Origin of the sequence: Halobacterium sp. KA-4 (genome assembly GCF_021028995.1) — an archaeon.
Classification (GTDB): domain Archaea; phylum Halobacteriota; class Halobacteria; order Halobacteriales; family Halobacteriaceae; genus Halobacterium.
This window is the reverse complement of record NZ_JAJJZG010000011.1, coordinates 1-108,488: the sequence shown is the minus strand read 5'-3', so window position 1 is coordinate 108,488 and position 108,488 is coordinate 1. Positions and strand designations below refer to the sequence as shown.

At 68.0% G+C, this 108,488-nt stretch carries 118 protein-coding genes and 1 tRNA gene (1 of these 119 running past the window's edge); 58 read left to right on the top strand and 61 right to left on the bottom strand.

Annotated elements, in window-relative coordinates; all coding sequences use genetic code 11:
• Positions 1–4, bottom strand: partial view of an RNA-binding domain-containing protein gene (locus tag LPA44_RS11995; RefSeq protein WP_230889819.1) — the start only. It extends 428 nt beyond the left edge of the window; 4 of the gene's 432 nt are visible here — the first part of the coding sequence; the start codon lies at positions 2–4; the stop codon falls past the left edge of the window.
• Positions 1–576 (bottom strand): AAA family ATPase, encoded by a 576-nt coding sequence (locus LPA44_RS11990; RefSeq protein WP_230889818.1) that lies wholly within the window; start codon positions 574–576, stop codon positions 1–3. Before LPA44_RS11990 ends, LPA44_RS11995 begins: the two co-directional genes overlap by 4 nt.
• Before the next feature lie 102 nt (positions 577–678).
• Between LPA44_RS11990 and LPA44_RS11985 the strand changes: the two genes are divergently transcribed.
• Positions 679–753 (top strand) — tRNA-Arg (locus LPA44_RS11985).
• Positions 754–993: 240 nt separating this feature from the next.
• Positions 994–1,488, top strand: a complete 495-nt coding sequence (locus LPA44_RS11980) for a hypothetical protein (protein WP_230889817.1) — start codon at positions 994–996, stop codon at positions 1,486–1,488.
• A 125-nt stretch (positions 1,489–1,613) separates the two neighbouring features.
• Here LPA44_RS11980 and LPA44_RS11975 read toward each other — a convergent pair whose 3' ends face one another.
• Both LPA44_RS11975 and LPA44_RS11970 read right to left on the bottom strand, forming a co-directional pair.
• Positions 1,614–1,763, bottom strand: a complete 150-nt coding sequence (locus tag LPA44_RS11975) for a hypothetical protein (protein ID WP_230889816.1) — start codon at positions 1,761–1,763, stop codon at positions 1,614–1,616.
• A 309-nt stretch (positions 1,764–2,072) separates the two neighbouring features.
• Entirely contained in the window at positions 2,073–3,182 is a 1,110-nt protein-coding gene (locus tag LPA44_RS11970) for an aminopeptidase (RefSeq protein ID WP_230889815.1), read from the bottom strand.
• Positions 3,183–3,287: 105 nt separating this feature from the next.
• Here LPA44_RS11970 and LPA44_RS11965 point away from each other — a divergent pair, with 105 nt between their 5' ends.
• Positions 3,288–4,304: a threonine aldolase family protein gene (locus LPA44_RS11965; RefSeq protein ID WP_230889814.1), complete on the top strand. Its 1,017-nt coding sequence runs from the start codon at positions 3,288–3,290 to the stop codon at positions 4,302–4,304.
• Here the strand turns inward: LPA44_RS11965 and LPA44_RS11960 are convergent.
• Positions 4,301–4,438: a DUF7859 family protein gene (locus LPA44_RS11960; protein WP_230889813.1), complete on the bottom strand. Its 138-nt coding sequence runs from the start codon at positions 4,436–4,438 to the stop codon at positions 4,301–4,303. The two genes, LPA44_RS11965 and LPA44_RS11960, sit on opposite strands and share 4 nt — an antisense overlap.
• A 103-nt stretch (positions 4,439–4,541) precedes the next feature.
• On the opposite strand from LPA44_RS11960, the gene LPA44_RS11955 reads away from it, so the two are divergent.
• The gene (locus LPA44_RS11955; RefSeq protein WP_230889812.1) at positions 4,542–5,171 is read left to right on the top strand and encodes an ArsR/SmtB family transcription factor; all 630 of its coding nucleotides are present in this window, start codon (positions 4,542–4,544) and stop codon (positions 5,169–5,171) included.
• A gap of 95 nt (positions 5,172–5,266) precedes the next feature.
• Here the strand turns inward: LPA44_RS11955 and LPA44_RS11950 are convergent, their stop codons facing one another.
• A complete protein-coding gene (locus tag LPA44_RS11950; protein ID WP_230889811.1) occupies positions 5,267–5,779 on the bottom strand; it encodes a metallophosphoesterase in 513 nt (170 codons plus the stop codon).
• A 37-nt stretch (positions 5,780–5,816) separates the two neighbouring features.
• Positions 5,817–6,203: a hypothetical protein gene (locus LPA44_RS11945; protein WP_230889810.1), complete on the bottom strand. Its 387-nt coding sequence runs from the start codon at positions 6,201–6,203 to the stop codon at positions 5,817–5,819.
• Positions 6,204–6,260: 57 nt separating this feature from the next.
• Between LPA44_RS11945 and LPA44_RS11940 the strand changes: the two genes are divergently transcribed.
• Both LPA44_RS11940 and dpsA read left to right on the top strand, forming a co-directional pair.
• A complete protein-coding gene (locus LPA44_RS11940) occupies positions 6,261–7,208 on the top strand; it encodes a cation diffusion facilitator family transporter (RefSeq protein ID WP_230889809.1) in 948 nt (315 codons plus the stop codon).
• A gap of 96 nt (positions 7,209–7,304) precedes the next feature.
• Positions 7,305–7,844, top strand: a complete 540-nt coding sequence (dpsA, locus tag LPA44_RS11935; protein ID WP_230889808.1) for a DNA starvation/stationary phase protection protein DpsA — start codon at positions 7,305–7,307, stop codon at positions 7,842–7,844.
• Positions 7,845–7,932: 88 nt separating this feature from the next.
• Here dpsA and LPA44_RS11930 read toward each other — a convergent pair whose 3' ends face one another.
• On the bottom strand, positions 7,933–8,085 hold the full coding sequence (locus LPA44_RS11930; RefSeq protein ID WP_230889807.1) for a hypothetical protein: 153 nt from the start codon (positions 8,083–8,085) through the stop codon (positions 7,933–7,935).
• A 173-nt stretch (positions 8,086–8,258) separates the two neighbouring features.
• Here LPA44_RS11930 and LPA44_RS11925 point away from each other — a divergent pair, with 173 nt between their 5' ends.
• The 4 genes from LPA44_RS11925 (at position 8,259) to LPA44_RS11910 (ending at position 14,984) form a co-directional block, all read left to right on the top strand.
• The gene (locus LPA44_RS11925) at positions 8,259–10,442 is read left to right on the top strand and encodes an ATP-dependent DNA helicase (RefSeq protein WP_230889826.1); all 2,184 of its coding nucleotides are present in this window, start codon (positions 8,259–8,261) and stop codon (positions 10,440–10,442) included.
• Between the two features lie 111 nt (positions 10,443–10,553).
• The gene (locus tag LPA44_RS11920; RefSeq protein ID WP_230889806.1) at positions 10,554–11,843 is read left to right on the top strand and encodes an amidohydrolase; all 1,290 of its coding nucleotides are present in this window, start codon (positions 10,554–10,556) and stop codon (positions 11,841–11,843) included.
• 98 nt (positions 11,844–11,941) lie between these two features.
• Positions 11,942–13,396 carry a hypothetical protein gene (locus LPA44_RS11915; protein WP_230889805.1) on the top strand — a complete coding sequence of 485 codons (1,455 nt, stop codon included), beginning with the start codon at positions 11,942–11,944 and terminating at the stop codon, positions 13,394–13,396.
• Between the two features lie 304 nt (positions 13,397–13,700).
• Positions 13,701–14,984, top strand: a complete 1,284-nt coding sequence (locus LPA44_RS11910; RefSeq protein WP_230889804.1) for an adenosylhomocysteinase — start codon at positions 13,701–13,703, stop codon at positions 14,982–14,984.
• A 197-nt stretch (positions 14,985–15,181) separates the two neighbouring features.
• On the opposite strand, the gene LPA44_RS11905 is transcribed toward LPA44_RS11910, so the two are convergent.
• Complete coding sequence (locus LPA44_RS11905; RefSeq protein WP_230889803.1) at positions 15,182–15,604, bottom strand: dCTP deaminase; 423 nt, start codon at positions 15,602–15,604, stop codon at positions 15,182–15,184.
• Positions 15,605–15,715: 111 nt separating this feature from the next.
• On the opposite strand from LPA44_RS11905, the gene hjc reads away from it, so the two are divergent.
• Entirely contained in the window at positions 15,716–16,210 is a 495-nt protein-coding gene (gene hjc, locus LPA44_RS11900; RefSeq protein ID WP_230889802.1) for a Holliday junction resolvase Hjc, read from the top strand.
• Here the strand turns inward: hjc and LPA44_RS11895 are convergent.
• A complete protein-coding gene (locus LPA44_RS11895) occupies positions 16,207–16,809 on the bottom strand; it encodes an SWIM zinc finger family protein (protein WP_230889801.1) in 603 nt (200 codons plus the stop codon). The two genes, hjc and LPA44_RS11895, sit on opposite strands and share 4 nt — an antisense overlap.
• A gap of 177 nt (positions 16,810–16,986) precedes the next feature.
• Between LPA44_RS11895 and LPA44_RS11890 the strand changes: the two genes are divergently transcribed.
• Positions 16,987–17,187 carry a DUF7472 family protein gene (locus LPA44_RS11890; RefSeq protein ID WP_230889800.1) on the top strand — a complete coding sequence of 67 codons (201 nt, stop codon included), beginning with the start codon at positions 16,987–16,989 and terminating at the stop codon, positions 17,185–17,187.
• Here the strand turns inward: LPA44_RS11890 and priL are convergent, their stop codons facing one another.
• The gene (gene priL / locus LPA44_RS11885) at positions 17,188–18,282 is read right to left on the bottom strand and encodes a DNA primase regulatory subunit PriL (protein ID WP_230889799.1); all 1,095 of its coding nucleotides are present in this window, start codon (positions 18,280–18,282) and stop codon (positions 17,188–17,190) included. It abuts the gene before it with no gap.
• Positions 18,283–18,381: 99 nt separating this feature from the next.
• Between priL and LPA44_RS11880 the strand changes: the two genes are divergently transcribed.
• Complete coding sequence (locus tag LPA44_RS11880) at positions 18,382–18,990, top strand: protein sorting system archaetidylserine decarboxylase (protein WP_230889798.1); 609 nt, start codon at positions 18,382–18,384, stop codon at positions 18,988–18,990.
• 51 nt (positions 18,991–19,041) lie between these two features.
• Positions 19,042–19,164 carry a hypothetical protein gene (locus LPA44_RS18100; RefSeq protein WP_269070031.1) on the top strand — a complete coding sequence of 41 codons (123 nt, stop codon included), beginning with the start codon at positions 19,042–19,044 and terminating at the stop codon, positions 19,162–19,164.
• Positions 19,165–19,378: 214 nt separating this feature from the next.
• Here the strand turns inward: LPA44_RS18100 and LPA44_RS11875 are convergent, their stop codons facing one another.
• From LPA44_RS11875 to radA, 3 genes are all read right to left on the bottom strand, one after another.
• Positions 19,379–20,503: an ORC1-type DNA replication protein gene (locus tag LPA44_RS11875; protein WP_230889797.1), complete on the bottom strand. Its 1,125-nt coding sequence runs from the start codon at positions 20,501–20,503 to the stop codon at positions 19,379–19,381.
• 87 nt (positions 20,504–20,590) lie between these two features.
• Positions 20,591–22,591, bottom strand: a complete 2,001-nt coding sequence (locus tag LPA44_RS11870) for an endonuclease MutS2 (RefSeq protein WP_230889796.1) — start codon at positions 22,589–22,591, stop codon at positions 20,591–20,593.
• A 178-nt stretch (positions 22,592–22,769) separates the two neighbouring features.
• Entirely contained in the window at positions 22,770–23,801 is a 1,032-nt protein-coding gene (radA, locus tag LPA44_RS11865) for a DNA repair and recombination protein RadA (protein ID WP_230889795.1), read from the bottom strand.
• A gap of 141 nt (positions 23,802–23,942) precedes the next feature.
• Here radA and LPA44_RS11860 point away from each other — a divergent pair, with 141 nt between their 5' ends.
• Positions 23,943–25,040 carry a 60S ribosomal export protein NMD3 gene (locus LPA44_RS11860; RefSeq protein WP_230889794.1) on the top strand — a complete coding sequence of 366 codons (1,098 nt, stop codon included), beginning with the start codon at positions 23,943–23,945 and terminating at the stop codon, positions 25,038–25,040.
• Complete coding sequence (locus LPA44_RS11855; RefSeq protein ID WP_230889793.1) at positions 25,040–26,080, top strand: class I SAM-dependent methyltransferase; 1,041 nt, start codon at positions 25,040–25,042, stop codon at positions 26,078–26,080. Before LPA44_RS11860 ends, LPA44_RS11855 begins: the two co-directional genes overlap by 1 nt.
• Before the next feature lie 122 nt (positions 26,081–26,202).
• Here the strand turns inward: LPA44_RS11855 and LPA44_RS11850 are convergent, their stop codons facing one another.
• Positions 26,203–28,011 (bottom strand): helicase C-terminal domain-containing protein, encoded by a 1,809-nt coding sequence (locus LPA44_RS11850; protein WP_230889792.1) that lies wholly within the window; start codon positions 28,009–28,011, stop codon positions 26,203–26,205.
• Positions 28,012–28,042: 31 nt separating this feature from the next.
• Positions 28,043–28,246 carry a DUF7561 family protein gene (locus LPA44_RS11845; RefSeq protein ID WP_230889791.1) on the bottom strand — a complete coding sequence of 68 codons (204 nt, stop codon included), beginning with the start codon at positions 28,244–28,246 and terminating at the stop codon, positions 28,043–28,045.
• Positions 28,247–28,328: 82 nt separating this feature from the next.
• On the opposite strand from LPA44_RS11845, the gene LPA44_RS11840 reads away from it, so the two are divergent.
• Both LPA44_RS11840 and LPA44_RS11835 read left to right on the top strand, forming a co-directional pair.
• Positions 28,329–29,231: an NAD(P)H-binding protein gene (locus tag LPA44_RS11840; protein ID WP_230889790.1), complete on the top strand. Its 903-nt coding sequence runs from the start codon at positions 28,329–28,331 to the stop codon at positions 29,229–29,231.
• Entirely contained in the window at positions 29,224–29,940 is a 717-nt protein-coding gene (locus LPA44_RS11835; RefSeq protein ID WP_230889789.1) for a DUF7530 family protein, read from the top strand. The genes LPA44_RS11840 and LPA44_RS11835 overlap by 8 nt, the downstream gene beginning before the upstream one ends.
• On the opposite strand, the gene LPA44_RS11830 is transcribed toward LPA44_RS11835, so the two are convergent.
• Together LPA44_RS11830 and LPA44_RS11825 are read right to left on the bottom strand one after the other, a co-directional pair.
• Positions 29,937–30,110, bottom strand: a complete 174-nt coding sequence (locus LPA44_RS11830) for a DUF5786 family protein (RefSeq protein ID WP_169793419.1) — start codon at positions 30,108–30,110, stop codon at positions 29,937–29,939. The genes LPA44_RS11835 and LPA44_RS11830 overlap by 4 nt on opposite strands.
• A 64-nt stretch (positions 30,111–30,174) precedes the next feature.
• A complete protein-coding gene (locus tag LPA44_RS11825) occupies positions 30,175–30,459 on the bottom strand; it encodes a DUF5789 family protein (protein ID WP_230889788.1) in 285 nt (94 codons plus the stop codon).
• 136 nt (positions 30,460–30,595) lie between these two features.
• Between LPA44_RS11825 and LPA44_RS11820 the strand changes: the two genes are divergently transcribed.
• Both LPA44_RS11820 and LPA44_RS11815 read left to right on the top strand, forming a co-directional pair.
• Positions 30,596–31,396 carry a PHP domain-containing protein gene (locus tag LPA44_RS11820; protein WP_230889787.1) on the top strand — a complete coding sequence of 267 codons (801 nt, stop codon included), beginning with the start codon at positions 30,596–30,598 and terminating at the stop codon, positions 31,394–31,396.
• A gap of 61 nt (positions 31,397–31,457) precedes the next feature.
• Positions 31,458–31,619, top strand: a complete 162-nt coding sequence (locus tag LPA44_RS11815) for a DUF6757 family protein (RefSeq protein ID WP_230889786.1) — start codon at positions 31,458–31,460, stop codon at positions 31,617–31,619.
• A gap of 40 nt (positions 31,620–31,659) precedes the next feature.
• On the opposite strand, the gene LPA44_RS11810 is transcribed toward LPA44_RS11815, so the two are convergent.
• Entirely contained in the window at positions 31,660–31,977 is a 318-nt protein-coding gene (locus LPA44_RS11810) for a 4Fe-4S dicluster domain-containing protein (RefSeq protein ID WP_230889785.1), read from the bottom strand.
• A gap of 96 nt (positions 31,978–32,073) precedes the next feature.
• Between LPA44_RS11810 and LPA44_RS11805 the strand changes: the two genes are divergently transcribed.
• Positions 32,074–32,583 carry a cupin domain-containing protein gene (locus LPA44_RS11805; RefSeq protein ID WP_230889784.1) on the top strand — a complete coding sequence of 170 codons (510 nt, stop codon included), beginning with the start codon at positions 32,074–32,076 and terminating at the stop codon, positions 32,581–32,583.
• A 43-nt stretch (positions 32,584–32,626) separates the two neighbouring features.
• On the top strand, positions 32,627–32,998 hold the full coding sequence (locus LPA44_RS11800) for a thiol-disulfide oxidoreductase DCC family protein (RefSeq protein WP_230889783.1): 372 nt from the start codon (positions 32,627–32,629) through the stop codon (positions 32,996–32,998).
• On the opposite strand, the gene LPA44_RS11795 is transcribed toward LPA44_RS11800, so the two are convergent.
• The 3 genes from LPA44_RS11795 to LPA44_RS11785 form a co-directional block, all read right to left on the bottom strand.
• Positions 32,995–33,687, bottom strand: coding sequence for a phosphotransferase (locus tag LPA44_RS11795; RefSeq protein ID WP_230889782.1), 693 nt, complete (start codon positions 33,685–33,687; stop codon positions 32,995–32,997). The two genes, LPA44_RS11800 and LPA44_RS11795, sit on opposite strands and share 4 nt — an antisense overlap.
• Positions 33,675–33,902, bottom strand: coding sequence for a hypothetical protein (locus tag LPA44_RS11790; protein ID WP_230889781.1), 228 nt, complete (start codon positions 33,900–33,902; stop codon positions 33,675–33,677). The genes LPA44_RS11795 and LPA44_RS11790 overlap by 13 nt, the downstream gene beginning before the upstream one ends.
• A gap of 171 nt (positions 33,903–34,073) precedes the next feature.
• Complete coding sequence (locus LPA44_RS11785; RefSeq protein WP_230889780.1) at positions 34,074–34,763, bottom strand: type 1 glutamine amidotransferase; 690 nt, start codon at positions 34,761–34,763, stop codon at positions 34,074–34,076.
• A 231-nt stretch (positions 34,764–34,994) separates the two neighbouring features.
• Here LPA44_RS11785 and LPA44_RS11780 point away from each other — a divergent pair, with 231 nt between their 5' ends.
• On the top strand, positions 34,995–36,179 hold the full coding sequence (locus LPA44_RS11780) for an HD domain-containing protein (protein WP_230889779.1): 1,185 nt from the start codon (positions 34,995–34,997) through the stop codon (positions 36,177–36,179).
• A gap of 9 nt (positions 36,180–36,188) precedes the next feature.
• On the opposite strand, the gene alaS is transcribed toward LPA44_RS11780, so the two are convergent.
• Positions 36,189–38,972 carry an alanine--tRNA ligase gene (alaS, locus tag LPA44_RS11775; protein WP_230889778.1) on the bottom strand — a complete coding sequence of 928 codons (2,784 nt, stop codon included), beginning with the start codon at positions 38,970–38,972 and terminating at the stop codon, positions 36,189–36,191.
• 277 nt (positions 38,973–39,249) lie between these two features.
• On the opposite strand from alaS, the gene LPA44_RS11770 reads away from it, so the two are divergent.
• Positions 39,250–39,726 carry an outer membrane protein assembly factor BamB family protein gene (locus LPA44_RS11770; RefSeq protein WP_230889777.1) on the top strand — a complete coding sequence of 159 codons (477 nt, stop codon included), beginning with the start codon at positions 39,250–39,252 and terminating at the stop codon, positions 39,724–39,726.
• 25 nt (positions 39,727–39,751) lie between these two features.
• On the top strand, positions 39,752–40,735 hold the full coding sequence (locus LPA44_RS11765) for a glutathione S-transferase family protein (protein ID WP_330166498.1): 984 nt from the start codon (positions 39,752–39,754) through the stop codon (positions 40,733–40,735).
• Positions 40,736–41,127: 392 nt separating this feature from the next.
• Here the strand turns inward: LPA44_RS11765 and LPA44_RS11760 are convergent, their stop codons facing one another.
• Complete coding sequence (locus LPA44_RS11760; RefSeq protein WP_230889776.1) at positions 41,128–42,099, bottom strand: replication factor C small subunit; 972 nt, start codon at positions 42,097–42,099, stop codon at positions 41,128–41,130.
• 157 nt (positions 42,100–42,256) lie between these two features.
• Here LPA44_RS11760 and LPA44_RS11755 point away from each other — a divergent pair, with 157 nt between their 5' ends.
• Genes LPA44_RS11755 through LPA44_RS11745 form a run of 3 tightly spaced genes read left to right on the top strand, consistent with a single transcriptional unit; the run spans position 42,257 to position 43,960 of the window.
• Positions 42,257–43,318: a bactofilin family protein gene (locus LPA44_RS11755; RefSeq protein WP_230889775.1), complete on the top strand. Its 1,062-nt coding sequence runs from the start codon at positions 42,257–42,259 to the stop codon at positions 43,316–43,318.
• Between the two features lie 47 nt (positions 43,319–43,365).
• Entirely contained in the window at positions 43,366–43,563 is a 198-nt protein-coding gene (gene samp2, locus LPA44_RS11750; RefSeq protein WP_230889774.1) for a ubiquitin-like small modifier protein SAMP2, read from the top strand.
• A gap of 1 nt (position 43,564) precedes the next feature.
• On the top strand, positions 43,565–43,960 hold the full coding sequence (locus tag LPA44_RS11745; protein WP_442903381.1) for a GNAT family N-acetyltransferase: 396 nt from the start codon (positions 43,565–43,567) through the stop codon (positions 43,958–43,960).
• Here LPA44_RS11745 and LPA44_RS11740 read toward each other — a convergent pair.
• Entirely contained in the window at positions 43,952–45,322 is a 1,371-nt protein-coding gene (locus LPA44_RS11740) for a phosphoglucomutase/phosphomannomutase family protein (protein ID WP_230889773.1), read from the bottom strand. The genes LPA44_RS11745 and LPA44_RS11740 overlap by 9 nt on opposite strands.
• A 100-nt stretch (positions 45,323–45,422) precedes the next feature.
• Between LPA44_RS11740 and LPA44_RS11735 the strand changes: the two genes are divergently transcribed.
• Entirely contained in the window at positions 45,423–45,977 is a 555-nt protein-coding gene (locus LPA44_RS11735) for an NADPH-dependent FMN reductase (protein WP_442903382.1), read from the top strand.
• Here the strand turns inward: LPA44_RS11735 and LPA44_RS11730 are convergent, their stop codons facing one another.
• Both LPA44_RS11730 and LPA44_RS11725 read right to left on the bottom strand, forming a co-directional pair.
• On the bottom strand, positions 45,978–46,235 hold the full coding sequence (locus LPA44_RS11730) for a GIY-YIG nuclease family protein (protein WP_230889771.1): 258 nt from the start codon (positions 46,233–46,235) through the stop codon (positions 45,978–45,980). It lies immediately after the preceding gene.
• Between the two features lie 38 nt (positions 46,236–46,273).
• Positions 46,274–46,423, bottom strand: a complete 150-nt coding sequence (locus LPA44_RS11725) for a DUF7563 family protein (RefSeq protein WP_169793417.1) — start codon at positions 46,421–46,423, stop codon at positions 46,274–46,276.
• Positions 46,424–46,671: 248 nt separating this feature from the next.
• Here LPA44_RS11725 and LPA44_RS11720 point away from each other — a divergent pair, with 248 nt between their 5' ends.
• On the top strand, positions 46,672–46,839 hold the full coding sequence (locus tag LPA44_RS11720) for a DUF1931 family protein (RefSeq protein WP_058984427.1): 168 nt from the start codon (positions 46,672–46,674) through the stop codon (positions 46,837–46,839).
• A 43-nt stretch (positions 46,840–46,882) separates the two neighbouring features.
• On the opposite strand, the gene rpiA is transcribed toward LPA44_RS11720, so the two are convergent.
• Both rpiA and tatC read right to left on the bottom strand, forming a co-directional pair.
• A complete protein-coding gene (rpiA, locus tag LPA44_RS11715) occupies positions 46,883–47,557 on the bottom strand; it encodes a ribose-5-phosphate isomerase RpiA (protein WP_230889770.1) in 675 nt (224 codons plus the stop codon).
• A gap of 249 nt (positions 47,558–47,806) precedes the next feature.
• Positions 47,807–48,967 (bottom strand): twin-arginine translocase subunit TatC, encoded by a 1,161-nt coding sequence (tatC, locus tag LPA44_RS18270; protein ID WP_330166327.1) that lies wholly within the window; start codon positions 48,965–48,967, stop codon positions 47,807–47,809.
• A gap of 92 nt (positions 48,968–49,059) precedes the next feature.
• Here tatC and LPA44_RS11705 point away from each other — a divergent pair, with 92 nt between their 5' ends.
• The 3 genes from LPA44_RS11705 to LPA44_RS11695 are packed head-to-tail and all read left to right on the top strand — an operon-like array spanning position 49,060 to position 52,130.
• Positions 49,060–51,249, top strand: a complete 2,190-nt coding sequence (locus LPA44_RS11705) for a twin-arginine translocase subunit TatC (RefSeq protein WP_230889769.1) — start codon at positions 49,060–49,062, stop codon at positions 51,247–51,249.
• 25 nt (positions 51,250–51,274) lie between these two features.
• A complete protein-coding gene (locus tag LPA44_RS11700; protein ID WP_230889768.1) occupies positions 51,275–51,454 on the top strand; it encodes a ribbon-helix-helix domain-containing protein in 180 nt (59 codons plus the stop codon).
• Positions 51,444–52,130 (top strand): queuosine precursor transporter, encoded by a 687-nt coding sequence (locus tag LPA44_RS11695; protein WP_230889767.1) that lies wholly within the window; start codon positions 51,444–51,446, stop codon positions 52,128–52,130. Before LPA44_RS11700 ends, LPA44_RS11695 begins: the two co-directional genes overlap by 11 nt.
• Here the strand turns inward: LPA44_RS11695 and LPA44_RS11690 are convergent.
• Positions 52,127–52,903: a 23S rRNA (uridine(2552)-2'-O)-methyltransferase gene (locus LPA44_RS11690; protein ID WP_230889766.1), complete on the bottom strand. Its 777-nt coding sequence runs from the start codon at positions 52,901–52,903 to the stop codon at positions 52,127–52,129. The genes LPA44_RS11695 and LPA44_RS11690 overlap by 4 nt on opposite strands.
• 114 nt (positions 52,904–53,017) lie before the next feature.
• The gene (locus tag LPA44_RS11685; protein WP_230889765.1) at positions 53,018–54,508 is read right to left on the bottom strand and encodes a DUF4382 domain-containing protein; all 1,491 of its coding nucleotides are present in this window, start codon (positions 54,506–54,508) and stop codon (positions 53,018–53,020) included.
• Between the two features lie 260 nt (positions 54,509–54,768).
• On the opposite strand from LPA44_RS11685, the gene LPA44_RS11680 reads away from it, so the two are divergent.
• Together LPA44_RS11680 and LPA44_RS11675 are read left to right on the top strand one after the other, a co-directional pair.
• The gene (locus tag LPA44_RS11680) at positions 54,769–55,512 is read left to right on the top strand and encodes a DNA polymerase sliding clamp (RefSeq protein WP_059057976.1); all 744 of its coding nucleotides are present in this window, start codon (positions 54,769–54,771) and stop codon (positions 55,510–55,512) included.
• Positions 55,513–55,653: 141 nt separating this feature from the next.
• The gene (locus LPA44_RS11675; protein WP_230889764.1) at positions 55,654–55,860 is read left to right on the top strand and encodes a cold-shock protein; all 207 of its coding nucleotides are present in this window, start codon (positions 55,654–55,656) and stop codon (positions 55,858–55,860) included.
• A gap of 119 nt (positions 55,861–55,979) precedes the next feature.
• Here the strand turns inward: LPA44_RS11675 and LPA44_RS11670 are convergent, their stop codons facing one another.
• The 3 genes from LPA44_RS11670 to LPA44_RS11660 are packed head-to-tail and all read right to left on the bottom strand — an operon-like array spanning position 55,980 to position 59,782.
• Positions 55,980–56,393 carry a hypothetical protein gene (locus tag LPA44_RS11670; RefSeq protein WP_230889763.1) on the bottom strand — a complete coding sequence of 138 codons (414 nt, stop codon included), beginning with the start codon at positions 56,391–56,393 and terminating at the stop codon, positions 55,980–55,982.
• Between the two features lie 57 nt (positions 56,394–56,450).
• Positions 56,451–58,586: an NAD-dependent DNA ligase LigA gene (gene ligA / locus LPA44_RS11665; RefSeq protein WP_230889762.1), complete on the bottom strand. Its 2,136-nt coding sequence runs from the start codon at positions 58,584–58,586 to the stop codon at positions 56,451–56,453.
• 41 nt (positions 58,587–58,627) lie between these two features.
• Positions 58,628–59,782, bottom strand: coding sequence for an MFS transporter (locus LPA44_RS11660; protein ID WP_230889761.1), 1,155 nt, complete (start codon positions 59,780–59,782; stop codon positions 58,628–58,630).
• A gap of 156 nt (positions 59,783–59,938) precedes the next feature.
• Between LPA44_RS11660 and LPA44_RS11655 the strand changes: the two genes are divergently transcribed.
• The 3 genes from LPA44_RS11655 to LPA44_RS11645 all read left to right on the top strand — a co-directional run bounded on the left by LPA44_RS11655 (position 59,939) and on the right by LPA44_RS11645 (position 63,803).
• The gene (locus tag LPA44_RS11655; protein ID WP_230889760.1) at positions 59,939–61,222 is read left to right on the top strand and encodes an O-acetylhomoserine aminocarboxypropyltransferase/cysteine synthase family protein; all 1,284 of its coding nucleotides are present in this window, start codon (positions 59,939–59,941) and stop codon (positions 61,220–61,222) included.
• Entirely contained in the window at positions 61,222–62,403 is a 1,182-nt protein-coding gene (gene metX, locus LPA44_RS11650) for a homoserine O-acetyltransferase MetX (RefSeq protein WP_230889759.1), read from the top strand. The genes LPA44_RS11655 and metX overlap by 1 nt, the downstream gene beginning before the upstream one ends.
• A 104-nt stretch (positions 62,404–62,507) precedes the next feature.
• Complete coding sequence (locus LPA44_RS11645; RefSeq protein ID WP_230889758.1) at positions 62,508–63,803, top strand: O-acetylhomoserine aminocarboxypropyltransferase/cysteine synthase family protein; 1,296 nt, start codon at positions 62,508–62,510, stop codon at positions 63,801–63,803.
• Here LPA44_RS11645 and LPA44_RS11640 read toward each other — a convergent pair whose 3' ends face one another.
• The 3 genes from LPA44_RS11640 to LPA44_RS11630 form a co-directional block, all read right to left on the bottom strand.
• The gene (locus LPA44_RS11640) at positions 63,804–64,340 is read right to left on the bottom strand and encodes a DUF7344 domain-containing protein (RefSeq protein WP_230889757.1); all 537 of its coding nucleotides are present in this window, start codon (positions 64,338–64,340) and stop codon (positions 63,804–63,806) included.
• A 262-nt stretch (positions 64,341–64,602) separates the two neighbouring features.
• Positions 64,603–65,238, bottom strand: a complete 636-nt coding sequence (gene serB / locus LPA44_RS11635) for a phosphoserine phosphatase SerB (protein ID WP_230889756.1) — start codon at positions 65,236–65,238, stop codon at positions 64,603–64,605.
• 51 nt (positions 65,239–65,289) lie between these two features.
• Positions 65,290–66,081, bottom strand: coding sequence for an HpcH/HpaI aldolase family protein (locus LPA44_RS11630; RefSeq protein ID WP_230889755.1), 792 nt, complete (start codon positions 66,079–66,081; stop codon positions 65,290–65,292).
• A 218-nt stretch (positions 66,082–66,299) separates the two neighbouring features.
• Between LPA44_RS11630 and serA the strand changes: the two genes are divergently transcribed.
• Both serA and LPA44_RS11620 read left to right on the top strand, forming a co-directional pair.
• Positions 66,300–67,883 carry a phosphoglycerate dehydrogenase gene (gene serA / locus LPA44_RS11625; RefSeq protein ID WP_230889754.1) on the top strand — a complete coding sequence of 528 codons (1,584 nt, stop codon included), beginning with the start codon at positions 66,300–66,302 and terminating at the stop codon, positions 67,881–67,883.
• Positions 67,884–67,915: 32 nt separating this feature from the next.
• On the top strand, positions 67,916–68,359 hold the full coding sequence (locus LPA44_RS11620; RefSeq protein ID WP_230889753.1) for an acyl-CoA thioesterase: 444 nt from the start codon (positions 67,916–67,918) through the stop codon (positions 68,357–68,359).
• Between the two features lie 6 nt (positions 68,360–68,365).
• Here LPA44_RS11620 and thrC read toward each other — a convergent pair whose 3' ends face one another.
• The 11 genes from thrC to LPA44_RS11565 all read right to left on the bottom strand — a co-directional run bounded on the left by thrC (position 68,366) and on the right by LPA44_RS11565 (position 78,748).
• Positions 68,366–69,613, bottom strand: coding sequence for a threonine synthase (gene thrC / locus LPA44_RS11615; RefSeq protein WP_230889752.1), 1,248 nt, complete (start codon positions 69,611–69,613; stop codon positions 68,366–68,368).
• A 60-nt stretch (positions 69,614–69,673) separates the two neighbouring features.
• Positions 69,674–69,838, bottom strand: coding sequence for a hypothetical protein (locus tag LPA44_RS11610; RefSeq protein ID WP_230889751.1), 165 nt, complete (start codon positions 69,836–69,838; stop codon positions 69,674–69,676).
• A 45-nt stretch (positions 69,839–69,883) separates the two neighbouring features.
• Entirely contained in the window at positions 69,884–70,765 is an 882-nt protein-coding gene (gene argF / locus LPA44_RS11605; protein ID WP_230889750.1) for an ornithine carbamoyltransferase, read from the bottom strand.
• Positions 70,753–71,763, bottom strand: a complete 1,011-nt coding sequence (locus tag LPA44_RS11600) for a [LysW]-lysine hydrolase (protein WP_230889749.1) — start codon at positions 71,761–71,763, stop codon at positions 70,753–70,755. Before LPA44_RS11600 ends, argF begins: the two co-directional genes overlap by 13 nt.
• Positions 71,760–72,869 (bottom strand): aspartate aminotransferase family protein, encoded by a 1,110-nt coding sequence (locus tag LPA44_RS11595; RefSeq protein ID WP_230889748.1) that lies wholly within the window; start codon positions 72,867–72,869, stop codon positions 71,760–71,762. Before LPA44_RS11595 ends, LPA44_RS11600 begins: the two co-directional genes overlap by 4 nt.
• On the bottom strand, positions 72,866–73,702 hold the full coding sequence (locus LPA44_RS11590; RefSeq protein WP_230889747.1) for an acetylglutamate/acetylaminoadipate kinase: 837 nt from the start codon (positions 73,700–73,702) through the stop codon (positions 72,866–72,868). The genes LPA44_RS11595 and LPA44_RS11590 overlap by 4 nt, the downstream gene beginning before the upstream one ends.
• Entirely contained in the window at positions 73,699–74,739 is a 1,041-nt protein-coding gene (argC, locus tag LPA44_RS11585) for an N-acetyl-gamma-glutamyl-phosphate reductase (protein WP_230889746.1), read from the bottom strand. The genes LPA44_RS11590 and argC overlap by 4 nt, the downstream gene beginning before the upstream one ends.
• A complete protein-coding gene (gene lysX / locus LPA44_RS11580; RefSeq protein ID WP_230889745.1) occupies positions 74,739–75,605 on the bottom strand; it encodes a lysine biosynthesis protein LysX in 867 nt (288 codons plus the stop codon). The genes argC and lysX overlap by 1 nt, the downstream gene beginning before the upstream one ends.
• A 1-nt stretch (position 75,606) precedes the next feature.
• Positions 75,607–75,771 (bottom strand): lysine biosynthesis protein LysW, encoded by a 165-nt coding sequence (lysW, locus tag LPA44_RS11575; RefSeq protein WP_058984487.1) that lies wholly within the window; start codon positions 75,769–75,771, stop codon positions 75,607–75,609.
• 230 nt (positions 75,772–76,001) lie between these two features.
• A complete protein-coding gene (gene argH / locus LPA44_RS11570) occupies positions 76,002–77,531 on the bottom strand; it encodes an argininosuccinate lyase (protein ID WP_230889744.1) in 1,530 nt (509 codons plus the stop codon).
• Positions 77,528–78,748 (bottom strand): argininosuccinate synthase, encoded by a 1,221-nt coding sequence (locus LPA44_RS11565; protein ID WP_230889743.1) that lies wholly within the window; start codon positions 78,746–78,748, stop codon positions 77,528–77,530. The genes argH and LPA44_RS11565 overlap by 4 nt, the downstream gene beginning before the upstream one ends.
• A gap of 310 nt (positions 78,749–79,058) precedes the next feature.
• Between LPA44_RS11565 and LPA44_RS11560 the strand changes: the two genes are divergently transcribed.
• The 3 genes from LPA44_RS11560 (at position 79,059) to hisG (ending at position 81,068) form a co-directional block, all read left to right on the top strand.
• Positions 79,059–79,253, top strand: coding sequence for a DUF7554 family protein (locus LPA44_RS11560; protein WP_230889742.1), 195 nt, complete (start codon positions 79,059–79,061; stop codon positions 79,251–79,253).
• Positions 79,254–79,290: 37 nt separating this feature from the next.
• Entirely contained in the window at positions 79,291–79,818 is a 528-nt protein-coding gene (locus LPA44_RS11555) for a 2'-5' RNA ligase family protein (protein ID WP_230889741.1), read from the top strand.
• Positions 79,819–80,219: 401 nt separating this feature from the next.
• A complete protein-coding gene (gene hisG / locus LPA44_RS11550; protein ID WP_230889740.1) occupies positions 80,220–81,068 on the top strand; it encodes an ATP phosphoribosyltransferase in 849 nt (282 codons plus the stop codon).
• Here the strand turns inward: hisG and LPA44_RS11545 are convergent, their stop codons facing one another.
• The 3 genes from LPA44_RS11545 to LPA44_RS11535 are packed head-to-tail and all read right to left on the bottom strand — an operon-like array spanning position 81,069 to position 82,413.
• Positions 81,069–81,419: a hypothetical protein gene (locus tag LPA44_RS11545; protein ID WP_230889739.1), complete on the bottom strand. Its 351-nt coding sequence runs from the start codon at positions 81,417–81,419 to the stop codon at positions 81,069–81,071.
• 58 nt (positions 81,420–81,477) lie between these two features.
• The gene (locus LPA44_RS11540; protein WP_230889738.1) at positions 81,478–81,846 is read right to left on the bottom strand and encodes a DUF7473 family protein; all 369 of its coding nucleotides are present in this window, start codon (positions 81,844–81,846) and stop codon (positions 81,478–81,480) included.
• Between the two features lie 6 nt (positions 81,847–81,852).
• Positions 81,853–82,413, bottom strand: coding sequence for a TATA-box-binding protein (locus LPA44_RS11535; protein WP_058984403.1), 561 nt, complete (start codon positions 82,411–82,413; stop codon positions 81,853–81,855).
• A 115-nt stretch (positions 82,414–82,528) separates the two neighbouring features.
• Between LPA44_RS11535 and LPA44_RS11530 the strand changes: the two genes are divergently transcribed.
• Positions 82,529–83,491: a TIGR01177 family methyltransferase gene (locus LPA44_RS11530; RefSeq protein WP_230889737.1), complete on the top strand. Its 963-nt coding sequence runs from the start codon at positions 82,529–82,531 to the stop codon at positions 83,489–83,491.
• A gap of 167 nt (positions 83,492–83,658) precedes the next feature.
• Positions 83,659–83,904: a hypothetical protein gene (locus tag LPA44_RS11525; protein WP_230889736.1), complete on the top strand. Its 246-nt coding sequence runs from the start codon at positions 83,659–83,661 to the stop codon at positions 83,902–83,904.
• Positions 83,905–83,911: 7 nt separating this feature from the next.
• On the opposite strand, the gene LPA44_RS11520 is transcribed toward LPA44_RS11525, so the two are convergent.
• Positions 83,912–84,259 (bottom strand): hypothetical protein, encoded by a 348-nt coding sequence (locus LPA44_RS11520; RefSeq protein ID WP_230889735.1) that lies wholly within the window; start codon positions 84,257–84,259, stop codon positions 83,912–83,914.
• A gap of 119 nt (positions 84,260–84,378) precedes the next feature.
• Between LPA44_RS11520 and LPA44_RS11515 the strand changes: the two genes are divergently transcribed.
• Positions 84,379–84,528 (top strand): hypothetical protein, encoded by a 150-nt coding sequence (locus tag LPA44_RS11515; RefSeq protein WP_230889734.1) that lies wholly within the window; start codon positions 84,379–84,381, stop codon positions 84,526–84,528.
• A 41-nt stretch (positions 84,529–84,569) separates the two neighbouring features.
• Here the strand turns inward: LPA44_RS11515 and LPA44_RS11510 are convergent, their stop codons facing one another.
• Both LPA44_RS11510 and LPA44_RS11505 read right to left on the bottom strand, forming a co-directional pair.
• Complete coding sequence (locus LPA44_RS11510; RefSeq protein WP_230889733.1) at positions 84,570–85,580, bottom strand: AAA family ATPase; 1,011 nt, start codon at positions 85,578–85,580, stop codon at positions 84,570–84,572.
• 48 nt (positions 85,581–85,628) lie between these two features.
• A complete protein-coding gene (locus LPA44_RS11505) occupies positions 85,629–86,276 on the bottom strand; it encodes a DUF4382 domain-containing protein (protein ID WP_230889732.1) in 648 nt (215 codons plus the stop codon).
• A 99-nt stretch (positions 86,277–86,375) separates the two neighbouring features.
• Between LPA44_RS11505 and rnz the strand changes: the two genes are divergently transcribed.
• On the top strand, positions 86,376–87,308 hold the full coding sequence (gene rnz, locus LPA44_RS11500) for a ribonuclease Z (protein WP_230889731.1): 933 nt from the start codon (positions 86,376–86,378) through the stop codon (positions 87,306–87,308).
• 68 nt (positions 87,309–87,376) lie between these two features.
• Positions 87,377–89,344 carry a DUF460 domain-containing protein gene (locus LPA44_RS11495; RefSeq protein ID WP_230889730.1) on the top strand — a complete coding sequence of 656 codons (1,968 nt, stop codon included), beginning with the start codon at positions 87,377–87,379 and terminating at the stop codon, positions 89,342–89,344.
• Positions 89,345–89,371: 27 nt separating this feature from the next.
• On the opposite strand, the gene LPA44_RS11490 is transcribed toward LPA44_RS11495, so the two are convergent.
• Positions 89,372–90,265 (bottom strand): DUF3267 domain-containing protein, encoded by an 894-nt coding sequence (locus LPA44_RS11490; RefSeq protein ID WP_230889729.1) that lies wholly within the window; start codon positions 90,263–90,265, stop codon positions 89,372–89,374.
• A 98-nt stretch (positions 90,266–90,363) separates the two neighbouring features.
• Positions 90,364–92,814: a DEAD/DEAH box helicase gene (locus LPA44_RS11485; RefSeq protein WP_230889728.1), complete on the bottom strand. Its 2,451-nt coding sequence runs from the start codon at positions 92,812–92,814 to the stop codon at positions 90,364–90,366.
• Positions 92,815–93,019: 205 nt separating this feature from the next.
• On the opposite strand from LPA44_RS11485, the gene LPA44_RS11480 reads away from it, so the two are divergent.
• Positions 93,020–93,262 (top strand): ferredoxin, encoded by a 243-nt coding sequence (locus LPA44_RS11480; RefSeq protein ID WP_230889727.1) that lies wholly within the window; start codon positions 93,020–93,022, stop codon positions 93,260–93,262.
• A gap of 207 nt (positions 93,263–93,469) precedes the next feature.
• On the opposite strand, the gene mdh is transcribed toward LPA44_RS11480, so the two are convergent.
• Positions 93,470–94,384 (bottom strand): malate dehydrogenase, encoded by a 915-nt coding sequence (mdh, locus tag LPA44_RS11475; protein WP_230889726.1) that lies wholly within the window; start codon positions 94,382–94,384, stop codon positions 93,470–93,472.
• Between the two features lie 175 nt (positions 94,385–94,559).
• Between mdh and LPA44_RS11470 the strand changes: the two genes are divergently transcribed.
• From LPA44_RS11470 to LPA44_RS11455, 4 genes are all read left to right on the top strand, one after another.
• Entirely contained in the window at positions 94,560–95,219 is a 660-nt protein-coding gene (locus LPA44_RS11470; RefSeq protein ID WP_230889725.1) for an Sjogren's syndrome/scleroderma autoantigen 1 family protein, read from the top strand.
• 24 nt (positions 95,220–95,243) lie between these two features.
• Positions 95,244–95,636, top strand: coding sequence for a universal stress protein (locus LPA44_RS11465; protein WP_230889724.1), 393 nt, complete (start codon positions 95,244–95,246; stop codon positions 95,634–95,636).
• Between the two features lie 65 nt (positions 95,637–95,701).
• Positions 95,702–96,685, top strand: coding sequence for a tyrosine--tRNA ligase (locus LPA44_RS11460; RefSeq protein ID WP_230889723.1), 984 nt, complete (start codon positions 95,702–95,704; stop codon positions 96,683–96,685).
• A 43-nt stretch (positions 96,686–96,728) separates the two neighbouring features.
• On the top strand, positions 96,729–97,232 hold the full coding sequence (locus LPA44_RS11455; RefSeq protein WP_230889722.1) for an NUDIX domain-containing protein: 504 nt from the start codon (positions 96,729–96,731) through the stop codon (positions 97,230–97,232).
• Between the two features lie 159 nt (positions 97,233–97,391).
• Here the strand turns inward: LPA44_RS11455 and LPA44_RS11450 are convergent, their stop codons facing one another.
• Together LPA44_RS11450 and LPA44_RS11445 are read right to left on the bottom strand one after the other, a co-directional pair.
• A complete protein-coding gene (locus LPA44_RS11450) occupies positions 97,392–98,021 on the bottom strand; it encodes a rubrerythrin family protein (RefSeq protein WP_230889721.1) in 630 nt (209 codons plus the stop codon).
• Positions 98,022–98,239: 218 nt separating this feature from the next.
• Positions 98,240–99,094 (bottom strand): sulfurtransferase, encoded by an 855-nt coding sequence (locus LPA44_RS11445; protein ID WP_230889720.1) that lies wholly within the window; start codon positions 99,092–99,094, stop codon positions 98,240–98,242.
• Positions 99,095–99,303: 209 nt separating this feature from the next.
• Between LPA44_RS11445 and LPA44_RS11440 the strand changes: the two genes are divergently transcribed.
• The gene (locus LPA44_RS11440) at positions 99,304–100,074 is read left to right on the top strand and encodes a sulfurtransferase (protein ID WP_230889719.1); all 771 of its coding nucleotides are present in this window, start codon (positions 99,304–99,306) and stop codon (positions 100,072–100,074) included.
• Between the two features lie 39 nt (positions 100,075–100,113).
• On the opposite strand, the gene LPA44_RS11435 is transcribed toward LPA44_RS11440, so the two are convergent.
• Positions 100,114–101,130: an AI-2E family transporter gene (locus LPA44_RS11435; RefSeq protein ID WP_230889718.1), complete on the bottom strand. Its 1,017-nt coding sequence runs from the start codon at positions 101,128–101,130 to the stop codon at positions 100,114–100,116.
• Positions 101,131–101,304: 174 nt separating this feature from the next.
• Here LPA44_RS11435 and LPA44_RS11430 point away from each other — a divergent pair, with 174 nt between their 5' ends.
• Positions 101,305–101,853: a hypothetical protein gene (locus LPA44_RS11430; protein WP_230889717.1), complete on the top strand. Its 549-nt coding sequence runs from the start codon at positions 101,305–101,307 to the stop codon at positions 101,851–101,853.
• On the opposite strand, the gene LPA44_RS11425 is transcribed toward LPA44_RS11430, so the two are convergent.
• A protein-coding gene (locus LPA44_RS11425) for an IS630 family transposase (RefSeq protein ID WP_230889716.1) occupies positions 101,831–102,831 on the bottom strand; the annotation gives its coding sequence in 2 pieces (ribosomal slippage) (positions 101,831–102,339 and positions 102,339–102,831; 1,002 coding nt in all). The two genes, LPA44_RS11430 and LPA44_RS11425, sit on opposite strands and share 23 nt — an antisense overlap.
• Positions 102,832–103,075: 244 nt before the next feature.
• On the opposite strand from LPA44_RS11425, the gene LPA44_RS11420 reads away from it, so the two are divergent.
• The 3 genes from LPA44_RS11420 to LPA44_RS11410 all read left to right on the top strand — a co-directional run.
• The gene (locus tag LPA44_RS11420) at positions 103,076–106,204 is read left to right on the top strand and encodes a PKD domain-containing protein (protein ID WP_230889715.1); all 3,129 of its coding nucleotides are present in this window, start codon (positions 103,076–103,078) and stop codon (positions 106,202–106,204) included.
• Between the two features lie 57 nt (positions 106,205–106,261).
• Positions 106,262–107,383, top strand: a complete 1,122-nt coding sequence (locus LPA44_RS11415; RefSeq protein ID WP_230889714.1) for a thiamine ABC transporter substrate-binding protein — start codon at positions 106,262–106,264, stop codon at positions 107,381–107,383.
• Positions 107,344–108,488: ABC transporter permease (locus LPA44_RS11410; protein WP_230889713.1), on the top strand; the 1,145-nt coding region annotated here is incomplete at its 3' end. The genes LPA44_RS11415 and LPA44_RS11410, both read left to right, overlap by 40 nt.

The following is a 108,488-nucleotide window of genomic DNA, read 5'->3' as shown; positions in this document are numbered from 1 at the left end:
TCACGACTCCTCCACCTCCGCTGCCGGCGGGTCGTCGACCTCCTCCGTGAGGAGTTCGGTGACGCGCTCGTGGAACTCCTCGAGGCTCCCCGTGTTCTCCACACGAACGTCGGCGGCTTCGATGGCTTCGTCCATCCCGAACCCGCGCTCGCGCTCCTCGCGCTCCGCGAGCGTCTCGCCCTCGACGTCACCGGGGCGGCCGCGCCCCTCGATGCGCTCGCGGCGCAGGTCGTAGGGCGCGTACACTTCCACGAGCGTGAACGCGCCGTCGAACGCCTCGCGGAACTGCTCGACCTCCACGCCCGACCGGATGCCGTCCACGAGCACCACGTCGTTGTCCTCGAGGTGGTCGCGGATGATGGGCAGCGAGCGCTCGGCGATAGCGCCCGGACCGCCCTCCTCACGGAGTTTCTGTGCGATGCGTCCGTGGTGTTCCGCCGGGTCGAGGCCGCGGTCCCGGCACTCCTGCCGGATGACGTCGCCCATGATGACGACGGGCACGCCGAGCTCCTCGGCGACGGCAGCGGCCTCGCTCTTGCCGCTGCCCGGCATCCCCACGGTACCGATAACTCTCATTACACCGACGTAGCAGCCGACCGTACCTGTGTGCTTCGACTCGGTACCCGCCGTCGACGCCAACCCGTCGGTTTTTACTCGCGTCGCCTGTACCTCCCGGCAGGGCACGTAGCTCAGTTCGGACAGAGCATTCGGCTTCTAACCGAAATGCCGGGGGTTCGAATCCCTCCGTGCCCGTGTAGTGACCGTCGAGAGCGAACCGGCTTGACGAAATTCGTAACCCTGCGAGACGAACGAAGTGAGTCTCGCATCGGTTCGAATCCCTCCGTGCTCGTCTACCGTTTTCCACTTCGGATGCGCTCTCACGGCTCCCGCTCACCCCGTTCGAGCAGTTCGAGGTTCCCGTCGGCCAGCCTCGTGCTTGCCAGGGCGCTACCGACGACAAGTGTTATTCGCTGCGTACACCTTCGAACGATTATGTATCAGACGTTTCTGAAGCGTGTCCGTCGGCATCCGGTGCTGACGTTCGGAGCTGCGGGTGGCGGATTCGCGCTGCTGTTCGTTCTACTCGAGCCGATTCGGAGCGTGCTTTCCGGACAGGGGCTCCCCTTGCCCTCCGGTTCCTTGTGGCTGCTCGTCGTCGGCGGGTTCCTCGGTGGGTCACTGCTCGCGTGGCTTCTCTGGGAGCGTCTCGGCGGGGAATGGTCGCCGATTCGTGGAACGGCAGTCGGAGCGCTCGTCGGGTTACTCGCGCTTCCAGTCCCGTTCTACGTCCTCGAGATTGCCCTCGTCGTGCTCGGCGAGAACGTGTTCGAACCACTACCGGGGGCATCGCCGGTCGTGCAACTACTGTCTGATTCCCTATTGTTTCTCCTGACGCCACTACTGCTCGGCGCGCTGGGACTAATTCCGACGTACGGCGGAACGGTCGTCGTCGGTGCGCTCGTCGGCTACCTCCTCGCCCACGATTGAGTGACGAGACGGATAGTTGGCGGTCGCTAGCGCGAGAATCGGAGTGGTCGTGCCCGTGGCTCGGCAGCGGCACGCGCGGCAGCCCACCAGCCGGCCACGCGGCTCGCCGAACGCACCGTCGAGGGTTACATCAGCTGCTTGACTTCCTCGAAGTCGGCGCGGCAGAACGGGCAGCGGTAGCTCGTCTCGAATCCCGTGGTCTGGGCGACGGTTCGCGTCTCGAGTTCGTGCATCGCGATGCCGCGACCACAGTCAGGGCAGTCGAGCTTTGGCACGTGACACGCATACACACGCCACTGTCTTAAAACGAGGGTTGATAGATGATAACATACCAGCGCTGGAGACGGCTCCTTCGCGCCGGTAGCGGGCGTTCCGTCGAGCGAGCGGCAACACGAACGTGGCATACGTCTTGTGGCGTACCTTTTGCGCGGTCGCCTCGCGACCGCGCAAAAACCTACACCGGGAGAGCACGCTCTCCCGAGCCCTGCCTCACTGCGTTCGGCAGGACGCTAGAAAGACCGCACCGCTCTGAGGAATTACCAGCTCACTGTTCGTACTGGCCGAAATACGAGGTCGCGCTCTCGCTACCCTTCGAATCCGTCTTCGAATTTGAACGTCCCGTTCCGCTGGACGACTTCGCCGTCGACCTCGATGTACGAGTCCTCGCTCATGTCCACAATCATGTCGACGTGCTTCGCGGAGTCGTTCTGCTCGACGCCCTCGCCGACCGTCGCGGGGTACGCGCGGCCGAGTGCCATGTGGACGGTGTCGCCCATTTTCTCGTCGAAGAGCATGTTGTAGGTGAACCGGTCGATGTCCCGGTTCATCCCGATGCCCAATTCCCCGAGGCGGCGCGCGCCCTCGTCCGTTTCGAGGATGGCCTCCAGGACCTCCTCGTTCTGGGCGGCGCTGTAGTCCACGACCTCGCCGTCCTCGAATTTCAGCCACGCGCCCTGAATTTCGCGGGCCTGGTGGTAGACTGGCTTGTCGAAGAGGACTTCGCCCTCCACGGAGTCGGGGACGGGCGCGGTGAACACCTCGCCCGCCGGAAGGTTGTTCGTCCCGCAGTCGTTGAGCGTCGTCATGTTCGCCACGCTCATCGTGACGTCGGTCGTGTCGCCAGAGACGATGTGGACCTCCTCGGCGGGGTCGAGAATCTCGACCATCTGCTCCTGGTGGGCTTCGACCTCGTCCCAGTCTTTGAGCATCGCGTCGTAGACGAAGTCCTCGTAGGCCTCCGTGGACATCTCCGCGAGCTGGGCGTCCGCGGACGCGGGGTAGTGCGTGAGACACCACTTCGTGTCGAGGCGGGCGTTCAGCACGTCGCGGTAGGCGGCGGCGAACGCGGAGCCGACCTTCGTGCTGACGTCGCTCTGTTCGCTGACGTTCTCGTGGGGGCGGCCGACGACGGCAGCGTCGGCGTGCTCGAACAACTGCAGGAGGTGTTCGGGCTGGGTGAGGTCGTCGGGGTCGACTTCGCGGAGGTACGCGCGGGCGGCGCGGTCCGTGCCGATGCCGCGGTCGCCGCGCGCGAGCATCACGGGATTGGCGCCGACCTTCCCGATTTCCTCGTAGAGGGCGACGGCGAGGTCCTCGGCGACCGGCGGCAGGCTTACCACGACGTTCTCGTCGGGCTGGAGGTCGATGGCGCGGTCGACGATGATTTCGGCGTGCCGGTGGATGCGGTCGTCCATACGGCACGTGTACGCGCGAACGCGCGGAAGGACTTTTCGAATCGAAGCGCACGCCAACGACCCTGGGACGCCTCATTTTTGCCGCTGCGACTCGAATCACCGGGCGTGATAGACCTCCGCAGCGACACCGTCACGACACCGAGCGAGGAGATGCGGGCGGCCGCGGCCGACGCCGAGGTCGGCGACGACGTCTACGGCGAGGACCCGACGGTCAACGAATTGGAGCGCCGCGCGGCCGACGCGGTCGGCAAGGACGCCGCGATGTACGTGCCGACGGGGACGATGGGCAACCAGATTGCCGCGCGCGTCCACACCGACCGCGGGCAGGAGGCCCTCGTCGAGCGCGAGAGTCACGTCTACAAGTACGAACTCGGTGGGTTCGCCCAGCACTCCCAGCTCCAGGTGCGGACGTACGACGGCGGCGCGAACGGCGCGCCGAACCCCGAGCAGGTCCGCGCGGGCTTCGTCGAAGAAGACCTCCACCGCGCGGGCACGGGGCTACTCTGCTTGGAGAACACGCACAACGTGAAGGGCGGCGTCCCGGTGCCCGCCGACGACGTCGCGGCGGCGGCGCGAGCGGCCCACGACCTCGGCGTCCCGGTCCACGTCGACGGCGCGCGCCTGTTCAACGCCGCGACCGCGCTCGACACCGACGCCGCGGACCTGCTAGCGCCCGTGGACTCCGTGATGTTCTGTCTCTCGAAGGGGCTCGGCGCGCCCGTCGGGTCGATGCTCGCGGGGAGCGAAGCATTCGTCGCGGAAGCGCGCCGCGTCCGCAAACTCATGGGCGGCGGGATGCGGCAAGCCGGCATCATCGCCGCGCCCGGGCTGCAAGCGCTGGAGAACCGCGACCGCCTCCACCGCGACCACGAGCGCGCGAAGGAACTCGCCGCCGGCCTCGACGCCCTCGACGGGCTCTCGGTCGCGGAACCCGCGACGAACATCGTGCTCGTGGACACGACAGAATCGGGCCTCATCGCGGCGACGCTGCTGGAGCGCTGCGAGCAGGAGGGCGTGCGCGGGTCCGAATTCGGCGAGTACACGATTCGATTCTGCACGCACCTCGACGTGGACGACGAGGACGTCGAGGCCGCTATCGCTGCGGTCGAACGCGCGCTCTAGCCGTCGCCGCGCTTCCCGCTCTGGAAGCCCTCCTTGAAGCCCGCGAGGGTCCGCCGGAGGAACATGAACAGGAAGAACACGAACAACAGAAACGCGGCAGCGAGGACGTAGAACGCGGTTCCGAGCTCCACCATACCCGGGGCTTCGAGCCGCGGGCATTAGTCGTTTCCCCCGCGTCGACGGGTCGCGGCGGTCGTGTCAGGAAAAACTGATTGCGTTCCAACTCGAAGCGGGGGTATGTCCGGCCTGCTGCCCTCCCGCTCGGAGGCCGACGACCCCGAGGGCGAGCCCCGCGTGGTCGGCGTCGACTCCGACGACGCAGACCGCTTCCTGTCCGCGCTCTCCTCGGGGACCGCCCGGGACCTGTATGGTGCCCTCCACGACACACCGGCGACCCCCTCCGAACTCGCCGAGGAGTGCGAGACGTCCCTCCAGAACGCCCAGTACCACCTCGAGAAGCTTGAGGACGCCGACCTCGTCGAGGAGTGCGACACGCGCTACTCCGCGAAGGGCCGCGAGATGAGCGTCTACGCGCCCGCCGACGCCCCCGTAGTGTTGTTCGCGGGCGACGAGGAGGAGAGCAAGTCCGTGCGCTCGGCGCTCACGAACCTGCTTGGCGCGGTCGGGCTGCTGGGCGTCACAAGCCTGCTCGTCCAGCGGTTCGTCGGCTCGGGGCTGCAGGCCCCGAGAACAGGCGCTGGGAGTGGTGCCGTGGAGACGACCAGCGAGTTCTCGGGGCTCGTCGTGGAGAGCGACCAGCCCGCAGCGGCCGCCGACGCCGCCGCGTCGCTGCCGGCTGGCGCGTTGTTCTTCCTCGGCGGCCTGCTCGTGCTGGCGCTCGTCGGCGTCGCGTGGTACGCGCGATAGCCGGAGGGTAAAATCGCGTTTTGAGTCTGCGTCGGCTATTTGCTACTTCCGGGTGTACGACGTGGTACAGGCTCCCCGGCCTGCCCCCGTTGACGCTACCGGCCCTCCACATGGAACTCCCGGAGGACGTTCCCGCTGCGGTCCCGAATCTCGCCGCGCACGCCCCCGTTCTCGGGGTACAACTCGGCGTGCGCCGCGGGGTTGCCACGCGGGTCGGCGTGACTCCCGGGATTCAACAACGTCACGTCTTCTGTCTCGGTCACCGTCGGCTGGTGGGTGTGTCCCGACACCACGAGGTCCGCGCCGCGCTCGCGCCCGAAGAACGCCAAGCCAGTGGTTCCGCCGCGTTGGCGGTGCGTGACCGCGATGCGGATGCCGCCCGCTTCGAGCGTCCGCGCTCCGGGCAGGCGGTCGCGGACCGCAGGTTCGTCGGCGTTCCCGTGGACTGCGAGCAGCTCGTCGCTGACGTCGTAGAAGGCGTCAAGGGCGGCTTCGGTGGTGAAGTCGCCGGCGTGCACCACGAGGTCCGCCTCTCGAACCGCGTCCAGCGCGCGGTCCTGTAAGTCGTGCCCGTCCGTGCTGTGTGTGTCGGACAGAACAGCTATCATGTCCGGGCGTAGCGGCTGCGCTGCCGTGACTGTTGGGTTACGAGAGGAGGCCGGCGCCGACGTAGAGCGCGAGCGCGCCGACGGTTGCCGCGACGAGCGCCTTCACCGAGAGGACGATAGCGCGCTTGCGGTCGGCGCGCTGGCCGGCCTCCGGCGCCGGCTGGCGGCGCTCGCCAGAGACCGTGACGTCGTAGACGCCCGCCATCGCGTAGCCGACACAAAAATTCGCCCGCGCCTGGAGGACGCCGAGGAAGCCGATGAACAGCGGTGCGACGGCGGCGAGCAGCCACGCGGGGTCGGCGTGGAGCGCCGCGACGGCGACGATGAGCAGCGCCGCGACGGCGAACCCGGCGACGCCGGTGAGGTAGCGTTTGCGTCGCTCCGCGTGGCCGATGTTGCACGCGCCCGGTTGGTACGATGGCACATCCGCGTCTTGGGTCCGGGCCAATACCTATGTGTCGGCGGGCTAAATCACGACGAAATGGCCGGAAGCAAGTCCGTCGTGCTCGCGGCGCTGTTCGCGAACGGCGCGATTGCGGTGCTGAAGTTCCTCGCCTTTCTCGTGACGCAGAGCCCGGCGATGCTCTCGGAGGTGTACCACTCCGTCTCCGACACCGGCAACCAGGTGTTCCTGCTCATCGGGCTACGGTACGGGGAGCGCGAACGCACGCGCTCGCACCCGTTCGGCTACGGGAAGGCGCAGTTCTTCTACTCGTTTCTCGTCAGCGTGATGCTGTTCGGCATCGCGGGCTGGGAGTCCGCGACCCACGGCTACGAAGCGCTGACCGGGCACGGCCGCGTACTCGGCCGGCAGGCGGACCTGTTCGGCTACGAGTTCCCGGGTGTGTGGGCGAGCTACGCGGTGTTGCTCGGCGCTATCGGCTTCGAGACGTACGCGTTCGTGAAGGCCTACCGGGAGATGCAGCGCCAAATCGAGCGCCACGGCTGGAGCGGGTTCCGGGAGGCGTTCCGCCGCACCAGCGACACGACGACGCTGACCGCGCTGACGGAGGACACGGTGGCGCTGCTCGGCCTGGGCCTGGCGCTGGTGGGCATCTTTCTCACCGAGCAGACCGGCAACCACGTCTACGACGCGGCGGCGGCGCTGCTCATCGGGCTGCTGTTGATGGGGTTCGCGGCGGCGCTGGCGTGGGAGAACAAGCGCCTGCTGCTCGGGGAGAGCCTCCCGGCGGCCGACGAGAACGACCTCCGGCGCATCGTCGAGGAGCGCCCCGAGGTCGAGTCCATCGTGGGCTTCCGGACGGTGTACTTCGGCCCGAACGAGGTGCTCGTGACGGCGGACGTGGCGTTCGACCCTGTACTGGACACCGAGGGGATGGATGACGCGATAACGAGCCTCGAAGACGCGCTCCGGGAGGCGAACCCGGCGGTGTCGAAGGTGTACATCGAGCCCGAGACTGAAAGATAGTCGCACGGGATTCGGGAAGTCTGTTTTCGCGTCTGCAAAATATATTTCTCCAGTTGGTAAACCTTTAAGTGAGATGCGGACGAACGTCGGAGTGTAATGAGCACCCAGAAGCACGTGCTGAAGCACGCTGGCGACGTCGAAGGCTCGGAAGGCCTCCGCATCGACGAGGAGAAAGCCGAACAGATAATCGACGCGCTCAACGCCGACCTCGCGGCGACGTACGTCCTCTACCACCAGCTCCGGAAGCACCACTGGAACGTCGAGGGCGCGGAGTTCCGCGATCTCCACCTCTTCCTCGGCGACGCCGCCGCGAACGCCGAAGCGTTCGCGGACGAACTCGCCGAGCGCGTGCAGGCGCTGGGCGGCGTCCCGCACGCCAGCCCCGCGACGCTCCAGGAAGAGTCGCCGGTCGAACCCGAGGACGAGGACGTCTACGACATCCGGACGTCCCTCCAGAACGACCTCGAGATGTACGGCGACATCATCGAGACGCTGCGCGAGCACGTCGACCTCGCGCAGAACCTCGGCGACCACACGAGCGCGGAGATCGTCCGCGAGAACCTCGTGCAGGTCGAAGAGGACGCTCACCACGTCGAGCACTACCTCGAAGGCGACACGCTCGTCGTCAACGAGTAACCTCGCGCGGCCCGAACTCCAGTTTTCTGCGCGCTACCGGTGAATAGTGACGCGTAGGCATCAGTAGGCGGAACGCGGAGGAGAGCGACTACCGTTCGACGGGGATGGTTTCGTCGGTGGAGATCCAGCCGTCGGGGTTGTCCGACTCGGTGAACACCGTCCGGGTGGGCGAGGACTGGAACGCCGCGACGCCCTCGCCGGCGGCCGGCGCGTCGTCCTCGCGGTCCTGCGTGACTGCCATCACTATCCCGTACGGACCCACCCACGAATATACGTTTTGGTGTGCCTAAACCTGTCCGGGGTGGCCGCCACACCGCCGCTACCTCCGCGACCACTTCCGCTGGGAGCCGGACGTTTATACGGCATCGAGCCGAATCAGCCCGTAACGTGGCCGCGAGCAACTCCCCGGACTACATGGAGTTCTTCCCGAAGGCGTCGCCGTACGACAACCAGCGGGAGGCGATGGACGGCATCCGCGACGCCCTCGATAGCGGCCGTGACGTGCTGTTCGAGGGGGCCTGTGGGACTGGGAAGACCCTCGCGGCGCTCGCGCCGGCGCTCTCGCACGCCCGCGAGACGAACAAGACGGTCGTCATCACGACGAACGTCCACCAGCAGATGCGCCAGTTCGTGCGCGAAGCCCGCGAGATTCACGACGCCGCACCGCTGCGCGCGGTCGTGTTCAAGGGGAAGGGGTCGATGTGCCACATCGACGTCGACTACGAGGAGTGCCAGGTGCTCCGCGACAACACCCACGAAGTCGTGGACGCCGAACGCGACAAACAGCAGTTAGAGGAACGCCAACAGGCCCTCCTCGAAGAGAGTCAGGACGGCGACAGCGAGGCCGCGGAGGCCCGCGAAGCGGTGCTGGACGAACTGGAGTCCGTCGAGGACGACCTCGAGGACCTCCGGGGGGGCAACGTCTGCGAGCGCTACTACGACAACCTCGTTGGGGACAACGACGAGTTCTACGACTGGCTCTACGACGGCGTCCGCACCCCGGAGGACATCTACGACTACGCCGACGAACGGGGGCTCTGCGGGTACGAGCTCCTCAAGGACGGCATCGAGGGCGTGGACCTCGCGGTCTGCAACTACCACCACCTGCTGGACCCGGGGATTCGCGCGCAGTTCTTCCGCTGGCTTGGCCGCGACCCCGAAGACGTGGTGGTGGTGTTCGACGAGGCGCACAACGTCGAGGACGCCGCCCGCGACCACGCCACGCGGACGCTCACGGAGAACAGCCTCGACAGCGCGCTCTCCGAGTTGGAGGAGGTAACCAACGACCGAGGGGAAGCCGCGGAGCGAGTTCTGTCGGCGTTCCGCGACGCGCTCGTGGCGACCTACGAGGGCGCGTTCGGTCCCGGCGGCGACGGCCCCGCGCTCGCGCGCTCGGAGGTCGACGGTAACTGGACGGACGTCCCCGTGGCGAACGAGGACAAGCGCGACGACCTCACACTGGAATTCCTCCAGCAGTACACCGGCCCCGGTATCCGAGAAGACGTCGACGACGCGCTCGCGCTCGGCGAGTACCTCGACGAGGAGTACGACGAGGCCTACCGGAACGGCGAGACGACCACGCGCCGGGAGTGTTTCGTGCTCGAGGCCGCGGAGTTCGTGGAGACGTACGTCGAGGACAGCGGCGAACTCGGCCAGTACCCGACCGCGGCGGTGCGCCGCGACGAAGGAACGAACGACGTCTACGGCCGTGCGGAACTGTACACATGCATCCCGCGAGACGTGACGACGGACCTCTTCGACGCCGTCCACGCCAGCGTCCTGATGAGCGCGACGCTGCGCCCGTTCGACGTCACCGCAGACGTGCTCGGGCTCGACGACCCGGAGACGATGGCGTTCGGCCTCCAGTTCCCCGAGGAGCGCCGCCGCACGTTCGCGGTGGACACGGAGCCGCTGTTCTCCTCGAACCGCGACGACCCCGACACCCAAGAGGAAGTTGCGGGCGCGCTCCGGGACGCCGTGAATTTCACGCCGGGGAACTGCCTGTTCTTCTTCCCGAGCTACAGCGAAGCCGAACGCTACCACGACTTACTCGGGGACGTGGACGCCGCGCGCTACCTCGACGAACCCGGCACCAGCGCCGAAGACCTCCGGCAGACGTTCACCGACGACCGCAACGGCGTCCTGTTCACGTCGCTGTGGGGGACGCTCGCGGAGGGCGTGAGTTTCGACGGCGACGACTCCCGCACGGTCGCGGTCGTCGGTGTCCCCTACCCCCACCTCGACGCGCGCGCCGAAGCCGTCCAGGAGGCCTACGGCCGCGTGTTCGGCGACCGCGACGACCGCCATAACGAGGACGCTGGCTGGCGCTACGCCGTTGAGATTCCCACCGTCCGCAAGACGCGGCAGGCGATGGGGCGGGTGATTCGCTCCCCGGACGACTTCGGCGTGCGCATGCTCGTCGACCGCCGCTACACCAAGGAGAGCCGCACCGCGATGCGAAAGTACAGCGTCAACCCGACGTTCCCCGCCGAAGAACGCCGCGAATTGGTCGACATCGACCCCGAGAAGCTCCGCGTGTCCATGCTGAACTTCTACACGGACCTCGACGCCTACGACGGTCAGCCGCCTCACCCCTGAATCGGCAGTGGAGTTCGGAGGCAGAGTAGGCCATCAAAGAGGACATCTCGAAACTGACCCCACGAACGCGAAACCCACAGACACACAAGCCAGTCGGGCGAACCCCAGCGCATGACCACACTGCGAATCGCGGGCGGGCGGGTGCTCCACCCGGACCTGTCCGTGTCGGAGGCGGACGTGCTCGTGGACCAGCACAGCGGCGAGGTTCTGGACGTCGGGGAGACGGAGCCGGGCGACGAGCGGTTGGACGCCGAGGAGAGCCTCGTGATGCCGGGGTTGGTCAACGCGCACTGCCACGCGGCGATGACGCTACTGCGGGGGTACGCCGACGACAAGCCGCTGGACGCGTGGCTACAGGAGGACATCTGGCCGGCCGAGGGCGAACTCACCGAGGGCGACGTGCGTGCAGGCGCGGAGTTGGCGCTCGTGGAGATGATTCGGACGGGGACGACGGCGTTCGCGGACATGTACTTCCACGTCCCCGAAATCGCCGAGGCCGTCGAGGAGGCTGGCGTGCGGGCCCGACTCGGACACGGCGTCGTCACTGTCGGGAAGGACGACGGCGACGCGTACCGGGACAACGACGAGAGCATCGAGGTCGCGCGCGAGTACGACGGCGTCGCCGGCGGGCGCGTGAAGACGGCGTACATGCCCCACAGCCTGACGACCGTCGGCGAGGAGTACCTCCGGGAGTTCGTCGGGAAGGCGCGCGAGTACGACGTGCCCGTGCACTTCCACGCGAACGAGACGCGCGACGAGGTCGACCCAATCGTCGACGAGCGCGGCGAGCGCCCCATCGAGTACGCCGACGACCTCGGGATGGTCACCGACGAGGATTTCCTCGCGCACGGCGTGCACACCGACGAAACCGAGCACGAGCTGCTCGCGGCGCGCGGCGCGAGCGTCGTCCACTGTCCGGCGTCGAACATGAAGCTCGCGTCCGGGATGGCGCCCGTCCAAGCCATGCGCGACGCGGGCGTGAACGTCGCGCTCGGGACGGACGGCGCGGCGTCGAACAACGACCTCGACCTCTTCGACGAGCTCCGGGACGCGGCGATGCTCGGGAAACTCGCGGCCGACGACGCCGCCGCAGTCCCCGCCGAGGCCGCCGTCGAGATGGCGACCGCGGGCGGCGCAGAAGCCCTCGGGTTCGACAGCGGGCGCATCGAGGAAGGCGTGAACGCCGACCTCGCGGTCGTGGACTTCTCCGCGCCCCACCTGACGCCCGTCCACGACTACGTCTCCCACCTCGCGTACGCCGCGACCGGCGGCGACGTGCGGCACACGGTCTGCGACGGCGAGGTGCTGATGCGGGACCGCGAAGTCCAGACGCTCGACGAAGCCGCGATTCGGGAGCACGCCGAGTCGCGGGCGGCCGCCGTCGCCGAACGCGCCGAGTAGCGAACCCGTCGAATCGGGTAGTTGCGGCCCACGAATGTCGTTTCTCGTTGACGTGTGCCACTACGCTTATTCGGCTCGTGGCCGAACGCGGGGAGTGCATGCGGCACCAGAGGCACACACTACTGGTCGCCGCGCTCGTCGTTGCGGTCATCGCTGCGGTTCCGGGTGGAGCGGTGGCTGCCGACGGCTTGAGCGTGAGCGGCGACCAAGCGGAGGATGGCACCGTCACGGTGACGGTCGCCGAGAACAACACCACGGTGGCGAACGCGTCCGTCACCGTCGAAGCACTGAACAACTCCTCGTACGTCGGCGAGGGCAACTACACGACCGACGAGAACGGCACGATAACACTGTCGGCGCCCGACCAGAACGTCTCCGTCTCGGTGACGGCGACAGCCGACAACACCACCGCAGAGACGACGCTGGACCTCGTCGCACCGACCGACGACACCAGCGACATCTCCGTGAACGTCACGCAGGCCGACGACGGTAACGCGACGGTCAGCGTGACGAACGCTAGTGGCGCCGGCGTCGCCAACGCGTCCGTGTCCGTGAGCGAAGCGGGCAACGTGACGTACGCCGGCGCGGACAACTACACGACTGGCGAGAACGGCACCGTCAGTCTGCCCGCGCCCGAACAGAACGTCACCGTCGACGTCGTCGCGGAAGCCGACAACGCCACGGCAGCGACGACGGTCGACCTCGTCGCACCGACTGACGACGCGGCCGAGCTGTCCGTCGGCGTCTCGCAGAGCGAGGACGCCTCAGCGACCGTCTCCGTGACGAACGCCAGCGGCGACGGCGTCGCCAACGCGTCGGTCTCCGTCGACGCGCTGGACAACGTTTCGTACGCTGGCGAAGGCGACTACACGACCGACGAGAGCGGCACCGTCGGCCTGCCGGCGCCCGAGCAGAACGTCACCGTCAGCGTGGTCGCGGAAGCAAACAACGTGACCGCCGAGACGACGGCGACCCTCACCGTGAGCGAGGACGGCAACGCCACGGAGTCGTTCGGCGAGCGCGTCTCCGCGTTCGTCGCAGCCCTCCAGGCCGAGGGCAACATGAGCGGGCAGGCGGTCGCAGCGTTCGTGGTCGACAACAATCCGGGCGCGGACAACCGCCCGGACCACGTCGACCCCGGACCGAAGGAAGACGAGGGCGATGAGTCCGAGGCAGACGAGAGTGATGATTCCGAGGCAGACGAGAGTGATGATTCCGAGGCAGACGAGAGTGATGATTCCGAGGCAGACGAGAGTGATGATTCCGAGGCAGACGAGAGCGATGATTCCGAGGCAGACGAGAGCGATGATTCCGAGGCAGACGAGAGCGACGAGGCCAACGGTAACGGCCACGGCGCCGACGGCAACAACGGCAACGGGAACGGCGCCGGCGCCGCGAACGACGGTAACGGCAACAACGGGAACGGAAATGAAAACGGCCACGGGAACGGCCCGGGGCCGGACGACGATAGCGGCGGTCCCGGGAACGGCAACGCTGGCGGTAACGGGCCGGGCAACGGGAACGGCAACGGCAATCCCGGAAACGGTAACTGAGCGCCGGAACGGCTTCGAATCCGAACAAGTCAATTCCCGGCCAACGAACTTTTTCAGTACCCGTCCGAGGCATCCAACGCAGGCCAGACGGCCTGCGGCACCCACTGTCGACGGCGTCAGCACCCCCTCGCTGGGCGGCCACGGAATGTGAGTCGAGCACGTGGCGTCCCGGCCGCCCACGAGGATTTCCGTTCGGGCGACGGACGGCGGCAACCACCGCCACCATCGGACACGCGCCCGCCGTCCCGCCCGCTTTCTCCGCGGCTTCGGTAGGGTTTTGAATCCACTCTTCGTCCACACCCGTATGACAACTGCGTCGCCGATTAGCGAGCAACTCGACGAGGTCGGGTCCGCTCGCGACGCCGGCCGGAAGAAGATCGACTGGGCGTTCGAACACATGCCGATTCTCTCCTCGCTGCGCGCGGACTTTCAGGAGAACGAGCCGCTCGCGGGCGAGACCGTTGGGATGGCGCTACACGTCGAAGCGAAGACCGCCGCGCTCGTCGAGACGATGGCCGACGCCGGCGCGGAAGTCGAAATCACGGGCTGCAACCCGCTGTCGACCCACGACGACGTCTCCGCGGCGCTCGACGCCCACCCCTCGATTACGAGCTACGCCAAGCACGGCGTCGGCGACACCGAGTACTACGAGGCCATCGACGCCGTCCTCAACCACGAGCCAACCGTCACGGTCGACGACGGCGGCGACCTCGTCTTCCGCGTACACGAGCACCACCCCGAGCTCATCGACACCATCGTCGGCGGCACCGAGGAGACCACGACCGGCGTCCACCGTCTCCGCGCGATGGACGACGACGACGCGCTCGAGTACCCCGTCATCGCCGTCAACGACACACCGATGAAGCGCCTCTTCGACAACGTCCACGGCACCGGCGAGTCCTCGCTGGCCTCGATTGCGATGACCACGAACCTCTCATGGGCGGGCAAGGACGTCGTCGTCGCGGGCTACGGCCAGTGCGGCCGCGGCGTCGCCAAGAAGGCCAGCGGCCAGAACGCGAACGTCATCGTCACCGAAATCGACCCGCGGCGCGCGCTCGAAGCCCACATGGAGGGCTACGACGTCATGTCGATGAGCGAGGCCGCCGAAGTCGGCGACGTCTTCATCACGACCACGGGCAACCGCGACGTCATCGTCGAGGACCACTTCGAGCAGATGCAGGACGGCGTCGTCCTCGCCAACGCCGGCCACTTCGACATCGAAATCGACCTCGAAGCGCTCCGCGAGATGGCCGAGAGCGAACAGGAAGTCCGGGACGGCGTCCGCGAGTACGAACTCCCCTCCGGCAAGCGCATCAACGTGCTCGCCGAAGGCCGCCTCGTCAACCTCGCGACCCCCGTCAGCCTCGGCCACCCGGTCGAAGTCATGGACCAGTCCTTCGGCGTGCAGGCCGTCTCCATCCGCGAACTCGTCGAAAACGCCGACGACTACGACGCCGGCGTCCACGAAGTCCCCGACCACCTCGACCGCAAACTCGCGGAAATCAAACTCAACGCCGAAGGCGTCGAACTCGACACCCTCAGCGAAGAACAGGAGGAGTACATGACCTCCTGGCAGCACGGGACGTAACGCACGCACTTTTTTGCGCTGCGGGGGTGCGCCTCCGGCGTCCTCCCTGGCAAAAATTGCGGAAAAAGCACTCCTCGCTCCAGCGCGCCTTCGGCGCTTAGTCGCTCGTCGGCCTCGCGGCTTCGCCGCGAGTGAACCGCTCGCCTCGGGTCTTTCAGACCACTCGGCTCGCGGATGCTGTCCCGTCGGCTGGTCGGTTATCGATCCATCAGTGTCGAGACGCGCGCGTTCTCCTTGAGTTCGACGCCGCCCTCCGGGACGGTCAGCGGCATCGGACCGAGTTCTGTGGTGACGATAGAGGGGTGGTAGGCACCGTTCTCGCGGAGTTCGCGGCGGGTCTGGACGCGCAGCGGCGCGCCCTCGCGCAGCGACTCGTTGAACTCGACGAGGTACGTGCCAGCTTTCAGCGTCCACCACTCGTACTCGTCGTCAGGGTCACGGAGCGCGGACGCCAGCGGGCGGAAGTCCGCGTCGGCGAACTCGTCGCCGCCGAAGTCGAGGTGGCCGCGCTCGGCGACCTCGTAGACGGCCGCGACGGTCAAGTCGACGCCGTACTCGTGGACCTGGGTCTCCTCGTGGACGATGCCGTCGACGCGGTCGACGATGTATTCACCGGGCATACGAGGGGTGTGAAGCGCAGTCGTGAAACGATTGATGGCAGGCGCGTGGCGCAAGCCTCCTATCCCCCGACTGCGTAGCGGCGGGTATGACAGCGGGCACGGGGTCGGAGTATGTCTAACTCGAACGCGAAGGGGAACAGGCGGGAGCGCGAGCTCGTGAACGCGTTCGACGAGCGCGGGTTCGCCGTGATGCGGGCACCCGCCAGCGGCGCGGCGACGGAGCGCGAACTCCCGGACGTGCTCGCGGGCGACGGCAGCGTCTTCTACGCCGTCGAAGCCAAGTCCAGCGCAGGCGACCCCATCTACCTCACGGGCGAGGAGGTCGAAGCGCTCGTCTACTTCAGTCAGAACTTCGGGGCGAAGCCCAAGATCGGCGTGCGCTTCGACCGCGAGGATTGGTACTTCTTCCACCCCGCGGACGTCTACCAGACCGACGGCGGGAACTACCGCGTGAAGAAGGAGACCGCCATCGAGGACGGCGAGACGTTCGACGACCTCCAGGGGAGCGACGAGGACGACGCCGAGGGCAACGACATCAAGGACGTGCTGCACGCCGTCGAGCAGGGCGTGCTCACGCCCGAGGAAGCGGCGTCGATGCTCGACTAGTCGCGGCGTTCGAGGCGGCCGCGTGGGAACGAGTACCGGCGGAGGTCCTGCGGCGAGATGTCCTCCGGGGAGACGCTGCGTTCCAGCGGGTAGAGCACGTCGACGACGCGGTCGTCGGCGTCGTAGTCGCGGTTCGAGTGGTGGTCGGCGACCGACCAGCCGCACTCCGGGATGCGGACGTCGCTCGCGCGGTCGTCCGTGGATTCGACGACGACTACGAGCTTGTCGGTCTCGCGGTCGACAACGGTCTCACCGGGTTCGAGCGTGCAGTCCTCGCAGTAGACCGGGTCGGCGGCCTCGCGGTCGACGAATAGGTCGTCGCCGCAGGCTGCACACGTCGCGTCGCGCTCGCCGGGCGCGGGAACTTCGCCGAGCGTAATGTCGATGGCGACGCGGCGCAGGTGCTTGCAGCGGACGCCCCGGAACTGGTGATCGGGACACGTGCACTCGCCGGCGTCGAGGTCGGCGTCGTAGACGTTGCCGGACGGAGATTCGACTGCATAGGTACCGTCGCCGAGCGCGGTCACGCGCAGTTCCTCGCGGCGGGCGCGGCGGCTCCGGTCGTTGGGCGGCTGTCGGGACTTCGTGGCGGGAGCCATACCACAGTGTAGGCGCTGGAGACGCCTAAACCCCGCAAAATCGGGGTTGGTATACGACTCCGAGCCCTATTAGTTCGGACGACGAATCACCGGCCGTCGACAGGGCTGTCCGCCACGAGTCGCGGCCGGCGTGACGGCTTCGAAGCGCTTTTGCCCGGGCCGACGAAATCTCGCAGTATGTCTGAAGGGCCCGACGCCCGCCTCGAAGCGGGTATCGCCATCCTGTCTACTCTCGTCTTCATCGCCATCCTCGTGGCCGCCGGCACGATGAGCGAGGGGTTCGGGGAGACGGGCGCCTACGGCGTCGTCACTGCCGTGGTCGTCTTCATTCTCGTGATGGCCGGCGTCGGCTACTGGCTCTCCGGCAAGCAGGAGTAGTCAGGCTTCGGCGTCCGCATCCGCTTCCGCGTCCTCGTTCTCGCGCTCGCGCCAGTCCTCTAGGTCGTCGTCGTCCTCGTCGTCGAGTTTCGCCTCGTAGTACGACAGTGGGTGATTGATGGCGTCACAGAGGTCGTCTGGGTTCGTGCAGTCTCCGTACGCCTTCATCGTCGCGCACGACGGCGCCGTGTACTCGGTGGGGCTGGACTCCCCGCGGATGTGATCGGTCTGATAGCGGGTCATCTCCTCGCCGAACCCCGGGTTCACTTTGTAGATGTCGACGATTTCGTCGGTCGTTAGTCCGATGTTGGCGAGGAACGTGGTGATGGCGAAGCGGCTGTGGTGCGGGAGGTGTTCGCCGCGCTGCACCTGGTCGAGGAGGTGCTGCATGCACGGCGGGAACAGTTCCGGGACGACGGTGTCGATTTCGCGCGTGAGGTCCATCTCCGAGAGCACGTCCCGGACGGCGGCCTCCGGGCCTTCGAGTGCGTCGGCGACCTCGTCAGGGACGTTCAGCGGCAGGCCCTCGGCGACCCGGTCCCGGACGGCTTCGCGGAGGAGTGTGTCCAATTCGGGCTCGCTGACGGGGACGCGGCCGTCGTCGAGCGCGCGGTTGACGAGCCGCCACTTGTCCGGGCGCAGCGACGACGACAGCAGGAGGTACGTCGGCACGTCCACATCGTAGCCGTCCTGCGTGGCGTGGACATGGTTCGTCAGGTCGAACTCCCGGAGGAGGTCCTTCCGGGAGAGACTGGCGTCGTCGCCGACGCTCTTGAATTCGGAGTCGTCGGTCTCGTCAGCGGTAAAGCGCTCGTAGGCGGCGTTGGCTTCGGCGTCAGCGTACTTCCGCACGAGCACGTGTTCGTCCACGACGGAGACGAGCACGCGCGCCACGGGGTAGGAGAGCAGCTCCACGCGGTCCGAGCGCGCGCGCTCGCCGACCTCGCCGTTCGTGAGCGAGCCGACGACGCGTTCGCGGGCGCGCTCGACGACCGCATCGTCCTCGGCGACGACCGCCGCGAGGTCCACCCCGGCCTCCTGGACCGCCTGCCGGGATTCGCCGAGGAACGGGTAGCGAGCGTGGCGCGCGTTCATCGAGTCCTTTCTTGCGAGCGGACGCCGATAAACACCCCGGCTCGGACCTGCCCCAGCAGCGACCGAAGGGCTATCGGTGGCGGACGGCCAAGGACGGGTATGTTCGCGCGTGGCCCGTGGAAGTGGACGTACGCCCTGCCGGCGGCGGCCGTCGGCGCGGCGCTGTTGTTCGTGTCGTCGCTGTGGGGCGTCGCAGCGCTCGCGCTCTCGGGGTTCGTCGCGTGGTTCCACCGCGACCCCGAACGCACGCCCGACGGCCAGGGCGCTGTCACGCCGGCGGACGGTAAGGTGTCGGTGATTCGCGAGACCGAGGACGGCCGCCTCCGCGTGGGCGTGTTCATGAACGTCCACGACGTGCACGTGAACCGCGCGCCGCTTTCCGGCACGGTCGACGCCGTCGACCACCGCGCGGGCGGCCACCGCCCCGCCTTCGACAAGGAATCGGAACACAACGAGCGCGTCCGCGTCACGTGCGACGACTACGAAGTAATCCTCATCGCGGGCGCGTTCGCCCGCCGCATCCACACCTACGTCGAAGTCGGCGACGAACTCACGCGCGGCGACCGCATCAGCCACATCTCCTTCGGCAGCCGCGCGGACGTGATTCTCCCGCAGGAGTACGACCGCGACGACCTCCTCGTCGAGAAGGGCGAGAAGGTCAGCGCAGGCGAAACGGTGGTGGCGCGCCGGTCGCCGGACCGCGAGTAGGGCAGAGCGGACGCCACCACTATTTTGACGGCTACGCGACAACTCTGCGGTATGTCCATGAGCAAGTCGTCCATGGGCGGCGGAACGGGGCTAACGACACTCATCGGCTACCTGCTGTTCCTCGCGGCGCTCGGCGTCGCACTCGTCGCGACCTACCTGACGCTGACGCCGTGACCCGCTGCTGAGCGTGCCGCCGAGTGGGAGAATCGAGCTAGCATCCGCGAGCCGAGTGGTCTGAAAGACCCGAGGCGAGCGGTTCACCGCGCGAACGAAGTGAGCGCGGGCCGACGACTGAGGGACGGAACGGACCGAAGGAGGAGTGCTTTTTCCGCAAGTTTTGCCAGGGAGGACGCCGGAGGCGCACCCCCGCAGCGCAAAAAAGTGCCTGCTAGAGCTGCTCTTTCACGGCTTCGGGGTCGTGCGTGAGCCGGAGCGTCCGCGAGCGGCCGCGGCCGTCGAGTTGCTCGTACTCCGCGTCGATGAGTCCGAGCTTGTCGAGCTTGTTCACGATTTCCGTGTACCGCGTGTAGCCGAGGTCGGTGCGGTCGTTGAAGGCGTCGTAGACGTCGCCGGCTTGTTCGCCGTCGCAGTCCGCGACCGTCTCCACGAGCGCGCGCTCGGTGTCGGAGAGCGCGCGCAGGCTCCGCGAGAGGTGGATGTTCTTCGCTTCCTCGGAGACCGCGTCCACGTCCTCCGGCTCGACGGTGGTGCTCGCACGGGACTCGGCGTGGAGGCCCGCGCGCCGCAGCAAGTCGATGCCGACGCGGAGGTCGCCGGCCTCGTCCGTGAGTTCGGCGACGCGGTCCAGAACCGTCGTCGGCACCGCGTCGTCGCGGAAGCCGACGTCGACGCGGTCGCGGAGGATGTCCGTGATTTCGTTGCGGTCGTACGACGGGAAGTACGCCTCCTCCGGCCGGAACACCGACTGTACGCGGCCGTCGAGGTTCTCGATGACGTCCAGGTCGAGGTCTGAGGACACCAAGATGACGCCGACTTTCGCGCCGGAGTGCGTCTCGTGGGCGCGCAGCAGCGAGTACAGCGTGTCGGAGGCCTCGTCCTCGTAGAAGAGGTAATTCACGTCGTCGAGCGCCGCCACCAGCACCTCCTCGTCGTCGGCGATACGCTCGGCGACCTGGCCGAACAGTTTCTTGAACGAAATCCCGGAGGAGGGCGGCTCGTAGTCGAAAATCTCCTCGAAAATACGGGAGAACACCGCGTACCGCGTGGAGTCGACCTGGCAATTCACGCGCACCGTGCGGACGCCGTGCTGACCGCCGAGTTCGCCGAACAACTTCTGGACCGCCGTCGTCTTCCCCGTGCCGGGCGGTCCTCGAACCATCACGTTCAGCGGGCGGTTACCCCGGACGGCGGGGCGGAGCGCGTACTGCAGCGTCTGGAGTTGGGACTCGCGGTGCTGGAAGACCTCCGGGACGTAGTCGATTTCGAAGACGTGCTCGTCCCGGAACACGGACTCGTCCCAGCCCAGCATCCCCTCTTCGGGGTCGTCGCTCATCACTTTCACCACGCTCGCGAACCCACTTAACCCTTCGCCACAGAATCGGCATTCGGCGCCGAGAGCCGGCGACTCAGTGGATTCGGGTCAGAACTTCCCGAGCAGCCGGTCGTAGAACGACCCCGCGGACGCGCCGTCGCCGCCTGCTGTTCCGTCGCCCTGCGTGGCCAACTTCTCCACGATGAGTTCGGGCGTCGAGCGCGCGAGGTGGTCCTTGACCGGAGAGCGCTCGACGACCAGTTCGCCGTCCTCCAGTCCCCGGGCGCGGATGCCGTCGACGGTCACGTCGAATCCACACTGGTCGCGAATCTCGCCTGCGAGGTGGGAGACGAACACGCCCGAGGCACCCGCCTCGTGGAGTTCTTCGAGGATGCCCGCCACGATTTTTGCGGAGGCGCCCGGCTCGGTGATGGACTCGAGTTCGTCCACGAGCACGAGTTTCCGCGCCGCGCCCTCGGTGAGTCTCGCGAAGTCCCGGAGCGTCGCCTCGAACGCGCCCGCGTCCAGCGTCCCCTGGGACTTCGCGTAGTAGTGCAGTTCCTCGACTTCGGGCACTCTGGCGGACTCCGCGGGCACCGGGAGCCCCATGTGCGCGAGCACGACCACGACAGCCACCAGGTCGAGTGTGCTCGTCTTCCCGCCGGAGTTCACGCCGGAGAGCAGCGCCACGCCGTCGACGCCGTAGTCCACGGGCTCGACGGCATCGAAGACGACGTCCAGAATCGGCGAGCGCCCGCCCTCGATGTCGAACCCGCGGCCGCCGCGCTCGGCGAGCACGCAGTCGAAGTCGTCGGCGAATCGCGCGACCGCCAACTCCACGTCCAATTCCAGTGCGCGTTCCACGAGTCCACGCGTCGGCTCCCGGAGGTCCGCCAGCGTCGCCGCGAGTTCGCGCTTGCGCTCCGCGCTCCGGCGGTCCCGGGCCGCGGTCAGTTCCTCGCGCAATCGGGAGACTGCTTCCGGGTCGTGGTCGACGGGGAACGTCGGCGAGTCTCCGAACGCCTGCCGGGCGACGCTGGCCTCCCCGTCGCGCAACGCCAGCGCGTCCACGAGGTGGGCGCGCGCGGCGTCGACGGCGTCGGCGTACTCGTCGGCGAGTTCCCGCGAGAGCAGGCTGTCCACGCCCGCGCCGCGCTCCACGAGGCTCAGGAGGTCCGAGCCCTCGATGGTGACGTCCTGCTCCTGGATGACTTCCCGGAGTTGGTCGTTCGCCACGGACTCTGCGGTCGACACCGCCGCGTCGAGGTCGTCAACCGCCGTCGAGAGCCGGTCGAGTTCGTCGTCGCCCGCGACCGCCCCCTCCGAGTCGAGTTGGGCGAGCGCCGCGTCCAGTTCGTCGAGGTCGACGTCGGTCTCCAGCCCTGCGGCTTCGTGGACGGCGACCGCGGCGCGGATGCGGTCGCGGTTCGTTGCGAAGAAGGAGAGCACGCGCTCGGGGACGACTTCCTCCGGGCGCTCCAGCGCGTCGGGTTCGACGCGCACGTCGCCGTCGACCTCCACGCCCGCGAACGCCTCGTCGAGCGCCACGACCGTCGAGTAGCCGCGCGCGAGGTCCGCGAGCCCACGCGCGTCCTCGACGACTTCCACCGACAGCTCGGGGAACGCGTCCCGCGCTTCGCTGTACGTCTCCGCGTCCGTCGTCGCGAGACATCGGTCCCGAACTGCGAGCCCGTCAGCCCGCGACAACGGTTCGACGCCTTCCAGCGCGTCCAGCACCTCTGGGTCGGGGTCGCGCGCCATCGCGTCCGCCGCGAAGTCGTTGACCTCCGCGATGCGGGACTCGGTGGCGCTCGGGTAGAACGTGCGCAGCCGCTGGCTCGCGTAGTCGGTGACCGCGCGCTCCTGCAGCAGCGCGAGCACGCGCTCGTACACCTCGCTGGCGCGGTCCGTCGCCAGGAACCCGCCGGGGTCGTCGTGGCGCGTGCGAATCGCGCCGCGGACGATGCGCGCGGCCCGCCCGTCGGTGACGCCGGGCGCGCGAGCGACCGCCGCTACGTCCCCACGCTGTAGTGCGTCTTCAGGGTCGTCGAGGGACCGCAGCGACTCCGCGGTCTTCGCCCCCACGCCGGGAATCGCCTCTAACTCCATCGCCGTGGGGTACGTGATTCACACGTAATAAGGTCTTACGCGGAGCGGCGGTCGCTGTCTGAACAGTCACTATAGACTAGCATCCGCGAGGTCGACGAGCGACCAACGGGAGCGAGGAGTGCTTTTAGCGTAGCTTTTGCCAGCGAGCGGCCGAAGGCCGCGAGCGTAGCAAAAGGTACTATTCCGGCTTGATGCCGCCGTCCTGGACGCGCATGACGGCTTCGCCGTCGGCGAGGTTGGGCGCGTCGACGAGCTTGACGATGCGCTTGTCGTTCTTGGACTTGCGGAGGTACATCCGGAACGTGGACTTGTGGCCGAGGATGTTTCCACCGATGGGCTTCGTGGGGTCACCGAAGAAGGAGTCCGGGTTGGACTGCACTTGGTTGGTGACGACGACGGCGGCGTTGTAGAGGTTGCCGACCTTGTCGAGGTCGTGGAGGTGTTTGTTGAGTTTCTGCTGGCGGTCCGCGAGTTCGCCACGGCCGACGTACTCCGCGCGGAAGTGCGCGGTCAGGGAGTCCACGCAGAGCAGGCGGACGGGGTACTCGTCGTCCTCGTACTCGGAGGCGATCTCCTGAGCCTTCTCCGCGAGCAGCATCTGGTGGTTGGAGTTGAACCCTTTCGCGACGTGGATTTTGTCGAGGATTTCCTCGACGAGCGCCTCCATCGCTTCCTCGTCATCGGGGGTGCCGTCGATGTCACGGTCGTCCATCGCGGCCTGAATCTTCTCGTCGCTGAGCCCGCGCACCATGTCGTCGATGCGTTCGGGGCGGAACGTGTCCTCGGAGTCGATGAAGATGGCACGGCCGCGCAGCCCGCCCTGCTCCTGGGGGAGTTGGACGTTCACCGAGAGCTGGTGGGTGACCTGGGACTTGCCGGCACCGAACTCGCCGTACACTTCCGAGATGGACTGCGTCTCGATGCCGCCGCCGAGCATCTCGTCGATTTCGGGGACGTTCCAGGTGAGCTTGCCAATCTGTTCGCGGCGTTCGAGCACGGTCGCACCGGTCTCGAACCCGCCGACGTCGGCGGCCTCGCGGGCGCCCTGAATGACGTCTGCGGCGGTGCTGTCGCCGATGTCTGCGGTGTTGGAGAGCTCGCCGGCGGACGCGACGGCGATGCTCTGGAACGACTCGAATCCGTTCTCTCGGAGTTTCTCCGCGGTCGCGGGGCCGACACCGGGGAGTTCCTCGAGGTCTGCTTCGGGCATGTACACAGTCGTTGCCCCCACCGCATCATAAAGCCTCGTATACACCGGATTGAAAGTGAAACTGGCGCGTGCGAGTGCCCGCCCGCTGTCCGGTGAGCCTGCGACGGGCAACTTAACAGGCAGCGCGGCCTACCTCGGTGTATGACTGACGCAGGCACGTTCTGCCCCCGCTGCGGCGACGCCATCGACGCCGACGGCGACGGCGTCACCCGCCGCGAGCGCTCGCTGTGTGACGCCTGCTACTTTGAGGACTTCGAATTCGTGGACGCGCCCGAGCGCATCGAAGTGATGGTGTGCGCGCGCTGCGGCGCGGTCCACCGCGGGAACCGCTGGGTCGACGTCGACGCCGACGACTACACCGACGTCGCCATCGAGGAGACCAGCGAGGCGCTGGCGGTCCACGTCGAGGCCGAGGACGTCGACTGGGAGGTCCGCCCCGAGCAGGTCGACCAGAACACGATTCGGATGCACTGCCTGTTCACGGGCGTCGTCCGGGACGAGGTCCAGACCGAGGAGGTCGTCGTCCCGGTGAAGGTCAGCCGCCAGACGTGCAAGCGGTGTGGCCGCATCGCGGGCGACTCGTTCGCGTCCATCGTGCAGGTGCGGGCCGTCGGCCGCGACCCGACCACCGAGGAGACCGACCGCGCGACCGAACTCGCCAACCAAATCGTCGCCGACATGGAGGCCACCGGCGACCGGAACGCCTTCGTCACGGAGGTCTCGGAGGCCGAATCCGGCATCGACCTCAAACTCTCGACGAACAAAATCGGGCTGAAACTCGCGCGTAAGGTCATCGAGGAGTTCGGCGGGAGCTTCGAGGACCACGAGAAACTCGTCACGGAGGACGAGGACGGCAACGAGGTCTACCGCGTGACCTACGCCATCCGGCTCCCCGAATTCACGCCCGGCGACGTCATCAGCCTCGCGGACGACGACGGCGGCCCAGTGCTCGTGCGCTCGGTCCACGGAAACCTCAAGGGCGTCCGCGTCACCACGGGCGAGCCCTACGAGGCGAGTTACGAGGACGGTGACGCGCCCGACGCTCGGAAACTCGGCTCGATAGACGACGCCACGGACGCCACCGTCGTCACCGTCGAGGACGACAACGCCGTCCAGATTCTCGACCCCGAGACCTACGAGTCCAAGACCGTCCCGCGCCCGGACTACGTGGACGACGACGCCAGCACCGTCCCGGCGTTCAAGTCCCGCGCTGGCCTCCACGTCCTCCCCGAGGCCTGATGGACCTCGCCGTCGTCGTCCCGAAACCTGATTCTGAAGCCCGAATCGCCGACCTCGAAGCCGAGGGGGTCTACGACGACGCGCGGAAAGTCCGCGAGCACGACGCCGAGCACGTCGAACTCCCGGTCACCGAACGCCCCATCGAGACCGGTTTCGAGCGCGTCGTCGAACAGGAGAACCCCGAGTTACGCGCACCAGGCCTCGACGACTTGCTCCGCGAGCGCGGCTGGCGCGAGGCCGAGCGCGACCGCGCGCCGTCGTCGTGGGCGGTCGTCGGCACCGTGATTCTCGCCGACTTCACCGACTGCCCGCGCCCCGGGAAGGTCGGCGACGCGCTGCTGGACCTCCACAGCGAGGCCGACACCGTGCTCGCGCGCGGCGGCATCGACGGCGAACACCGCGAACCCGACGTCTCCGTCGTCGCGGGCGAAGGGGACACCGAGACCGTCCACACCGAGCACGGCACGAAGTACGCCCTCGACCTCTCGCGCGTGATGTTCGCGCCGGGGAACAAGGCCGAGCGCGCTCACATGGGCCAAATCACGAGCGAGGGCGAGCGTGTCCTCGACATGTTCGCTGGCATCGGCTACTTCGCACTCCCGATGGCGCGCACCGGCGCCAGCGTCACCGCCGTCGAGAAGAACCCCGAGTCGTTCCGCTACCTCGCCGAGAACGCCCAACTCAACGGCGTCAGCGAGAACCTGGACTGCGTGCTCGGGGACTGCCGCGACGTCGACAGCGAAGCCGACCGCGTCGTCATGGGCTACTACGACGCGCTCGGCGGCGGCCCCGTCGACGAGGTCGAGACGAGCGAGGGTGGCCCGGGCTACCTCGACGCCGCGCTCGACAACCTCGTCTCCGGGGGCGTCCTCCACGTCCACAGCGCCGTCCCCGAGGCCGAACTGTGGGAACGGCCCGAGTCACGGCTCCGTGCAGGCTGCGAGCGCGCCGGCCGCTCGGTCGAAATCGAAGCGCGGCGGCGCGTGAAGTCCCACAGCGCGGGCGTCGAACACGTCGTGCTGGACGCCCGAATCGCGTAACCAGTACGGCTTTGGCAGGCGGCCTCCACGAGTCGGGTATGACGCGGGACCAGATACTCGCAATCTTCCTCGTGGCCCTGATGCTCGGCTCCTCGCTCGTCTACGGCCTCTCGTTCTTCTAGCTACTCGGCGTCCCAGACGTCCGCGAGTGGACTCCCGGAGCGCGAAGTCCGGTCGCCGCTGCTATCGCGGTCGTCGCTCGCGCTGCTCTGTGTGCTTGTAGTCGTGCTCGACGACGTGCTCGACCCGCTGCTGGACGTGTAGGTCGGCTCCACCTGGTCGACGTCGCCCGAAATATCGCCGAGCGCGGCGGCCGCGTCCGGCTCGGGGAGGTCGGGCGTCGTCATCGCGTCCACCTGGTCGCGGAACCACGGCGGCATGTCGGTGCGCGCGCGGTCGAAGAGGTCGAGGATGCTCGAGTCCACGACGTAGGTCGCGCCGTGGTCGTCGGGCGCGCGGACGACCCGCCCGCAGCCCTGAATCACGGTCTGGAGCGCCGTCCGGTAGTACCACGCCCACTGGCCGTCCGCGAGCCGTGCAGCCACCCGGGAGTCGTTCGTGTTCAGGAACGGGGCCTTGCAGAGCACCTGCCAGCGCCCGAGGTCGTACTTCAGGTCGAGGGCTTCCTCCATCTTCACCGCGACGAACACCTCAGGGTCGTCGCTGGCCTTCCAGCGCTCCAATTCGGCGTCCCGGGTGTCCGAGTCGTGCGTTCGCACGCGGTCACCGACCCCGAACTCCTCGAGGTGGCCCGCGAGTTTCTCCGCGATGTCGTAGGAGTGAGCGTGCACGATGCCCTTCTCGTCGGGGTGGTGGGCCATCACGCGAACGATTGTCTCGGCGACCTTCGGGAGCGTCTGCTCGCGGTCCTCGTAGGTCATCTTCCCCTGCGTGACGTCGTACAGCGGGCGATTCTCCAAGGGGAACGTGTGTTCGACGTCGACGAGCGCGACGTTCGACGGGTCGAGGCCGACGCTCCGGCAGAACGCCTCCTTGTTCAGAATCGTCGCCGACAGCAGCGCGAATTTGTTCGCGCGGTCCCAGACAGTGTGCTTGAGGTAGCGCTCTGGGTCCATCGGCTTCACCGTCACCGCACTCTCGTCCGCATCGACGACCCACGTCGTGGCGGATTCGGGGTCCTTGTAGTCCTCCACGAACCAGTTCAACTCCGAGATGAGTTCCTGAAGGCGGTCGCGTTTCCCTGCCTCCTCGGGCGTGAGTTCGTCCTGCCCGAGCAGTTCGTCTTTCGCGCTCTCGCAGGTCCGCACGAGGTGTTCGGCGAAATTCACCGCGGCGTCCGGGTCGCCGTCCACGTCCGGCATGCGCACGTCCGCCCAGACGGGGACCGTGTGCTCGTTCAGGTCGATGGTCGCGTACATCTCCGCCCACTCCGCGAGCCCGTGCGCCTCGTCGATGACGCAGACGTCGCGCTTGCGGAACACCTCGCTGCCGGCGGTGCGCATGAAGTACGCCAGCGTCATCGCGGCGTACTCCCGGGAGGAGGCGATGGCGCGGTCCGAGAAGTACGGGCAACGGTGTTTGACCGCGCAGTCGTAGCCGCGCTCGCGGGCACAGGGCGCGCGGTCGACCGGCGTGTCCTCCTCGCCCGGCAGAATACAGGTGTAGTTGGACTTCCCGCGGATGAGTTTGAGGTCGTCGAGCAGGTCGTCCTCGGCGACGTCGTCCAGTTGAGAGACCTGCGGCGTCGTGTAGTACGCGCCCGTCGGGTCGACGGGGTCGGCGTCCTCGACGCGGCGCGCGCAGCCCATGATGGCGCGCGCGATGAGGCTCTTCCCGCTGCCGGTGGGCGCGCGCACCAGCACCACGTCGTTGCCCGCGTCGAACGCGTCGCGGACGTCCCGCAGCGCCTGCTGCTGGGCGCCGCGGAACTCAGGGGCGGGGAACTCCCCCACGATGCGCTCGGGATTCACTGTCGGAAGCAGGCGGGCCGCTCGGATAACCTCACTGCTCGCCGAGCGCGGCCACGTCGCCCGCACCCGGTTCGTCGGGGAGCGCGTCGATGCAGTCGAAACAGAGGAAGAATTCCGAATCGTCGGTAAATTCGAGGGTCATCCCACCAGTTCCAGTGGGGTCCATCGTCCAGATGTCGCCGATGCCGCCGGCGACCCGGACGCTGTCGCCACAGCCCGCGCAGCGCTCGCTCATACCCACCGTTCGGGCTCGGCGGGCAAACCCTTTCGGCTGGACCGTCCTCGACAGTTAAGCGGCCGCGGGCCCACGTGCCGGTATGCGCGTGCTCGTCACGGGTGCCACCGGCTTCGTCGGCGGGCACCTCGTCCCCGAACTCGTCGCCGCCGGTCACGACGTCCGGGCGCTCGTCCGCGACCCCGAGCGCTACGACGCCCCGGAGGGCGTCGACATCGTCGCCGGCGACCTGCTCGACGCCGACTCACTCGCGGGCGTCTTCGGCGGCGTCGACGCCGCCTACTACCTCGTGCACTCGATGGGGTCGGGCGGCGACTTCGCCGAGCGCGACCGTCGCGCCGCCCGGAACTTTGCGGCGGCCGCCGACGCCGCCGGCGTCTCACGGGTGGTCTATCTCGGCGGCCTCGGGGAGACCGGCGACGACCTCTCCCCGCACCTCGCCTCGCGGCGCGAAGTCGAGGCCGTGCTCGCGGCCGCCGCCTTCGACCTCACGACGCTGCGCGCCGCGGTCATCGTCGGCGCGGGGAGCGCGGGCTTCGACGTCGTCTACCAGCTCGTCGACAAACTCCCCGTGATGGTGACGCCGAAGTGGGTGCGCACGCCCTGCCAGCCCATCGCCGTCCGCGACGTCGTCGCCTACCTCGTGGGCGTCCTCGACCACCCCGAGACCGCGGGCGAGACGTACGAAGTTGGCGGGCCGCAGGTGTTGTCCTACGAGACGATGCTCGAACGCACCGCCGAACTCGCGGGCAAACGCCTCCTCGTCCTCCCGGTTCCCGTGCTCTCGCCGCGGCTCTCGACGTACTGGGTGGACCTCGTGACCGACGTCCCGAAGTCCGTCGCCCACCCGCTGATTCACGGCCTCAAGAACCCCGTAATCGTCACCGACCACGGCATCAGGGACGTGATTCCCGTCGAACTGACGCCGTTCGAGGACGCCGCCAAGCGCGCGCTCCGCGAGTACGGGGAGGCCGTCGATGAGTGACGCCGACCCCGAGCGAACGCAGGCGGTCTACGGCGAGGCGTGGGTGTACGAGAGCATCGTCGGCGCGATCCCCGGCGTCGACGTCTCGGACCGCACCGCCGTCCTCGTCCAGTTCGCGGGCTTCGAGGCGGTGTTGCTCACGCTCGCGTTCGCCTACGACCTCCCCGGCACCGTCGTCCCCGGGACCGCCGCCGTCGTCGTCGCCGCGGCGGGGAGCGCGTTCATGCTCGACATCGGCCGACGCGCTCGGAACCCCGGCGTGCCGGTCCGCTACCGGCGACTCCTGTTCGCGTCCAGCATCGAAGTCGTGCTCGGGGTCGTCGCGTACGTCGCCCTCCTCACCTACCTGTTCGTCTACGACCCACGGGACGGTGCGACGCTGTTCGCCGCGCTACTCGGCGAGCAGCCGCCCGTACTCCCCGCGGCGTTCGCGCTGCTCGTGCTCTGGGACGTCTGCTACCGCATCGGTACGGGCTGGTGGGCGGCGGTCGTCGCGCTCTGGCGGTCGCTCGCCTACGACTTCGACGCCGACACCGCCGCCGTGGTGCGCGCGGTCGACCGGCGGACGCTAGCGTTCGGCGCGCTCCAGACCGTGATGCTGCCGTTCGTCTGGACGCACCCACCGCTGGTGGTCGCCGTCGCCGGCCACGTCGCTGCGGTCGTACTCGTCGCTACCGGGTCGCTGCTCGCGATAAAACAGGGCGGCTAGTTCGACTGCAGCTGCTGGAACTGGTCGATGAGGTCCTCGGCGGAGTCGCCGTCCTCGAACTCCACGGAGCCTTCGTAGGTCGTCCGGGTATCGTCGTCGGCGACCTCGACGTTGTTGGTCTTCGCTTCGCGGCGCTCGTGTTCGGCTTCGTCATAGGCACCCATAGACATGGTAACCACTACCACCGTTGGAAGTTTGTTATTATGAATGTAACGGACGTTCAGGTCCGTCCGCCTAGAACGAAACCTGGCCGTGGCCGTCGGTCCCCATCGGCGTCGGGTCGCGGTCGCTGTACCCGATGCGGCCGACCGCGTCGGCGTCGAGCGCGCTGTACACCGCGAACGTCGCGTCCTGGGCGTCTTCGAAGCGCGTCTCGCCGGTGCGCTCGATGACGGATTCGAGGCTCTCGCTGCCGTCGGGGTGGGAGAGCTCGTGGTCCCCGATGGCGTCGGCCAGCTCGTCGGCGGTCAGCGGGTAGCTCTGCGACGCGAGGACGTCGGCGGTCTCTCGGAGTGTCATCAACATCACGAACTTTCACGATACACAAGTACGTTGCGCATGAACGATAATGAAGAATTTAATTTGTCTAAGGGCGATTGTATGTCAGAGCGAGTCACACCAGTCCGTTTAGGTGTCGGCGTCCCACCGTCCTAGTATGGTCTACGCGGACCTCCACGTCCACACGCAGCACTCCGACGGCACGCTCACGCTCGACGAGGTACCCGCGGCCGCCAGCGAGGCCGGCGTCAGCGCCGTCGCGGTCACCGACCACGACCGCATCCACCCCGGCTTCGACGCGCCCGTCGACAAGCGCGCCGGCGTCGAAGTCGTCGCCGGCATCGAACTCCGCGTCGCGGCCGGCGACCAGCGCCTCGACCTGCTCGGCTACGGCGTCACTCCCACGGACGCGCTCGTCGCCGAGACCGACCGCATCCAGCGCGACCGCGTCGCACGCGGCCGCGCCATCATCGAGAACGTCGAAGCCGAACTCGGCGTCTCCCTCGACGTCGAACCGCGCGAGGGACTGGGCCGCCCGCACATCGCCCGCAGCGTCGTCGCCCACCCCGACACCGCCTACGACACGCCCGACGCGGTCTTCGCGGACCTCATCGGCAACGACGGCCCGTGTTTCGTCGCCCGCGACGTCCCGGACTTCGAGACGGGCGTCGACCTCCTCACCGAAGCCTGTGGCGTCGTCGGCCTCGCCCACCCGCTCCGGTATCCCGACCCCGAGGCCGCGCTCGCGCGCTGCGACGCGCTCGACGCCGTCGAACTCCACTACCCCTACGACCGACCCGTCGGCGAGGCTCCCGAGGACGACGGCCGCGCGCTCGTGGAGGCCGCCATCGACGAGTACGACCTCCTCCCCGCGGGCGGCAGCGACGCCCACGGCCGCGAAGTCGGGAAGACGGGCCTCGACGAGGCCGCCTACGCCGACTTCCGCGCGCGACTCTGAGGACTGACAGAAGCGTGCCGGTGCCGTGAGGTTCAGGTAGTTGTGGGCCGAACGGAGACGTATGCAGTGTCACTACTGCGACCGGGACGCGGACCTCACCGTCGAGAAGGGCGGCCTGAAGGTCGGCGTCTGCGAGGAGCACTTTCAGGAGCGGCTCGACGAGCTGTCGGACAGCGAAGCCCTCCAGCAGCTCCGAGAGCAGCTCGAAATCGAACGGTCGTAGCGACCCCCGCACCGGTTCCGCCCGCTAACTGACGCCCTCCTTATCGGCTCGGGTCGACGTCGATTGCGTCGACCGGACAGACGTCCACGCAGAGCATGCAGTCGATGCACTGGGACTCGTTGGCGGGGTCGGCTTTCCGCTCGGACTCGGGATGGCCGGGCGTGTCCACCCACTCGAAGACGTCCACCGGGCAGTCCTCCAGACAGGCGCCGTCCGCCAGACAGATGTCGAAGTCGACGGCGACGTGCGTGCCGTGAATCCCGAGTTTCTCCGGTTCGTCGACCGGCCCCCAGACGTCGTGGCCCTTGTGCGTGTCCACCTGTTCGCGGTTCTCGTGGAACTGCGGGTCGATTGCCATACCCACGAGTCGGACGCCCGGCAGTATCAACCCCGCGGGTATCACGTTCGCGCGCGACGAGTCAGGCTTATCCGAATTCGCGGCGTCGCTGCGTACATGCGAAAAGTCCGCCTCGACGACCTCGACTCCCGGATGGGGCCCGCCGACCGGAACGTCCCGCTGACGGACGCGCTCGGCGCCGCCAATACCGCGCTCAACTACTACGAACTCGACGCGGGCGACAGCTTCGCGTACGGCCTCCACAGCCACGAGAACCAGGAGGAGATTTTCCACGTGCTCGCCGGCACGGTCACCTTCGAGACGCTCGACGTCCAGCAGTCCGCCACGCCCGACGAGGAGCCCGCCAGCACCGAGGAAGTGGAAGTCAGCGCGGGCGAACTCGTGCGCTTCGGCCCCGGCGAGTTCCAGCGCGGCGTCAACCGCGGCGACGAGCGCGTCCGCGCGCTCGCCATCGGCGCGCCACAGGAGGCCGGCGACACCGAGATTCTCCGCGAGTGCGAGGACTGCGGGGAGACCACCACCCAGACAATCGAACTCGCCGACGACCACTCCGAGATTCGTGCCGTCTGCGAGGCCTGCGGCGCGGTCACCGGGCGCTTCGACTGACGCGGCCGACGGTTTTCTTGTGTCCCCGTTCGTAGGTAGAGATATGTCCGAGCATCCGCCGCGGCTGGTCTTCGACGACGACTGCGGGTTCTGCACGTGGTGTGCGCACTTCGCCGAGCGCCACGGCGACGTCGAAATCGTGGGGTTCTCCGAGCTCTCCCCGGACCAACTCGCGCGGCTCCCCGCCGACTACGAGCGCTCCGCGCACCTGCTCACCGACGACGCCGTCTACTCCGGGGGTGCCGCCATCGAGCGCACGCTCGCTCACGACTTCCCGGTGCTCGAACCAATATTCGCGGTGCTGCGCGAGGTGCCGGGCTACGAGAACCTCCGCAAGCGACTCTACCGCTGGGGCGCGAACAACCGCGACCTCCTCGGGAAAATCGTCCGCGACGAGCCGCCCGCACGGCGTTAATCGAGGCCGGACAGCGCCTCGAACACGTGGTCCCGCAGCGCGTTCGCGTGGGACGCCGTGGCGTCGGGCCCGTGCTGATTCTGGACGTACAGCGACTCGAAGAAGTAGACGGTGTGCAGGACGGCGTACAGCGACTGCTGCCGGTCGAAGTCCTCGGGAAGCGGCCGTACCCGCTCGTAGCCGTCTCGGAACGCTCGCTGTGGTGTGTCACCATCGAATATCGAGAGGACGATCCGCCAGTAGTCGAATCCGGCGGGGGCGGCAATCGCGTGCTCGAAGTCGACGACACACGTCACGTCGCCGCCTTCGACCGCGACGTGCTCGGGTGACCACCAGCCGTGACAGCAGACTGGGTCGCCGGCGTTCCCGAACAGGCCCGAGTTAGTTCGGAGGGCATCGAGAACGGCGTCTGCGACGTCCGCGTGCCCGTGGTCCGCGAGAAGTGGTCGACGCCGACGAACGTACGCGAGCGCCGCCGCTCGCCAGTCCGACTTCACGGCGTGCGGGGTCTCGTCCTCGAACTGGAGGGGCCCGTAGCCGTCGAGGTGCGCTGCAGTCTCCTCGTGGAGGGTCGCGAGCCCGCTGCCCGCCGCTCGTGCCCACGGTTCGTCCGCCCGCTGGTCGCCGTCGGGTGCCGGCGCATCCGCGTGCCACGCGGCGACGAAGTAGTCGCCGCCTACCGACAGCACGTCCGGGACGGGGACGGTCGTGTACTCGCCGACGAACCGCGTGACCCGTCCCTCAGTGCTCGCGCCCCCGTCGGCCCGGTGTCGCCCTTATAGACGGCGTGCTGGCCGTCCACCCGTACCTCGCACACCTCGTGGGGCGGCACCGCGTGGAGTTGGCGGCCGATGCTGTGCTCGTCGAACGCTGCGTCGAGTCGGTCGTGGACGTGTTCAGTCATGAGAGTCCGCCGCGTGACGTGCGGCGGCCGGTCGCCCACAGCGCAGTGCTGCGGCTACGACCGTGAGAACGTACTCGGACGGATTCACCGGACTACCGTAACAGTTCGGGGCTGGTACCGGCACGCGAGGGCCATCGTGGCCTGCTCGCCGCGTGTCCCGCGAGAGCCGCGTCAGTCCGCGGCCTTCGGCTGGACCAGCGACTGCGTGAAGTTCTCGAACAGTCGTTTCGCCTCGCAGGCCGCCGCGTAGTTCTCGGGTGTGATGCCGTCCAGTACGTCCTGTTTGCGCTCGTCGCCGAGGTCGTCCTTCCGCGTGGTGACGTCCGCGGCGGTCTCGGTGTCGTACTCGGGGTGGAACTGGACGCCCACCGACTCGCCGAGGCGGAACGCGTGGACGCCGTAGTCGTTCTCCGCGAGCAACTGCGCGCCCGGCGGCAGTTCCACGACCGCGTCCGAGTGCGTGGTGAACGCGGTGAACGTCTCGTCAATGCCGTCGAACAGCGGGTCGTCGGCGACGCGCTCGACGCTCCGGTAGCCGATTTCGTACTCACCCATGCCGTCGACGCGACCGCCCAGCGCCGCCGCGACGACCTGGTGGCCGAAACAGACCCCGAGGACGGGGACGCCCGCGTCGTGGCAGTCCGCGACGTGCGCCACGAGCGAGTCGATCCAGTCCTCGTCCCAGTACACCGACGACCGCGACCCCGTCACGACCACGCCGTCGTAATCGTGGCTGTCAGGGAGGTCGCCGTCGGCGGCGTGGAACTCCACGAGCTCCGCGTCGAGTTCGCGGCGGAAGTTCCGCGTGGTGTCGGTCGGGTCGTGGGCCGCGTTCAGCAACGCGACGCGTGGCCGGCTCATGGCAGTTCGAAGTCGACCGCGGTCAAAAGGCGTTTCGGCACCCACACGTCCTGTCGCAGTGTCGGAGACGGGGATGACAAGCCGTCTCCGCCTCTCCCGTCGGTAGTCGGACTGTACGATGCGCTACGTGGTAACGACTAACGTATTAGAACATAACGCTACGGAACGACGCAAACGTTCGCGACGTCTCCGAACCACCTTTGGTGCGCTCGCCCCCTCCTCGGACGTAGGATGCGCGCCATCAAGGACAGCGTTCACGACTGGGTGGAGGTCGACGGCGTCGCCGAAGCCCTGCTGGACACGCCGCCCGTCCAGCGCCTGCGCCACATCAAGCAGCTCTCGACGATTCGATTGGTCTACCCCTCGGCGAACCACACGCGCTTCGAGCACTCCCTGGGCGTCTTCCACCTCGCCGACCGCGCGCTCGACCACCTCGACGTCACCGGCGCGCGCGCCGACACCGTCCGCGCCGCCGCCCTCCTCCACGACGTCGGCCACGGCCCCTACGGCCACCAGACGGAGGGCATCATCCAGCGCCACCTCGGCCGCCACCACGACGACGTCGCCCATCTCCTCGTGGACGGCGACATCGGCGACGTGCTGTGCGACCACGGCCTCGACCCGGACCGGGTCGCCGCGACCGTCCGTGGCGACGGCAAACTCGGCCAACTCGTCGCTGGTGAATTGGACGTCGACCGGATGGACTACCTCGTGCGAGACGCCCACCACACCGGCGTCCCCTACGGCACTATCGACTACGGCCGGCTGCTGCGCGCGCTCACCTTCCGCGGCGACGACCTCGTGCTCGCGGAGGGCAACGTCGCCACCGCCGAATCCCTGCTGGTGGGGCGCGCACTCATGAACGCCACCGTCTACCGCCACCACGTCTCCCGCATCGCAGGGTCAATGCTCGACCGCGCGGGCGAACGCCTCCTCGACACCGCCGCCGTCGACCCAGAGTCGTTCGCGCGCATGACCGACGCCGAATTACTGGGCGCGCTCCGCGAGCACGACGCCACCGCCGACGCCGCCCGCCGCATCACCGAACGCGACCTCTATAAGCGCGCCGTCTGGGCCGAACGCGGCGACGTCCCCGGCGACGTCGTGGACGCCGACTACGCGGCCGTCCGTGCGTTCGAGCGTGAGATTGCCGACACCGCCGGCGTCCCCGACAGCGAGGTCGTCGTGGACAACCCCGGCCACCCGTCGATGCCCGAGTCCTCCGTGCGCGTCGTCGTCGGTGACGAAATCCGGCCGCTCGACCAGCAGTCCCCGCTCGTGCAAGGGTTACAGGAGTCCCAGCGCGTGCAGTGGCGCTTCGGCGTCTACGCGCCCGACGAACACGTCCCCGAGGTCGCTGCCGCGGCGGAGCGCGTGCTCGGCCTCGACGGCGTCGGCGACACCTCAGAACAGTAGCGCGCGCCGTTACGCGCTCGCGACTTCCCGCAGAATCTCCGGTGCGGCTTCCAGCGCCTCGTCGAGTTTCTCCGTGTCGGGGCCGCCGCCCTGCGCGAAGTCCGGCGGGCCGCCGCCGCCGCCGCCCACCATGCTCGCGAGTTCGCCGACGACGTCACCCGCGTTCACGGGCACGCCCTCGGGCACCGCGACGACGAACTGCGCGCCGTCCTGCCCGGAGCCGACGACTGCTATCTTGCCCTCGGCGACGAGCGCGTTCGCCGTCGCCTGGAGTTCGTCCATGTCGCCGTCGAGGCGCTGGACGACTGCCGTCGTACCCGCGACCTCGACCTCCTCGCCGCCGGCGCCGCCGGAGGCGCGCGCCTCCGCGACCTGTTCTTTGAGGTCCTCGATGGTCTTCCCGCGCTCCTTCCACTCCGTGAAGAACCGCTCGGCCGTTTCGGGCACTTCCGAGGGTGCCACGTCGAACGTCTCCGCGGCCGCCAGCAGGTCGTCCTCTAACTCTTGGACGTGCTCGATGGCGGCGTCGCCCGCGGCGAACGTCAGCCGCTCGACGCCGTCCTGCACGCGCTCGGTGTTCAGCAGCTTGATAGCGCCGATTTCGCCGGTGCGGTTGACGTGCGTCCCGCCGCAGGCCTGGACGTCCTCGGCGACGTGAATCAGGCGGATGTTCTCGCCTGCCGGAATCCCGCCCTGGTAGAGGTCGAAGCCGTACTTCTCCTCGGCCTCGTGGCGGTGGGGCCACTCGCGCTGCACGCTCGTGTTCTCGCGGACGATGTCGTTGGCGACGCGCTCGATGCGCTTGGCCGTCTCGCGGTCGATGCGCTCGTAGTGCCGAACATCGATGCGGGAACTCTCCGTCCCCTTCTGCGCGCCCGCCTGCCGGACGTGCTCGCCGAGCACCTCGCGCGCAGCGTGGACGACCACGTGCGTCGCGGTGTGGTGAGCCATCAGGCGCTGGCGGCGCTCCATGTCGATTTGGCCGCGCACGAACTCGCCCTTCCCGGGGTCGTCCGTGGTGCGGTGGAGCACCACGCCGTCGCGCTTCTGGACGTCCACGACGTCGACGGACTGGTCGTCCGTCGCCAGCGTGCCGTGGTCGGCCGGCTGCCCGCCGCCTTCGGGGTAGAACATCGTCTGGTCGAGCACCACGTCGTACACCTCCTCGCCGTCCTCTTCGCGCTCGAAGACGTCGAGCACGACCGCCTCGAACTCCGAGCGGTAGGGGTCGTCGTAGTACAGCGCCTCCGTCTCCGGGAGGTCGTCGAGGCGTTCGTCCTCGCTCTCCTCGGTTTCGAGGGCTTCCGCGGAGTCGTGGCGCTCGGCGACCAGCGAGTAGAAGTCGTCGGGCGCGTCGACGCTCGCGCCGACCTCGCTGGCGATGTCTTCGACCATGTCCGGCTGGATGCCGTGGGAGTCGTACAACTCGATGAGCTCGCTGGTTGGGATGGGGTCGCCGCGCTCGGCGTGCTCCTCGGCGAGCTGGCGGACCTTCCGGCCGCCGCGTTCCAGCGTCTCGGCGTACTTCTCGACCTCGCTACGGACAATGCTGCGGATGGTGTCGCGGTTCTCGTAGTCAAGGCGCTCGGCCTGCATGTCCACGAGTTCGTCTAGCGGCACGTCCGCGCCGACGTTGTCCACGAGGCGCTTCGTGCGGCGCAGCACCATGCGCGCGAGGTAGCCCGTGCCGACGTTCGACGGCACGATACCGTCACCGAACATGTACGCCAGCGTCCGGGAGTGGTCCGCGATGGCGTAGATGTCCTCGAGCGGGCGCAGCAGGTCGAGGAGCCGCTCGGTCTCGACGCCAAGCTGGTCGGCGATGTTGTCCCGCGCCGCCTCGATGTCCTCGGCCTCGTCGATGTCGAGGTGGCCCGCGAGCTTCGCCGCACGGTGGACGAGCTGCTCTTCCTCCCCGGTGTGCTCGATGCCCGCCTGCTCTTTCAGGAACTCGATGGTCTCCGGGTAGATGGCCTCGTAGACGGTGGGTGTACCCTGGCTCACCCACGTCCAGCGCTCCAGCCCGTAGCCGGTGTCCACGATGTACGTGTCCATCGGGCTGTAGCGGTTCCCGTCCTTCATCTCGTAGTCACCCTCGGGGTCCTGTTCCATCGACATGAAGACCAGCGTCCCAAGCTCCGCCCCCTTGTAGATGACCTCGAAGGCGGGGCCGGCGTTGCCGCCGCCGACCCACGGGTCCTCGATGTACGTGATTTCCTCAGGGTCGGCGCCCATGTCGACGAAGAACTCGTCGCAGTACGCGACCGTCTCCTCCTTCCAGTACACTTCGCCCTCGTAGGCGTACTCCTCGTCGGTGTCCTCGCGGGCGTTAAACGCCGTGTGCGACATCATCTCGAACGCCATCGTGTGCCGGCCCGTCTTCCCGACGTTGTCGATGTCCTGCATCCGGATGCAGGGTTGGCTGATGGTGAGGGGGTTGGCGGGCGGCGGCGTCTGCCCAGAGGTCACCAGCGGCTGGAAGTCGTAAATCGAGGCCTGCGTTAACAGCACGTCGTCGCGCCACCGGTTCGCCGCGACCGGGTACGGGTCGATGCGCTCGTGGTCGTGGTCCTCAAAGAACGAGAGGAACCGCTCGCGCATCTCTTCGAGGGTGTACTCGTCGTCGAACCCAGGGTCGTCGATGAATTGGTAGTCCTCGCAAGGGGGTTCGCCGCACGTTTCACGGTCCGGGTCGCGCGTCCAGAAGTGCGCCCCGCACTCCGTGCACTCCCGTCGCTCGAAGTCCTCCTCCTCGAAGTAGTCGAGGCGGTACTCCGACTCGAGGTCGCTCATTACCAGTATGATGGCCGACCGACGAGTAAAACAGTTCCGGGGCTGACTCGTGGCACCGAAGTCGCCGTTCTCCGGGGATCGCCAGGTTTACGGCTGCTACGCCGTAATCGCGCTACCATGCCCAACCGCCGGTTCTGGCGGCGTGCCCTCCTCGGCGCACTCGGCGCAGCGGCGGCCACGACCGCCGGCTGCACCGCGCCCGCGGAGGCCCCGGGTCCTCCCAGCCAGTCCACCGAATCGGGGGGGCGAAATCTCTCTGTCCAGCGACGCCAGTTGGATGACGTGCGGCTACACGCCGGCCCACACCGGTCACAACTCGAACGCCAGCGGCGTCGTCGGCGACCCCACGAAGGTCTGGGAGGGGTTCGTTGACGGCATCTACACGCTCCGCGAGCCCGCAGTCGCGGACGGCCGGCTGTTCGTCCTCACCGTCGACGACATCGTGGCCTACGACGACACCGGCGACGAGGACTGGCGCGCCACCAGCGACTGCACTCAGTTGACGAGGATGGCGGTCGGCGGCGAGAGGCTGTACGTCGGCAGCGAACAGCTGTTCGCGCTCGACGCCGAAACGGGAGAGGTTCAGTTCGAGCTCACGGAGAACGTCTTCCACCTCACGTACGGCGCGCCAATCGTCGTCGACGACGTGCTGTACGCCGGCATCTGCATCAAGGACAGAGGCCGGCGCGATGTACGACAACTCCGTGCGCGCATTCGTGTAGCCGGCGAGACGGGCCGCGCCCTCAACGGCTAAACGGCCGGCGCGTCTGTCCCCGCGTATGGGACGCATGGTGGATGGTGAGTGGCGCACCGAGGAGGAGATGATAGAGCACGGCGAGAGCGGCGAGTTCGAGCGCGAGGAGACGACGTTCCGCAACTGGGTAGGCGAGGACTACCCCGCCGAGTCCGGGCGCTACCACCTCTATGTCTCCTACGCGTGCCCGTGGGCGCACCGGACGCTGCTCACGCGCGTGCTTAAGGGCCTCGAGGACGCCGTCTCCGTCAGCGTCGTCGACCCCGTGCGCTACGACCAGGGCTGGGAGTTCGACCCCGACAAGCCCGGCGCGACCCCCGACCACCTCTTCGGCTCGGAGTACCTCCGCGAGGTGTACGCGCAGGCCGACCCCGAATACACCGGCCGCGTCACCGTGCCCGTGCTCTACGACACGGAAGCCGACACCATCGTGAACAACGAGAGCGAGGAGATCATGCGGATGCTCGACGTCGCCTTCGACGATTTCGCGACCCGCGACGTCGACCTCTACCCCGAGGGCTATCAGGACGAGGTCGACCGCCTCATCGAGGACATCTACGACCCCATCAACAACGGCGTCTACCGCGCGGGGTTCGCGGACAGCCAGCGCGCGTACGACAACGCCGTCGACGACCTCTTCGAGGCGCTCGCGCACTACGACGACCTCCTCGCCGACCAGCGCTACCTCGCGGGCGACGTGCTCACCGAAGCCGATATTGCGATGTTCACGACCCTGTACCGCTTCGACGAGGTCTACCACACGCACTTCAAGTGCAACCGCAACCGCATCGTCGACTACGACAACCTCTGGCCGTACCTCCGCGAACTCTGTCAACTACCGGGCGTCGCGGACACGCTCGACATGAACCACGTCAAGCAGCACTACTACCGCAGCCACGGCCACCTCAACCCGAAGCGTCTCGTCCCCACGGGCCCGAATCCGGACTTCTTCGCGCCCCACGGCCGGGACGACCTGCCGGGCGGCCCGCCCGCGGACCTCCAGCAGTAGTTACTCCTCGCCGTCGAAGTTCGGGCCGCCGCGCACCTCGGCGATGATGGCGACGTCCTCCACGGCCCACTTGTGAATCGTCTCGTCGACCGCGTGCAGAATCTCGCTGGTGTCGCTGCCGCTGTCTTTCGCGACCTGGATGGTGTACGCCGCCAGCAGGCCGACGTGCGGGGAGACGTCGCGCGGTCCCGGTAGTCGTTCTGGAGGACCATCTCGAGGCCGTTGGGCGCGTAGTACAGTAGCGCCATCGGCACGTCGTCAAGCGTCGAAATTGTCTCGATGACCTGCTCCTGGTACTCGGTGAGGTCTGCCATTACACGCTCGTGCGGACGCGACAGGAGGGGTCCTGTCGTTCGCGCCCGCAGAAACACCCGCTCGCCGCGCACGCAGTCCTACTCGCGAGCGTTCAGCGCGACTGACGCGAGCAGTGCTTCGAGTTGGACGCGCTCGTTGGCACCCTCCGCGATGCGGTAGTCGGCTTCTCCGAGGCGGTCGAGAAGCCGGACTGCGGCCGCTTCCTCGACGTCGAATTCCCAGACTGAGCGGTGGACCTGGTCGATGATGTCGCCGCCGGCGAGCCCGCGGTTCGAGATGAGGTCGTCAAGCGTCGAGCGCGCGGCCGTGAAGTCGCCCGCGATGGCCTCCGTGACCATGTCCTCGATTTCCTCGGGGCGGGCGGTCGCCGTGATGGCGAAGACAGTCTCCTCGTCCACGACGTCGCCAGTCGCGGAGGCCGCCTGCAGGGCGTTGATGGCGCGGCGCATGTCGCCGTCCGCGGCGTAGACGAGCGCGTCGATGCCGTCGTCGGTGTACTCGAGGTCCTCGCGGTCCGCGAGGTCGCGGAGGTGGGCGGCGACCGCGTCGTCGTTAATTGGCGAGAACCGGAACACCGCACAGCGGGACTGAATCGGGTCGATAATCTTCGAGGAGTAGTTACAGGATAGGATGAAGCGAGTGTTCTCGGAGAACTGCTCCATCGTGCGGCGCAGCGCGGACTGAGCGTCGTCGGTGAGTGCGTCCGCCTCGTCGAGGAAGATGATGCGGTGGTCGTAGCCGCCGAACGACGTGCGCGCGAAGTCCTTGATGCGGTCCCGAACCACGTCGATGCCGCGCTCGTCGCTGGCGTTCAGTTCGAGGAAGTTGTCCTGCCAGTCGTCGCCGTAGATTTCCTTCGCGATGGCGATGCTGGCGGTGGTCTTCCCGGTGCCTGCAGGCCCCGCGAACAAGAGGTGCGGGAGGTCGTCGCGGTCGACGTAGCTCTGGAGGCGCTCGGTAATCGAGGGGTGCCCGACGACGTCTTCGAGCCTCTGTGGTCGGTACTTCTCCACCCAGATTTCCTGCCGACCGCCGGCGGCGTCTGCCATACGCACACTCAGGCCCTACCCGGCCTTAAAGGCCGCGAGACGGCGAGCAGTCGCCTCGGCACCTGCGCACTGTAACCCTCGACACGCCCGCAAAACGGACGTGTTACGGCTTCGACCCACACCTAAAGTTAAGTCCGTGAGGGGTGACAGGTCGACCATGCGTCCCTCCACTCCCCGCCGTGCGCTCGCGGTCGCCCTCGTCGCGGTCCTCGCAATCTCGACGTTCGCCGGTGTCGTCGCCGCCGACGACCAGGCCGGTGGCACCATCGTCGTCGAGGAAGGACAGACAGTTACCGACGGTCTGCAGGCGACCGCCGGCACGGTCGTCGTCCGCGGCACCGTCCAGGGTGACCTCGAAGCGTTCGCCGGGACCGTCGAAATCACCGAATCCGGCACCGTCACCGGCAACCTCGGGGGAGCCGCCGGCTCGATTCGCATCGCCGGGACCGTCGAGGGCAGCGTCGACGCCGCCGGCGGCAGCATCGACATCACCGAAACCGGCGTCGTCCGCGGTGACGTGAAAGCCGGCGCGGGCTCGTTCACCCACGCCGGCACGGTCAACGGGAGCGTGCGGGTCGGCGCTGGGAGCGTCACGCTGACCTCGACCGCCTCGGTCGGCGGCGACTTCGTCTACGACGGCGAATTCACGGAGGCCGACGGCGCCACCGTCGGCGGCGAGGTCCGTCACGACCCCGACCTCGGCTCAATGCAGGTCTCCGTGCTTCCCAATATCGCGGGATGGCTCGTGACGCTGTACTTCCTCGCGCTCACGCTGTTCGTCGGCGCGCTCCTGCTGGTCGCGCTCCCCGGCGCCTCCGCGACCGTCGCCGACGCCACCGCAAACTCGCCGCTACGCACGCTCGGCGCGGGTTTCCTCACGCTCGTCGGCGCGCCGTTCGTCTTCGTCCTGCTGTTGTTCACCATCGTCGGCATCCCGATAGCCGTCGTTGGGATGTTCCTCTACGCGCTCGTCCTCGCGCTCTCGTACGTCTGGGGCGCGTACGCCGTCGGCGAGTGGATACTCGGACTCGCCAACCGCGAGAGCCGCTGGCTCGCACTCCTGGCCGGCGTGCTCGCAATCCACGTCGTCAGCTACGCGCCGTTCCTCGGCGGCCTCATCGAGTTCGTCGTGCTGCTGTTCGGGCTCGGTGGCCTCACCGTCGCGGGCTACCAGCACGTCCGCCGTCGCCGCGCCGACGACGCTGAATCGACGGCCTGACCGCCACAATCGCGGCGCCTAAGGCCGCCCGCCGGCTACCAGCACTCATGCGCGTGACCGTCGAGGTGGTCGGCGACGACACCCACGAGTTCGACGTGACCGACGAGACGTACGCCGACCTCCTCGAAGCAGTCGACCTCAGCCCGCATGAGGTCTCGGTGATGGTCGACGGGACGCCGGTCCCCGAGGACCAGCCCGTCGACGCCGAGCACGTGCGCGTGCTGCGGCTCATCCGGGGTGGGTAGCGTGCCGACGGCGGGACCGCGCGGTATCGTGGTTCGCCGAGCGTCGACCCGCGACCACCTCGGCGTGATGCGCGTGCTCGACGGCGCGAATCTCGAACTCCCCAGCGAGACCGCACAGCGACGCATCGACGCCGGTACGGTCGTCGTCGCGGACGACGACAACCGCATCGTCGGTGCGCTCGTCGCCGTCGGTAGGGAGCAGGGAGTCCACATCGAGGCAATCGCAGTACGCCGGCGCCGACGCGCGGACGGCATCGGCACCGCGCTCGTCGAGCACGCCGCCGGCAAGTGGACGCCGCTGACGGCGGACTTCGACCGGAGCGTGAAGCCGTTCTACGATTCATTAGGTTTCGACTGCGAGAAACGAGGCGACCGGTATCGTGGAATTCTAGACTAGCGGCTCGACGAGGTCGCGGCCCGCCGCGAGGAGGTCGTCGACGCGCTCTGGGCTGTCGCCCTCCGCGTACACCCGCATCTTCGGCTCCGTGCCGGAGGGCCGGACGAGCAGCCAGGAGCCGTCTTCTAAGAGAATTTTGAAGCCGTCCGTGTCGTTGACGCGCTCGACCAGGACGCCGGCGATCTCGTCGGGGAGCCGGTCTTCGAGTTCGTCGAGGACCGCGGCCTTGCGGTCGTCCGGGCAGTCGACGCTTACCTTGTCCTGGTGGATGTCGCCGAACTCGTCGGCGATGGCGTCGAGGCGGTCGTCGAGCGGGCGCTCGCTGGCTGCCGCGCCCGCGAGCAGCGCCATCAAGACGCCGTCCTTCTCGCGGACGTGCCCGCGCATCGTGTACCCGCCGGACTCCTCGCCGCCGAAGAGGGCGTCGTGGGCGCCCATCGCGTCGGCGACCCACTTGAAGCCGACCGGCGTCTCCACGACCTCGCAGTCGTGGACGTCGGCGAGGCGGTCCACGAGGAACGTCGTCGACACTGTCCTGACTGCGGGCCCAGTATCGCTTTCGAGGAGGTAGTCGTACGCGAGCGCGTAGAAGCGATTCCCGTCGAGGACGCCGCGCTCGGGCGTGACGACGGCGACGCGGTCGGCGTCACCGTCGTTGGCGACGCCGAAGTCCGCGTCGTGCTGGTCAACCGCGAGCGCGAGCCCCTGCAAGTTGGCTTCGTCGGGCTCCGGGGGCGTGCCGCCGAACTCGGGGTCGCGGTCGCAGCGCTCCCGAATCACCTCCGCGCCGGCAGCTTTCAGGAGGGCGTCGGTGACGCCGCGCCCGCTCCCGTGCATCGCGTCGTAGACGACCGTCAGCCCGGAGAGGTCCGCGTCCACGAGGTCGCGGCAGTGCTCGGCGTGCGGCGTCACGAGGTCGACCTCGCGGACGTCGCCCTGCAACGGGCCCTCCACGGGCTCGCGGAGGTTCGCCTCGATGGCCTCCGTGACCTCGGGGAGCGCGGGCGCGCCGTCCTCGGGAATGAACTTCACGCCGTTGTACTCGGGTGGATTGTGCGAGGCCGTGACGACGAGCGCGCCCGCGAGGTCGCGCTCCACGATGGCGTGCGCGACCAGCGGCGTCGGGCAGTCGCGCTCGGGCAACAGCACGTCGAAGCCGTTCGCCGCGAGCACGCCCGCGATGTCCTCGGCGAACCCTTCCGACGTCTCGCGGGCGTCGTAGCCGACCGCGACAGTCTCGCCGGCGTGACCCTCGTTGGCGAGGTAGTCCGCGGTAGCCTGTGCGACCGAGCGGACGCGCCCGCTCGTGAACACGTCCAGTGTCGCCCGCCAGCCGTCCGTCCCGAAGGAGATGCCGTCCATGTCCGGGGCGTCGCTGCGTCGCGTCAAAATCCCTGCGGTCCCCGCGGTGAGCCCGGACGACCACGTCGAGTTTTATCCGTCCGCCACCGAACGCGGGCACATGGACTTCACACCGCTGGTCGTCGGCGTCACCGGCAGCCAACGCGCCACCAGCTACACGCGCCAGGCCGTCGAGCACGCACTCGACGGCGCCGAGCGCGCGGGCGCCGACACCGACCACGTCGACCTCGGCGCAGCCGACCTGCCGCTGTACGACCCCGACCGCGATATTGCGGACGCCGGCGACGCCGAAGCGCTGCTTGAACGCGTGCGGGCCGCCGACGCCGTCGTCGTCGGGTCGCCGAACTACCACAGTAGCTACTCTTCGACGTTCCGGAACTTCCACGACTACTGCGGGTTCGACGAGTACGAGGACACGCCCGTCGGCCTCGTCGTCGTGGCTGGCGGCGGCACCATCGCGTCGCCGCTGGACCACATGCGCATCACGATGCGGGGCGTCCACGCCGACGTCGTTCCCGAGCAGGTCGGCATCCGGAACGCCTCGCGGTACTTCGAGGACGGCGTCCTCACCGACGACGACCTCGCTGCCCGGCTCGACGAAGTTGCTGACGCTGTTATCGACGCCGCTTACCGGTGGGAACTCGCCGAGCGCTGACTACGGCCACGGATCGTCCTGCTCGGCGACGAGCCGCTCTTTCTGCCGGCGCGAGCGCTGCTTGAGTTCGTACTCGCGGCTCATCGCCGCCGATTTTGTCTCGAAGGATTCGACGTACTGGAGGGTGACGGGGGTGCGGCCGCGCGTGTACTTCGCGCCGTCGCCGGCGTCGTGTTCGGCAACGCGGCGCTCGACGTCCGTCGTGTAGCCCGTGTAGTAAGTGCCGTCGCTGCACTCTACCACGTAGACGTAGTGCACGCCCGAAGCGAGGGCGTTCGGACAGGACTGCGTTTCGGTCAGGCCCGGCGGGCGCGGTCTTTCGACACTTCGGCGATGCCGACGTTCGCCGCACAGTTCGGGCACGCGTGGAGGCGACCGTCCTCGTCGGCGAACACGCGCGCGAAGTTCTCGGAGACGTGGGCGTCGCAGTGGTCACAGCGGGGCATTATCGTGGTCCCTGGCGCGGGTGGCCAGTGTGTGAAGGTACACCACACTCGAATAAGTGGGTTTTCCCAATTTCGAACAAAATTTGGCCAAATTCGAATCTGAGTTCTCCTTCCCGGCTTCGTGCGAGCGAACGCCGCGGCTCGCCGACAGGATTCACCGCGCGTGCGCCTGTAGGAAGGCGTGAGTAGCCGCTACGGCCGCGTCTTATGGGAAGCCTTATAAGGAGGCGAGGAAAAAACCAGGTCGTATGGCAGACCTCATCGTCAAGGCCGCTGTGAAGGAAGAACTCGACGACAAGAACGTTGCCTCCGACTTCTACGAGGCGCTCGACGAAGAAGTGTCGGAGCTCCTCGAAGACGCCGCGGCTCGCGCCGAGTCCAACGGTCGCAAGACCGTCCAGCCGCGCGACCTGTAACTAGGTTCGACCCTTTCGTTTTTTGCGACGCCACACCCCGTAGCTACGCGTCTGTGACCCGTACGCCGTCCTCGGTCCCCACGTAGACAGCGTCGGCCAGCCCGACGAACAGGCCGTGCTCGACGACGCCCGGGAGTTCCGACAGCGCCGCCGCCACTTCGCCGGGGTCGTCGAGCGCGCCGAACTCGCAGTCCAGCACGAGATTGCCGTTGTCCGTCACCACCGGGCCATCCTTGCGCTCGGCGGCGCGGAGTTCGGGCTCCCCGTTGAGCGCGCGCACGCGCTCCGCGACGACCGGCTGCGCGTCCGGCAGTACTTCGACTGGCACGGGGTAGTCCAGCGCGTCCACTTCCTTCGAGGGATCCGCGACGACGACGAACCGGTCCGCGCTGGCGTCCACGTACTTCTCGCGGGCGTGCGCCGCGCCGCCGCCCTTCACGAGGTCCGTGCCCGCGACCTGATCGGCGCCGTCGATAGCGAGGTCGACGGACGCCTCCTCCAGCGTCGTCAACGGAATCCCCGCGTCGATGGCGAGCTGGCGGGACTGGTACGACGTCGGTACGCCCTCAACGTCGAGGTCGCGCTCGCCGATGGCGCGAATCGCGTGCGCCGCCGTGCTCCCCGTCCCGAGCCCGACGACCATCCCGTCCTCGACGTCGTCGGCTGCCGCTTCGCCCGCGCGTCGCTTCGCCGCGTCGCTGCCGCCCGTGTTCTTCATACCCGTAGCGTGGTCGACCACCGACCAAAAACCCACGCGCTCGGCGAGAGAAGGGGGTGGGGAGCGGCATCCGCGTAGCGTCTCGTTTCTGCGAACGGGGAGCGGAGCGACCCGTGAGCAGTTCACTCGCGGCGAAGCCGCGAGGCCAACGACTGAGGGACGCGAAGCGGACCGAAGGAGGAGTGCTTTTTCCGCAAATTTTTGCAAGGGAGGGAGCGCCAGTGACCGAGCGCTGGAAAAAGTGGGCTTTTAGTTGCCCGTCCACCGCAGCAGCGCGAGCGTTCCCTCGAACAGCGCAATCATGGTGAGCGCGACGATGATGGGGACCACACCCGTCGGGTCAATGGCGCCAAAGGTGAACGAGATGCCGGCGAACGCGGCCCAGAACAGCAGGCGGCGGTCTTCGAGCCACTGGCGGGTGGTGACGCCGAGCATGATGGCGAGCATTATGAACAGCGGGATCTGGAACACTACCGCCAGGTAGCCCATCACCATGAGAATGAGGTTGAACGTGGAGCCGAGGGCGAACGCGACGTCCGCGGTGTTCTCGGTGTAGCCCTGGAAGTAGTCCATCGTGTACGGGAGCACGAGGAGGTACGCGAAGAGGACGCCGAGCACGGCGAGCACGAGGCTCGTCGGGACGGCGGCGAGGTAGTAGCGGCGCTCGTGGCGGTAGAGGCCGGGGCGCATGAACGCGTACGACTGGTAGACGAACACGGGGAGCGCGATGACCAGGCCCGCGAGGCTCGCGACTTTCACTTGCGTGATGACGAGCTCGAGGGGCTGGTAGACGCGGGGGTCGACGGCTTCGCCGCCGGGGAGGACGTAGTTCCAGATGGTGGTGATGAGGCCCTCCGTGAGAGGGAAGACGGCGACGCTGACGAGCGCGGCGATGGCGATGACGATGGCGAGCCGCTTGACCATCTCCTCGACGTGGACGGCCAGCGGCTCTTCGACGTCGGACTCGGGCGCGTCCAGACCGATGCCGTCGTCCGGGGGTGCCGGGTTCTCCTCGGCGTCGACGACGGAGTTCTCGCGCGGGTCGAGCGAGGCGTCCTCGTCGGGTTCGTCGGCCTGGTGGTCGTCGTCGGCGAGCAGTTCGGGTTCGCCGCCCGACGCGGGGTCGGCGCTCTTGTCGCCCGCGGCCGCGATGGCGTCGTCGTCCCAGTCCCACTCGTCGCCGTCGTCCGGCTCGACGCGCTCGACGGCTGGCGTGAGGTCGCGCCACTCGTCGTCGCGGGCGACTCGCGGGCCTGCGTAGCCGTCAGCGGCGTCGACGCGGCGAACCGCGGGCGAGAGGTCCTCCCACTCGCTGTGCCCGCTGTCCGCGCTGTCGACGGGACGGACGGCTGGCGCGAGCCCCTCCCAGTCGTGGTTGCGGTCGCGCCCGCCGTCCGGTTCCTCGGCCATTCGTGTCCGTGCTTTGGCGACGGGGGCGTTATAGGCTTTCTTTTGGGCGCGGACGGGAAGATTGATAATTCCGAGTGGGTTAGCCCGACTCAATGAGTAGCTCCGGCTCGGGCCCGATAGACCCCAGTACGGCCCGCACCATCGAGTCCGGCCGGCAGACGCTCGGTGTGATGCTCCGGACCGCCCAGTCGAAGCTCCAGCACGTCTTCATCGCGTTCGTCGTCGGGCTAATCGGCGGCATCATGGCGATGCGGCTGTACGTCTGGCCGAAACTCGAGGAAGACCTCCTCGTGGAGACCGCGAACGTCATCGCGCAAACGCCGTTCGACGTCATCCTGATGCAGGTGAAAATCGGCCTGTTCACGGGGGCCGCGCTCGCCATCCCCGTCCTCCTCTACCACGCCCGCGAGCCGCTCGTGGAGCGCGAAATCATCCCCGACGTCTCCGTCTCCCGGCTCAACGTCGCGCTCGTCGCGCTGGTCTGTGCGGGACTGGCGTCCGCCGGCGTCGCGTACGCGTACTTCCTGTTCTTCCCGCTGATGTTCGAATTCCTCGCGAGCAACGCCGTGGGCGCGGGGCTCGCGCCGAAGTACTCCATCGTGAAGTGGACCGAGTTCATCCTCTTCCTCGCGCTCTCGTTCGCGCTCGCGGCCCAACTCCCGCTGGCCGTGTCGGCGTTCTCGTACTCCGGTATCATCCCCTACGAGACGTTCCGCGATAAGTGGAAGTACGCGGTCGTCGGCATCTTCGCGTTCGGCGCGTTCTTCTCGCCGCCGGACCCGTTCACCCAGATTCTGTGGGCGTCCCCGCTCATCCTGCTGTACGGCCTCTCGCTGTACTGCGCGAAGGTCGTGGTGACGATGAAGCGCGGCCGCGAGCACGTCGACGTCCGCGGCGTGTTCCGCGAGCGCTGGAACCGCGTGCTCGGCGTCGGCGTGCTCGGGTTCGCCGCGGGTTACGCGACCGGCCAGTACGGCGGCATCGAAGCGTTCAACGCCGGCCTCGAATTCATCGGGTCGTCGGTCCGCGTCCCGACCGTCAGTGACGTGCTCGGCGTCGACCCGGCGACCGGCTATCTCGTGCTCGGCGGAGCGTTCGCGGTCGTCGCGCTCACCGCGGCGGCGCTATACTACACGTACGTCGCCATCGACCGCGCCGCCCAGCAGGTCGCACAGTCCCGGCTCGGGCAGCCCGAGAACCCCGGTGACATCGACCTCAACGAACTCCACGCCGCGGGTGTGCGGGCCGCGCCCCCGGAAGCGTTCGCGTCGCTGACCGAGGACGAGGCGCTCGCGACGGCCAACCGCGCGCTCGAAGCCGACGACGACGAGAAGGCGCAGGCGGTCCTCAACCGCTTCGACGAGGTCCACGCCGACCTCGACGAGGAAGCCGTCGAAGCAGAGCAGGCCGCCGCGGACGAAGAGTCGAACACGGTCCAGAGCACGGCCGCGGGGATGATGGACGCGTTCACCGAGGAGGAGACCACCGAGGACGACATCGGCGGCTACTACTACGACATCCGGTTCGTGTTCTCCAGCCTGCGCTCGCGGGCGTTCCGCATCGTCGGGACGTTCATGGCGCTGATGGTCGGCATCTTCGGGTGGCTCTACTACGGCGGGTTCCGGGAGGTCCGGGACAACTTCATCGCGCGCATCCCGGCGGACGTCCGGCCGCTGGCGACCGGCGGCGAGTGGCCCATCACGCTCCACCCCGTCGAGGCGCTCGTCTTCCAGGTGAAGATTTCCGTTGTGTTGGCCGCCATTGGCACGCTTCCCGTCATCATCTACTACATCTGGCCCGCGCTCTCCGACCGTGGCTGGGTGACCGGCGACCGCCGCGTCATCGCCGTCTGGGGCGGCGGGCTTGTCGGCGGCCTCGCGCTCGGGAGCTACCTCGGGTACTCGTTCGTCGCGCCCGAGGTCATCTCGTTCCTCGTCTACGACGCGCTCGACGCCGGCATGGTAATCAGTTTCACCGTCAGCACGTTCGCGTGGATGGTGTTCCTGCTGACCGTGGGTATCGGCATCCTCGTCGACATCCCGGTGACGATGGTGCTGTTTCACGCCGGCGGCATCGTCTCCTACCAGACGATGCGGCGGCGCTGGCGCGTGCCGGTCATCAGCGCGTTCGCGTTCAGCGCGCTCGTCACCCCCGACAGCCTCTACACGATGCTGCTCATCGCGTTGCCCATCGCCATCATGTACCTCGTCGGGCTCGCCATCCTCGCCGTCGTGACACTCGGCGGCCGCCGCGGCGGCTCCGCCTCGACACGAACGGCTTAAGATATTCCCACGGTATTCTCGGGGTATGCCCAAGATAAGCGTCGAGATTCCCGAGGAGCTCCTGGAGGACCTCGACGGCCACGTCGGCGACGACGGCAAGTACGTGAACCGCAGCGACGCCATCCGTGCGTCCATCCGGAAGAACCTCGACATCCTCGACGAAATCGACGAACGCCATGGGAGGCTCGACGACAATGCGGAGTGAGGACCGCCTCGTCGCCGGGCAGGTCGCACTCGTCGGGCTGTTCGTCACCGCGCTCGTCACTGCCCAGCTCACGGCGTCGAAACTCCTCCTATTTCAGATTCCGTTCTCGCTGCCGTTCACCGGGTCGTCGCTGGTGATGCCAGGCGCGGCGCTGGCGTACGCGCTGACGTTCTTCGCGTCGGACTGCTACTCCGAGCTGTACGGCCGCCGTGCCGCCCAGGTGCTCGTGAACGTCGGGTTCGCGATGACGCTCGTAATGCTCGCGCTCGTCTACACCACCATCGTCGCGCCCATCGCGCCGTTCTCCGGCGTCGGCCAGTCGGAGTTCGCCGGCGTGCTCTGGTCGTCAGCGAACATCGTCACCGGCAGCCTGCTGGCGTACGTCGTCAGCCAGAACTGGGACGTGCTCGCGTTCCACGCCATCCGCCGCCGCACCGACGGCGCGTACCTCTGGCTGCGCAACGTCGGCTCCACGGCCACCAGCCAGGTCATCGACACCGTCATCTTCGTCACCGTCGCGTTCTGGGCGGCACCGCTGGTGCTTGGCGTCGGGCCGGTCTACGGACAGAACCAGATTCTCTCGCTCATCGTCGGACAGTACGTCCTCAAACTCGGCATCGCAGTCGCCGACACGCCGTTCGTCTACGGCGTCCGGCGGCTGCTCGCGGACCGCTAGTCGCGGCGCTCAGCGAACCCGAAGTTCGGCTTCACGTCCGTCACTTCCACCTCGATAGTCTCGCCCTCGTCGGCATCCGCGACGAACAGCGTGTAGCCGTCGACCTTCGCGACGCCGTCGCCCTCGTCGCCCTCGTCGACGATGTCGACCTCGATAGTCTCGCCCTTCTCGATGGGCGCGTTCACGCGGTTCTTCGCGACTACGTACAGCTCCGAAGAGGAATCACGCGACGCGTCCGGCGTGTACGTCCGCGTGAACGCGAACTCCTCCTCGACGTCCGCGAGGTAGTCCTGGTAGTCCTGGCCGTCGAAGACCTTCGCGACGAAGTGCCCGCCGTCGTTCAGTAACTCGCGGGCCGTATCCAGCGCCATCCGCGCGAGGTGCACGGAGCGAGCGTGGTCGAGGTTGTACTCGCCGGTCATGTTCGGGGCCATGTCCGAGATGACGACGTCGACGCCGCCCGGCGCGGCGCGCTCGATGTCCTCGCGCGTGTCCTCCTCGGTCATGTCGCCCTTGATGGTCTGGACGCCCGCCTCGGCATCCTCGATTTCGTCGATGCGCTGGAAGTCCACGCCGACGACCTTCCCGCGTGCGCCGGTCTCCTCGGCGGCGACCTGCAGCCAGCCACCGGGTGCCGCGCCGAGGTCGACGACCGTCGCGCCGCCGAAGAGGACGTCGAACTCGTCGTCGATCTGCTGGAGCTTGTACGCCGCCCGCGTCCGATAGCCCTCCTGCTTGGACTTGTTGTAGTAGTGGTCTTTCCCGTTCCCCATGGTTAGTTACGAGAAGTACGGCGGCCGGACTGAAAACCACGTCGCTCCGGGTGCTACGGCATGTCGGCGCGAAAAACCGCAGAAGAGTCGCCCGCAGTCAGCAGCGGTAGGCCGTCAGTTCGCGGCCGCTGCCGTCGTCGAATCCAGCGTGATTGTCTCGCCGTCCGACGTCACCGTCACCTCGGTGTCGAGGCTCACGTCGTCGGGCACCACGAACGTCAATTCACCGTCCTCGTTCGTCTCGCCGACGACTTCGCCGTCCACGGCGACCGTGGCGTCCTCGACGGCGTCGCCCTCACCGTCGGTCACGACGACGGTGGCGTTCTCGCCGGGCGCAAGACTGCCCTCGAGGACCGCGCCGAGTTCGACCTCGCTGTCGGTCTCGTTCTCGGCGTCACTGTCGTCACTATCGCCGTCGTCACTCTCGGACTCGCCGAGTTCGAACTCAAGTTCGGCTTCGGCTTCGCCGTACGCGCTGTCCTCGCTCGTTGAGGCTTCGAGTTCGAACTCCTCGGCGTCCGCGGGCACGCTCACCGAGGCCGTCCCGTTCGCGTCGGTCGTCACGACGACGTCCTCGTTCACGGTGACCGTCGCGTTCTCGACGGGGTCGCCGTTCTGGGTGACGCGCACCGTGGCGTTCTCGCCGGCGGACACGTTCCCGACGAAGTTGGCTTCGAGTTCGGCCTCCTCTTCGTCGGCTTCGACGTCCACCCGCTCGATGGGGACGTCGGTCCCGGACTCGCTGGCGACCGGCTTCAGGATGTACTTCCCGCTGTTACCGGCTTCGAACACCGTGATGTCGAAGACGAAGTCGACGTCGCTGCTCTGGTTCACGGTGAAGTCCTCGTTCAGGTGGAGCTTCTGACTCGGGAGCTTCACGTTCACCTGTTCGCCGGTCTTCAGCGTCCCTTCGACCTCACCGACGTGGACGAACACCTTCTCGTACTCGCCCGCGGGGACGCTCATGTTCCCCAGGAACGTCGCGTTCGCGCCCTGCAGTTCGGTCAGGTCGACGGTGCGGTTGTCGACCTCGTGCTCGATCCACTCGGCGTCGCCCTCGTCGTCACTCTCGGACTCGCTCTCGTACGCGAATTCCAGCGAGGCTGCGCTCTCGCCGTACTCGCTGTCCGAGTCCGTCTCGGCCTCGACCATGAACTCCTCGGCGTCAGCGGGCACTTGCACCGTCGCGGTGCCGTCGGCATCCGTCGTCACCGTCGTCTCCGTGTCGTCAGCCGAGACCACGATGGTGCTGTTCGCGACGGCCGCCCCGTCGTGCGTGAGCGTCACGGTGGCGTTCTCGCCGGCCGTGACGTTTCCGTCGACGGCGAGTTCGAGTCCGTTCTCGCTCTCGGATTCGACCTCCCACTCGCCGGACGCGGACGCGTTCGCGTCCGCCGCCGAGGTCTGCGCGAACCCGACGCTCGTCACGGTCACGTTCAGGTGCTCGAATTGACTGATTGCGTTCTGTTCGTCGCTCACGTAGAACTGGACGGTCCCGCTCTCGCCGTCCGCTGTCTGTGCCCCGTTCGGGCCCGCGATGCCGCCGGCACAACCGGCGAGCATCACGAGCGCGGCCACGAGGAGACTGGCTGCGGTGCGTTTCATGTGCGTTCGACCCCACGGGCCACACACACGTAAAGGGACCAAGCCGTAAAGGCGGTCAACGGCCGGATTAACCCGGATTAACCCGGGTTAACGGTACGCTGCCCCGTTCGGCTGGCTCGTCGGTGGTACGTTTACGACCACGAGCGACCACGGCACCGGTAGCGCCCGCCGGCTTCCGGCGACCTCGCTACCGTCTCGCGATTTACGCGCGCACGCGGAACGTGGGGCTTTTTAGTCCCTGATTGCGTAGCAATTCGCATATGTTCAAGGCGATTGTGAGCGCCGACACGCTCCGGGAAACGCTCGACTCCGTGAGCGTGCTGGTGGACGAATGCAAGATCCACCTCGACGAAGACGGCCTCTCCATCCGCGCTGTCGACCCCGCGAACGTCGGCATGGTCGACCTCGACCTCGGGGCGGCCGCGTTCGAATCCTACGAAGCCGACGGCGGCATCATCGGCGTCAACCTCTCCCGACTGGAGGACATCGCCGGCATGGCCGACACCGACCAGCTCGTCCAACTCGAACTCGACGAGGAGACCCGCAAGCTCCACATCCAAATCGACGGCCTCGAGTACACGCTCGCGCTCATCGACCCCGACTCCATCCGTCAGGAACCCGACATTCCGGACCTCGACCTCTCCGCAAACGTCGTCATCGAAGGCGCGGACATCGACCGCTCCGTCCGCGCCGCCGACATGGTCTCGGACCACATCGCGCTCGGCGTCGACGCCGCCGACGAACTGTTCTACGTCGACGCGGAAGGCGACACCGACGACGTCCACCTCGAACTCACCCGCGACGACCTCATCGACCTGGAAGCGGGCGACGCCCACAGCCTGTTCAGTCTCGACTACCTCAAGGACATGAACAAGGCCATCCCGAAGGACGCGGAGGTCGAACTCGAACTCGGCGACGAGTACCCCGTCAAGATTCACTTCGACATCGCCGAAGCGCAGGGCCACGTCACCTACATGCTCGCGCCGCGCATCCAGAGCGACTAACCCGCACTTTTCCTGCGCTCGCGGCTGCTTGCTGATACCGACTGATTAGCGTTCGCGATTTCTGGACGTTCGTCTGCCGACCCTCGTGCTACCCTTCCTCTCGGAATGGTTATACGTGTATCCCGCCTATATTTGGTTGTAATGGCAGAAGGCAAGGTTGATTTCTTCAACCAGACTGGCGGCTACGGTTTCATCACGACTGACAGCGACGACGTTGACGACGACGAGGACGTGTTCTTCCACATGGAGGACGTCGGCGGCGAGGACCTCACCGAGGGGACGAGCATCGAATTCGACATCGAGCAGGCTCCCAAGGGTCCCCGCGCGACGAACGTCGTCCGCGCGTAACTCCGGATTTCTGAACTAACGGCGGTTCTTTTCCGCTCTCTCGTCGCGTAGCGACGCGGCCGAGCGGTGAATTCTTCACACTCCGAGTGGCATCAGCGACGCCCCCGTTCGAGAGGGCGTCACCGGCGAGTCAGCACGCCCGGCGCGTGGATGTCGAACGCGAGCGCGTCGTCCCCGCCGTCACTCGGGTAGAAGTGCACGTGGTCCTCGTCGGTCGGGTTCCGGTTGTTCTCGTACACCTCGTACTGGACGACGTACTGCCGAGCGACTGCGACGTCCTCGCGCCGTGTTTCACCCTGCGGCTCGACGTCGATTGACTCCGAGTAGGCTCTCGCGTCACTCCGCGACAGGTCGCTCCCCACGTGGAACAGGCTCAGTTCGACCGTGAACGGACTATCCGTATGGTTGAACAGCGTCACGTCGAGCGTCGCAGACCGCGACGAGAGCGCGCTACAACCCGCGACTGACGCCAGCGATGCCACGCCGGCCGCGAGGACCGCACGCCGCGACACGAGCTGGGAGGGCTCGGACATAGCACAGTGCTGCACGCGACGACACGTATTGGTTTGGGCGCGGTAGCCCGAGGCTGCCTACCGGTCCACACTCACGCCGCGTTCGTCGAGCAACTCGAAGAACTCGTCGGGCGAGAGTTCGGGGACGTCGTGTCGGTCGGCGTCCTCGCGCTTGCGCTCGCCGGGGTTGTCGCCGACGACGAGATAGTTGGTGTTCCCGGACACCGAGGAGGGCGCGTCGCCGCCGTGGCGCACCACGAGGTCCTGGAGGTCGTCGCGCGTCCAGCCCTCGACGCTCCCCGTGAAGACGACGGTGAGGTCCTCGACTTCGTCGCCCCGGACCTCCGAAGGGGATTCGGGTTCGCCGAGGCGGTCCTCGTCGCGGAGGCGCTCGATGACACGGCGGTTGCGTTCGTTGTCGAGGAACTCCCGAACGTGGCCGGCGACCACCTCACCGATGCCCTCCACCTCGCGGAGGTCGCTCTCGTCGGCGGAAAGCAGTGCGTCCAGCGTCTCGAAGTGCTCGGCGAGGTCGTGCGCGACCGTCGGCCCGACCTCGGGGATACCGATGGCCGCGAGGAACTCGCCCAGCGGCGGGTGGCGCGCGGCGTCCAACTCCGCGAGCAGGTTCTGCGCGCTCTTCTCGCCCCACCCCTCGAGTTCCGCGAGGTCCTCTTCCGTGAGTTCGTAGAGGTCCGCGACGTCCTCCTCGACGAGTCCTTCCTCGACGAACTGCTTGGCGGCCTCCTCACCGATGCCCTCGATGTCGAGCACGTCCGCGAAGTAGCCGACCGCGCGCACGAGCTGCGCGGGGCACGCCAGCCCCCCAGTGCAGTACGCGATTGGGCCGTCGTACTCCACGTCGCTCCCGCAGCGCGGGCACTCGTCGGGCATCTCGAAATAGCCCGCGGTGTGCGATTCGACCACTTCGTCGACGTACGGAATCACGTCGCCGGCGCGTTCGACGCGCACCTCGTCGCCGACGTCGACGCCCAGTTCCGCGATTTCCTCCTGGTTGTGGAGGCTCGCGCGGGACACCGTGACACCGCCGACTTCGACGGGTTCGAGCAGCGCGACCGGCGTCAGGCGCCCCGTCCGGCCGACCTGCACGACGACGTCCGTGACTTTCGTGACTTCCGCGCGTGGTGGGAATTTGTACGCGTACGCCCACCGGTAGTGGCGGGACGTGACGCCCAGGTTGACGCAGGTCTGGCGGTTGTCGACTTTGAGGACGACGCCGTCGATTTCGTAGTTCAGGTCCTCGCGCACGTCAGCGAGGTCGTGTCGGAACTCGATTGCTGCCTGGACGTCGTCGGCGAGTTCGGTGCGCTCGTTGACCTTCAGCCCCCAGTCGGGGAGCGCCTCGTGTTCCGCCCAGTGCGTGTCGAGGCCGGCGTCGAGGCCGCCGCGGGACGGCCCCGTCTCGATTGCGTCCCTCGATTCGCCGGCCGCCAAAATGTCGTAGAAGAAGCAGTCGAGGGGGCGTTCGGCGGTGACGCTCGGGTCGAGTTGGCGCAGCGTCCCGGCGGCGGCGTTGCGCGGGTTCGCGAACGGCTCCTCGCCGCGCTCGACGCGTTCGGCGTTGTACTCCTGGAACGCGTCCCGCGGGATGTACACCTCGCCACGCACTGCGAGGAAGTCCGGCGGGTCCCCGCGGAGGCGCTGGGGGACGCTCTCGATGGTGCGGACGTTCTCCGTGACGTCCTCGCCGGTTTCGCCGTCGCCGCGCGTGGCGGCGCGTAGGTACCGGCCCTCCTCGTAGACGACTTCCACGGAGAGGCCGTCGAACTTCGGCTCGCAGACGAAGTCCGTCTCACCCACCTCGCGTTCGACGCGGTCGGCAAACTCTCTGACGTCGGCCTCCTCGCCGCTGGAGTCGATGGAGAGCATCGGCGCGACGTGGTCCACGGTCCCGAGTTCCTCGACGGGTTCGCCACCGACGCGCTGCGTGGGGCTGTCCTCCGTCTGGAGGCCGAAGGCGTCCTCTAACTGTTGGAGGCGCTCGAACAGCTGGTCGTAGGCGTAGTCGGAGATGACGGGGTCGTTCTCGACGTAGTAGCGGTAGTCGTGGTAGCGGACGGCCTCCCGGAGCAGTTCCACCTGTTCCTCGGCGTCGTCTTCGTCGATGTCGTCGACGGGCGCGAAGTCAGTGTCGGGGTCTCGGATGTAGGGGTTGTCCTCGGGCGCGTCTTCGAGCACGTCCGCGTCGGCCATACGGCGGCGTACGAACCCCCGGGTGGTAAGCAGTTGGGGCGTTACGCCTCGTCCAGTCGCAGCAGCGCGGGGAGCGCGAGCGCTGCGAGCAGGAGTTCGGCCCCGCCCGCGAGCACGAACGCGGTGGTGAAGTCGTACTGTTCGGCAACCCAGCCGCCGCCCACAATCCCGGTGAGGAAGCCCAGCGAGCCCGCGACGTTGAACCCGCCCATGCTGACGCCGCGCTCGTCCTCGCCCGCGATGTCGGTGACGAGCGCCATCGTCGCGGGGGACATGAGCGCGCCGAGGACGCCGACGACGACCATCCCGCCCTGCGCGAGGCGGACGTGGGGCGCGAGCCCGATAGCGAGCACGGCGATGCCGTAGGTCGCGGAACCGGCGGCGATGGGAATCGTGCGGCCGATGCGGTCGGAGAGCCGGCCGAAGGGGTACTGGAGGAGCGCGAACGGCGCGAAGAAGAGTGCGAGCGTGAGGCCGACCGCGCCGGCGTCAAGGCCGAACACCTGCCGGAAGTACAGCGAGCCGACGAGCGCGAAGAAGCCGGCGGTGAACCGGTCGATGAACCCGAACGCGAACGGGACGCTCAGCGTCGGCCGGTTGCGGAGCACGCGGAGGCCCGCGCGCAGGGACTCGCCGTGGCCGCTAGGCGCGCGGTCGGGGACACGGAGCGCGGCGACGCCAGCGACCGCGAGCACGGCGCAGCCGGCGACAAGCGGGAGTTTCGGGTCGAGTTCGGTGAGGCGGCCGCCGACGGGCGCGCCGAGCGCGGTGCCGGAGCCGATGGCGATGCCGGCAGCACCCATGTCTTTCCCGTGGTCGCCCGAGAGGTCCATCAGCATCGTCATCGCCAGCGAGAACGCGCCGATGGTGGCCGCGCCCTGCGCCGCGCGGAGCACGAGCACGGTGCCGAAGTCGACGTCGAGGAGGGCGAGCGCGGCGTAGCCGAGGCTCCCGCCGAGCGCGCCCGCGGCGATGAACGGGACGCGGCGGCCGGCGCGGTCGCTGGCGACGCCCCAAACGCCCGCGAACGCGACGAACGCCGCGAACTCCGCGGCGAGGAACCAGCGACTCCCGGTGTCCGGGTCGTCGGCACCGAACGCCGCGACGAGGTCGGCCGCACCCGGGTAGAGGAGGACTTGGGCGAACAGCACCGCGAACACGACGCCCGCGAGCGCTGCGCGTTCGCGTCGAACCATACTTGTGCTTGCGTGCGCGCCGTCAAGAACGCGCCGGAATCGGCTACACCGCTCGGTGTCGGCCCGTTGGCCGGATGAGCCGCCGTCCCGTCTCGTCTGGGCAAGCGTTGCCGTAACTGCCATGCATATTCTTTTCGGGCTATATTACTTCAGTACATGACTGATGCGAGCGGCGGGCGACACACCCGCAGCGTCCACGCGGGCCAGGAGCCCGACGAGACAGGGGCGCGCGCCCCGCCCATCTACCAGACCACGTCGTACGTCTTCCCGGACGCCGACGACGCCGCCGACAGGTACGCCCTGGAGTCCGAGGCAGACGTCTACTCGCGCATCTCCAACCCCACGGTGTCGACGCTGGAGGACCGCCTCGCGAGCCTCGAAGGCGGCGTCGACGCCGTCGCCACGAACGCCGGCATGGGGGCCATCGACGGCATCACCACCGTGCTCGCCGAAGCCGGCCGGAACATCGTCGCCAGCGAGGACATGTACGGCGGTACCGGCACGTACTTCTCGCACATCGCCGGCAAGCGCGGCGTCGACACCCGGACCGTGGACGCCCTCGACCCCGCGGCTGTCGAGGCGGCCATCGACGAGGACACCGCGTTCGTCCACGTCGAGACCATCGCGAACCCGTCGCTCGTCACGCCCGACTTCGAGGCCATCGCGGACGTCGCCCACGACCACGCCGTCCCGCTCGTCGTGGACAACACGTTCGCCACCCCGCACCTCTGCCGGCCAATCGAGCACGGCGCGGACATCGTTTGGGAGTCCACAACCAAGTGGCTCCACGGCGCGGGCACGACTCTGGGTGGCGTCGTCGTGGACGGCGGCACTTTCCCGTGGGACCACCCCGACGCCGACTTCCCCGAACTCTCCGGCGAGAACCCTGCGTACGGCTTCGACTTCACGGAGCGCTTCGGCGACCGCGCGCTCGCCGCGGCCGTCCGCCAGCGCGCCGTCCGCGCCACCGGCACCGGCCAGACGCCCTTCGACGCCTGGCAGACGATGCAGGGCGTCGAGACGCTCCCGCTGCGGATGGACCGCCACTGCGAGAACGCCGCCGCGCTCGCTGACTTCCTCGCGGACCACGAGGACGTCGCGTGGGTCTCCTACCCCGGTCACGACGACCACCCTACACACGACGCCGCCAGCGAGTACTTGGATGATGGTTACGGTGGGATGCTCACGTTCGGCCCCGAGGGCGGCTTCGACGCCGCGAAGGCCGTCTGCGAGGGCGTCGAGTTGGCGTCGTTCGCGGCGAACGTCGGTGACGCGAAGACGCTCGTCATCCACCCCGCGAGCACCACGCACGCACAGCTCTCCGAGGACGAGCAGCGCGCCGCGGGCGTCCGCCCCGACATGATTCGCGTCTCCGTCGGCATCGAGGACACCGCGGACGTGCTCGCGGATTTCGACCGAGCGCTGGAGGACGCCCACTGATGCCCACGACTACCTTCGACGAGTTCGAGTTCGAGAGCGGGCAGACAATCGAGGATTTCACCGTCGCCTACGAGACGTACGGCGAATTCACGGGCGACAACGCGGTCCTCGTCTGCCACGCACTCACGGGCAGCCAGCACGTCCGCGGCCGCGGCGACGGCCAGGGCCGCGGCTGGTGGCACGACGTCGTCGGGCCCGGGAAGGCCATCGACACGAACGAGTACTACGTCGTCTGCGCGAACGTCCCCGGGTCGTGCTACGGCACGGACGGCCCCGCCAGCGAGGGGCCGGACGGCGAACCGTGGGGCACGGACTTCCCGCCGGTCACGGTGGGCGACTGGACGCGCAGCCAGCGCCGCCTGCTCGACGACCTCGGCGTCGGCCGCCTCCACGCCGTCCTCGGCGGCAGCGTCGGCGGCATGAACGCCCTCGACTGGGCGCGTCGCTTCCCCGACGACGCCCGCCGCGTCGCCGCCATCGCCGCCGCGCCTCGGCTCGACGCGCAGTGTCTCGGCCTGAACGCGGTCGCACGCCGCGCCATCCGCGGCGACGCGAATTGGAACGGCGGCGACTACTACGACGGCGAGTTCCCCGAGCAGGGCCTCGCGCTCGCCCGCCAACTCGGCCATTTGATGTACCTCTCGAAGGACTCCATGGAGCGGAAGTTCGGCCGCCGCACCGCGGGCCGCGAAGCCGGCAGCGACGCGTTCCCCGTGGACGACGCGGGCGCGTTCTTCCCGTACCGGGACGTCGAATCCTATCTCGACTACCAGGCCGAGAAATTCACCGACCGCTTCGACGCAAACAGCTACCTCTACCTGACGCGCGCGATGGACGACTACGACCTCGCGGAGGGCTACGATTCGGACGCCAGCGCCGTCGGCGCGTTCGCCGGCGAAGCCCTGCTGGTGTCGTTCACGGGCGACTGGCACTTCACGGTCGACCAGAGCGAGGGCGTCACGCAGGCGTTCCGCGAGCAGGAAGTCCCAGTCTCGCACCACGTCGTCGAATCCGACCACGGCCACGACGCGTTCCTCGTCGAACCCGAGTCCGTCGGCCCGCCAGTCCGGGACTTCCTCGCGAACGGCGTCGCCGGCCGCGCCGTCACCGACACCGTCGACCACGACGACGACCGTCGGACGCTGTACGCCCCCGTCCACAACAGCCTCTTCTCGGGGTAGCAGTCCTCTCTCGTCGAATTTACGTCCGAGCGAGCGTCACCGTACCCGGCAGGAACTGCGGGCGACCCCCCGGCTTAACGACCCCGGGGCACGCAGTACCACGCATGGGAGACGGAGACGACTACGGTTTCGACACGAACAGCGTCCACGCGGGCCAAGAAGTCGACCCGGCGACCGGGTCGCGCGCGCCGCCAATCTACCAGACGACGTCGTACGTCTTCGAGGACAGCGACGACGCGGCCGCGCAGTTCGCCCTAGAGAAGCCGGGGTACATCTACTCGCGGCTGATGAACCCGACCGTCGAGACGCTCCAGGAGCGCCTCGCGGCGCTGGAGGGCGGCATCGGCGCCATCGCGACGTCTTCGGGGATGGCGAGCCTGGACCTCGCGACGTTCGTGCTCGCGAGCGCGGGCGACAACATCGTCGCGTCCAGCGACCTCTACGGCGGGACGTACACGTACCTCACGCACAGCGTCGAACGACGCGGCGTTGAGACGGAGTTCGTGGATGCCCTCGACTACGACGCCTACGAGGAGGCCATCGACGAGGACACCGCCTACGTGCTCGTCGAGACCATCGGCAACCCGAGTCTGACGACGCCGGACTTCGAGCGCCTCGGCGAGATTACGGACGAAGCGGGCGTCCCGCTCATCGTGGACAACACGTTCGCGACGCCGTACCTCTGCAACCCGCTCGAGCACGGCGCGGACATCGTCTGGCACTCCACTACGAAGTGGATTCACGGCGCCGGCACTACCGTCGGCGGCGCGCTCGTCGACGGCGGCGAGTTCCCGTGGGAGGAGTACGCGGACAAATTCCCGGAAGTCGCGAAGGACAACCCCGCCTACCACGGCGTAAATTTCGCGGAGCGCTTCGGGGACGCGGCGTTCACGTACACCGCCATCGCGCGCGGCCTCCGCGACCTCGGCAACCAGCAGTCGCCGTTCGACGCGTGGCAGACCCTCGAGAAGCTGGAGTCGCTACCGCTGCGCATGGAGAAACACTGCGAGAACGCCCAGAAGGTCGCCGAGTACCTCGTCGACCACGAGGACGTCGCGTGGGTCACGTATCCCGGGCTGGAGGACCACCCGACCCACGACAACGCCACGGAGTACCTGGACGGCGGCTACGGCGGGATGATTACCTTCGGATTGGAAGCCGGCTACGAGGCCGCCAAGGAGACCACAGAGAACACCGACCTCGCGAGCCTGCTGGCGAACGTCGGTGACGCGAAGACGCTCATCATCCACCCCGCCAGCACCACCCACCAGCAGCTCACCGACGAGGAGAAGGAGGCCGCGGGCGTCCGCGACGACCTCGTGCGGCTGAGCGTCGGCATCGAGGACCCCGCGGACGTGGTCGCGGACCTCGAAGCCGCCATCGAGGAGGCCTCGCGGTAGTCAGTCCCGCAGTCGGTGGACGAGCGTGCTCCGCTGGCTGTACGTCTGGTACGCCGCGGACGCCACGAGCACGGCGAAGACGGCGACTGCCCAGACGCTCGCGCCCACCGCGCTCACGCCCGGGACGCCGACTTCGGCCGCAGTCACGAGGAGCGCGCCGAGCACGCCCAGCGCGGCGTAGTACTCGGCGTACGAGAGGCCGTACTTCGGGACGACCTCCATGTAGACGCCGACCGCGGGCGCGTTCTCCGCGGGCCGCACTTCCTTGGTCTGTTCGTCGTACTCCACGATGCCGAGCTCCGCGAGCTTCGGCAGGTGGGTCTGTTGGAGCGAGATGTAGACGCTCTGTCGGACGTTGCGGGGCGGTGGCTCCTCGCCGGTCTCCCGCGCCGCGATGACTTCCGAGAGCTCCCGCGCGGTCACCGGCTCTTCGGCGTCGCCGAGCAGTTCGATGACCATGCGCCGCCGGTCGTTGCGGAGGACGTCGTGGATGTCGGTCTCGGGGAGTTCGTCCGTGTCCGGTTTGTCGGCCGCCACTACCCCTCGATTTGTCGTTTCAGCCAATCAACCTTCCGTTGCCGACGCGCCGCCAATCACGTGAGGAAAGCGACCTTAACGACCAATTAAGCAAGAGTGAGAGGGGTGTAGCGGAAGTCGCCCGGGTCGGTATCGCTCAGTGTGCCCTGGCCGTCCGGCCCGGGAAACCCCGCGACTCCACCCGTCGCGGGTTTCTCGTCACACGCTTCAACGAGGTACGCGGAATCCCTTCGCCCGCAGCACCTGCGGGCGGTTCTATCCCTTACAGAACCTTCCGCTCGCGCAGCAGCGCCTCTAATTCCGCCATCGACGCGACGACCGTGTCGCAGTGCTCCTCCACGCCGGGTTTCGGCTGGAAGCCGACGCCGCAGCCGGCCTCGTCGAGCATCGGCGCGTCGTTGGCACCGTCACCGACGGCCACGGAGTCCGCCACGTCCACACCGAACTCGGCACAGATGTCCACGAGCGCGTCGTCTTTCGTCCCCTCGATGAGCGGGCCCTCCACGTCGCCCGTGAGTTCGCCGTCGGCCTCCGGCAGACTGTTGGCGACGACGCGGTCGACGGTCACACCCGCGGCGTCGAGCGCGGCCTCCACGCCGGGCCCGAACCCGCCCGTGAGCACGACGACGCGGACGCCGTCGTCCGAGAGTTTCCCGAGCAGTTCGCCCGCGCCGTCCCGCAGGCGGACGTCGCTGTACACGTCGGCGGCGTCCGTCGAGGAGAGGCCACCGACGAGGCTGGCGCGCTCGCGGAGGCTCTCGGCATAGGAGAGCTCCCCGCGCATCGCGCGCTCGGTGATACTGGACACTTCGTCACCGACGCCGTGGTGGGCGGCGAGGCGGTCCATCATCTCCGAGTCCGCGAGCGTGCCGTCGAAGTCGAACGCGACGAGCGTCATTAGCGCGGCCTAGGCGACGGGCAGGGAAAAGCGTCGCTCCTCTGGCAGACGTTACTCGCGCGTGCCGAACTCGTCGAGCCAGCCCGAGACGACCTCCTTAATGGCACCAGTGGTGCTGCCGAGGTTCAGCATCTGGTAGCCGTTCTCGGCTTTCGCCGCGGCGTCGTCCATCCCGAACGCGAGCCCGCCGACCGGGACGCCGGCGTCGACGGCCGCCGCGCGGACCTCCTCGACGGCCTCCTGCACGTCCGGGTGGTCGACTTCCCCGGGGTGGCCGTACGCGACCGAGAGGTCCAGCGGCCCGAGGAAGACGAAGCCGAGTTCGGGGACGGCGAGAATCTCGTCGATGTTCTCGACGGCTTCCCGGGTCTCGATGGTGGTGCCGACCATCGTCTCGCGGTCCTCGTGGGCGACGTAGTCCTCGCCGAGCCCCCAGCGGCGCGCCCGCGGCGACCCCAGTCCCCGGTTCCCGGGGTCGCCGTCGTGCTCGAAGCGTGCGGACTTCACGGCGGCCTCGACCTCCGCGGCGGTCTCGACGCGCGGCAGGAAGACGTTCCGGACGCCGAGGTCGAGGGCCTTCCGCACGAGCGTCGGCTCCGTGTCGGGCAGCCGCACGAGCAGTTCGACGCCCGTGCGTTCGGCCGCTCGCAGGAGGTTCTCGACGCTCGGGCCGTCCCACGGGTCGGGGCCGCCGTGCTCGAAGTCCAGCCACACGAAGTCCACGCCGAGTTCGCCGTAGAACTCCACGAGCGTCGGGCTGTACGTCGAGTCGAGCACGCCGACGGCGACACCGCCGTCTTGGACGCGCTCGCGCAACTGGTTCGTCGGTTGTGACTCGGGCATGTGTCTGCCGTCGCGCGCTCGCCGTATAGCCTCCGGGGGCCGGCAACTGAATCCCCCGAGTCCGGCAAGCCCCGCCGGATTCGGACGCGGGCGTGGGCAAACGTCCACTTCCCGCGGCGTGATATTACACGTACTTGCTCATTCTGGTGGTGCGTGAACCACCGACAATTCGTGCACGTGCGGAAACGCTTATCCGCGAGTGAACCGACCGACTTCGCATGAAGGTACTCGTCACGGACCCCATCGCGGACGCCGGCCTCGACCGACTCCGCGAGGCGGGCCACGACGTCGAAACCGCCTACGACGTAGAGGGCGACGCGCTCCTCGACGCCGTCAGCGACGCCCACGGCCTCATCGTCCGCTCCGGCACCGAAGTCACCGAAGAAGTGTTCGACGCCGCCGACGACCTCGTCATCGTCGGGCGCGCCGGCATCGGCGTGGACAACATCGACATCGACGCCGCCACCGAGCACGGCGTCATCGTCGCGAACGCCCCCGAGGGCAACGTCCGCGCGGCCGCCGAGCACAGCGTCGCGATGGCGTTCGCCGCCGCGCGCTCCATCCCCCAGGCTCACGGCCGCCTCAAGGACGGCGAGTGGGCGAAAGGCGAGTTCCTCGGCACGGAACTCAACGGGAAGACCCTCGGCGTCGTCGGCCTCGGGCGCGTCGGCCAGGAGGTCGCCAAGCGCCTCGGCGGCCTCGGCATGGACCTCGTCGCCTACGACCCGTACATCGGCGAGGAGCGCGCCGAACAGCTCGGCGCCGACCTCGTCGAATTCGACGAGTGCATCGAGCGCGCGGACTTCGTCACCGTCCACGTCCCGCTCACCGACGAGACGGAGGGACTGCTCGGCGAGGACGAGTTCGCCCAGCTCGAAGACGGCTACGTCGTCAACGTCGCACGCGGCGGCGTCGTCGACGAGGACGCGCTCGCCGACGCCGTCGAGGACGGCGTGCTCGCGGGCGCCGCGCTCGACGTGTTCGCCGAGGAGCCGCTCCCCGAGGACTCGCCGCTGCTGGACGTCGAGGACATCGTCGTGACGCCGCACCTCGGCGCGTCCACGCAGGCTGCCCAAGAGCACGTCGCCACCTCGACCGCCGACCAGGTCGTCGCCGCGCTGAACGACGAACCCGTGCTGAACGCCCTGAACGCGCCGAGCGTCGACGAGAGCTCGTTCGGCCGCATCGAGCCGTACATCGGCCTCGCCGAAACTGCGGGCAAAGTCGCCGCCCAGCTGTTCGACGGCCGCATCGAGCGCGTCGAAGTCAGCTACGAGGGCGACATCGCCGAGGAGGACCTCGAACTCGTCACCGCGAGCGCGCAGAAGGGTGTCTTCGACCCGCTAGAGTGGCAGGTCAACGCCGTCAACGCGCCCCGAGTCGCCGAGGAGCGCGGCATCGACGTCACCGAGTCCAAGACCCGACAGAGCGAGGACTTCCAGAGTCTCGTCTCGGTCACGGTCGGGAACAGCGACGAGGACCTCACCGTCTCCGGCACGCTGTTCGCAGGCGACGACCCCCGCCTCGTGAAAATCGACGGCTATCGCGTCGACGCCGTCCCGCACGGCCACATGCTCGCCGCGCGTAACAAGGACGAGCCCGGCGTCATCGGCTTCATCGGCACCGTGCTCGGCGACGCCGACGTCAACATCGCGGGGATGTTCAACGCCCGTGAGACCATCGGCGGCGAGGCGCTCACCGTCTACAACCTCGACTCCACGGTCCCCGAGGAAGCGCTCGACGAACTGCTCGCGGACGAGCGCATCATCGACGTCCACAACATCGAGCTGAACAGCGAGTAACCCTTTTCTCCCGTCGGCCCGCCCGTTCGTTCGTGCCGACAGTTTCGGAGACGTACATCGAGAACCGCGTGCGCGTCCAGCCCGACGACACGAACAACTACGCGTCAGCGCACGGCGGGAACGTCGTGAAGTGGATGGACGAGGTGGGTGCGATGTCCGCGATGCGGCTCGCGGGGTCGACGTGCGTCACCGCGCGCATCAACGGCCTCGACTTCGAGCGCCCGATTCCGCAGGGCGACATCTGCGCCATCGAGTCCTACGCCTACGACGCCGGGACGAGCAGCGTGCGCGTCCGCTTGCGGGCGTTCCGCGAGGACCCAAGAACTGGGGAGACCGAGCAGACGACGAGTTCGCACTTCGTGTTCGTCGCCGTCGACGAGGCGATGAAACCGACGACAGTGCCCGAATTAACCGTCGAGACGGACCGGGACCGTCGGCTCGAACAGGAAGCGCTCGCCAGCGAAGGAACCGACTGAGAACAGTTATAGCGCGTCCAGCACGCCGTCCGCGTCCGCGGGGACGGGCGTCGTGTTGCCGCCGGCTTCGGCGGCCGCCTCGGGGTCCTTCAGGAGGTGGCCCGTGGTGAGGCAGACGACGCGCTCGTCGGCGTCGATGTCACCGCGCTCGCGGAGTTTCAGGAGGCCGGCGACGCTCGCGGCTGACGCCGGCTCCACGCCGACGCCGTCCTCGGCGAGCATGCGCTGGGCCTCGGTAATCTTCTCGTCGGAGACGGCGACGGCCGTGCCGCCCGTGTCGTAGATGCCAGGAAGCGCCTTCGGCGCGTTCACGGGGTTGCCGATGCGAATGGCGGTCGCCCGCGTCTCCACGTCGTCCCAGCGCTCGACGTAGTCGCGCCCCTTCTCGACGGCCTCGACCATCGGCGCCGCGCCCTCGGCCTGCACGCCCGTGAGCTTCGGCATCTCGGACTCCTCGAGTTCGCCCGCTTCGACGAGTTCGCGGAAGCACTTGTACAGCGCCGCCGTGTTCCCCGCGTTCCCGACCGGGAGCACGATGCGGTCCGGGAGGTGGCCATGGGCGTCACGGGACTGCTCCAGGATTTCGAGGCCGATGGTCTTCTGGCCCTCCAGACGGAACGGGTTCAGGCTGTTGAGGAGGTACGCCTCCCCGCGGTCGGCGAGTTCCGCGACGACGTCGAGGCAGTCGTCGAAGTTGCCGTCCACCTCGCAGATGCGCGCGCCGTGCAGCGCCGCCTGCGCGACCTTCCCCGCGGCGACCTTGCCGGCGGGGAGGAGGACGAGCACGGGCGTGTTCGCGCGAGCGCCGTACGCCGCCAGCGCCGCGGACGTGTTCCCCGTGGACGCGCAGGCGAGTCGGTCGACGCCGAGCCGGTCGGCGACCTTCACGCCGACGGTCATCCCGCGGTCCTTGAAACTGCCAGTCGGGTTCGCGCCCTCGTGTTTCACGCGGAGGTCCGCGACGTCCGCCTCGGCCTCGATTTCGGGGACGTCGTACAGCGGCGTGTTCCCCTCGCGAATCGAGACGCCCTCCGGGAACGGGAGTGCTGCTGAGTATCGCCAGACGCCGTCGCCGGCGAACTCGTCGAACGTCGGGTACTCGGCGTAGCGGGCTTCCAGCAGGCCGCCGCAGTCCGGGCACTCGTACACCACGTCGTCGAACGGCGCGATGGTGTCGCCGCACTCGACGCACGCCAGCCAGACGCCGTCGTCGGCGACGTCGGGCGTCGGGCCGCCCAGCGAGAGGTCAGTCATGGTCACGTCTCGGTGACGGAGACACAAATACGGGGCGGGTGTTGCGGCTTTTGCCAGCGCTCAGTCCGACCGGAGCATGCCGTAGCCGACGAGCCCCGTGAGCACGGCGACGCCGACTGCGGCGCCGGGGACGAATTCGAGCGCGAGCGCGAACAACAACAGGAAGTTGGCGCCGAGGAGGACGAGCGCGACGTCGACGTGCTGCTGGAGGGCGCTGTCGGGCATCACGCTCACGCTCGCGGGCGGCGACGGAAAAGGTGGCGGTAGGTGTCAGTCCACGAGTTCGACGAGCAGCGCCTTCTGGGCGTGCAGGCGGTTCTCGGCCTGCTGCCAGACGACGGACTGCGGGCCGTCGATGACGTCGGCGGTGACCTCCTCGCCGCGGTTCGCCGGCAGGCAGTGCATGAACGCGGCGTCGCCGAGCAGGTCGTCGTCGACCTGGAACCCCTCGAAGGCGTCGAGGCGCTGTTCGCGCTCGCTCTCCTGGCCCATGCTCACCCAGACGTCCGTGTAGACGACTTCGGCGTCCGCGGTGGCTGCCTCGGGGTCCGTGGTCACGGTCACGTCGCCGTGTTCCTCGGCGCGTTCGATTACGGAGTCGTCGAGCGCGTACTCCTCGGGCGTCGCCACTTGCACGTCGTAGCCCATCATCGCCGCGCCGACGGTGAACGACGCCGCGACGTTGTTGCCGTCGCCGACCCACGCCACGGTCCCGGAGTCGCCGACGACCTCCCGGAGCGTCAGGAGGTCCGCGAGCGCCTGACACGGGTGGGCGTCGTCGGTGAGGCCGTTCACGACCGGCGCGTCGGCGTGCGCGGCAATCTCCTCGAGGTCGTCGTGGTCGAAGACGCGCGCCATCACCGCGTCGACGTACCGGCCGAGCGCGCGGGCGGTGTCCGCGACGGGTTCGCCGCGGCCTAGTTGGATGTCGTCGTCGCCGAGGAAGACGCCGTGGCCGCCGAGCTGGGTCATCCCCACCTCGAAGCTCACGCGGGTTCGCGTCGACGGTTTCTCGAACAGCATCGCCAGCGAGCGCCCGGGGAGGGCTTCGTGGGGCATGCCGTCGGCTTGCGCGCGCTTCAACGCGGCCGCGTCGTCTACGACGCCGGCCAGTTCGTCGGTCGTGAGGTCGTCGATTGTCAGGAAGTGCATAGCCTGTCTGCTGCGGTGGTGAGTACGTCGACGCCACGGTCGAAGGCGGCGAGGTCGATGCGTTCGTCGGGCGCGTGGTCCAGGTTGGAGTCCCCGGGGCCGTAGGTGGCGACGGGGCAGTCCCACGCGCCTGCGTAGATGTTCGCGTCGCTCGTACCGGTCTTCCGGAGGTGCGTGGGGTCGCTGCCCGCGTCCCGGATGCCCGCACGGAGCGCGCCCGCGACGGGCGTCCGCGGGCTCGCCATGACGGGCGGAATCGACTCCGTCCACGTCACCGAGCCAGCCTCCGTGCAGTCCGCGACCGTCTCGCGGACGTCGTCGGCGGTGGTGCCGGGCGGCAGGCGGAACTGCATCTCCACGGTCGCCTCGACGGCCGTCCCGTCCTCGGCGAGCCCGCCGTCAAAGGAGACGGGCTTGACGGTCACCGACTCGAAGACGGTGTCGTCGTCGGGGAACGCCGCGCGCACGCGCTCGGTCCACGCGGTCGCAATCTGGACCGCGTTGGGCTCGGGCCGCGAGGAGTGGCCGCTCTCGGTGGCGACCTCGTAGGTGCCCGCGACGAGCCCGCGGTAGCCCAGCGTCAGCGCGTCCCAGCCCGACGGCTCGCCGTTCACGACGGCGTCGGGCTCCGCGCGGTCCTCGACGAGGTGGCGCGCGCCCGCCGAGGTCGTCTCTTCCTCGACGACGCCCGCGAACGACGCGCCGGTCTCGACGCTCGCCGCCGCCATCGCGGCCAGCGGCCCGGTCGCGTCAACGCTGCCCCGGCCCCAGAGTTCCCCATCTTCGACGCGAACGTCGATGTAGCCGGGGACGGTGTCGACGTGGCTCGTGAGGAGCACGCTGTCGTCGCCGGGCGCGCGGACGTTGCCGGCGTCGTCGGTCCACGCCTCGCGGCCGTGGCTCTCGAAGTAGTCCACGAGCACGCCGGCAGCCTCGGATTCCGCACCCGAAACGGAGGGGGTCGAGACGAGGTCGCGGAGCAGGTCCCGTGGGGTCATAGCTCCTCGGCGAGCGCGTCGACCACGCGGTCGGCGTGGGACTCGGTGACAGTTAGCGGCGGTAAGAGGCGCACCACGGTCCGTCCCGCGGGGAGCGCGAGAATCCCGTGGTTCATCGCGAGCGCGCGCAGCGCCCGGTTCGCCCCCCGTTTCACCTCGACGCCAATCATCAGGCCGTCGCCGCGAACGTCCCGCACTGGAAGTTCTGCGAGTTGTTCTTGGAGGTAGTCGCCGACGCTCGCCGCGTTCGCCGCGAGGTCGTCCTCCAGAACGTCGAGCGTCGCGAGCGCTGCCGCGCACGGTACGGGGCCGCCGGAGAACGTCGAGCCGTGGTCGCCACTGTCCTCGGCGAGCCAGTCCGCGACCAGCGTCGCGCCGATGGGGAGGCCGCTGCCCAGCCCCTTCGCGACGGTGAGCGCGTCCGGCACGACGCCGGCCTGCTCGCACGCCCACAGCGAGCCCGTGCGCCCGAGCCCGGTCTGAATCTCGTCGAAGACGAGCGCCGCGCCCGTCTCGTCGCACGCGTCGCGGGCGGCCTGCAGGTAGCCCTCGGGCGCGGGGTGGACGCCACCCTCGCCCTGAATCGGTTCGAGGATGACCGCCGCCGTCTCGTCGTCGACGGCCTCGGCGAGCGCGTCGCTGTCACCGTAGTCCACGAACTCCACGTGCTCGGGGACTGCGAACCCCTCGCGGTACTTCTGCTTCCACGTCGCCGCCAGCGCACCGAGCGTGCGGCCGTGGAACGCGCGCTTCGCCGCGACGACCTTCTCGCGGCCGGTCGCGTGGCGCGCGAACTTCAGCGCCGCCTCGTTCGCCTCGGTCCCCGAATTGCAGAGCCAGACGTTGTCCAGCTCGCCGGGCGCGAGGTCGCCGAGGCGGTCGTAGAGCGCTGTCCGCGTCTCGGTGGGGTACGAGCCCTGTACGAACAGCAGGTCGCTGGCCTGAGATTCGACGGCTTCGACCACGTCGGGGTGGCAGTGGCCGACCGGCGCGCACGCGTACGACGCGCCCATGTCGAGGTACTCGTTTTCGTCGTCGTCGTAGACGTACGGTCCCTCCCCGGACTCGATCTGGATGGGCTTCTCCCCGAAGACGAAGCCGCTCATGAGAGAGCCTCCGGGCTGAAGCGCGTCCCAGCCCCTTCGAGCGCGGCGACGATGGGGTCGCGGCGGTTCGCGTCCGACACCACAACCGACTCCGCGCCGCCTTCGAGTGCTTCGGTCGCCGCCAGCACCTTCTTCGTCATGAACCCCTCAGCGGCCTCCTTCGCGCCGTCGAGGTCCGTCGGAGTCAGTACTTCCTCGATGAGCGAAGTCGGGTCGTCGGGGTCCGCGTAGACGCCCTCGACGTCGGTCAGCACGACCAGCGTCGCGTCGAGCGCGCCCGCGACGGCTGCCGCCGCGCGGTCCGCGTCCGCGTTCACGGGCGTCCACTCCTCCTCGTCGTCGCTCTCCTTCGCGAACATCGGCACCGACACCACGGGCACGTAGCCCGCGTCGAGTTGGGCCTCCAGCAGGTCGGTGTTGACGTCCTCGATGGTGCCGGAGTGCTCGCCGCGGCGAATCTTCCGCTTGCCGTCCTCAACGACGCGCACCGCGGACTTCCGCGGCCCCGTCAGCAGTTTCCCGTCGACGCCGTTGAGGCCGACCGCGGGCACGCCCGCGTTCTCGAACGCCGCGACGAGGTCGGTGTTGACCTTCCCCATCGCCATCTCGAAGACGTCCATCGTCTCCGCGTCCGTGAACCGGCCGGTGACGCCCGACGGCGACTCGACATAGTCGGGCTCCTTGCCCATCTGGTCGAGCGCGTCGTCGACCGCCGTCGACCCGCCGTGGACGACCACGACGTCCTCGTCGTTCACCGAGAGGTGCGCGACGTCGGTCACCGCGCCAGCCGGGTCGACGGCGCGCGCGCCGCCGATTTTCACAACCACCGTCATGGACTCCCCACCGGGTGCAACCCGAGCTGGTCGAGGCCCGCGGACTCCTCGAAGCCGAGCGCGACGTTCGCGGCGTGGACGGCCTGACCCGCGGAGCCTTTCATCATGTTGTCGATGGCCGAGAACGCCACGATGCGGTCGTTGTCCTCGTCCAGTTCGAAGCCGACTTCCGCGCCGTTCGTGCCGGCGACGGCCTTCGGCTCGGGGTAGCGGTAGACGCCGCTGCCGCCCGCGACGATGTCCACGAATGGCTCGTCCTCGTACGTCCCGCGGTACGCGCTCCAGAGGTCGCCGGTAGAAGGCGTCTCCTCGGGGAACACGTGGCAGGTCGCGCTCGCGCCGCGGACCATGTCCACGGCGTGCGCGGTGAATGAGACGGAGAGGCCGAGTTCCTGCTCGATTTCGGCCTCGTGGCGGTGACCCGTGGGCGCGTACGGGCGCACGACGCCAGAGCGCTCGGGGTGCGAGGACGCGGGCCCGCCGCCCGCGCCGCCCTCCGAGGAGCCGACTTTCACGTCCACGACGACGTGGGCGTCGTCGAGGAGGCCGGCTTCCTGCAGCGGGAGCAGGCCGAGAATCGTCGCGGTGGCGTTGCAGCCGCCGCCCGCAATCAGGTCCGCGCCCGGCAGGTCGCCCCGACTCAATTCGGGGAGCGCGTACACCCCGTCGTCGAGGTACTCGGGCGCGCTGTGGCCGTCGTACCACTCGTCGTACTGTGATTCCGTTTCGAGGCGGAAGTCAGCACTCAGGTCGACGACGGTGTCCGCGGCGTCCTGCCACTCGTCGAGGTGGTCCATCGCGACGCCGTGGGGCGCCGCCGCGAACAGCACGTCGACGGATTCGAGGTCCGTCGGCGGCGTGAACCGCAGGTCGAGGTCGCGGAGGTTCGGGTGGACGCTCCCGACGGTCTTGTTCGCGTACTCGCGGCTGGTCGCCTGCGCCACCTCGAAGTCGGGGTGGCCGGCGAGCAGGCGGAGGAGTTCGCCGCCCGCGAACCCGCTCCCGCCGACGACCGTGGCGGTCGTGCCCTCGGCCATCAGGGCGTCACCTCCACTTCCGCGGCGGCGCGGTTCTCCAGCCAGTCGACGACCACGGCCGGGACGTCCACGTCGCTGGCGTCGTTCAGCGCCTTGAATTCGACGGTGTGGTTGACCTCGTGGACGGTGTAGCCGTCGCCGGTCTCCATCAGGTCCACACCCAGCAGGCCGCCGCCGACCGCGTCGCTCGCGGTCTCGACGAGTTCGGCGACCTCCTCGTCGACCTCGAAGGAGTTCGTCTCCGCGCCCTTCGCGGCGTTGGTCAACCAGTGGTCGCCCGAGCGCGTCATCGCGGCGACGGGCTCGCCGTCGGTCGCCAGCACGCGGATGTCCCGGCCCGGCTTCTCGACGAAGTCCTGAATATAGAACACCTTGTGCTCGTAGTGCCCCAGCGTCGCCTTGTGTTCGAGGACCGCCTCGGCGGCGTTCCGCGAGTCGAGTTTCGCCATCAGGCGCCCCCACGAGCCCACGACGGGCTTCAGCACGCAGGGGTAGCCGTACGACTCGACGGCCTCCAGCGCGCTCTCGGTGGTGAACGCGACCGTGGTGTCGGGCGTGGGGAGTCCCGCGTCGTCCAGCGCGAGGCTCGTCCGCACTTTGTCCGCGCAGACGGCCGCGGTGTCGGGGCTGTTCACGACGGGGACGTCGTAGTGCTTGCAGAACTCCGTGGCGTACTTGCTGCGGCTGGTCGCCAGGCAGCGGTCCACCACGAGGTCGCAGTCCTCGAGGGCGGCGTCGGTGCCGTCGAGGCCGAACCCGTGCTTGCGGACGTCGACTTTCTCGACGTCGTGACCGCGCTCGCGGAGTTCGGCCAGCAGCAGTTTCTCGTCCTTCCGAATCCGGGAGTACAGGATGCCGACGCGCAACTTACTCCCCCCAGTCCTCGGAGAGCTCGGGCGCTCGATCGAGGACCGGCGGGGCGGTGTCGACGACTTCCAGTTCGGTGCCACAGGTGTCGCAGTCGACGATTTCGCCGACTTCGAGGTCGTCGTGCAGGGCCACGTCGGACCCGCATTCGGGACATGTGCTCATAGCACTCCCACGTTCTCACTGATAGCACTTAAACTAATCGGACCTGTCAAACTTCTTTTACGACCGAGAGAAGCATCTAACGGCGCGAAAACGCCCGAAAAGAGCGACCAACCGAAACCAGATACATAGTAAGTATGTTGACTATTTGCCCACGGAGGGGCGGTCGGTCTCGTCGCAGGCCGGCTGGCGTGCTCGCTGGCTGGTCGTCACCGGCTGTGGCAGCGGCCGCCTCACTCATACGTCGCCACCTCCGCAGCGAGGTCGTCGGCCGCCGCGGCCAGCGCCTCCTCGTGGTCCGCGACCGCTGCCTCGTCCGCCGCGAGCGCGACCTGCACGTCGTCGAGCGCCTCGCGAACGGCGTCGGGCGCGGGGCCGCCCGTGGAGTCGCGCTGTGCGACGTTCGTCACGGGGTCCAGCGCCGCGGCCACGAGCTCCGGGTCTGCGAGTTCCGACAGCGGCTTCCCGGTCACTTCGCGGGCCGCCGCGTCCACCGCGACGAGGTCCGCGCCGTGCTCGCCCGCGACGCCGCTGATGCCGTCGCTGGCGTGGCTCTCCGGGACCGAGTTGGTCGCGTCCGCGGCCTCGCCGTGTTCGGCCGCGAGCGCGACGATTTCGTGGGCGGTGCGGAACGGCATCCCCGCCGCCGCGAGCGCGTCCGCCACGCCGGTCGCCGTCGAGAACCCCTCGCCTGCTGCGGCCTCGAGTTCCTCGGCGGGCCACTCCGCGGTCGCGACCGCGCCAGCGGCTACCTCCGCGGCGTCCGTCACGTCGTCGACGGCCTCCCACGCGTGCGGTGTCGCACGCTGGAGATCGCGGTTGTACGCCCGCGGCAGCCCCTTCAGCGTCGTCGCGAGACTCGTGTACGCGCCCACCGCGTCGCCCGCGGTCGCGCGCACGAGTTCCAGCGTGTCCGGGTTCTTCTTCTGGGGCATAATCGAGGACGTCGAGGAGTAGTCGTCGCTGAGTTCCACGAACCCGCGGTTCGCGAACAGGACGACGTCCTCCGCGAGCCCCGAGCACGTCACCGCGACCGAGGACAGCGCCGCCACCGTCTCGAGGAGGAAGTCGCGGCTCGCCGACGCGTCCATCGAATTCGTCACGACGCCGTCGAAGCCGAGGAGGTCGGCGGTACGCTCGCGGTCCACGTCGAACGTGGTGCCCGCGAACGCCGCCGCGCCCAGCGGCGATTCGTTCGTGCGGTCGAACGCGTCCAGCAGCCGGCCGGTGTCGCGCGCGAGCGTCCCCTCGTAGGAGAGCGCCCAGTGCGCGACCGTCGTCGGCTGCGCGGGCTGGAGGTGCGTGTACCCCGGCATCACGGTCTCCGCTTCGGCCTCGGCGACCTCCGCGAGCGCCGCGCGGAGCGCGAGTACCGCCTCGAGGGCGCCCAGTACGTCCTCGCGGAGGCGACACCGGATGCAGGTAGCGACCTCGTCGTTGCGCGAGCGCGCCGTGTGCATCTTCCCGCCGACCGGGCCGACGCGTTCGACGACCGCAGTCTCGATCGCTTCGTGGACGTCCTCGCCGTCGGGGAGCGCGTCGAAGCCGGCGTCCTCGACGCTGTCGAGCGCGTCGAGAATCGTCGCCGCCTCGTCGCTGTCGATAATACCCTGTTCGGCGAGCATCACGACGTGCGCGCGGTCGACCGCGAGGTCCGCGGCGAAGATGCGGTGGTCGGCATCCATCGAGGAGAGGAACGACCGCGCGGGGCCGCCGCTGAAGCGGTCGCGGCGCACCACCGTGCCGTCGTTCTCCCCGCTCATTCGTCGGACGCCTCGTCGCCGCCATCCGGCGCCAGTTCCGGCTTGCTCGCGTTCGCGAGGCGGGACTGGAAGCCGTGGTACTTCGCGACGCCGGTCGCGTCGCCCTGCTCGATGCCGTTGACGGTCTCCGTGTCGAAGCTCGCGGCGTCCGCGGAGTACACCGCGTACTCGCTCTCGCGGGCGACCGGACGGGCCTGCCCGCCCTCGAATTTGATGGTGACCGTGCCCGTGACCTTCTGCTGGGTACCCTCGAAGAAACCGTTCAACGCGTCCATCAGCGGGTGGTCGACGAGGCCCTCGTAGGCCTTCTGGGACCACTGCTGGCTGACCTGCTGGCTGAAGTCGCGCTCGTCTTTCGTCAGGACGAGCTGTTCGAGCGCCTCGTGGGCCGTGAGCAGCGTCGTCGCCGCCGGGTGCTCGTAGTTCTCGCGGACCTTCAGACCGAGCATGCGGTCCTCCATCATGTCCGTGCGGCCGACGCCGTAGCTCCCGGCGAGGTCGTTGAGGTACTCGATGAGCGGCACCGGCTCCATCTCGTCGCCGTCGACGGCGACCGGCACGCCCTGCTCGAACTCGATGTCGATGGTCTCGGTCTCGTCGCTCGGGGCGTCCGTCCAGTCGTAGATGTCCTCCGGCGGCTCGTAGCCGGGGTCTTCGAGCTGGCCGCCCTCGACGGAGCGACTCCAGAGGTTCGTGTCGATGCTCCACTCGCCTTCGTTGCCCGCCTCGACTGGCAGGCCCTTCTCGTCGGCGTAGTCGATTTCCCACTCGCGCGTGAGCCCGAGCTCGCGGACCGGGGCGATGACGTCGAGGTCGCTGGCGCGCCAGACGGCCTCGAAGCGCAGTTGGTCGTTGCCCTTCCCGGTGCAGCCGTGCGCCAGCGCCGTGCAGCCCTGTTCCTCGGCGACCCCCAGAATCGCTTCCGCGATGACCGGGCGCGCGAGCGCCGTGCCGAGCGGGTAGCCCTGGTAACTCGCGTTCGCCTGGACCGCCTCGAAGCAGAGGTCGGCGAAGTCGGCTTTCGCGTCCACGACGTAGTGGTCGACGCCGAGCGCGTCGGCCGTCTCGTGGGCTTCGGCGAATTCGGACTCGGGCTGGCCGACGTCGACTGTCACGCCGATGACGTCGTCGTAGCCGTACTCTTCTTTCAGCAGCGGTACGCAGACCGTCGTGTCGAGCCCGCCGGAGAAGGCGAGCGCGACCGTTCCTCCTGTCATTCTGTGTTCCGTGTGTGTTGTGTGCCGCGGTAGTCGGGAAGTGATGCGAGACCGAAAACGAGGAATGTAGCTATAGTGGGGTCAGAAGGACCCCGGTCGTCGCGGCACGCGACGGGAGGACGCCGAACAGCCGGCGGCCCCGCGGCTCACAGCGGGCGAGCGACGGGCGTGAGCCGGCGACTGTGTCATTACCTGCTCCGAACAGTCCCGAGTGCTTAAACGTTGCTCCCGTCCCGTGGTCTTGCCATCTGCGGTAACACACCACACGTCTGCCTGAATCCTTATCCGCGTGCTCCGCTAGCATAACTATATGACATCAGCCCGTGGCGGCATCGACGTCGAAGACCTGCTGAAAATCGTGCTCGTGCTGGTCGTCGTCTGGCTCGCGCTGGAAATCCTCGGGGAGATTGTCGGCGCGCTCGCCGGCCTGCTCGGCATCGCCCAACCGCTCATCGCTGTGGTCGTGCTCATCCTGCTCGTGCTGTGGCTGCTCGACCGCATCTAACGTCAGCGCTTTCCCGCTCCAACCCCCACTAGAGCGTGTGTACAGCGTGAACGCTCCGGTTCCGGACGCGGTCAAGGAGGTCGCAGCGGACCTCCGCCCGGCGCTGTCGGGGTTCGCTCGCGTCCGCGAGCGCCGCGAACAGACCCTCCTCGTCAAACGCGTCCCCGCCGACGACCGCAAGCAGCTCCGCACCGCGTGGCAGACCGCGCAGGACGCCCTCGCCGGCGCGCCCGTCGTCGAAGCCCGCGTCGCCGAAGTCGACACGTTCGAGAACCCACCGAACGGCTCCAGCCCCGTCGTCTACCTCGCCGTCGAGAGCCCCGGGCTCCACGACCTCCACCAGCGCCTCTGCGAGGTGTTCGACCCCGTGCCCGTGATGGAAGGCGGCGACGACTACGACCCCCACGTTACGCTCGCCCGCGACGCCGACGGCTTCCGCGGCCGCCGCGCCGTCGAGAACGTCGACGGCCGCCGCGTCGGCCCCGTCACGTGGAACATCGAGGAACTCTACCTCTACGACGCCGAATACGGCGAACGCGTCGACACGCTCTCTCTTCCCGCGTAACGCCCGAGAGTTCTCTTCCGCTCCTCGTACCAGAGTGGATACCTCGAAAGCCCCGGCAGGCTCGCGGTCGTTCGCTCGCTGTGCTCCTCGCTACGCTGCGGTGCTTACGTCGCGAGACGACCACGCAAGCGCGAGCCTGCCGGGGCTTTCAATCCACCCGTAGCCGGTTGGTTAGCCGGTAATTGGGTGGACTGAAAGGGGCGGGCCGGTCGGCTGCTCCCGGACGAAGTAAGCACCGCAGGCCGGAGGCCGAGGAGCACAACGAGTCCCGGAGCACCGAGCGGCCCGGGGCTTTCGAGGTGTCGTAGTGCGTATCGCTGTCTCTCGGCACAGAATCGAACGTGGTTCTCGCACTGCCACAAGGAAAACCTAGTTCCCCGAGGTCGACGTAGACGACTCACATGCGAATTGCCGTGCCCAACAAGGGCCGTATCCACGACCCGACGCTGGACCTCCTCGACAGAGCCGGTATCGGCGTGGAGAGCGGCGCGGAACGCCAGTTGTACGCCGACACCGTCGACCCCGAGATTACCGTGTTGTACGCGCGGGCGGCGGACATCCCGGAGTACGTCGCGGACGGTGCGGCGGACCTCGGCATCACGGGACTCGACCAGGTGCGGGAGTCCGGCGCGGACAACGTCGAAGACCTGCTGGACCTCGAGTACGGGACGTGCCGGTTGGTGCTCGCAGCGCCCGAGGACGGCAGCATCGACGCCGCCGAGGACTTGGCGGGGAAGACCGTGGCGACCGAGTTCCCGCGCATCACACGAGAGTACTTCGACGGGAAGGCCGTCGACCCGGACATCGTGGAGGTGTCGGGGGCGACTGAATTGACGCCGCACGTGGAGATGGCCGATGCCATCGTGGACATCACGTCGACGGGGACGACGCTGCGCGTGAACCGCCTGAAAATCCTCGACGAGGTGCTCCAGAGCTCCGTGCGGCTGTTCGCCCGCGAGGACGTCACCGACGACCCGAAAGTCGAGCAGGTCGAGACCGCGCTGCAGTCAGTGCTCTCCGCGGCGGGCAAGCGCTACCTGATGTTGAACGCGCCCGAGGAGAACCTCGACGCCATCGAGGGCGTGATTCCGGGGCTCGGCGGGCCGACCGTGCTGGACGTCGACGAACCCGGCATCGTGGCGGTGCACGCGGTCGTCGAGGAGCGCGACGTCTTCGAGGCGGTCAACGACCTCAAGCGCGAGGGCGCGACGGGCATCCTCGTCACGGAAATCGAGCGTCTCGTCGAATAGTTATCGGAGGAAGTCGCCGCCCTCGACGGCTCGCGCTGCGGAGGCTGTGAGCGGGTAGACGACGAAGCCGAGCACGCTCAGGCCCGCGAGCGCGAGCGCCGCCAGTCGGAGGTCCGAGGAGGCGTCCGCGACGACCGAGAGGACCGCGGCTCCGGTCGGGGAGAGCCACGCACCAGCGGCGGCGTCGGGGTCGCCGAGCGCGTGGTACGCGCCGAGCAGGACGGCGGCGATGCCGAAGACGGCGGCGACGTCGGGGCCGGGTTCGTGGACGTAGGACGCGGCGTACGCGAGCGCAGCGGCGGCGAGCGTGAGGGCGCTCGCGTGGAGGGCGCGCCGCTCGTAGCCGTTCATAGCTGTGAGTACTGGGGACGGACCAAAAAGCGAGACGGCCGTTCTCTGCGCGTGCAACTCAGGCCGGCGCGGTGCTCAACAGCGCCAGCAGGTTCGCGGCGAGCAACACCAGCGCCACCGAGACGACGTAGTGCATCACCACGACGAGCGCGGCGGTCCGGTACTTCACGCGGTAGACCGCGTGGACGGCCGCGAAGTCGGCGGCGAGGCTGACGGCGATGATGATGGCCGGGTTGTACCGGACGAGCGCGACCGTGACGACCGCGGGTGCGACGCCGACGAGCAGCGCGCGCTTCCACGGGACGTCGCCGAGAATGTACGTCGCGGCGACGTGCGCGGTGAACGCGAACAGCAGCCAGCCGCCGACGAGCGTGCCGACGTACTGGCCGAGCGTGCCGGGCGCGGGCTGAACCTGGAGGACGACCACGTCGCCTTATTCGAGGAGGCCGAGCTCTTCGAGTCGGGAGACGATCTTGTCGACGGCGTGTTCGGCGTCCTCGGGCTTCTTCCCGCCGGTGATGACGAGCTTCCCGGAGCCGAACAGCAGCGCGACGACTTCCGGTTCGTCGAGGCGGTAGACGAGGCCGGGGAACTGCTCGGGCTCGTACTCGATGTTCTCGAGGCCGAGGCCGATGGCGATGGCGTTGAGGTTGAGCTGGCGGCCGAGGTCCGCGGAGGTGACGATGTTCTGGACGACGATTTCGGGCTCCTCCTCGACTTCGATGGAGAGTTCGCGGAGCTTGTCGAAGACGATGCGGAGGCTCTCGTGGACGTCGTCGGTCGATTTCGCGCCGGTGCAGACGATCTTACCGGACCGGAAGATGAGCGCGGCGCTCTTGGGGTCCTGCGTGCGGTAGACGAGGCCGGGGAACTGCTCGGGGTCGTAGTCGGCCCCCTCCAAGTCCATCGCGACGCTCTGGAGGTCGAGCTCCTGGCCGATGCCGGTGGAGGCGACCACGTTTTCAATATTGATGGTTTCCTTGGGGTCGGTCATCGTACGGTTTAAATCACGTATTTAAGGTTTATAAAGGTTGGTAGTCCGGGGAACAACGCCTCAAGTACCCCGCGATGCCGGCAGGCTGATTGCCCGCGGGCGTCCAGTTGCCCACGTGTTCGTCCTCGAACTCGGCGGTGCCGACGACGACTTCGCCGCCGCCGAAGCCCGCGCCGCCGCGACCGACGTCCGCGTCGCGGCTCCCGGTATCGGTCTCGCCAGCGACGTCGACCGCGAGCGCTTCCGCGGCCTCGCGTACACACACCGTGCTGGCGACCACGTCGCCACGACCGACGCCAGCGTCGACGCCGCCGTCGACGCGCTCCAGGGGACCAACATCGCCCGCGAGGGCTCCGTCGCGGTCCGCGCGCGCAACGTCCGCAACACGACCGACGTGGACACCCAGCAGGCCGAGCGCGACCTCGGCGGCGTGCTCGTCGACGCCGGCTTCGACGTGGACTTGGACGACCCAGACCACGAGCTCCGGGCACTCTTCGCTGACGACTCCTGCTTCCTCGCGTGGCTCGCTGCCGAGTCCGTCCGCGACTTCGGCGAGCGCAAGCCCACCGACCGCCCGTTCTTCCAGCCGGGCAGCATGGACCCGCTGTTGGCGCGCGCGCTCTGCAACCTCGCACGCGTCCAGCCGGGCGACGTCGTCCTCGACCCGATGTGTGGCACCGGCGGCGTGCTCATCGAAGCCGGCCTGCTCGGTGCGCATCCGGTCGGCACCGACGCTCAGCAGAAGATGGTTGCGGGAGCCCGGCAGAACCTCGCCGCGTACGCCCCAGACTTCGACGTCGCGCGTGCCGACGCCACCCGGCTCCCACTCCGGGACGACACCGCCGACGCGGTCATCTTCGACGCGCCGTACGGCCGCCAGTCGAAAGTCGAGACGCACGACCTCGCGGACCTCGTCGCCGGCGCGCTCGCGGAAGCCCATCGCGTCACCGACCGCTGCGTGCTCGTCGCCGACCGCGACTGGCGCGAGGAGGCCACAGCCGCCGGCTGGACGGTCGCCGAACGCTTCGAGCGCCACGTCCATCGCTCCCTGACACGCTACGTTCTCGTACTCGACTGACACGACAGACGTGACAGCGAAGGGTAACAATCAGGGTCGGTATATAGGCTCCGTACCGCAATATTTCGGCAGGTACGCGCTCTGGTGGTGCCTAGCACGACAACGGTTATCGGATAACCTTTTTGGCCACGTATTGGAAACCCTATGGTATCAACGCCGAAACTGCCGTGCGTCTCTGTGCCGTCGCTGCCGTCGTCTGCCTGCTCGTGGGTGCCGGCGTCCAATCTGTCGCCGCGGGCGGCGAATCGACAGTCGCGACGGAAGACCCCGCACTCGTCACGTTCGCCGGCGGCTCCGACAGCGACCAGAACGACGACTCACCGCTCGCGCTCAGCATCAGCCCGCAACGCGCGCTCGTCTCGCTGGCGTTCCTCGGGGCCGTCGCTGCGCGAAAACGACGAAATCCCACGTAACGGCCGACTACCGGTAACTGTCGGCGACGACGGCGACCGCGAACGACGCCGTGAGCACGACCAGCACGCTCGTCGTGTGCTCGTGGACGGGCACCAATTCGAGCAGGCGTATCGTCGCGACCGAGAGCAGGTAGCCGACGAAGCAGACGAACCAGACGCTCCCGTACGCCACCGGGAGGTCGTCGGCGGCCGCCGCCCATCCGACGACGAATCCGGGGCCGAGCACGACGAGTAGCTGCCACCACGGCGTTTCCGGGCCGACGAGTGCGTCCACGGCGAGTGACAGCGGCAGCGCCACCAACAGGACGGCACCGACGACGATTCCGACGCGCTCGAACTGGTCGGCGAGAGACACAGTGGCTCTCGGTGGCCGCGCGTAGAAAAACTACTCCTTCAGAGTGCCCGCGGCCACGGCGCGCTCGCGCCTCCAGAACCGACACAGAGTACTTACCGGCTCGCTTCGAACAGTCGTTCGTGCAGGACGGTGACGACCTGGGTATCGGGCTGGGTTCGCCCCCGAACGACCCCTCGACCGACGAGACGAGCCTGGCGGACGTGTTCTGGACGCTCCTCCCAGTCGTTCTCGTCTTCGGCCTCCTCGTCGCGCTGTTCGTGGTCTTCTGACGGCGGCTGCGAGCCGAACACACGCACCCGGCGGGCGGTGACTACGCTTCTCGACCCATTTCCGCGAGCAGCCGTCCGACCTGAATCCGGTCGCTGTTCCCCTTGTGCAGGTCGAACTCCACGTCGCCCGCGAGCCGGTGGAGTGCTGCGAGTTCCTCGCCGTCGTAGCGCGAGCGCCCGACGCGAAGAATCTCTTCGAGCACTTCCTCGCCGCTCAATCCGTCGTCGACGAGCAGGTCGTCGAGTGTCGAGCGCGCGTCTGTGAATTCGCCGGCCTCCGCGTCGTCCAGCATCGACGTAATCTGATCGTCGGGACCGACGTCCTGGAGCGTCTCGTAGGCCGTGTTCATCGTAATCTCGCCCTCCTGCTCGGCGGTCGTCTGCGCGCCCAGGATGGCCTTCCGGAGGTCGCCGTCGGCGTACCCCGCGACGAATTCGATGCCGTCCTCGTCGTACTCGACGTCCTCGGCGTCCACGATGTCGCGGAGCACGGCGGTGATTTCGTCGGGCGTCGGCGCGCGCACGGAGACCGGGAAGCAGCGCGAGCGAATCGGCGGGATGAGCTTCGACGGCTGGCGGGTCGCGATGATGAATTGCGTGGCCTCGTGGTGGCGCTCCATCACGCGCCGCAGCGCCTGCTGGAAGTCCTCCCGAATCGCTTCGGCGTTGTCCAACAGAATCGTGTTGTACTCCCCGGAGACCGGCGGGTAGCTCGCGGACTCCTTGAGCACGTGGTTGATGAGGTCCGCCTTCGAGGAGTTCCGCCGGCGTTTCGAGGAGATGAACTGCGAGAACCGCGGGTCCTCGCTGACCTCCTTCTTCGTCATCCCGAAGAAGTCCTGCACGTTCAGCTCCACGAGGTCGTTCTCGGGGGCCTCGTGGGCGTGCTCGGCGAGCGCGCGCACCGCCGCCGTCTTCCCCGCGCCCTCGGGGCCGTAGACGACCAGGTTCACGGGCTCGTCGGTGGCGTCCCGCAGGCGGTCCCGCAGTTCCTCCTGTGGGAGGTCGGCCAGCGACGGCGCGTGCGCGTCTATCCACAGCGGCTCGTCCATTACCAGTAAGTAGCCGCCACGGGGCTAAGAAAGAGTCGGTCCGTCCGGCTACGCCGCCGTGGTCGCGGTTCCGCTGCCGCTCGTGGTGCCACCATCGTTCATCCCGCCGCCACCCATGCCACCGCTACCGTTGTGCTGGCCGCGCCGATGCTGCTGCCGGACGTGGTTGATGGGCTGATTCGGCCCGGATTCGCCGGCGTTCGGACGGAGGATGTACCGGCCGCTACCGGTCTCGTGGACGCGGATGTCGTAGACGAACGACACCGTCTCGTTGGCTTCGACGGTGAATTCGCTGTTCAGGTGGAGGCGCTCGGAGGGGAGTTTCACGTCCGCGGACTCCCCGGAGGTCAGCGTCGCGTCGATGCCGTCGATTCGCACGAACACCATCTCGTAGGTGTCCGCCGGCACGCTCAGGTTCCCGACGAGGCTCGCGTTCTCGCCCTCGAGGCGCGTGAGGTCGACGGTCCGGTTGTCCACGTCCCGGGTCACCCACGACTCGTTCTCGGTGGCGTTCGCGGGGTGGACGGCGACCTCCGTGATGGTGACGTTGAGGTGCTGGAAGTCCTCGATGGCGCCGGGCTGGTCGCTGACGTACATCTCGACGGTGCCCTCGCCACCGTCGCCGCCGAAGAAGCCCGTGCAGCCCGCCGTGACGAGCAGCGCCGCCACCGCGAGCGTCGCGACTGTGCGTGACATGTGCGGAGCCACGTCGCCAGTCCGGGAAAGCGCTCTGGCCGCTGGCCCGCCTGCGCCCGCATCGGTGGGGTTTTGCGCGCGGCGCGCCCACGTTCGGGCATGACTCTGCAGGCTACATTCCTCGGGACGAGTGGCGCCGTCCCCACGACCGAACGCAACCCCAGCTCGGTGTTCGTGCGCCGGGAGGGTGACGCGTTCCTCTTCGACGCCGGCGAGGCGACCCAGCGCCAGATGATGCGGTACGGCACCGGCTTCGACGTCTCCGACGTGTTCGTCACGCACGCCCACGGCGACCACGTCTTCGGGCTGCCGGGGCTCGTCCAGACCTGGGACTTCAACGACCGCGAGGACCCCCTGACGATTCACGTCCCCCGAGGCCTCCGCGACCAGATAGAGGCGCTCGTGTTCGCCGTCGGCGGGGACGTCGGCTTCCCCGTCCGTATCAGCGAGGTGAGCGCGGGCGAGACCGTCCTCGACCGCCCCGAGTACGAGGTCCGCGCGTTCGACACCGCCCACCGCACGACCTCCGTGGGGTACGCGCTCGTCGAGGACGACCGCAAGGGCCGCTTCGACCGCGAGAAGGCCGAGGAACTCGGCGTCCCGGTCGGCCCGAAGTTCTCGAAGCTCCACGAGGGCAACGCCGTCGAATTGGACGACGGCACGGTCGTCCGCCCCGAGCAGGTCGTCGGCGACCCCCGCCCCGGCCGCAAACTCGTCTACACGGGCGACACGCGCCCCCACGACCCCGTCGTCGCCGCCGCGGACGACGCCGACCTCCTGATTCACGACGCGACGTTCACCGACGACGCCGCCGAGCGCGCCGCCGAGACCGGCCACTCGACCGCCGGCGAAGCCGCTGGCGTCGCCGCCCGCGCCGACGCCCGAACGCTGGCGCTCACGCACATCTCCTCGCGGTACGCCGGCGACGCCCGCGAAGTCCGCGAAGACGCCGAAGCCGCCGACTTCGACGGCGAGGTGTTCGTCGCCCACGACGGCATGACCTACGACGTCCCGTTCCCGGACGCCGAGTAGCCTCCTTCGACGCCGACACCCCGGTCCCGCCGTGCACTTATTAGTCGTCACGACCTAATTTTGGCAACGTGAGTACCCGCACGAGCGCCCTCGACGCCCGCGTGTTCGGCGTCGACGTGCAGAGCGGTGACGTGCGCGGGGACGCCCCATCCTACGCGCTCGTCGTCTTCGACGGAGAGACAGTCGAGCGCGACGTCGTCAGCCGGCGGAAACTGCTGCGTCGCGTGGACAGCGAGGAGCCCGCGATTCTCGCGACCGACAACATGTACGAACTGGCCGCGGACAAGGACCAGCTCGTGCACTTCCTGCGCGGGCTTCCCGAGGAGACGAAGCTCGTGCAGGTCACCGGGGACGAGCGCCCCGAGCCGCTCTCCCGAGTGGCGAAACGCCACGGCGTCCCGTACGGCAAGCCCGCGATGGAGGAAGCCGAGGCAGCGGCCCGACTGGCCGCGCGCAACGTCGGCTACGAGGTGTCGGCGTTCACCGACGAGACCACCGTGAAGGTCGCCCGCGGTCGCTCGACCGGTGGCGGTGGCGGGTGGAGCGAGGACCGCTTCACGCGCCGCATCCACGGCTCCGTGAAGCGCGTCGCCCGCGACGTGGAGTCCGACCTCGACGACGCCGGCCTCGACTACGAGCGCGACGTCACCGAGAAGTACGGCGGGTTCTCGAACGCCGTGTTCACCGTGCAGGCTCGCCCCGAGGACATCCCCGTGAGCAGCCGGCGCTCCGGCGACACGCGCGTCGAGGTCGAGCCCGTGCGCCGGGACGGCATCGAATTCAAGCCGCTCGCGCGGCGCCGCGACCGCGTGTTCGTCGGCATCGACCCCGGGACGACCACGGCAGTCGCGCTGGTCGCGCTCGACGGCCGCGTGCTCGACGTCACGAGCACGCGCACCGCCGACACCGCCGAAGTCATCGAGTGGATTATCGAGCGCGGCCGCCCCGTCGTGGTCGCCGCCGACGTGACCCCGATGCCGGCGACCGTCGAGAAGATTCGCGCGAGCTTCGACGCCGCCGGCTGGGCGCCCGACACGGACCTCCCCGTGGACGAGAAGCAACACCGCACCCGCGAGGAGGGCTACGACGACGACCACCAGCGCGACGCGATGGCGGCGGCGCTGTTCGCCCGCGACGCCCACGCCGACCAGATTCGGCGCGCCACCGAGGAGACGCCGCCCGAACTCGACCGCGGCGAGGTCGTCTCCCGCGTCGTCGGCGACGACGAACCGCTCGCGGCGGTCATCGACGACCTCACGGAGACCGACGAACCCGAGGAGGAGGAAGTCGAGCACGAGCCTCGCGAACTCACCGACGAGGAACGGCGGATGCGGGACCTCGAAGCGCAGGTCGCGCGGCTCCAGGACCACGTCGCGGACCTCGAAGGCGAACTCGACGAGAAGGACGAGACAATCGCGGAGTACGAGGAGGAACTCTCGGAGGCGCGCCGCGAGGAGCGCCAGGAGGCCCGCGAGCGCCGCGAGGTCACGCAGCTCCAGTGGGAGAACGACCGCCTCGAGACCGAACTCGAGGAGGAGCGCGAGCGCGCCGACGAACTCGCGGCGAAACTCGAACGCCTCAAAGACCTCTGGAAGCTCGACCACTCGAACCTCGGCGACGTGAACCACAGCGGCGACCTCGTCGCCGTCAAACCCGTCGACCAATTCACCGTCGACGCCATCGAGGCCGCCAACGACGAGTACGGCATCGCGTCCGGCGACGTCGTCTACCTCCGGGACGCGTCCGGCGCGGGCCGCTCGACGGCGGAGCTGCTCGCAGAGTTCGACCCCCGGGTCGTGCTCCGGTCGGGCGGCCTCTCGGACGCCGCCGACGAGGTGCTGTTCGAGAACGAGATTCCGGTCGGCCCCGCCGACGACGTCACCATCCGCGAGGTGGACGAACTCGCCATCGCCAGCGAACCCGAGGTCGAGGCCGTGATTGCGGACTGGCGCGAGCGGAAGGCCGAACGCGAGCGCGAACGCAAGGAGAGTATGGTCGACTCCATCATCAGCGAGCACCGCGCCGACCGCGACTGACGCTTTCGAGCCCTCGCGCTGGACTGCCTATTCTTCGACGCCTTTGCGGGCCTGCCGGTAACTCCGTACGAGTGCGTACAGGAGTCCGACGACTGCGCCGACGCCGAGCACGCCCGGGCCGACGCTCATCGAGATTTCGGTCGGCGACGACGAGAACGCGAACAGGAAGGTGAACGTGTCCGGTGTGCCGACGGTCAGAGAGTCAACGCCAAGCGCGTCGAGGGCGAGCGGGCCGACGACGGCCAACACGAGGAACACGCCGACCGTGGCGACGGCCGCGCCGGAGAGCGCGTCCCAGACGACTGCCGTCACCGACAGCGCGCGCGGCCGGTCGCTCTCGTCGCCGAGGATGCGGACGCCGTCGGGGTGGTCTTCGAGGCGGACGTCCTCGGGGAAGCCCAGCAGCGTCATCGTCATCCAGACGTCCGCGACCGCGCCGGCGGCGTTCGCGGCCAGCGGGACGACGAGCCACTCCCACTCGAAGGCCAACATCAGCGGCACGCCGACGGCCGTCATCACGACCAGCGGCGTCAACAGCACGACGACGAACTGGTTGCGGGTGAACTCGTGGTCGGTCGTGGCGTACGCGTACGGGAGGATGAAGTGCGCGATGCCGACGCCGTACTTCGCTCGGCCGCCGTAGTACCGGATGGCGAGCCCGTGTAACAGTTCGTGGGGGACCACGAAGACGGTCGCCAGCACCAGGATGACCAGAACGTCCAGCGCGTTCGTCCACCAGCCGACGCCGGCCGGCGCGAAGTCGAGCGACGCCGGGTGGCCGGTGACGGCCTGGAACAGCGCGCTGAGCGCGGTGGCCGCGACGATTACCCCGAGGGTGCTGAGCGCGGTCATCTGGACGGTGAGCCCGCGGGTCAATTCGAGGTCGGCGAGCACCGTCTCGCCGCCGGTATCCGGAGCCATACCGCCACGTCGCCGGCTCTAGACTTAACTGATTCGACAGGTCACCGGAGCTACGTCGTTGGTGGCCTCGTTCAGAACTCCCGGAGTCGTGGCGGGCGCTACGCGTCGGGCTGGTAGTCGCTGCCGACGACCTCGCGGATGCGCTCGGCGGTGACCTGACCGACGCCGTCGGCCTCCGTGAGGTCGTCCTCGCGGGCAGTCATCACGGCTTCCACGGTGCCGAACTCCTCGAGGAGCGAGCGCGCGGTCACCGGACCGATGTCCGCAATCGAGGAGACGACGTACTCCTGCTGTTCGCCCAGCGTCTTCGCGGCCTTCTCGCCGTGCGCGCTCACCTCGCGGTCGTTGTCGGTCTGCTCGCGCTCGGCGATGGTCTGAATCATCTCCGCGGTGTCGTCCTCGCCGCGCGTCTGCACGACGCTGATGCCCCAGTCCACGGCCAGCGACGACAGCGTCGCGCGAATCGCGTTCGGGTGGACGTTGCGCTCCGCGTAGAGGTCGCCGTCCCCCTCCAAGAGGAGGACGGGCCGCGTGTAGTGCCGAGTGAGGTCCTTGGCCTGCTCGAAGATGGAGCGGTCGCCGCCCAGCAACGTATCGAGAAAGTCCGCGTGGGATTTCCGCTCGACGGCGACGCGGTCCGAGAGCACGTAGTCGCCCACCGACAGCGTCTCTAGGCGGGTCTCGACCTCGTCGCGCTTCGAGAGGTCCCGCGCGATGTTCGAGTCGAGTTCGCGCTGGTCGACGACCACCTCGACTGACTCCTCGTCGCCGCTGTCAGCGCGCGCCGCCACGCCCTCGTCGTCCTCGCTCTCCGCGACATCGTCAGGGTCGGGCGCGTCGAAGTCCGTGAGTCCTGCCTGCCCGTCGCCGGCCCCGGCCGCACTGCCGCCGTCCGCTTCCGCGGGCTGCGTGTCGTCAGACGTGGCTGCCGTCGCCGTCTCGCTCGCGTCGTCCGCCTCCTCGTCGCCGTAGTCGTCGAGCGCGCGCTGGCTCTCGCCGAGGTCGCCCTCTATGTCGTCGGCCACGCCTTTGAGTTCGCGGAGTTCGTCCTCCATCTCCTGCTCTCGGCGCTGGCTGATCCAGAAGTACGCCTCGTCGCGGGTGTCCTCGGCCATCAACACGACGACCTTCCCCTCCGTCTGCCGGCCCGTCCGGCCCTTCCGCTGGACGGAGCGAATCGCCGTCGGCACCGGCTCGAAGAACAACACGAGGTCGACCTCTGGCACGTCCAGCCCTTCCTCGGCGACGCTCGTGGAGACCAGCACCTCGAACTCGCCGCTCCGGAACCGGTCGAGCGTCTCGCGTTGTTCTTTCTGTGTCATCCCGTCGCTGCCGTCCGCGTCACCCTGCCCGACGAAGCGCTGCGTGTCGAAGTGCTCGCCCAGGAAGTCGGTGAGGGCTTCCGCGGTGTCCCGCGACTCCGTGAACACGATGACACGCTCGCCCTCCTCGATGCCGAGGGTCTCCGCGAGCAGCATCCGCGCGCGCCGGAACTTCGGGTGGAGGCCGTCGAAGTCGTCGGCCTTCCGCATCGCCTCCTTGACCTTGGGCTCGGAGACGAGCCGCTGGCTCGCCTTCGACGCGCCCGACGAGCGCGCGGCGTTGCGCTGGCGCTCGAAGTATCTGCGGACTGATTCGACGCTCTGCGTCTCGACGAGTTCGACCGCGCGCCGGAGTTTCATCACCTCCGCGTGCACGCTCATCCCCTGGTAGCCCTCGCTCTGGTCGTTGTCGATGAGTTCCTGGAGTTTCGCGCGAATCTTGTTCAGGTCCTTCTGGGAGACGTCCGGGCTGGAGACGCGCGTGACGCCCAACTCCCGGAGTTTCTCCAGGCGGTCTTCGATGACCTCGTTGATTGCGTCACGGACCTCGATAACCTGCTCGGGGAGTTCGATGCGCTCCCACTGCACGTCCGTGTCGTACGTGTGCTCGCCGACGTCCGCGTCGTCCTCGGTCATCACCTCGACGTTCCGCACGCCGAGGTTCTCGCAGACCGTCTGGATGTCCTCCTCGTTGCCGCCCGGAGAGGCGGACATCGCCGTCACGAGGGGGTTCAGCGCGTCGGCGTGGTAGCGCTCCGCGATGTACGTGTACGCGTAGTCGCCGGTCGCGCGGTGGCACTCGTCGAACGTGCAGTGCACGACCTCTTCGAGCCCGATGCGCCCGCCCACGAGGTCGTTCTCCACGACCTGGGGCGTCGCCACGACCACGCGCGCGTCGTTCCACATCTCCGCGCGGTCGTCGGGCCGCGTCTCCCCGGTGAACACGACGATTTCCTCGTCCGGAATCTGGAGGGCTTCCCGGTAGAACGCCGCGTGCTGTTCGACCAGCGGCTTCGTCGGCGCGAGCAGGAGGGACTTCCCGCCCGCGTCGTCGGCCAGCCGGTAGGCCGTCACCAGCAGGCTCACCGTCGTCTTCCCGAGCCCGGTGGGGAGGCAGACGAGCGTGTGGTCCTCCCGGGCGGCCGCCGCGAGCTGCAGCTGGTACTGGCGCGCCTCGATGACGCCCTCGGCCAGCATCGGATGGTCGACGTACGCGGACTCCGACATTCGGGCGGTCGTACGTCGTTCACGTGGTTAAGGGTTCGCGTACCGGGGTGAAAGTGGCCAGGTCGGCTCGCACGTTTCGCTATCTACGCGTGAGGTTGTGGAGTCACCACCGTCTCCGACGCCTCGAGACCGTGCCCGAGTCTCCGGTCGTGACTACGCCACCTAGCCCGGCAACGATATAGGCGGGGCGCCTCCACGTTCTCGTATGCGAGTCGAGTTCGACCGCGACGTCTGCATCGGGATGTTCCAGTGTGTCGCGGAGTGGGACGCCTTCGAGGAGGACACGGACGCGGGCAAAGCCGTCCTGCAGGACAGCGAAGAGGTCGAGGACGGCGTCTTCGCACGCGAGATTCCCGAAGACGAGGAGTTCGACGCGAAGTTCGCGGCGCGCTCGTGCCCCGTCGACGCGATTGCAGTCTACGACGACGACGGCGAACAGGTCGTCTGAGGCCCGAGCGCACTCTCCGCCGCCCCGCCAAGTTTTATGCTAACGCGCACCACACTAGCGACTGTAATGTGCCACCACTGGGAGGAAGTGCCGATACGGGAACTCGAACCGGACGCCGAACGCGAATCCACGGACGGCGACGAACCGGACGAGGTCACGAAAGAGGTCGCGCCGGCCTGACGCGGCCGGCGAGCGCGGGCGCGACGACTACGCGATTTCGTCGTACTGCTCGGAGAGCTTCTCCGCGGCCTCGCCGAGCTGGTCGCGCTCGTACTCCGTGAGGTCCCACTCCACGACTTCCTCGACGCCGTTCGAGCCGAGTTTTACGGGAACGCCGAGACCGACGTCGTCGAGGCCGTACTCGCCGTCGAGCACGACGGAACCGGGGAGCACTTCGCCCGTGTCGCGGAGGATGGCCTCGACCATGTGGGCGACGCCCGTCGCGGGCCCCCACTGGGTCGCGCCCTTGCGCTCGATGACGTCCATCGCGGACTGCTGTAGTTCCTCGAGGATGTCCTCGCGCTCGTCGTCCGAGAAGTCGGGGTCCGCGCCGTTCACGCGCACCTTCGAGAACACGGGCACCTGCGCGTCGCCGTGCTCGCCGAGGATGGTGGCTTCGACGTTCTGCACGGGGGCGTCGAAGCGCTGGCTGAGCACGTAGCGGAAGCGCGCGCTGTCGAGGCGGCCGCCGAACCCGACGACCTTGTGGCGGTCGCGGTCGCCGCTCTCGTAGAGGTGGCGGTTCAGGAGGTCGACGGGGTTCGACGTCGTGACGGTGACGAAGTCGTCGTTGTGCTCGGCCAGCGAGGAGCCGATGTCCTCCATGATGGGCGCGTTGTCGCCCGCGAGGTCGATGCGCGTCTGGCCGGGCTGGCGGGGAATCCCCGCGGTGATGACGACGACGTCGGAGCCAGCGGTGTCCTCGTACGTCCCCTGCGTGACCTCCGTGTTGGAGTCGTAGGCGACGCCGTGGTTCGCGTCCGCGGCCTGCCCGATGGTCTCGTCTTCCTTGTCCGGGATGTCCACGAACACGACTTCGTCGGCCACGTCGCGGAGCGCGAGGTTGTAGCCTGCGGCGGCGCCGACCGTGCCGGCGGCCCCCACGATGCTGACTTTCGTCATATCACGTATACCCACCGCCGGCGAATCCGTTAAGCGCTTCGGTGAGTTCGAGCACCCGGGAAAACCACCCGCACGGACGCCGACGACGGACGAACGCCACTTCGACTTTCGTCGAACATCTCGGGTAGGTCCGTGCTCCGCAGGCTTTTCGAGGCGTCGCGCCCTGTACACACCCATGAGCGACACGGACGACGGCTTCGACGAGGAGGCCGTACGCGAGGAACTCCGCGAGAAGTACGCCGACGACGACCGCGGGGAGACCGAGCGCATGAGCGAACTCCTCCTGCAGGGCGCGACGATGACCAACCAGCACTGCGACCGCTGCGGCAACCCCATCTTCCGCTACGAGGGCCAGTCGTTCTGCCCGAACTGCCAGCAGGCCGCCGAACAACAGCAAGCGGCGCAGGAGCAGGCCGCACAGCAGCAAGTCGACGCCCAAGGGCAGGCGGCTCAGCAGTCCCAACAGCCCGCAGGCGACGACGCGGACGCAGCCGAAGGTGCCCGCGCCAGCCAGCCGACCGGGAACGCCGCGGAACGACAGCAGCCCGCTGAAGGCCGGCAGTCCGTTGACCGACGACAGCAGTCCGAGCAGCAGCCCGCTCAGCCCGCACGCGAGCAGCGCCGCGAACAGCCCGCGACGCCCGAGCAGCCGGCAGTCGACGGCGAGGGCGCGAACGCTGCGCCGTCCGGCGAAGCCGCGGACGCGCTGGAGTCCTCGATTGCCGCGCTCGCGCGCCGCGCCGCCGGCGCCGACGATCCGCGGCGCGCCCGCGAATTCCTCGAAGCCGCCCGCGAGGCCGCCGAAGCGCTCGACGCGCTCCACCGCAACGCGTAACTCGGCGGCACGGTACTACCGCACATGGACATCCTCGTCCCCGTCGACGGCTCGGACTGCAGTTTCCGCGCGCTCGGGTTCGCCGCGGAGATGGCGCGCCGCTACGAGGGACGCCTCGACGCCGTCCACTTCGCGGAAGCCGAATCCGAGAGTACGGACGCCGTCCTCGACCGCGCCGAACGCGTCCTCGACGCCCAGGACGTCGACACCGAACCCGAGGTCAACACGGACGTCGACGTGGAGTTCCGCCCGAGCGACAGCGTCGGCGACGACATCCTCTCGCTCGTCGAGGAGCGCGGCTACGACCACGTCGTGATGGGGCACCACGGCGCCGGCACGCTCGAACGCGCGCTCCTCGGGAGTGCCGCCGAGACGGTGCTGCACGCCGACCGCGTGCCCGTGACGGTCATCCCCTGAGTCTCCTGTGGACGCGTTCGCACGCATCCAAACCGCTTAACCCCGAGCGCTGACTCCGCAGTCGTATGGACACCTACGAACTCCTCACGCGGAACGCGGCGGAAGTCGTGACCGAGGAGGAAGTCGAAGCGCTCGCCGAGGACCCCGACGGGAAGCGAGCGTACGTCGGCTACGAGCCCTCGGGCGTGCTCCACCTCGGCCACCTGCTCACCGCGAACAAACTCATCGACCTGCAGGACGCCGGACTGGACGTCGTCGTCCTCCTGGCAGATGTCCACGCGTACCTCAACGGGAAGGGCTCCTTCGAGGAGATTCGGGACACCGCCGACCAGATGAAAGAGCAGTTCCTCGCGTACGGCCTCGACGAGGAGTCCACGGACTTCGTGCTCGGCAGCGACTACCAGCTCGACGACGACTACGAACTGGACCTCCACGAACTGGAGCTGGCGACGTCGCTGAACCGCGCGCAGCGCGCGATGGCCGAGATTCAGGGCGGCGAGACCGCGAAGGTCAGCCACGTCGTCTACCCGCTGATGCAGGCACTCGACATCGAGTACCTCGACGTCGACGTCGCGGTCGGCGGCATGGACCAGCGGAAGGTCCACATGCTCGCCCGCGAGGAGCTCCCGAGCCTCGGCTACGAGAAGCGCCCCGCCGTCCACACGCCGATTCTCGGCGACCTCGAGACCGGCGAGGGGAAGATGTCCTCCAGCGAGGGCATCACCATCTCCATGGAGGACTCCACCGAGGACCTCCAGGAGAAGGTGAACTCGGCGTTCTGCCCGCGGACCCGCGACCCCGAGGGCGACCTCGTCAACCCCGTGCTCGAACTGTTCCAGTACCACGTCTTCCCGCGCTTCGAGGAAGTCGTCGTCGAGCGCCCCGACGAGTACGGCGGCAACCTCGAGTACGACGACTACGAGGCGCTCGCCGCGGACCTCGAATCCGGCGAACTCCACCCCGCGGACGCGAAGGGCGCGCTCGCGGACTACCTCGACGACCTCATCGCGCCCGGCCGCGAGCGCCTCCGCGAGATTCGCGGCGAGTAACCCCACACCCTACTTCTAAGCCGCAGGTCGCCGTAGACCCGCCGTGACCGCCGACGCCCCCGATTCCCTGACAGACCCCGCGACGCTCCGCGACCGCGAAGCCGTCGCCGTTCGCGAAGAGACCCAAGTGGTCGACGCGGCCGAGTTCGCGGACACGACCGAGTTGGAAAGCCACGTCGTCGTCGGCGTCGCGAGCGAGGCCGGTGTCCTCCTCCAGAACGATGGGCACCACGGCTGGACGCTCCCCGCGTTCCCCGTCGAAGCGGGCGACGACTGGCTGGCGGTCGCGCGCCGCGAGTTCGAGAGGCTGACCGGTGTATCGGTCACTATCGACGCCGTCGAACGCCTCCGCGCCCACGAGTACCGCGTCCCCGACACTGGCGACAGCACGACGGTCTACAACGTGGTCGTCCGCACGACGCCGACCGCTCGAATTCCGGAGGGCCCGCAGAGTCGCGTGGACGGCACCGAAATCCAGTGGTTCGTGGACGTTCCCGAACACGCTCCTGGACCCGTCGCAGCGGACGTCGAGCTATTCGTGGACTGACAACCGCAGAACGAGCATCCGCGAGCGCCGACGGCGCTCGCGGTTCACTCGCGGCTTCGCCGCGAAGCCGACGAACCCCCGAAGGTGGGTGACGGCGCTTTTTCCGCAAGTTTTTGCCAGGGAGGGCGGCGTAGCCGCCCTCCCACAGCAAAAAGTGCGTTAACAGACCGGCTTCGGGTTGACGCCCATGGATTCGAGTTGTTCGGTGTACTCGTCGTAGGCGGCCTGGATGGCGGCGTCGGCGGCGTCTTTGGCAGTCTGCCAGTCCTCGTCGTCCTCGCAGATGTCGTCGAGGAGTTCGAGCGCGCGCTCGCGCTGGTCGTCGAGGTCGCCTTTGAGGTCGCGGAAGACGCTCGCGGTCTGGGGGTCGGCTTGGCCGACGAAGAAGCCCGTGAGTTGTTCTTTGGACTTCTCGGTGGCGAGGATGCGACCGAGGAGCGCGCCGGCGCGCTCGACCGTGTCGTCGAGGCCGCGGAGGTACGCCTGCATGCCAGTGGCGTCGTCGTCGGGCTGGTAGTCGTCGAGTTTCGCGAGGACGGCGTCGGCGTGCTCGTCCTCCTCGGCGGCGGTAGTCTCGAAGACGACGGTCGCTTCGTCGTCGGCTTCGTCGGCGGCCCACGCGTGGAACGTCTGCGCGGCGACGTGTTCGGCGTCGGCGGCGGCTTCGAGGACCGGGGCGGCGTCCATCTCGCCGCCGGTGGCGGCGTACAGTGACTTCGAGGAGCCGAGTCGCGAGAGCGCGGTCTCGTTGTCGTCGCGGACCGCGTCGAGGAATTCGCTCGGTGTCATGGCGTGGCGTAGTGGCTACTGGGGCTTGTATGCTGTCGTCGCGGCGAACGGGAGAGGTGGACTGGTGGGGAGCCGACAGTCCAACGAGGGGGAACATGGGGCGAGAACCTCGCCCGAGCGTCTTGTCGCCCGGTCCGATAAAGTGGCTTGTGGCCGCAGAGCGGACAGCCGACGCTATCGGGCCGTAGCGCGCGAAAAAACGAGTGTGTGGTGTCGAGTTACTCGCCAGTCTCGATGGGGGCGTCGACGAGGTTGCCCCACTCCGTCCACGAGCCATCGTAGTTGGTGACGTCGTCGTAGCCGAGCAGCTCGGAGAGCGCGAACCACGCGATAGAGGAGCGCTCGCCGATGCGGCAGTAGGCGACGACTTCCTGGTCGTTCGTGATGCCCTCGGACTCGTAGAGCTCCGCGAGCTCGTCCTCGGACTTGAACGTGCCGTCGTCGTTGACCGTCGCGGCCCACGAGATGTTCTCCGCGCCGGGGACGTGGCCGCCACGCTGGGCGGTCTCGTTGAGTCCTGGCGGTGCGAGGACCTCGCCGCTGAACTCCTCGGGGGAGCGAACGTCGACGAGCGGGATGCCGCGGTCGATCGCGGTCTCGACGTCGTCGCGGTACGCGCGGATGCCGTCGAAGGGGCCGCGGGCCTCGTAGTCGACTGCGGAGAAGTCCGGCTCCTCGTCGGTGGTCGGGTAATCGTTCTCCACCCAGTAGTCGCGGCCGCCGTCGAGGAGCTTGACGTCCTCGTGGCCGTAGTACTTGAATTGCCAGTAGGTGTAGGCGGCGAACCAGTTGGAGTTGTCGCCGTAGAGGACGACCGTGGAGTCCTCGCTGATGCCGTGACTACCGAGGAGGTCCGCGAAGTCCTCCTTGTCGAGGATGTCTCGCTGGGTCTGGTCCTGGAGCTGGGTCTCCCAGTTGAAACCGATGGCACCGGGGGCGTGTTCGTCGTCGTACGCTTCGGTGTCGACGTCTACTTCGACGAGTCGATACTCGGGGTCGTCACTCTGGAACTGGTCGAGGTGGTCCTCGACCCAGTCCGCGGTGACGAGTACGTCTTTGGCGTATTCTGCCATACACGCCCGTACGACACCCACCCCCATAACTATCGGCTACGCCGGCAGGTTCCCCCGGGCATCGAGTTTACCGGCGAGGTTCGCCGCGATAGGTGGCGGTTCCCGACGGGCTCGCCGGATGTTAGCCAGTTTATAGGCAACAAAATCCGCTATCTCGGAGTGACGGCGACAGCCGGGAGGCTAAGGCGCGCGAACCCCTCGCCTCGAGCATGAGCGAGGATTGGGTCGCGTCCGCGGACTGGCTCGCCGAACACCTCGACGACGTCGTCGTCGTGGACGTCCGCGACGCGTGGGAGTACGACGGCATCGGCCACGTTCCGGGGGCGGTCAGCGTTCCGTTCGACGAATTCAGAGCCGAGGGCGGGCCGGAAGGAATGATGCCCGAGCGCGACCACTGGGCCGAGTTGCTCGGCGACACGGGCATCGAGCGCGACGACACCATCGTCGCGTACGACGACACGCACGGCGTGTTCGCGGCGCGCTTCCTCGTCACCGCGCTGTACTACGGCCACGACGACCTTCGGCTCCTCGACGGCGACTACAGCGCGTGGATGCGCGACCACGAGACCAGCAGCGAAGCGCCCGACGTGACGCCGACCGACTACGAACCCGGCGAGCCCCATGAGAGTGTGTTCGTCGACGCCGACGACGTACTCGCGGCGACCGACGACCCGGACGCGGTGGTCGTAGACACACGCGAACCCGACGAGTACGCCGCGGGCCACATCCCGGGTGCGGTGAACCTCGACTGGAAGGAAGTTGTCGACGACGAGACGCGCGGCCTGAAGCCCCGTGAAGAAATCGAGGCGTTGCTCGCCGAGCGTGGCGTCACGCCCGACGAGCGAGTGGTCTTGTACTGCAACACTGCGCGCCGCATCAGCCACACGTTCGTCGTGCTGCGCTGGCTGGGGTTCCCGGACGTCGCGTTCTACGAGGGGAGCCTCACGGACTGGACCGAGCGCGGCCACGCGCTCGAATAGTCACGGCTCCGCCGCGTCGTCACGACCATTCTGCGGTAATCACGGCCATTCCTCCGGCAGCAGCGACACCTGCGTCCCGCGGTGTTCGTCCGCGAGCAGGCTCGCGGCCTCGACAACGAGCGCGACGATGAGTGGCCCGGCGATGATGCCGATGGGGCCGACCGTGAGTAGGCCGCCGGTGAACCCGACGAAGTAGAGGCTCCCCGGGAGGTCCGCAGTCCGCCGGGAGAGCCGTGGGCGAACGACGACGTCGGGCAGCCACGCTACTAACACGCCCGCAACGACCACGACGAGGATGGCGCCGGTCACGTCGCCGATGCTCGCCCAGTAGAGCGCGACCGCGCCGACGACCAGCGATGGCCCGACGATGGGGATGAATTGGAGGAGGCCCGCGAGCGCGGCGAGCGTGACGGGGTAGGGAACGCCGAGTGCGAAGAACACTGGGAGCGCGATAACCGCCGTCGCGAGCGCCGTCACGGCCTGCAGGACGTAAATCGCGTACAGCGTCGCGCCCGCGCGGTCCGACAGCGAGCGCGCGATGTCGTGGTACGTCGCGGGAATCGTCGCGAGGAGCGCGCGCTCGGCGTCCTCGTGGGCGAGCAACAGCCCGAAGACGAGCATCCCGAACAGCGTGAGCTTCAACGCGAGTTCCGGGAGCGCGACCGCGACTTCGACGGCGAACGCCGTGAGATACGAGAGCGCGGCGTCCGTGACGATTCCGACCTCGATTGTGTACGTATACTCGTAGAACGCCAGCGTCAGGCTCTCCGGGAGCCCTTCGAGCGCGTCGAGGAGTCGGTCGGCGCGCTCGGTGAGCACGTAGATGCCGGTCGCGACGGGCACGAAGACGGCCAGCGACGCGAGCGCGGCCGTCGTCGCGCTCGACCACCACGGCGGCAGGCCGAGTCGCTGGACGCGACGGTGAATCGGCACGAGGAGGTACGCGACGGTGACGGCGAAGAACACCGTCCCGAACACGGCCCCGAGGAGCAACGCGGCGGCGACGAGGAGTACGGCGAGTACGACGGCCAGCGTGGTGGTTCGTGACGGGGGCACGACGGGAACTACCGCAGGAACTGTCAAAAGCGTTCGGCGCGGGGACCGACCGCCCCACGCTTCGTGTTCGGCTGACAAATCGATCACCTCTTTTAGGCTTGTTGGCCGTTAGCGGCCGCGTTACCAGAAGTTTGGCAATAATCCCTTTCCGCGTCAATCGCCGTCTTATTATACATGACTGACAGTGGGGCCAGCAGCACGTGGGGGCGGCAGCGGGCGCTCGTGCTCGCGGTGGTCGTCCTGTTCGCGGCGAGCGCGGTGGCAGCGGGTGTCGGTACGGTAGCGGCGGATGGCACGACAGAGACGACGGCGGACGCATCCGAAGAGAACCCAATCAAGTTCGTGTACGTCGACGGCGACACTGACAACGTCACGTTCGTACGCGCGAACGGAACGCGAGTCGGGACAAACGCGACCGCAGACATCATCGGGCCAATGGCCGACCTTGACAGCGACGGGTTGCTTGAAGTGCCATACGTAACCGAGAGTAACGATATCTATGCAGTTGACAAGGACAACGAGACGCAGTTTATTGCAAGTGGGGCGTTCGCTTCGAAATCGAAGGTCGGCGTCAGCGACTGGACTGGCGACGGAAATCCAGAAGTTCTGTACGCGAACAAATCGGACGAAAAGGACATTTATTACGCGAACATCTCCGGAACGCCAACAGAGCTCACCAGTAAGAAGGCTATAGTAGACACTAGAAGTAATTGCTCACTTTAGGGACGGAGAGTTTGTCGAGAGCGGTGTCGATCGCTGTTGTTAGCTCGTCGAGTGAGTCAAAGAAGCGGTTGCTCAGTGCCTTTTGCAGCTGTCTCCAGCATTCTTCGACCGGATTCAACTCCGGTGAATACGAGGGTAACGTCACGAAGGCGAGGTCGTCACGGGCCGCCAGGTCCGTGACGGCCGACGCCTGAAAATACGGCGCTCCGTCTAGCACGACGATCAAGTCATCTTCGAATTCTTCGCATACTGCTAAAATGAAATGTTTCGCGTGTTCGGCCGTGACGTACTCGGTGAATCGCGAGAAGAAGCGATCACCGTCCTCGGTGATCGCGCCCAGCAGACACGTCCACTCGCGTTGGCCAGACAGTTCGACTGAGGGCCGCGTGCCCTGTGGAAACCACGCGGCACGCGGCTCAACTTGCACGGATTTCTTGGTTTGGTCGATACAGACTACGGTGGCGTCCATTTCCCGCCGCTTTTTTTGAGCTCATCGTGGAACGCTTCTCGCTCGTCTTCGTCGGCTTCGGCGGCTGAACGGCGTGGTTTTTGATAGCTCAATCCCGCTTCTTTCAGCAACCGCCGACAACTCGGGATTGAATACTGGACGCCGTACGTTTCTTCGAGATACTGTTGGGCAAGCGCCGGCGTCCACGCCGGCGCGTCGATCCCGACCTCTTCAGGTGGATCGTGAACGGTTTCTTCGAATTCTTTCTGCTGTGATTCTGAGAGTTTCCGCTTTCTCCCAGTTCGTTTATCGTCAGAAACGGCTTGCTCAAGCGACTCGTCGGTGTCGAGTCGCGTGAGCCAGCTGTAGATGGTCCGTCGCTGAACGTCGTACCACTCGGCTAGCTCGGTTTGCGTGACACCATTTTTGTACGCGATTGCCGCTAAGAGCCGTTGTGTCGGCTTCTTTCCGTCCACGTTGTCGAGAGCGTCTTGCAATTCCTCGACGGAGATCTCGTCGAGATGATTCACTAGCTACTGCAACTATCTCTGAGTAAAAAGTTCTACCGGTTACTATAGTGCAGTTCTTGGCGCTGTGGATTTCGACGGCGATGAGTCGAAGGAGGTTATTTACGCAGGGACATCACAGACAGTCAAGTACTACGACGTGAAGGCGGATGACGTTCATAGTCTCAAGACTGCTGGAAGCAATAATGGCGGTCTTGGTGTCGGTTCTCCTGCAATCTTTCGAAATAACGAGGAATACCGGGTGCCCATGATGGTTGGGAACCCGATTATCGTGAACGCGAGTAATGACGTTATTTCACTCTCAAACAGCGGGATGGCGAAAGCCCCAGCAGCCGGCGTCAACTGGGTAGGCGATTCGAGACTTGAAGTTGTTCACCTAAACAAGAATGGAGAGGTTGCATATACGCACTTCAACGAAACGACGAAAACTGTTCAGGATGCTGACGGTGACAAAATCAACGCACTTCATACTGCGGGCGTCGCACGCGTTGAAAACTATCCCTCCTCCCTCTCAGTGAGCAACTTCGAGGCGAACGCGACTGGCGACCAGAACGTGACGGTGAACGTCACGACGAACCACGACCTCTCGGAACTCAACGTTACGCTCAGCGGGCCCGAGAACGAGACGCTCACGCTCGGCGACTTCGAGGAGACGGAGACGAACCCGTACTCGTACACCGCGACCTACGACGGCAGCACGGACGGCGAGTACACGGCCACGGTCGAACGCGCGGCGTCGGCCGGCGACAACGTCTCGTCGACGGGCTCCGACACCGCGAGTGTCGACGAGGTCAAGCCCGTTCTGAATTCGGTGAACCTCACCGACGCGACGAACGACGACGGGAGCGTCGCGCCCGGCGACACTATCGAAGTGACGGCGAACGCGACCGGCGACGTCGGCACGGTGACGGCGAACCTCTCGGCGTTCGACGCGGGCAGCAACGTCAGCCTCTCGCACGAGAGCAGCGACGTGTACAACTGGACCGGCGAGGTCGGGGAGAACGCGACCGACGGCAACCACGCCGCGAACGTGACCGTCAGCGACGGACAGGGGAACACCGTCAGTAACGAGACTAGCACGCTCACCGTCGACACCGGCGAGCTATCGGTCGAACTCCGCGACAACCGAACGGTCGCCGTCGACGAGCAGGTCGAATTCTCGCCGCAGTCCGTGGAGAACGCCAGTGGCAACGTCACCTACGAGTGGGCGTTCGGCGACGGCACTAACGCGTCCGGCGAGACGGTCAATCACACGTACGACGCCACGGGCGAGTACGTGGTGAACCTGACCGTCACAGACGGGACAGGCGACACCGCGAACGCGTCGATGAACGTGACGGTGAAGGAGCCGCCCGCCATCGAATCCGTGAATCTCACCGACGAGGTCGACGGGAACGGCATCGTCGTCCCCGGCGACACTATCGAGGTGGCGGCGAACGTGAGCGGCGACGTCGATACGGTGGTCGCTAACCTGTCGGCGTTCGACGCGGGGACAGTCAATCTCACCGAGAGTGGCGGCGTGTACAGTACGACTGTTCAGGTTGGGGAGAACGCGGCCGACGGGAATTGGTCGGCGAACGTGACGGCGACCGGCGAGGTGGGGGACAACGCCTCGGCGGATACGAACGCGCTCGAAGTCGACACCGACGAACTCGCTGTATCCCTCAACGACAGTCGCACGGTCCAAGTCGGCGTGGAGTACGAGTACTCGCCGCAGTCTGTGGACAACGAAGTGGGCAACGTCACCTACAACTGGACGTTCGCTGGGACCAGCGAATCCGGGAAGTACGTCAACTACACGTTCGACTCGACGGGCACGTACACGGTCGAACTGACCGCGAGCGACGGGTCCCGCGACACCGCGAACGACTCGATGACGGTCACTGTCGAGGACGACAGTCCGGTCGTGGAGGCAGCGAGTATCTCCGACGAGACGGACGGGAACGGCGTCGTCGTCCCCAACGACACGGTCTACGTGCGCGCGAACGTGACGGGTGCCGTCGACACGGTGACCGCGGACCTCTCGGCGTTCGGCGCGAACGAAAGCGTCGAACTCACACTCGCCAGCGGGAGTATCTACGACCGAACCATCGCGGTCAACGACAGCGCGACCGATGGCAACCACTCGGTGACCGTGACGGCGACGGGGGAGTGGGGAACCACGAACTCCAGCGAGACGGGAACGCTCACCGTGGATACCGAGGAACTGACGGTGACGGTGAGTGATAGTCGAACGGTGCAACTGGGGAAGACGTACGAGTACGCGCCGCAGTCCGTCAGCAACACGACCGGCGACGTCATCTACAACTGGACGTTCGGGAACGGCGACAACGCCACCGGCAGGACCGTCAGCCACGCGTACGAGTCGACAGGAACGTACACGGTCGAACTGAACGCCAGCGACGACTCCCGCGACACCGCGAACGCCTCGATGGTGGTCGAGGTGGTCGACGCGCCGATCGTCGAGGCGGTGAACGTCTCCGACGAGACGAACGAGAACGGCATCGTCGCACCTGGCGACACCGTGGAGGTGACGGCGACCGTGAGCGGCGACGCCACCTCGGTGACGGCGAACCTCTCGGCGTTCGGCGCGAACGAAAGCGTCGACCTCACACTCGCCAGCGACAACACGTACAACCGAACTGTCGCGGTGGACTCGAACGCGACCGACGGCGAGCAGTCGGTGACGGTGACTGCCACGGGGAGCAACTCCACTGACTCCGCGGAAACCGGCTCGCTCACCGTCGACACCGAAACGCTCGACGTCTCCCTGAACGACAGCCGGACCGTGGACGTGGGCGAGGAGGTCGAGTACTCGCCGGCGGCCGTGAACGCCGCGGTCGGTGACGTCGACTACGAGTGGGAGTTCGCGTCGAGCGCCGTGAAAAGCGGGAAGACCGTCACGTACGCCTTCGATTCGGCGGCCACGTACGAGGTGGTGCTGACCGCGAGTGACGGCTCGAACGACACCGCGAGCGCGTCGATGAAGGTGGACGTCGTGTCGGACAGCACTGTCGCGGACACCACGACGACGAGCGATTCGACGGACGGTGGTTCGACTGGCGGCGGGAGTGGCGGGTCTGGAGGGTCGGGTGGGAGTGGCGACTCGACGACGGAGACGACGACTGCGCTCACGACCAACGAGAGTACACAGACGCCGACGAGTACGCGGACGGTCACCGAGAACACGCAGACTGCGACCGAGGAGGCGACTGCGACGAGTGAGACGAGCGACCAGACGCTGGCAGGCGGCGAGACGCGGGACGACCCCGGAAATCCGGGTGATGGGCAGACGCCCGGTGAAGCACCGGGGTTCGGCGCTGTGGCGGCGCTGCTCGCGCTCGCTGCGGCGGCGGGGCTCGCACTCCGGGAGTGAACGCTCGCACCTGCCGAAGCGACGACCTTTTCTACCACAGAGAGAAACAACCCGGTGATGAGACGGCGTGCCTACCTCAAGACGGCTGGCGTCGGCGTCGCGGGCCTGCTGACCGCCGGCTGCTTGCAGGTCGAGGAGGGGGAGCAGACGAGCACTACTGCAGAGACCACCACGACCACCAAGGGGACGACGACTGGCACGACCAGCGAGTCGACCGAGCCGCTGAAAATCGCGACCTACGACTCGTTCTTCGGCGACGAGGGGACCGCCGGCCGCTGGCTGAAAGACCAGTGGGAGGCAGACCACGACACCGAAATCGAATACACCGCGCCGAGCAACGGCATCAACGAGTTCATCCAGCGCAAACAGCAGGGCGCGGGCATCGACGCCGACCTCTTCGTCGGCCTGAACACGCCCGACCTCGTGCGCGTCGACGAGTCGCTGCCCGACAGCGACCTCTTCGACGACCTGCGCGGCGACCTCGACAACGACGACAACGTCAAGGAGAGTCTGGAGGTCGACCCCGAGAACCGCGTCGTCGCCTACGACACGGGCTACATCACGCCCGTCTACGACAGCACCGAAATCGACAATCCGGAGACGTTCGACGCGCTCCTGGAACCCGAGTACGAGGGGACGTTGCTCGCGCAGAACGCCCAGTCCAGCGACCCCGGGCTGGCGTTCCTCCTCTGGACGATTCACGAGAAGGGCGCGGACGGCTACCTCGACTACTGGGAGGAACTGCTCGCCAACGACGTGCGCGTGCTCGACGACTGGCAGCCCGCCTACAACGCGTTCCTCGAGGGCGAGCGCCCGATGGTCGTCTCCTACTCCACCGACCAGGTGTACTACAACAGCGAGGAGGAACTCCCGCACCACCAGGTGAGCTTCCTGAACGACCAGGGCTACGCCAACCCCGAAACCGTGGGACGGTTCGCCGGTACCGACCAGCCCGAGACCGCCGCCGACTTCGTTGACTTCGTGCTCACCGACGAGGCGCAGGCGAACGTCGCCGTGAACAACGTCCAGATTCCCGCGACGACCACCGCGTCGCTCCCGGAGGGGTACGCCGAGTACGCCAAGGAGCCGCCCGAGCCGGTCACGTTTACCTACGAGGAGCTCGCAGGGAACCTCGACGAATGGACCGAGTCCTGGGCCCAGCTGGTCGCGAGCAACTGACGCGAGTGACCGACTGGCTGTCCGGCGCGGCGGGCCGACTCGCCGATGACGCGGACCGGCTGGTCTTCCCAGTGGTCGGTGCCGGGACACTGCTCGTGCTCGCCGTCGTCTTCTACTACCCGGTGTGGACGGTGTTCGTGGAGGCGTTCGGGGACGCCGCCGAACCGATTCGGGACGTGCTCGAGAGCGAGTTCTACGTGGGCGCCGCGCACGGCCTGTTCGCGCACCCCACGCAGGTGCCCGGCGACGTGCTCGCGTGGCTGGCGAGCGTGCGCGTGCACGCCGCGTGGACTGGATTTTTGCCAGACATCTGGTTCTCGTACCCCGCGGTTCGGAAGGGGTTGTTCGGATTCACGGCGTGGCAGGCGTTCCTGTCGACGGTGGCGAGCGTTGCGCTCGGGCTGCCGGGCGCGTACGTGCTCGCGCGCTTCGAGTTCCCTGGCCGGCGCACGCTAAAGGCGCTGACCATCCTGCCGTTCGTGCTCCCCTCCATCATGGTGGTCGCGGGATTCGTCGCGACGTTCGGGACGAACGGCACTCTCAATGGCGTGCTGACGGCGCTCGGCCTCGGGAAGGTCGAACTGCTGTACACCCTGAAAATCGTGGTGCTGGCGCACGCGTTCTACAACGCGCCCCTCGTCACCCGGATGGTGACGTCGGCGTGGGAGAACGTCGACGCCAGCGCCGTCGAGACCGCGCGATCGCTCGGCGCCAGCCCGTTGCGGGCGTTCCGTGACGTCGTCGCGCCTCAGTTGCTGCCGGCGCTTGCGGCGAGCGCGGTGCTGACGTTCGTGTTCACGTTCATGACGTTCCCCATCGTACTGGGGCTGGGCGGCCTCCAGTTGGCGACCGTCGAGGTGTGGCTGTACGCGCGCGTCCAGCAGCTCGACTACGAGACCGCGGCCGCGCTCGCCACGCTCGAGACCGTCGTCTCGCTCGGCTTGACGTACGTCTACCTGCGCTACGAGGCACGGCGCGCGGGCGGTGGTGCCGGTAAGCCGCTGCCTCGCGACCGGCTGTTCTCCCTCGACGTCGACGACCTCCGGAGCGCGCTCGTGCGCGCCGGCATCGGCGTCTACGGCGTCGTCGTCGTGCTCGTCTTCCT

Bases quoted from the DNA above. Each gene is read 5' to 3' on its own strand.
- LPA44_RS11825 (WP_230889788.1), bottom strand. From the start codon at position 30,459: ATGACACTCCGAGAGACCGCCGACGTCCTCGCGTCGCAGAGCTACCCG.
- rpiA (WP_230889770.1), bottom strand. From the start codon at position 47,557: ATGAAGAACACGGGCGGCAGCGACGCGGCGAAGCGACGCGCGGGCGAA.
- radA (WP_230889795.1), bottom strand. From the start codon at position 23,801: ATGCCCGAAGCAGACCTCGAGGAACTCCCCGGTGTCGGCCCCGCGACC.
- LPA44_RS11655 (WP_230889760.1), top strand. From the start codon at position 59,939: ATGACTGATGCGAGCGGCGGGCGACACACCCGCAGCGTCCACGCGGGC.
- LPA44_RS11470 (WP_230889725.1), top strand. From the start codon at position 94,560: ATGAGCGACACGGACGACGGCTTCGACGAGGAGGCCGTACGCGAGGAA.
- LPA44_RS11920 (WP_230889806.1), top strand. From the start codon at position 10,554: ATGACCACACTGCGAATCGCGGGCGGGCGGGTGCTCCACCCGGACCTG.
- LPA44_RS11720 (WP_058984427.1), top strand. From the start codon at position 46,672: ATGGCAGACCTCATCGTCAAGGCCGCTGTGAAGGAAGAACTCGACGAC.
- LPA44_RS11960 (WP_230889813.1), bottom strand. From the start codon at position 4,438: ATGGTGGAGCTCGGAACCGCGTTCTACGTCCTCGCTGCCGCGTTTCTG.
- LPA44_RS11735 (WP_442903382.1), top strand. From the start codon at position 45,423: ATGGACTTCACACCGCTGGTCGTCGGCGTCACCGGCAGCCAACGCGCC.
- LPA44_RS11685 (WP_230889765.1), bottom strand. From the start codon at position 54,508: ATGAAACGCACCGCAGCCAGTCTCCTCGTGGCCGCGCTCGTGATGCTC.
- samp2 (WP_230889774.1), top strand. From the start codon at position 43,366: ATGCGCGTGACCGTCGAGGTGGTCGGCGACGACACCCACGAGTTCGAC.
- LPA44_RS11875 (WP_230889797.1), bottom strand. From the start codon at position 20,503: ATGAGCGACGACCCCGAAGAGGGGATGCTGGGCTGGGACGAGTCCGTG.
- LPA44_RS11860 (WP_230889794.1), top strand. From the start codon at position 23,943: ATGACTGACGCAGGCACGTTCTGCCCCCGCTGCGGCGACGCCATCGAC.
- LPA44_RS11680 (WP_059057976.1), top strand. From the start codon at position 54,769: ATGTTCAAGGCGATTGTGAGCGCCGACACGCTCCGGGAAACGCTCGAC.
- LPA44_RS11565 (WP_230889743.1), bottom strand. From the start codon at position 78,748: ATGACAGGAGGAACGGTCGCGCTCGCCTTCTCCGGCGGGCTCGACACG.
- mdh (WP_230889726.1), bottom strand. From the start codon at position 94,384: ATGACGAAAGTCAGCATCGTGGGGGCCGCCGGCACGGTCGGCGCCGCC.
- LPA44_RS11785 (WP_230889780.1), bottom strand. From the start codon at position 34,763: ATGAGCCGGCCACGCGTCGCGTTGCTGAACGCGGCCCACGACCCGACC.
- LPA44_RS11870 (WP_230889796.1), bottom strand. From the start codon at position 22,591: ATGGAGTTAGAGGCGATTCCCGGCGTGGGGGCGAAGACCGCGGAGTCG.
- LPA44_RS11725 (WP_169793417.1), bottom strand. From the start codon at position 46,423: ATGCCCCGCTGTGACCACTGCGACGCCCACGTCTCCGAGAACTTCGCG.
- LPA44_RS11450 (WP_230889721.1), bottom strand. From the start codon at position 98,021: ATGACACCGAGCGAATTCCTCGACGCGGTCCGCGACGACAACGAGACC.
- LPA44_RS11510 (WP_230889733.1), bottom strand. From the start codon at position 85,580: ATGGACGAGCCGCTGTGGATAGACGCGCACGCGCCGTCGCTGGCCGAC.
- rnz (WP_230889731.1), top strand. From the start codon at position 86,376: ATGACTCTGCAGGCTACATTCCTCGGGACGAGTGGCGCCGTCCCCACG.
- LPA44_RS11695 (WP_230889767.1), top strand. From the start codon at position 51,444: ATGCGGAGTGAGGACCGCCTCGTCGCCGGGCAGGTCGCACTCGTCGGG.
- LPA44_RS11840 (WP_230889790.1), top strand. From the start codon at position 28,329: ATGCGCGTGCTCGTCACGGGTGCCACCGGCTTCGTCGGCGGGCACCTC.
- LPA44_RS11545 (WP_230889739.1), bottom strand. From the start codon at position 81,419: ATGAACGGCTACGAGCGGCGCGCCCTCCACGCGAGCGCCCTCACGCTC.
- LPA44_RS11855 (WP_230889793.1), top strand. From the start codon at position 25,040: ATGGACCTCGCCGTCGTCGTCCCGAAACCTGATTCTGAAGCCCGAATC.
- LPA44_RS18100 (WP_269070031.1), top strand. From the start codon at position 19,042: ATGTCCATGAGCAAGTCGTCCATGGGCGGCGGAACGGGGCTAACGACA.
- LPA44_RS11660 (WP_230889761.1), bottom strand. From the start codon at position 59,782: ATGGTTCGACGCGAACGCGCAGCGCTCGCGGGCGTCGTGTTCGCGGTG.
- LPA44_RS11440 (WP_230889719.1), top strand. From the start codon at position 99,304: ATGAGCGAGGATTGGGTCGCGTCCGCGGACTGGCTCGCCGAACACCTC.
- argH (WP_230889744.1), bottom strand. From the start codon at position 77,531: ATGAGCGGGGAGAACGACGGCACGGTGGTGCGCCGCGACCGCTTCAGC.
- hjc (WP_230889802.1), top strand. From the start codon at position 15,716: ATGTCTAACTCGAACGCGAAGGGGAACAGGCGGGAGCGCGAGCTCGTG.
- LPA44_RS11490 (WP_230889729.1), bottom strand. From the start codon at position 90,265: ATGGCTCCGGATACCGGCGGCGAGACGGTGCTCGCCGACCTCGAATTG.
- LPA44_RS11700 (WP_230889768.1), top strand. From the start codon at position 51,275: ATGCCCAAGATAAGCGTCGAGATTCCCGAGGAGCTCCTGGAGGACCTC.
- argF (WP_230889750.1), bottom strand. From the start codon at position 70,765: ATGCACTTCCTGACAATCGACGACCTCACGACCGACGAACTGGCCGGC.
- LPA44_RS11740 (WP_230889773.1), bottom strand. From the start codon at position 45,322: ATGGACGGCATCTCCTTCGGGACGGACGGCTGGCGGGCGACACTGGAC.
- alaS (WP_230889778.1), bottom strand. From the start codon at position 38,972: ATGAGCGACCTCGAGTCGGAGTACCGCCTCGACTACTTCGAGGAGGAG.
- LPA44_RS11610 (WP_230889751.1), bottom strand. From the start codon at position 69,838: ATGCCCGACAGCGCCCTCCAGCAGCACGTCGACGTCGCGCTCGTCCTC.
- thrC (WP_230889752.1), bottom strand. From the start codon at position 69,613: ATGACTGACCTCTCGCTGGGCGGCCCGACGCCCGACGTCGCCGACGAC.
- LPA44_RS11690 (WP_230889766.1), bottom strand. From the start codon at position 52,903: ATGGGGAACGGGAAAGACCACTACTACAACAAGTCCAAGCAGGAGGGC.
- dpsA (WP_230889808.1), top strand. From the start codon at position 7,305: ATGAGCACCCAGAAGCACGTGCTGAAGCACGCTGGCGACGTCGAAGGC.
- LPA44_RS11805 (WP_230889784.1), top strand. From the start codon at position 32,074: ATGCGAAAAGTCCGCCTCGACGACCTCGACTCCCGGATGGGGCCCGCC.
- LPA44_RS11415 (WP_230889714.1), top strand. From the start codon at position 106,262: ATGAGACGGCGTGCCTACCTCAAGACGGCTGGCGTCGGCGTCGCGGGC.
- LPA44_RS11780 (WP_230889779.1), top strand. From the start codon at position 34,995: ATGCGCGCCATCAAGGACAGCGTTCACGACTGGGTGGAGGTCGACGGC.
- LPA44_RS11670 (WP_230889763.1), bottom strand. From the start codon at position 56,393: ATGTCCGAGCCCTCCCAGCTCGTGTCGCGGCGTGCGGTCCTCGCGGCC.
- LPA44_RS11930 (WP_230889807.1), bottom strand. From the start codon at position 8,085: ATGGCAGTCACGCAGGACCGCGAGGACGACGCGCCGGCCGCCGGCGAG.
- LPA44_RS11815 (WP_230889786.1), top strand. From the start codon at position 31,458: ATGCAGTGTCACTACTGCGACCGGGACGCGGACCTCACCGTCGAGAAG.
- ligA (WP_230889762.1), bottom strand. From the start codon at position 58,586: ATGGCCGACGCGGACGTGCTCGAAGACGCGCCCGAGGACAACCCCTAC.
- LPA44_RS11630 (WP_230889755.1), bottom strand. From the start codon at position 66,081: ATGCCCGAGTCACAACCGACGAACCAGTTGCGCGAGCGCGTCCAAGAC.
- LPA44_RS11800 (WP_230889783.1), top strand. From the start codon at position 32,627: ATGTCCGAGCATCCGCCGCGGCTGGTCTTCGACGACGACTGCGGGTTC.
- argC (WP_230889746.1), bottom strand. From the start codon at position 74,739: ATGGCCGAGGGCACGACCGCCACGGTCGTCGGCGGGAGCGGGTTCGCG.
- LPA44_RS11940 (WP_230889809.1), top strand. From the start codon at position 6,261: ATGGCCGGAAGCAAGTCCGTCGTGCTCGCGGCGCTGTTCGCGAACGGC.
- LPA44_RS11890 (WP_230889800.1), top strand. From the start codon at position 16,987: ATGTCTGAAGGGCCCGACGCCCGCCTCGAAGCGGGTATCGCCATCCTG.
- LPA44_RS11755 (WP_230889775.1), top strand. From the start codon at position 42,257: ATGCGTCCCTCCACTCCCCGCCGTGCGCTCGCGGTCGCCCTCGTCGCG.
- LPA44_RS11880 (WP_230889798.1), top strand. From the start codon at position 18,382: ATGTTCGCGCGTGGCCCGTGGAAGTGGACGTACGCCCTGCCGGCGGCG.
- LPA44_RS11705 (WP_230889769.1), top strand. From the start codon at position 49,060: ATGAGTAGCTCCGGCTCGGGCCCGATAGACCCCAGTACGGCCCGCACC.
- LPA44_RS11990 (WP_230889818.1), bottom strand. From the start codon at position 576: ATGAGAGTTATCGGTACCGTGGGGATGCCGGGCAGCGGCAAGAGCGAG.
- LPA44_RS11430 (WP_230889717.1), top strand. From the start codon at position 101,305: ATGACTGACAGTGGGGCCAGCAGCACGTGGGGGCGGCAGCGGGCGCTC.
- LPA44_RS11590 (WP_230889747.1), bottom strand. From the start codon at position 73,702: ATGACGGTGGTTGTGAAAATCGGCGGCGCGCGCGCCGTCGACCCGGCT.
- LPA44_RS11765 (WP_330166498.1), top strand. From the start codon at position 39,752: ATGGGACGCATGGTGGATGGTGAGTGGCGCACCGAGGAGGAGATGATA.
- LPA44_RS11950 (WP_230889811.1), bottom strand. From the start codon at position 5,779: ATGATAGCTGTTCTGTCCGACACACACAGCACGGACGGGCACGACTTA.
- LPA44_RS11925 (WP_230889826.1), top strand. From the start codon at position 8,259: ATGGAGTTCTTCCCGAAGGCGTCGCCGTACGACAACCAGCGGGAGGCG.
- LPA44_RS11845 (WP_230889791.1), bottom strand. From the start codon at position 28,246: ATGAGCGAGCGCTGCGCGGGCTGTGGCGACAGCGTCCGGGTCGCCGGC.
- LPA44_RS11835 (WP_230889789.1), top strand. From the start codon at position 29,224: ATGAGTGACGCCGACCCCGAGCGAACGCAGGCGGTCTACGGCGAGGCG.
- LPA44_RS11465 (WP_230889724.1), top strand. From the start codon at position 95,244: ATGGACATCCTCGTCCCCGTCGACGGCTCGGACTGCAGTTTCCGCGCG.
- LPA44_RS11445 (WP_230889720.1), bottom strand. From the start codon at position 99,094: ATGGCAGAATACGCCAAAGACGTACTCGTCACCGCGGACTGGGTCGAG.
- LPA44_RS11915 (WP_230889805.1), top strand. From the start codon at position 11,942: ATGCGGCACCAGAGGCACACACTACTGGTCGCCGCGCTCGTCGTTGCG.
- LPA44_RS11485 (WP_230889728.1), bottom strand. From the start codon at position 92,814: ATGTCGGAGTCCGCGTACGTCGACCATCCGATGCTGGCCGAGGGCGTC.
- LPA44_RS11600 (WP_230889749.1), bottom strand. From the start codon at position 71,763: ATGACCCCACGGGACCTGCTCCGCGACCTCGTCTCGACCCCCTCCGTT.
- LPA44_RS11970 (WP_230889815.1), bottom strand. From the start codon at position 3,182: ATGGACGACCGCATCCACCGGCACGCCGAAATCATCGTCGACCGCGCC.
- LPA44_RS11460 (WP_230889723.1), top strand. From the start codon at position 95,702: ATGGACACCTACGAACTCCTCACGCGGAACGCGGCGGAAGTCGTGACC.
- LPA44_RS11790 (WP_230889781.1), bottom strand. From the start codon at position 33,902: ATGACTGAACACGTCCACGACCGACTCGACGCAGCGTTCGACGAGCAC.
- LPA44_RS11980 (WP_230889817.1), top strand. From the start codon at position 994: ATGTATCAGACGTTTCTGAAGCGTGTCCGTCGGCATCCGGTGCTGACG.
- serA (WP_230889754.1), top strand. From the start codon at position 66,300: ATGAAGGTACTCGTCACGGACCCCATCGCGGACGCCGGCCTCGACCGA.
- LPA44_RS11560 (WP_230889742.1), top strand. From the start codon at position 79,059: ATGACATCAGCCCGTGGCGGCATCGACGTCGAAGACCTGCTGAAAATC.
- hisG (WP_230889740.1), top strand. From the start codon at position 80,220: ATGCGAATTGCCGTGCCCAACAAGGGCCGTATCCACGACCCGACGCTG.
- LPA44_RS11645 (WP_230889758.1), top strand. From the start codon at position 62,508: ATGGGAGACGGAGACGACTACGGTTTCGACACGAACAGCGTCCACGCG.
- LPA44_RS11770 (WP_230889777.1), top strand. From the start codon at position 39,250: ATGACGTGCGGCTACACGCCGGCCCACACCGGTCACAACTCGAACGCC.
- priL (WP_230889799.1), bottom strand. From the start codon at position 18,282: ATGAACGCGCGCCACGCTCGCTACCCGTTCCTCGGCGAATCCCGGCAG.
- LPA44_RS11595 (WP_230889748.1), bottom strand. From the start codon at position 72,869: ATGAGCGGCTTCGTCTTCGGGGAGAAGCCCATCCAGATCGAGTCCGGG.
- LPA44_RS11895 (WP_230889801.1), bottom strand. From the start codon at position 16,809: ATGGCTCCCGCCACGAAGTCCCGACAGCCGCCCAACGACCGGAGCCGC.
- LPA44_RS11480 (WP_230889727.1), top strand. From the start codon at position 93,020: ATGCGAGTCGAGTTCGACCGCGACGTCTGCATCGGGATGTTCCAGTGT.
- LPA44_RS11535 (WP_058984403.1), bottom strand. From the start codon at position 82,413: ATGACCGACCCCAAGGAAACCATCAATATTGAAAACGTGGTCGCCTCC.
- LPA44_RS11830 (WP_169793419.1), bottom strand. From the start codon at position 30,110: ATGTCTATGGGTGCCTATGACGAAGCCGAACACGAGCGCCGCGAAGCG.
- LPA44_RS11955 (WP_230889812.1), top strand. From the start codon at position 4,542: ATGTCCGGCCTGCTGCCCTCCCGCTCGGAGGCCGACGACCCCGAGGGC.
- metX (WP_230889759.1), top strand. From the start codon at position 61,222: ATGCCCACGACTACCTTCGACGAGTTCGAGTTCGAGAGCGGGCAGACA.
- tatC (WP_330166327.1), bottom strand. From the start codon at position 48,967: ATGGCCGAGGAACCGGACGGCGGGCGCGACCGCAACCACGACTGGGAG.
- LPA44_RS11820 (WP_230889787.1), top strand. From the start codon at position 30,596: ATGGTCTACGCGGACCTCCACGTCCACACGCAGCACTCCGACGGCACG.
- LPA44_RS11675 (WP_230889764.1), top strand. From the start codon at position 55,654: ATGGCAGAAGGCAAGGTTGATTTCTTCAACCAGACTGGCGGCTACGGT.
- LPA44_RS11905 (WP_230889803.1), bottom strand. From the start codon at position 15,604: ATGCCCGGTGAATACATCGTCGACCGCGTCGACGGCATCGTCCACGAG.
- serB (WP_230889756.1), bottom strand. From the start codon at position 65,238: ATGACGCTCGTCGCGTTCGACTTCGACGGCACGCTCGCGGACTCGGAG.
- LPA44_RS11810 (WP_230889785.1), bottom strand. From the start codon at position 31,977: ATGGCAATCGACCCGCAGTTCCACGAGAACCGCGAACAGGTGGACACG.
- lysW (WP_058984487.1), bottom strand. From the start codon at position 75,771: ATGAGCACATGTCCCGAATGCGGGTCCGACGTGGCCCTGCACGACGAC.
- LPA44_RS11910 (WP_230889804.1), top strand. From the start codon at position 13,701: ATGACAACTGCGTCGCCGATTAGCGAGCAACTCGACGAGGTCGGGTCC.
- LPA44_RS11760 (WP_230889776.1), bottom strand. From the start codon at position 42,099: ATGGCAGACGCCGCCGGCGGTCGGCAGGAAATCTGGGTGGAGAAGTAC.
- LPA44_RS11420 (WP_230889715.1), top strand. From the start codon at position 103,076: ATGATGGTTGGGAACCCGATTATCGTGAACGCGAGTAATGACGTTATT.
- LPA44_RS11505 (WP_230889732.1), bottom strand. From the start codon at position 86,276: ATGTCACGCACAGTCGCGACGCTCGCGGTGGCGGCGCTGCTCGTCACG.